The organism is Micromonospora sp. NPDC007230 (assembly GCF_042869115.1).
Classification (GTDB): domain Bacteria; phylum Actinomycetota; class Actinomycetes; order Mycobacteriales; family Micromonosporaceae; genus Micromonospora.
The window spans coordinates 1-110357 of the sequence record NZ_JBIAFE010000027.1 but is presented as its reverse complement, the minus strand read 5'-3'; the positions used below and the strand labels follow the sequence as shown (position 1 = coordinate 110357).

Below are 110357 nucleotides of genomic sequence, written 5' to 3'. Positions count from 1 at the left end.
CCGCACGCGCCTGCGTCTCATCGTCATACTTCTTCGGTGCTGGCATGATCCTCTCCCTGTTAGATCATGCCCTCCGGGAAACCCAGGCCGATTCATCCACCCCCACGCGCAGCACAGCACGGGCACACGCGGTCCGGGCCGCCTCACCCTCGACCAGCCGCAGCTTCCCGCTCACCGACTCAACGCCTCAACACCGATCCACAAAAACCGGCCCTCACCGCCGGCCCACGCCACCGGAACCCTCCCCGAGCCAACCCAAACGTGATGCGCCACGGGGTGAACACCGACACGCTTCCCGGCCTTGGAAAGCCGAAAACGTTCCACACAGGCCAATCTATGATCACTGATCATCGATAATCAAATCGGTTAGCCTCGATCGAACAAGCCGGTGTTGCATCCACCGCTGGCCGCACTCGGTCAGGTTGTGCAGTACTACGTGAAGGGCGTACGGAGCTTCATTGAACAGCAAGTCGGCGTGTCCATGCTGGCCATCGTGTTCGCTTTCGTGCTGGTGTGGCTTGCTGTCAACCTTCGACATTGGCCGGTGGCTACCCGCGTCGCCGGTGTGTTCATCGCGCTGGGCGCTGCTTTGAACGGCCTGGCCATCGCGCTCAACGGTCGGATGCCTTACGAACCCGCCGTGGCCGCCGCAGTGGGGGCCTGCGTCCGGGCCTGGCGACGCCCAAACGAATCTGCCGACGCCAACACACGGTTGCCGTTCCTCGGCGACACTATCCCGATCGCACCCCTGCACAAGGTCATCAGCCCTGGCGATGTCCTGATCAGCGGCGGCGCCTGCGCGATGGTCGTGCTGGCCATGTGTCGCCACCGGCGGGGACAATCTGTTCCGTCACAGACCGAGGGGGGTGAATCATGACTCTGGCTGTCAACTGGCGGCGCGTCATGCTGGCGATGTTCACGCTCGCATCGCTGGCACTGCTGCTCTACACGGTGGGCGCACCGCTGACGGAGGGAAGCTAGACGCTCGCCGGCTGGAGCACATCTGGGAGGTGCCCCAGCCGGCGCGCTTCTCTGCGTTCACCCGGAAGCCAGCTGAGGCAGCACGCGAACCACGTGCCGGACCGGGCGGGACGTGCGGTAGTCAGCCGGCCGACGCGTCGGCCCGCCGTACCACTTCGGCAGCGGTGCGGACCACGGCCCGGTCCAGCAGTCGGCCGTCGGCGTCGGTCGCCACACCGGAGCCACGACGTTCTGCCCGCTCCATCGCCTCCAGGACCGCCCGGGCGGACGCCAACTCGGCGGCGGTGGGGGCGAACACGTCGTTGATGACCGCGAGTTGTCCGGGGTGGATGGCGGTGCGGGCCCGGAAGCCCTGCCGGAGCAGGGCCCGGGTCGTCTGCTCCAGCCGGGCTGCATCGCGCAGCGTTGTCTCGACGGGCCCCACGGGAGGGGTGATCCCGGCTGCGGCCGAGGCGACGACGACCTGCGAGCGGATTGGGCCGAACTCCGCCCGGTCCGCCCCCGGCTGCAGCCCGAGCTCACCGGCCAGGTCCGCCTCGCCGATGCCGAGTCGGAGCACGCGTGGCGCGGCGGCCACCTGCGCCGCGGTGAGCACCCCTCGGGCGGTCTCGATCAGCGCCACCACCTGGAAGGTCGGCGCACCCGGGCCGAGCCGCCGCTCGGCCCGGGTGAGCGCCGCGTCGACCTCATGGAGCAGGTTCGGTTCGGCCTTGGGCACCCAGATACCCACCGCCGCCGCGGAGAGGACGGCGATGTCCGCCTCGATCTGGTCACTGTTGATCCTGACCCACAGGCCAGGCCCGTTCCGCGGGGCGGCGGCGAGGAACGCGCCGACCGTCTCACGGGCCTGCTCCTTGCGGGCCGCGATCACCGCGTCTTCGAGGTCGAGTACGAGCGCGTCAGCGCCCCGCCCGCTAGCCTTGTCCAGCAGGTCCGCCCGGTCGCCCGGCACGTACAGGTAACTGCGCGCCACCGTCTGCACTCCTCGCCTCCCTACCGCTGCGGCCGGGAGATGTACCGGCCGTGCGGCTCGCCGGCGACCTTGCCGTCGACGAGCACGTGCTCGCCGCGGACGAAGGTGTCGGTCACCTTGGCGGTCAGTCCGAAGCCCTCGAACGGCGTGTATTCCTGGGTCGACTCGGAGTCCTCGGCCCGAACCGTCCAGGTCACGTCCGGGTCCACCAGGCAGATGTCCGCGTCGTAGCCCTCGGCGATCGCGCCCTTGTGGTGCAGACCGAAGCGGTGGGCCGGGTTCCACGAGGTCAGCTCGGCCACCCGCTGGTACGACAGGCCGCGCCGGCTGCCCTCGGTGACCAGGCCGGGCAGCAGGTACTCGGCGCCGCCGAAGCCGGACTTCGCCACGAAGATGTCGTCGCGCGGCTCACCGAACTTCACCTCGTCCCGGCAGCAGGCGTGGTCGCTGACCACCCAGTCGATCTTGCCGTCCAGGACGTACTCCCAGAGTGCCTCGACGTCCTCGCGGGGGCGCAGCGGCGGGTTGACCTTGCCGCCGAGCCCGTGCGCGGTGCTGATGTCGGCCAGCAGGTGCCCGATTGTCACCTCCCGGCGGAAGTCGATGTGGGGGAACGCCTGTGCCATTCGCAGCGCCGCGTCGACGGCCTTGTACGAGGACAGGTGCAGCAGGTTGATCTTCGGCAGCCCGGTCTCGTGCGCCAGGTACGACGCGATCGACACGGCCAGCCCCTCCGAGTGCGGTGGCCGGGAGGCGTGATAGGCCTCCAGCCCTCGCAGCCTGCCCTCCTGCTCGACCTGCCTGGTGTAGGCGCTCATGATCTCGGCGGTCTCGCAGTGCAGCGACAGCGAGATGTCGTCGGCCAGCTCGGGGAACTGCTCACGGGCCGCCTGCACTCCGCGCATGACGAACTCGAAGTGGGCGTAGTCGTACCGCTCACCCTCCGGGATCATCAGGAATGAGTTCTGGTCGGCGGAGCGGCCGTGCAGCCCGTGGCTGCCGTAGAACATGAAGATCTTGAACGAGGTGACCCCGTGCTCCGCCACCAACTGCGGGATCTCGTTGATGTGCTCGCGCATCATCGGGGCCAGGTGGAAACCGTAGTCGATGTATGAGCGGCCCTCGGCGGCGGCGAGGACGTCCGGGAAGAAGTCGTCGTACCGGCCGCCGCGGTTGAGGTAGTACTGCCCGGTGCGCATGTAGTTCAGTGCGGTGGTCACGCCGCCCTGCACCGAGGCGCGGCTCTCCGACACGGTGTCCTCGCCCAGCGGGTTGTAGATGCCCCAGTGCTGGTGGGCGTCGACCACCCCGGGGAAGGCGAGCCGCCCCCCACCGTCGACCGCCCGGGCGGCCTCGCTCACCTCGATGTGTGGGGCGATTCGGCTGATCCGGCCGTCGGTGACAGCGACGTCCAGCAGCTCGGGTTCGGGCCGGTCGTGCCGGACGACGCGAATGTTGGTCAGCAGCAGGTCGAAGGTCGTCATGGGGGTGCTCCTCGTTGTCGGTTCAGCGGCTCGGCGCCACCGGCGCGGCGTCGGTGGCCCTCTCACACGTGATCAAGCTGGTCAGCTGCCGGACGTCGGGGGCCTGGTCCAGCCGGTGGACCTCCTCCTCGATCTGGGCGGCGATCTGCGCCGGCAGCCCGGCTGCGGTGTTGTGGTGGAACTTCACCGCCAGTTCGGCCTCGCTGAGCGGGCGTTGCGGCCCGCCGCGGTTGGCCAGGACCGCCTCGGTCCACTCCCGTCCGTCGCGGGTGACCACCCGCAGTAACGCTGGGAACTGGTTGGGGAAGATGGCGTCGCACCGTTCGTCGGGCACCACCTCGACCTTTGCCATCAGGGCCCGGCGGACCGGCTCACGGGCCAGGTCGTCGGTGAAGTCGGCCAGCCCGACGCCGAGCCCGCCGCCCCCGCACAGTCCGGCGGCGACCGCGTACGGGCCGCTGAACTGCGCCTCGTAGCCGGTCTGCGGGGCGCGCTTGCGTTCGATGGGTTGCCCGATGGTGCGGATCACCGGCGACGGCACGCCGAGTGTGATCGAGTCGATCTGGTCGATCGGCAGCCCCCGCTCCCGCAGCGCGATCGCCGCGTCGATCGCGGCGTGGGTGAAGTGGTTGGCCGGGTACGGCTTGAAGAAGATGCCGGGCACCGCCCAGTCGGTGTCGAGCCCTCGGACGACCTCGTCGGCGTCGAACTCGCCGCGCAGGAACGCCTGGAAGAAGCCGAACCGTCCCTCCAGCACCGTCGGTGGGCCGGTCACGCCGTGCCGGGCCAGCAGTGCCGCGCTGACCGCCGAATGCGCCGCCCAGCCACAGTGGATCCGTTTGACCGTGCCGCCGTTGCGGTTGGACTCGATCAGCCCGGCGGCCATCGAGGCGGCCACCCCGAGGGCGTCCAGGGTGCTGCCGGCGTCCAGCCTCAGCAGCCGGGCTGCGGCGACCGCTCCGCCGAGCGTCCCGCAGATCGAGGTGGCGTGCTGGCCGTGCTCGAAGAAGACCGAATTGCCGACGGTCCGGTCGTAGCCGGCCATGCCGAGGCGTACACACACCTCCAGGCCGACGGCGATGGCGGCGACCGTTTCTCGGCCGGACGCGCCGGCCAGTTCGGCGGCGGCGAGGGCGGCCGGCACCACCGACGCGCTGGGGTGCAGCACCGACGGCAGGTGCGTGTCGTCGTAGTCGAGGGAGTGCGCCAGCACGCCGTTGGCGAACGCCGCCAGCGCCGCGGGCACCCGCTCCGCCAGGCCGACCACCGAGGCCTGGCCCCGGCCGCCCTGCTCGGTGACGTACGCCAGGGCCGCCTGACTGGTCGGCAGCGGGTACGCCGCCACGCAGAGCCCGATGATGTCCAGCACCCGGGCGCGGACGCTGGCGACCACCTCGTCGGGGAGTGCGTCGGCGGGTGTGTCGGCGGCGAAGGCGGCCAGGCGCTGGCCCAGGGTGGGCTCAGTCACGGCTGATCACCGCCAGTGGACGCACCGGTGAGCCGGTGGCACCGTACAGCGGCAGCGGCGACATGATGAAGGTGAACTCGTACACCTCGTCGCGGGCGAGTTCCTCCAGCGCCAGCGTCTCGATCAGGTAGATGCCGTGTTCCACCAGGAGGATGCGGTGCGCCGGCAGCACGCTGTGTCCCTTGCCAGGCGGCAGGCACTCGAAGGCGATGGTGTCGGCTCCGGCGGCGTGTACCCGGCGTTCGGCCAGCCAGGTGGCACCGTCCGCGCCGATCCCGGGCACCCCGGACTCCTTCCCGATGTAGCGGGTGCGGTCCTCGTGGTCGAACAGCCGCCCCCAGCCGCTGCGGATGAGCACGACGTCGCCCGGTCCCACCGACGTGCCCTGCCGGCACACCGCGGCGTCGAGGTCGGCGTCCGTGATCTCGTAGCCGGCCGAGCAGCTCTCCTGCGCCAGCGCGCCCGGGATGTCGAGCAGGACGCCCCGGCGGACCATCGGCGCGACGGTGTGCACGCCCAACTCGTGGAACCGGCCGCCGACCTGCGCGGCGGTGGCGTCCACCCCGCCGTGCATCCGGCCGTTGTGGGACACGTGCGCGAGGGCATCGACGTGCGTGCCGACGTGGGTGCCCATCACCAGCAGGTCGTTGGCGGCGGAGCCGCCGTCGGGCCGGACCGTGTCGCCGTGCCGGCGCGGCAGGGTGATCCAGAACGGCGGGTGGTTCGGTGACTGCGGCATGCCGACGGTGAGCGGCCGGCCCAGGTCGTAGATCGTGACGCCGGCCTGCACGGCGTCGAGCAGGCTGTCGGCGGTTCTGGCAGTGGTGGCCACGGGGGTTCCTCGCGTTTCGGCTGTCATCTCGGCGTCGTCAGGCGACGATGTCGCGGGCTTTCAGGTCGGCGATCTCGGTCGGGTCGCAGCCGAGCTCGTCGACGAGCAGGGCGTCGGTGTCGGCACCGGGATCGCGGCCGGTGAACCGGATCCGGCCCGGGGTCTCCGACATCCGCCACATCACGTTGTGCATCCGCATCGGACCGAGGTCGGGGTCGTCGGCCACGGTGATCATCTCGGTGGCTTGGACGTGCGGATCCTCGACAATGTCCTTGGCGCTGTAGATCGGGGCGACGGCGGCGCCGACCTCGGCGAACGCCTGGGTCACCTCGTCGCGGGTGCGCTCACCGATCCAGGCGCCGACGTAGGCGTCGAGCTCGTCGGCGTGCGCCACCCGCCCGACGCCGGTACGGAACCAGGGCTCGTCGATCACCTCGGGGTGCCCGACCAACCGGAGGACCCGCTCGGCGATGGCCTGGGCGCTGGTGGACACGGCCACCCACGAACCGTCCTTGGTCCGATACGTGTTGCGGGGCGCGTTGTTGGTGGACCGGTTGCCCTGCCGCTGTTCCACCACCCCGAGCTGGTCGTAGACGGTGGGACCGGGACCGACGGCGGTCATGATCGGTTCCAGCAGGCTCATGTCGATGACCTGGCCCCGGCCGGAGCGTTCCCGGTGCCACAACGCCATCATCACCGCTGACGAGGTGGCGATCCCGCAGATGCTGTCAGCCAGCCCGAACGCGGGCAGCGTGGGCGGCCCGTCGGCGGTGCCGGTGAGGTGGGCGAAGCCGCTCATCGCCTCGGCCAGAGTGCCGAAGCCGGCGCGAGAGGCGTACGGCCCGGCCTGGCCGAAGCCGGTGATCCGGGCGATCACCAGACCGGGGTTGACCTGGTGCAGCCGTTCGGGGCCGATGCCCCACCGCTCCAGCGTGCCCGGGCGGAAGTTCTCCACCAGCACGTCGGCCCTGGCGGCTAGGCGCAGCAGCAGCGCCGCCCCCTCCGGCGCGGAGAGGCTCAGGCCAATCAGCCGCTTGTTGCGGGAGATCTCCTTCCACCACAGGGGATGGCCGTCCTTGGACTTGCCGTGCCCACGCATGCTGTCACCCATCCTCGGGTGCTCGATCTTGATCACCTCGGCGCCGAAGTCGCCGAGGATCTGACAGCACAGGGGCCCGGCGAGGATTGTCGAGACGTCCAGGACCCGCAGACCTGTCAGCGGTCCGTTGTTCACCCGTTCCACCTCCCCAGTCATCGCTCGGTTCAGCGGAAGACCATTCCGCCGAGCAGAAAATTTCGGTCGTACCTACTGGGTCAACGCCGTGCCGGTCGGCCTTCAACCGGCTCACCCGCGCGCTGCGCGGGCGCCCGGAAACCCAGCTCGGCGGAGATCTCCGCCGCCGCCGCGGCGACCAGGGCGCCGTGCCCGGCGCACACCTCGGGCGTGAACCGGTTCTGCGGTCCGCACAGCGAGATCGATCCGAACACCTGACCGGTGGAGTAGCGCACCGCCGCCGCCACGCTTCCCGCACCGCTCTGCCGCTCGCCCATGCTCACCGCGTACCCCTGGCGGCGGATCCGAGCCAGCTCGGCCCGCAGCCGCACCGGTGAGGTGATGGTGGACGGGGTGACCGCCTCCAGCGGCTGGTTGTCCAGATAGTCCTCGGCCTCCGCGTCGGACAGCGCGGCGAGGATGGCCTTGGACGACGACCCGGAGTGCAGCGGATGGCTGGTGCCCAGCGACACCGACATCCGCACCTCGTGCGGCGAGAGCACCTGGTCGATGTAGACCCGGTACCAGCCCTGCCGCACCGACAAGGTGGCCGTCTCACCACTGGTGCGCACCAGCCGGACCAGATACCGCCGGGCGATGTCCGGCACGTCCATGGCGCGCAGCGCGGCCAGCCCCACCGTCAGCGCGCCGGCGCCGAGCCGGTACCGCTTGGTCTCCTCGTCGAAGCTGAGGAACTCGTCGGCCACCAGCTCCTTGAGGATCCGGTGCGCGACCGCCTTCGGCAGCCCCAGCTCCCGGGCGATCGTCGACACGCCGAGGGTCTCCGGCGCCCGGGCGGCGATGATGTTGATGACATCAAGGGCACGTCCGAGGCCCGACCGGGTCCGGCTGGCGTCATTGTCAATGACGGGTGTCGTGGTCATCCTCAGTCCTTACTGTCGACGTAGGTGGGCGGGCAGCGCCGGGCGTCAGGTGGGTGCGACAGGTGTGCCGGCCGGCAGACCCTCGACCTGCCGGGGTCGTTCCACCGCGATGACCAGCGCCACCGAGGCGAGTACGACCACCCCGGCAACCACCTGCCGGCCGGTCAGCCTTTCATTCAGCATCATCATGCCGAGCAGCACCGCCACCACCGGATTGACGTACGCGTAGGTGGCGGCCAATTGCAGCGGCGCGTTTCGCAGCAACCAGGTGTAGACGCTGAAGCCCACGACGGTGCAGACCACCATCAGATAGGCCCAAGCCAGCCAGGAGCGGCCGGTCACCTCCGCCAGCCGCAACCGCCCCGCCTCGCCGCTGACCACGCTCGCCACCGCCACCGCCACCCCGCCGACGAGCATCTGCCACCCGGTGCCGACCAGATGGTCCGCCGGCGACCTCAGCCGCTGTGCCAGCGTCGAGCCCAGCGCCCACACCATCGTGGAGAGCACCACCAGCAGCATCCCGCCGAGGTGCCACTGCCCGGTCGGCGCCGCGAACAGCAGCGCCAGGCCGGCCACCCCGCCCAGTACGCCAACCGCCGCCAGCGACGACGGCCGCGGCCCGACGCCCAACCGGAGCACCAGCACCCACAGCGGCATGCCGGCCACCAGCAGCGAGGCCAGTCCAGTCGGGACGTACTGCTGACCCAGGGCCAGCAGCGCGCTTCCCGCCCCGACCATCAGCAGTCCACTGGCCACCACCCCGCCCCACTCGCCCCGCGCCGGCCGCAGCCCGACCCGTCCCCGCCGCGACGCCGCCACCGCGAACAGCAGCAGCGCCGCGGCCAGGAACCGCGCCGAGGTGCACACCATCGGAGGCAGGCTCTCCAGGGCCACCCGGTTGCCCAGGTAGGTCGAGCCCCAGAGCAGGTAGATCGCCGCGAGCCCGACGGCCAGCGCCACGGGGCCGGCAGGCCGCGGCGATGCCGCCACCGGCCTCGCCGTGGCGACACGGGACAGGTCAGCGGTGTCCATCGACCTGGATCGTCACCGGAGTGTTGCCCCGCAGGGCGTTCGAGTACGGGCACAGCTGGTCCGCCAGCGCCACCGCGCGCTCCAGGTCCGCCTGGGGGCACTCCGGCGCCGACACCTCCAGCACCACCGCGATGGCGTACCGGCCCGCATCGGTCTGCCCGAGGGAGACTGAGGCGGTGACCGTGGTCGGCCCCGGTTTCGCCCCCACCTGGCGGGCGGCGATGGCCAGCGCGCTGTCGAAGCAGGCCGCGTAACCGGCGGCGAAGAGTTCCTCGGGATCGGTGCCCGCCGCGTCCGGGCCCCGCTGGGCCGGCCGGGTGAGGTCGACCCGTAGCGACCCGGTCAACGACCGCGCCGCCCCGCCCCGCCCGCCCGACACCCGCACCGCCGCGGTGTAGATGACGTTCGCCGGGACCGCCGTCGCGGCCTCGGCCGGTGTCCCGATGCTCATGCCGGCCGCCCTTCCACGTCCGCCTGCACCTGCGCGGCCACTGCGTCGGCGAACGCCTCCGGCTGCTCGTCGGCGACGAAGTCCGTCCCGCCGGGGATGGTGACCAGCGGCGCGTGCGGCAGCGCGGCCCGCACCTGCGGCGTCATCCGGTCGAGCAGGTCGTCGGCTCCGTGCAGCAGCACGATGGGCAGCGCGTCCAACGCCGCGGTGTCCACGTGATGGTCGAAGACCGCCCGGTACGCCGTGGCGTAGTCCGGTCCGGTCAACAGGTACTCGGTGACCTGCCGGTTCGCCTCCTCCGGGGTCAGTCTCGGGTAGAGGCCGTACACCCGGTCCCAGATCACCCGCAGGTGCCCGCCGTCACGCGCCGGGAGGTAACCCGGGGCGTACGACCGCTTCTTCTCCGCCCGCTCCTGCTCGTCGTAGAGCGGGATACCCTGCAGGATCAGCCGGTGTACCCGCTGCGGGGCGCGCATCATCGCCTCGGCCCCGATGATCGCGCCGGTGTGCTGCCCGAGCAGGTGCAGCCGGGGCAGTCCGAGGGCGTCGGCGATCTGCCACACGGCGTCGGCGTATTCGGGAATGGACCAGGGGCGTGGCGGCGGGTCGGACATCCCGAACCCCGGCGTGTCCAGGGCGACGACCCGCAGGCCCCGCCGGGCCAGGGGCTCGACGACCGCGTCGTAGGTCGCCGAGGACAGCGGGGACTGGTGGAGGATCAGCAGTACCGGCCGGTCGGGGTCGCCGCCGTGGCGGTAGTGCACCTGTCCCCACGGCAGGTCGACGTATGCCCGGCGGGCCACCCCGCGCGCCCGGCTCACTTCGCCACCGCCATGGCCGCCATGATCTCGATGACGTGCTTGATGCCGGCGCGGTAGTCGTCCAGCCGGATGTGCTCGTTGGGGCCGTCCACCCCGGAATCGGCCCGGGACACGCCGATCCCGACGATCGGGCGGTCGGCGAGCACCCCCTGGTTGCCGATCCACTGGGTGTACGGCTCGACCACCGGCTCCGTCCCGTACACCCGGCGGGCCGCGTCGGCGACCAGCGCGACGAACGGATCGCGATGGTCGGTGATGTTGGGCTGGCTGGTGGCCATGACCTCGATGCGCAGGTCACCGAAGCCGGTCGCCGCCAAGTGGTCCCGGAGGCAGCCCAGCACCCGCTCCGGGTCCTGGCCCGGGACCAGCCGGATCTCCAGCTTCGCCGACGCGGTCGACGGGATGCCCAGCGTCACGTCGTCGCGCATGTCGCCGCCGGCAAAACCGGCGACGGTCAGCGTCGGCACGGTACGGATGGCCAGCGCCGCCTGCCGGTCGTCGAGGTCCCCGGTGAACCGCTCGACCTCGGCCCGCTTGCGGAGGAAGTCCCCGTCGAACGCCACATTCGCCAGCAGTTCCCGTTCCGCCTCGGTCGGCGGGCGGGCGTCGTCGGCGAAGCCGGGGATCGTCACCGTACCGTCAGGGCGCTGCAACTGGGCCAGGGCGGCGGCCAGCCGGGCCGTGGCGGCGGGCAGCAGCGCGGTGTTCTGGCTGGTCAGGTCCCGGGGCAGGGTCTGCGCGGTGAGCCGCAGGTAGAGCACGCCCTTCTCGCTGAGCTTGAGCAGCAGCCGGTCGTCGCCGTCGAGCCAGGAGTTCTCCCACAGCGCCGCGTCGCTGGCCAGCCGGCGGGCGTGCGCCCGCACGAAGGAGCCGAGGCCGGGGCTGTGCAGCCACTTCTTGCCCTCGAAGATGATCCTGCTGGTGACCGGCGGGGTGAGGCCGGCCAGCCGCCAGGCCGCCACCGCGTGGATCCGGGACATGACGACGCCCTTGTCGTCGGCCACGCCGCGGGCGTAGAGCCGCCCGTCGTGGATCTCCGCCGCGTACGGCGGGCTGATCCAGTCGGCGTCATCCCCGGCCGGCTCGACCTCCACGTCGTAGTGGGTGAAGTGCAGCAGGGCCGCCTCGCCGTCCCCGGGCACCTCGGCGAGCACGTACGGGTAGGACTGCTCCCAGGGGATTATCTCGGCGCTGCCGCCCCAGCGGCGTACCGAGCCGGCGATGAACTCGGCCGTGGCCGCCATCTGCTCCGGCTCCTGCCGGCGACTGCGGATGCGGCACAGCTGCTGTAACTCCTCGACGAACTCGTCGAAGTGCGCGTCGACCGCCGCCAGGGCGGCTGCGGTGTCAGGGTGTGGCATGCGGGTTCCTCACACAGGGGTGGCAGGGGCTCAGTGGATGGTGACGCCGCCGTCGACGAAGATCGTCTGGCCGGTGATCATGGCGGCGGCGTCGCTCAGCAGGTAGGCGACCGCGTTGGCGACGTCCTGCGGCTCGGCCATCCGACCCAACGGGATGGTGGCCATCTTGTCCGCCAGGTACGCCGGGTCGCCGCGTAGGTCGGAGGTCATGTCGGTGGGCACGATGGTCGGCCCGACCGCGTTGACCCGGATGTGGTCCGGTGCCCATTCGAGGGCCAGCACCCGCGCCATGTGCATGACGCCGGCCTTGCTCACGCAGTAGCCCAGCGTGTTCAGCACCGCGATGTGCCCGTTGGTGGAGCCGATGTTCACCACCGCGCCGCGCGCGTCCCGCAGGGCCGGGTACGCGGCCTGGCACATCCGGAACGTACCGGTCAGGTTGACGTCGACGACGGTGGTGAAGTCCTCCTCGGACATCGTCGCCGCCGGCCCGCGGCGGACCACGCCGGCGTTGTTGACCAGGAGGTCCAGGCGGCCGTGCCGGTCCAGGACCGCCGCGACCAGGCCGGCGCAGGACCGCGCCGACCGCACGTCCACCAGGTGCCGGGTGTGCGTCCCGCCGGACAGTTCGCTGTCCCAGTCGTCGAGGACGTCGGCGCGGGCCACCGTGGCCCCCCGCTCGGCGAGGGTGGCGGCGATGCGGGCGCCGATGCCGCGTGCCGCACCGGTGACCACGGCCACCCGGCCGTCGAACCGGTTCGGGTCACTGCTCATGGCCTGCTCCACGTTTTCCCGGGCCGGTCACCGGCCGGGCGGGCGGACGCCCGGCCCGACCGGTGCCGCGCGCCCGTGACGACGGTCCCGTCCACGGTCGTCACGCGCCGATCACCTTGGTCTCCTCGGCCCAGAAGGCCACCCGCTTCTGCACCAGCCGGATGACGAAGTGGGCCAGCAGACCCATCACCGACAGGACCACCAGTACGGCGAACATGCCCGCGATGTCGAAGTTGTAGTTCGTCTGGAGCAGTAGGTAGCCGAGGCCTTCCTTGGCGCCGATGAACTCACCGACGACCGCGCCGAGGATGGCGAAGACGATGCCGATGTCCAGGCCGGCGAAGATGAACGGCAGTGCGCTGGGCAGCCGTACCATCCGGAAGATCTGCGTCTTGCTCGCCCCGAACACCGTCAGCATCTGGATCTTGTCGGCGTCGGCCGCCCGTAGCCCCTCGATGACGTTGACCAGCATCGGGAAGAACGAGATCACCGCCGCCATGACCACCTTGCTGGTCAGGCCGAAGCCGAACCAGACCACGAACAGCGGGGCCAGGGCGACCTTCGGCACGGTCTGGAAGGCCACGATGTAGGGCATCAGGGTGGCCTCGACGACCTTGACCTGGGAGATGAAGGTGCCCAGCAGCACCGCGGCCCCCACGCCGATGACGAACCCGACCAGCGCTTCCTGGCTGGTCACCCGGAAGTGACCCCAGAACTGGTCGTCGCCGAGCTGCCGCCACAGGGAGTCGACCACCTGCGAGGGTCGGGGCAGGACGTACTCGTCGACACCGATCAGCTGGATGCCGTACTCCCACAGCAGCACGACCACGACGAAGACCGCCGGGACCAGCCAGAGTTGCGGCTTCTCCCGGAAGTCCAGGCGGCGCCGGGCGGCGCCGGTGGCCGCCGACGTCGGTGGCTCGGCCGGCTTGTCGACCAGGTTGGTTGTTGCCATGGCTGCCTCCTCGTCAGTCGATTACGCCGGCGGCGTTGAAGTGTCGGCGGATCCGGTCCACGTAGGTCCCGGCCCGGTCGGAGGACATGACGCTGAGGTCACGGGGCCGGTCCAGGTCGATCGGCATGATCTCGGCGATCCGGCCCGGTCGGGGGCTGAGAACGACCACCCGGTCGGAAAGGAAGACCGCCTCCGGGATGGAGTGCGTGACCAGCACGATCGTCTGCCCGCTCTCCTGCCAGATCCGCAGCAGTTCGACGTTCATGTACTCGCGGGTCATCGCGTCGAGCGCGCCGAACGGCTCGTCCATCAGCAGCACCGCCGGGTCGTGCACCAGCGCCCGGCAGATACCGGCCCGCTGCTGCATACCGCCGCTGAGCTCGTGCGGGTACTTACGCTCGAATCCTTTCAGGCCCACCATGTCCAACAGTTGCTGGGCGCGTTCCCGGTGCCGGCGGGGATCCAGCTTCTGGATCTCCGCCGGCACCATCACGTTGTCGAAGATGGTGCGCCAGGGCAGCAGGGTCGGTGCCTGGAACACCATCCCGACCTCGGGAAGGGGCTTCGTGACGTCCCGCCCGGCGATCCGCACGGTCCCCCCGGTCTTCGGGCTCAGCCCGGCGAGGATCTTCAGCAATGTGGTCTTGCCGCATCCGGACGGTCCCACGACCGAGATGAACTCGCCGCGGCGTGCGGTCAGGTTGATGTCGCTGAGCGCCTGGGTCGGGGCCGACTTGCGGGGCCGGTACTCCTTGTCCAGCCCGGCGATCTCGATCCAGGAACTCTCCGACACCGATGCCGGGGTCTGCGTCGCGCGGGCCGCCGCCTTGATGGCCATCGAAATCCCTTCCGCTACCGCTAGCTGACGGTGTAGTGGGCGGCCTTGTCGAGCACCGCCGCCTTGTCGAAGTTGTTGGCACCGGAGAGCAGGCTCGGGTCCCACAGCTTCTTCAGGTCGACCTCGCCGGTGATCTGGCCGGCCTCCTTGGTGTACGCCTGGGTCTTCGCCCACTCCTGGTCGCTGATCGCGCCCCAGTCGGCGAACTGCTCCGGCGTGCCGCTGGCCGGGGTGGCCGTCTTCAGCCAGGCCGTCAGACTCTTGGTGTCGGCAGCCAGCCGCTCGTCGACGGTCTTGCCGGCCAGGATCTGCGGGAACACCTTGTAACCGATCCGCATGGCGGCTTCCGGGTTCTTCGCCGAGAAGAGCATCGCCTTGTACCCCGCGCGCAGGAACCGCGTGTACACGTCCCGCTTGTCGGCGAAGTCGCGCGCCCCGACGCTGAAGGTCAGCGAGCGGATGCCGGTGAAGATGTCCGGGTTGGTCAGGTACTTCAGCTGGATGCCCGAGTTCTCGATCACCGCGTACGCCTGGGTGTAGAGCGCCAGCATGTCAACCTTGCCGTCGTTGAGCGCGGCGGCGGCCGGCGCCCCGACACCCACCGGCAGCAACTCGACGTCCTTGGCCGGGTCCAGCCCGGCCGCCCGGACGTAGGCGCGGGCGTACGGGGCGGAGCCGGAGGCCAGGCTGATCACACCGATCTTCTTGCCGCGCAGGTCGGCGCCGCCGGCGATGGTGCTGTCCGGCTTGACCGCCATCACCCAGGGCCAGTTCTGCACCAGGCCGCCGATCGCCTTGATCGGGACGTTCTTCTCCGCGGCGCCGAGCACCGAGCCGGAATCGGCGGCGGTGATGTCGGCGCTGCCCGAGGCGACCGCCTGCAGCGCGGCGACCGAACCGTCGGCGTTGATGGTGTCGACGGTCAGCTTCTCGTCGGCGAAGTAGCCGAGCTCCTTGGCGACCGCGTATACGGCCACCTCCTCCTTGGGGCCGATCACCGCGGAGGCGATCGCCATCGTCACCTTGGCCTCCTTGGTCCCGCCGCCGGCCGTGGACCCCTCATCGGAGCCACCGCCGCATGCGGACAGGACCAGCGCGGCGGCCAGTGCCGCCGGCAGCAAACCCCACGTGCGTTTCATCTCCAACACCTCGTCATCAGTCGGAAGGTCCGGCCGGCCGCCGATGGCGGCGACCGTCAATCAGGTGTTCAGCAGCGAGGCGGCGATCGCCAGGTCGTTGTAGACGTGCTGCTCGACGATCAGCCCGTCGTCGAGGACGAACACGTCCGCATAGCGGATGCCGTCGAACGGGCTGCCGTCGTGCCACTGCCCGTACAGCCGCCCGAGTGAGGTCACCGAGATCCGTCCCTCGGCGTCGCCCACCAGGTACCGGTCGCGGTGTTTGCGGACCCACCGGTAGGTCCCGGTCGACGCGGCCGCCATCTGCTTCAGGGAGGAGTACTCCCGGCCGGCGGGGAAGACCAGCCGCGCTCCCGGCGCGAGGAACCGGCCGGCCTCGTCGAGGTTGCGGTCCTCGCACAGCTGCAGGTAGTGGTCGACCAGTCGGACCCCGTCGTGGATACCCATCAGCCGGTCTTGCCGCTCAGCGCCGCCTCCCACTGGTCCCGCAGCGGGTGCTCGGCGGGACCGTGCTCGGTGAGGATCCGCATCAGTCGGGCCAGCAGCTCGTCCCGTTCGCGGTCGAGGACCTGCTGCTCCTCCTGCCCGGCCACGAAACCGTCGACGGCGCCCGCGCCGAGGATGTTCCCGCGGACCAGCAACGCCTCCACGACGCGCAACCGCTGCCGGGTCACGTGCAGCTCGGTGGAGAGCTGCAACAGCAGGTCGAGCAGCTTGCCGACCTTGGGGTCTCCGAAGTAGTCGAACTCGGTGCTCATCACGCCTCCGGCTTGGTCGCGGCCAGTACGGCCCAGGGGAAGTGCCACTCCGAACGGTCGCCCCAGCCCTGCGGCTGGACACCGCTTCGGCGCTCGTCGAACGGGGTCCAGGACACGTCGGTGAGACCGGCCTCGGTGCACACCGCGATCAGGTCGGAGCCGAACAGGGCCCGGAAGAAGGGCTCGTTGTTCCGCTCGGCGTGCTCATAGATGGTGGCGTCGCGCAGCGGGTCGCCGGTGAGCATGAACTCCAGGAACCGCAGCGAGCCGCCCGGCTTGAGCAGGCGGGCCGCCTCCTCGATCGTTTCGCGGATCGCGTCGGCCGGCATCTCGTGCAGCACCATTGTCCCGGTGACGACGTCGCAGCTGTCGGCCTCGAAGCCGGTCGCCCGGCCGTCGACCTGGCGGTAGTCGACGGCCAGCCCGGCCGCCTCCGCCTCGGCGTGGGCGAGCCGCAGCCCAGGGGCGGCCAGGTCGACGCCGATCACCTGCGCCGTCGGGTACCGGCCCACCAGCGGGCGGGTGCTCTTGCCGAACCCGCAGCCGATGTCGACCACCCGCGTCGCCGCCGGCAGCTCCGGCAGCGCGGTCTCGGTGAACAGCTTGTGGAACTTGTAGCCGTCGTTGTCGCGCAGCATGACGATGCGCGCCCCGAACTCGTACACATACGCCGACATGTCGTCGGAGAAGAAGCTCCCCGGCTGGATGTGGATGTCGTAATCGGTGTACCAGTCCGGAAGGTCCAGCTCCGGGTCCAGCTCGAGGGAGCCCGCGGGCTGCTCGGGCAGCGCCTTCATCTGGTCGGCCAGCTCATCGCGGCGGCTCAGCACCGCGTCGCCGGCGAGCTTCCACAACATCTTCTGCTGGACCCGCTCCAGGTGGCTGAACCACGGGTACAGCGGGAGGCCGCGCAGCACCTGCCCGGCGTCAGCGACTGTCGTCGCCGGCGAGCCGGTGGCGCCGTACTCCTGGCGCAGCGCGGGGTAGACGGTGTCCGCCCAGCGCTTGCGCAGACTGAGGACGAAATCCACGGCGGAACGCTCATCCAAGGTGAGGCGCTCCTCGACATCGAACATGCCTTGTCTCCTCTTCGGACTGTGGTGGGGGACGGTCGACCAGGGCGGGCCGGGCGACCGGGTGGACGGGTCAGTGAGCGTGCAGCACCCGCTGCGCGGAGGCGGTGTCGTAGCTGCCAAGGAATGCGCCCGCCAACCGCCCCTCGTAGACGGCCTCGAAGGCGGTCCGGGGGGCGTTGGCGTCGCCGACGAGGTGGACTCGCGGACCGTCGGGCAGTGCGTCGAGCTGTCGGTACAGCTCGTCGTCGGCGAGCGCCGAGCCGGCATCGACCACCGCGGTGACCTCGTCGAGGCGGAGGTCGTCGCCGGCGAGCGGGCCGGTGAGGGTGACCGCCGAAGCGCCAGCCCCGCGGACGGCCCGTAGTGGATGGGCCACGACGCCCAGGTCCGCGAAGCGTTTGAGCAGCGCCAGCCGCGAGTACGTCGTGATCCGGGCGCTCAACCCGGCGGTGGGGGAGACCAGGTGGACGCGGGCTCCCCGCCGGGCGAGGTTCTCCGCGATCGAGGCCGCCGCCCAGGTGCCCTCGTCGTCGAGAACCACCACGGCGCCGGAGGGCCGGAAGGCCGGATCGGCCAGGCGGTCGACCGCCTGCCAGAGGTCGATCACCGGTGGGCCGTCCGGCAGCGACCGGCGGGCGGGGCGGGACCCGGTCGCCAGGATGACGTCCTGGTAGTCGCCGGCCAGCACCTCCTCAACACTTATCCGGCGGCCGAGCCGCACCTGCACACCGGCGGCCCGCACGTCGCGCGCCAGGTCCTGGGTGAGTAGGCCGAACCGCTGCCGTCCGGGCACCCGCGCGGCCAGCTCCACCTGGCCGCCGAGCCGCTCGCGTGCCTCGACCAGGGTCACCTGGTGCCCGGCCCGCCGGGCGGCGATCGCGGCCTCCAGACCGGCGGGACCACCGCCGACCACGAGGACCCGGCGGATACCGGCCGGCCCGGGCAGCTCCGGCCAGGCCTGCGACCATTCCCGCTCGGCGCCGACCTCCGGGTTGACCACGCAGGAGATCGGCAGGCTCGCCTCCAACCTACCGATGCACCCCTGGTTGCAGGCCAGGCAGGCGCGTGTCTGGTGCTGGCGGCCCTCGGCCGCCTTGCGCACCAGGTGCGGGTCGGCGATGTGCGGGCGGGCCAGCCCGACCAGGTCGGCCTCGCCGGCGGCGATCAGCTCGGCCGCCTCGGGCAGGCTGTCGAGCCGACACACCGCCAGCACCGGCAGGTCGGGGAACTCTCGCTTGAACAACGCGGCGTGGTGCCGGAACGGGGCGTGGCCGAAGGTCATGTCGGCGATCTGCGTCGCCAGCGTGTAGCTGCCGTGATAGGCGGAGTGGCTGACGTGCACGTATGCCAGCGGGAAGTCGGCGCGCAGCTTGCCGACGATCTCCAGCACCGCCGCCGGGTCGAGCCCGCCGGGCAGGAACTCGTCGGCGCTGACCCGCAGTCCGACGGGCAACTCGGGAGCGGCGGCCAGCACGGCCGTCAGCACCTCCCGGGTCAACCGCATTCGGTTGTCGAGGCTGCCGCCGTACTCGTCCGCGCGCGTGTTGGTGTGCGGTGAGAGGAATTGCTGGAGCAGGTGGCCGTGTCCGGCATGCACCTCCAGCCCGTCGAAGCCGGCCTGCCGCATCCGCCGGGCCGCTGCGGCGAACGCGTGGACGATCACCGCGATGTCCCGACGTCCCATGGCATGCGGTACGTGGGCGCCGGCCGCCCAGGGCACCGGGGACGACGACCAGGCGGCGGTACGGGTGGCATCCCCGTTGGCCTGCCGCCCGGCATGCATGATCTGGGCGAAAATGTGCGCGCCGTGTGCGTGGACCGCCTCGGCCGTCGCTGCGTACGCCGGGATCGACGAGTCGTCGAAGCTGCCGAGGCTGATGCTGCGGCCCGCGCTGGTCGGGTGGACCCGGATCGCCTCGGTGATGATCAGGCCGACGCCGCCGCTGGCGCGCTCCTCGTGGTATGCGACGAGTCGCTGCGTGGGCACGTTGTCCCGGCCGAAGTTGGTGGTGTGTCCGGGGACGAAGACCCGGTTGCGGAGCTGGACGGAGCCGAGCTGAACTGAGGAGAGGAGGGTACGGAGCTTGTCATCAGGCATGCTCGGCCTTCCTGTTCGGGCCGTGCTCGGCTTGGCCGAGGAGTGTTCGGGTGAACCGTACGCCGTTCGATTGAGTGGAACGGTAGGACTGGCGTTCGTGGCCGTCAATGGGCTACCGACAAGTAACATCCGGGATCGAAACCCGGCTGACCTGCTGTTCTGCCCAGCCGAACGGTCGACAGAGACGTTGAGCTATCAGCCGGTCCGGTCGTACCCGCCGGCCGCGCACGCCTGCCCGACCATCCCGCCGCACGCTGTCGGGCCGACTCCGACGCCGGGTTGACCGCCGGACGGTGCGGGTAAGGCGGCGGTTCAACTGGCTCTCACGCCAATGCCCGACCAAGCGGCGTTGCGAGCTGGCCAAGGGGCGGTTCCCTGTGTGGGAGGCGACCGTTTGGATCTTGTGCGGCAGCAGCGCGCCAGGCGTGTAGCGTCCTGGTCGAATGACGCAGGGAGGCTGGAGGCGTAGAAATGGCGGCCTATGACGTCATCGTCGTGGGGCTCGGCGGGATGGGCAGCAGCGCCGCCTACCACCTGGCCGCGCGGGGGCAGCGTGTGCTTGGTCTGGAGCAGTTCGGGCCGGCGCACGACCGTGGATCCAGCCACGGCGGCTCGCGCATCACCCGGCAGTCGTACTTCGAGGATCCGGCCTACGTGCCGCTCCTGCTTCGAGCGTACGAGCTGTGGGACAAGCTGGAACGCGATGCCGGACGGGAGATCATCTCGCTCACCGGCGGTGTGTTTGTCGGCCGGCCGGAGAGCCACACCTTCGCCGGCAGTCTGCGCGCTTCCCGCGAGTGGGACCTGCCGCACGAGATCCTCGACGCAAGGGAGCTACGTCGCCGCTTCCCGACCTTCAGTCCCCGGGATGAGGAGGTGGCGCTCTTCGAGGCCAAGGCCGGCTTCGTTCGCCCCGAGGCGACCGTGGCCGCTCACCTCGAGCTGGCCGGACGGGACGGCGCCGACCTCCGCTACAACGAGCCGGTGCGGCGATGGCAGGCGCTGCCCGACGGCGGCGTGCGAGTGACGACCGAGGGCGGTTTCTACACAGCTGGCCGGCTCGTCGTCTGCCCCGGGGCATGGGCCCCGGCACTCCTCGCCGACCTCGGTGTGCCGTTCAGCGTCGAGCGGCAGGTCATGTACTGGTTCCAGCCGGAGACCGGGGTGGGCCCCTTCCAACCCGGGCGGCATCCCATCTACATCCACGAGGACGGCGACGGCACGCAGATCTACGGCTTCCCGGCCATCGACGGGCCCGACGGCGGTGCCAAGGTGGCGTTCTTCCGGCGCGGTCAGGTCTGCACCCCGGAGACCATCGACCGGCAGGTGCACCCGGAGGAGATCCAGGACATGCGGGAACACCTGGCCGGAGTCCTGCCCGCCCTTCCGGGGCGATTGCTGCGGGCGGCGACCTGCATGTACACCAACACGCTCGACCAGCACTTCGTGATCGCGACGCACCCGGAGCACCCGCAGGTCATGGTGGCCTGCGGGTTCTCCGGCCACGGCTTCAAGTTCGTCCCGGTCGTCGGCGAGATCCTCGCCGACCTGGCGACGAGCGGCTCGACGGTCCACCCCATCAGCCTGTTCGACCCGCGACGCGACTTCCAAGGTCACAGCTGAACCGGCCGAGGCATCGCGTCACCCATCTGTGAGCCACGCGGTAACGCATCGGTCGGAGTCGGACGCCGGGTGCTGGGCGCGTCTGTTCCCAACATCCGCAGGGTCCGTCAGATCGGTTCGACGGGCAGCCACAGCTCGCAGGTCGCGGTGCTGAAGTCGTCCGCGCGCTCGAGGATCGCGACGATCGAGGGCCCTGGCCGCAGACGCCACGGGTTGGAGGGGAACCACTCCGTCGCGGTCGCGGCCCAGGTCTTCTGCAGGGCCTGCGGATGGGGTCCGGCGGTGCGGAAGACCGCCCACCTGCCGGCCGGTACCTCGATGGTGTCGAGGTCGTCGGGGGCCGGCTTGTCCCGGGAGACAGCGACCCCGTGCAGGTAGGTCAGCTCGCTGCCCTCCGTGCCGTCGGGGTCGAGGTCGTCGCAGACCTGCAGCAGGCCTCCCGGCTCGGTGTCGCCGAGGGCCTTCAGCCGCAGGTGCGCCTCTGGCGGCAGTGCCGTGATGTGCTGCTGGATGTGCGGGTTGATGCCCTGATGGATCAGCGGAACCCGGGCTGCGTGTCCGGCTAGCCGGAATGCGGGGCGGTCGACGATGCGGGTGTCCATGGGGATGCTCCCTTCGACGGTCAGGCGGAACCTGAGCTGCGGTTGTGTGCGAAGGGGGCCTCCGTCGCGGCGAACGTCACCGGGGCCGGCGCCGTGAACCGCCCGGAAGGCACGTCCGAACGCCTCGGTCGAGCCGTATCCGTGCCGGACGGCGATGCTCAGCAGATCGTCCTCGCCTCGGACGACGTCGGCAGCGGCGACGGTCATGCGGCGCCGGCGCACGTACTCCGACAGCGGCATGCCGGCCAACGACGAGAACATCCGCCGCAGGTGGTATTCGGTCGTGCCGACCGCCCTGGCCAATCCGTTGACGTCGAACTCCTCGGTGAGGTGCTCTTCGACAAGGTCGACAAGCCGGTTGAGTGCCGAGATCACGAGGCCTCCCTTCGACGTCAAGCCTGGCCGAAGGACCCCGGTCCCGCCCGACCGTTGCGGTCCGATCCGATCATGTACCTGGACCGTCGTGGTGCCAACGCATTACCGGTCAGGACGCTCCGCTCAGCAGCGGCTTGCAGGTTCCGGTTAGGGAATGGCGCGCCGGCTGTCGACCTGCGCGGATCGCCGTGAGATCGCGGGGGTACGGCAGTTGTGCCCGAGCGCTCGTCGTAGGGCCCGCACCGACGTGGCGCGGGCCCTACGACGGTCTGCACAGCCGCTGGCAGGGGTGGGTGCGACGAACTGCCGACCTAGAGCGCTGGTGTCGCTACCGGCTGCACTCGAGCTGCCTGAGGTCGATGGCGTTGGCCATTGCCTGGTAGCCGGCGTCGCTGGGGTGCAGGTGGTCGCCGACGTCGTAGGCCGGCAGGAACCGCTTGGGGTTCGCGGGGTCGCGGGTGACCTGGTCGAAGTCGATGACCCCGTCGAACTCGCCGCTCGTCCGGATCCAGGTGTTCACCTCCTCGCGGATGACTTCCTTGGCGGGGCTGTAGTAGCCGGCGCCCTCGAACGGGGTCAGCGTGGCACCGAGGATGCAGGTGTGGTTGGTGTGGGCGCGGGCGATCAGGATCCGGTAGGCCGAGATCAGCTGGTCCGCCGACGTTGCGACGCCGCCGCCGATGTCGTTGATGCCCTCCATGAGGATGACGGTGCGCACGTCGGGCTGGGAAAGCACGTCTCGGTCGAATCTGGCCTGGACGTTCACCCCGGCGCCGTCGGTGAGGACCCGGTTGCCGGAGATGCCTTCGTTCATGATGCCGAACTGGTGCGCCGGGGGCTGTTCCGCGATGCGGCGGGCGAGGTAGTCCGGCCACCGGTGGTTGGCGTCGCGGGTGGACCCGTAGCCGTCGGTGATGGAATCGCCGAGCGTGGCCACGGTGTCGACCTGCTGCCGTGTGTCGACGACCAGCGCATCGACCCAGTACCAGCGGGTCGCCTGCTGGGTGAAGGCCGTCCCATCGGTGTCCGCGGCGTGATCACCAGGCCCGGAGATGTAGTTGGTCTGCATGGCCAGGTTGTGTCCGGTCAGGCTGCCGCTGGCACCCTTGACGTGGATGCTGACCGTGAGATTGGTGTCGCCGGGCACGTCACCTGGCAGTGGGTCGCTGAGGACCTCCGCACCGTTCGGAACAGTCACCGACTCGCCGCCGGCGAAGGTGACCTGCCGGTTGGTGCCCGGTACGACCCCGGCGCCCTCGCTCTGAATGCCGACGTAGACGGAGTCGAAGGTCACGATGCGGTCACCGAACACGTTCGACAACGAGATGCGCAGGTCGCTGCCACCGATGCTGGTGTGGATGATGTTGCGGACCGTCTGGTCGGCGAACGACCCGCCGACCCGGTCCGCGCTGGCGCCCCAGGTGACGACCTGGTCGGTGGTGACCGAGGTCGCCTGCGTGGAGGCGTCGGAGCTCGGCTCGGCGGCGACTGGTCCGACGAGGGCGGCGACGGTTGCCAGGCCGGTGGCGATGGCGAGCCCGGTGGTAACTAAGGGCATGCGTGGCTGGTTCATCAGGAATGACTCCCTCAGTGAGTTCTGCATGGCGGCACTTGGCCGGGCAGGAAGGGCCCCGAGGCGACCGGTCGAGCAGGGACCGTACGTTCGGCGGTCAGGCACCGGGATCGCCGGCCGTTAGTCTGATCGCCAACGCGCGAACCACGCTAAGTGGCCTGGTGGTGACGCACGGCCATCTGGTCCTGCAATTGAGATGAACGGCTCCAACTGGGCGATGAGCGGTTCTCGCGTGCCGACAAGCGGCCGCAGCCCGGACGATGGAAGGATCATGCGGTGACGCTCGAAGCGCAGCGGGAGCACATCCTCTCGGGCCGGATGTACAACGACCTCACCGATGAACTGGTGCAGGCTCGGCAGCGGGCCGTGCTGCTGACCACTGAGTACAACGACAGTTTCGGGCAGCCGCCGGAGCAGCGCGAGGCGATCCTGCGGCGACTGCTCCGCGCGGTTGGACGGGAGTGCCATCTCGAGCCGATGTTCCGCTGCGAGTTCGGCTTCAACATCAGCGTCGGCGACCACTTCTACGCCAACTTCGACTGCGTGATGCTGGACGGGGGTGGCATCACCATCGGCGATCATGTCCTTTTCGGCCCGCGCGTCGGCATCTACACCTCGAACCACGCCGTCGATGCTGCCGAACGGGCAGCCGGCGGGTGTTACGCCAAGCCGGTCACGATCGGCGATCACGTCTGGATCGGCGGCGGCGCCACCATCAACCAGGGCGTGACCATCGGTGACAACACGATCATCGGTTCGGGGAGCGTGGTCACCCGCTCGATCCCGTCCGGTGTCATCGCCGTCGGATCGCCGGCCCGAGTGCTGCGCGAGATCACCGACGCCGACAAGACGGGCTATCGACCTTGAGGCACGCCGAGCGGGGTGCGGTGCTGTCGTCTCGGCACGGGCGCACCACTTCGACGGGGTGGAAAACGCCATGTCGAGGGCGAAGCAGTAGCTCCGGCCGCTGAAGCGGACTTCGCTGGCCAGCAGGAGGCCACCAATGGTTTCCCGGGATCATCGAGGGGCCCGTGGCCGGGTTCGGCCAGGATCTTGTGACCGGCGTCACCGATCGTTAGCATGGCGAGGCGTTGGAACGTTTCAATAGAGGGGACGCAGATGTTCCTGAAGCACGCCTCCCGTCCACGCGTGGCCACTCGGACGCTGGTCCTCGCACTGACCGTCGCGCTCGCCGTCGTTGTCGAACTGCCCATCGCGTCGCAGAGCGACGCCGCGCCCGGCAACGCTTTTCCGTCGGCGCTCACGGTCGAGCAGCGTTCCGGGCCGGCGGACGTCGACGACGTCGATGCGCCGCTCCTCGGCTGGCACGTTCCGACGGCGCAACAGACCGCCTACCAGGTCCAGGTGGCGGAAACCTTCTCCGGCCTGAAGTCCGGCAAGGACCTCGTGTGGGACTCCCGGAAGGTGACGTCCCCGGAGAGCACGAACGTCGCGTACGCCGGGCCGGCCCTCGACCGCGGCGAGCGCTACCACTGGCGGGTCCGGACCTGGGACGGCGCGGGGAAGGTGTCCCCGTGGTCGCAGCCGGCCGGCTTCGGCACCTCCCTCGGTGGTGACTGGGGGCAGAGCAACCCGATCTGGCTCGGCGATCCCGCACCGCTGCAGTGGAGCGACTACACGATCGAGACGACGTTCTCGATCACCACGCAGAACGCGACCATCGTGTTCAACGCGCAGGACCCCAGCAACTACCTCATGTGGCAGCTCAGGGGGGACGGCGTCAACCAGCTCGCGCCGCACCAGCGGGTCAACGGCACCTTCCAGGAGCTGAAGACGGTCCCGCTGGGCGTCGCGCTCCAACGCAACACCGACTATCGGCTGCGGATCGAGGTTTCGGGCTCCACGGTCCGCACCTGGCTCGACGACCGACTCATCGACACCACGCAGAACGTGCGGTTCACGCGCGGCAGCATCGGGTTCCGCACCGGCGGCAGCGAGCGCAACAGCTGGGACAACCTGACGGTCACCGCGGCCGACGGGCGCAAGCTCTACGCCAACGACTTCGAGGCCGCCAGCTCCGACTTCGCCTGCGGCACGGTGGCCGGCGGGAGGCTGACCGTCGGCACCGGCCAGAACTGCGTCTACGGGCTCGGCAGCACGGACTGGGCCTTCCTCCGCGGCGAGTTCAACACCGCTGACAAGGAGGTCGCCTGGGCGACCGTCTTCGCGACCGGCTCCTCGCCCGAGCCAGGCCGTCAGTACGTCTACAAGCTGTGGCTCAACGGCGACTTCGTCGGCCTGGGCCCCACGCGGTCGATCGCCGGTGAGACACGGTACGACGGCTTCGACGTGACCGACCTGGTCCGGAAGGGCGGCGCCAACGCACTCGGCGCGCTCGCGTGGACCACCAGCGACCGGCGCTTCCAGGCGCAGCTGGTCGTGGCGTACGTCGACGGCACGCGGCAGACGTTCGGCACGGGGGAGGACTGGACCACGCTCAACGGCTCCGGCGTCTACCCGTCGGCCGGCTCGATCGGCACGGGCTACTACCCCGCACCCAAGGAAAACGTGCAGGTGGCGGCGTACCCGACCGGCTTCGACGAGCCCGGCTTCGACGACTCCGCGTGGCAGCCGGCGGCGGCGAAGGCGCCGTACACCAAGCTGGTCGCCACCCCGACGGACAAGGTCCGGCAGCGGCTGGAGCACCCGGTCGAGGTCGTCGAGAAGGAGCCGGGCCACTACTTCGTGGACTACGGCCGGACCTGGCTCGGCGGCGTGAGCCTCGACCTGGACGGCAACAGCGGCCAGGTCCTCGAGCTGCGCTTCGGCGAGGAACTCTCCGCGCCGCAGACCGTTCGCCACAACATGCGGACCGGCAACCAGTACCAGGACCGCTGGACCCTCGTCGACGGGCCGCAGCACGTCGAGACCTGGGGCATGCGGGTCTTCCGCTACCTCGAGGTGATCGGCGCGCCGGCCGGTCTGGGAGCCGAGGACTTCCCGGCCCTCGCGCAGGTCTACCCGTTCGACGTCGGCAGTGCCGTCTTCGACTCCTCCGACGACGCCCTCGACAAGGTCTGGCGCCTGTCGCGCAACACCGTCGAGGCGACCAACCACAACCTGTACGTCGACTCCTGGACGCGGGAGCGCGAGCCGTACGAGGCCGACAGCTACCTGCAGATGATGGCCAACTTCTTCACCTCCGCGGACCCGTCCCTCGGCAACTACTCCATCGACTACCTGCTCACCCGGCGCACCTGGCCCACGGAGTGGCCGATGTACACGATCCTGGCGATGCACGACAGCTATCAGCAGACCGGCGACGTGGCGCAACTGGAGCGCAGCTACGACCAGCTACGGGAGAAGCTGCCCGACCAGTGGATCGAGGAGAGCACGGGCCTGATCCGCAAGAACACCGGATCCGATGGCTGCGGCAGCCGGACCGACTGCGACATCGTCGACTGGCCGGCGTCGGAGCGGGACGGCTTCGTCTTCCGGCCCTACAACACCGTCATCAACGCCATCGGCTACCGCAGCTTCCTGGACATGGCGGAAATCGCGAAGGCGCTGGGCCGCGACGACGACGCGGCCTCCTTCACCGCCACGGGGGAGCGGATCCGCTCCGCGATGAACGAGCTGTTGTGGGACGACGCGAAGGGCGCCTACCGGGACGGCCGGAACGCCGACCGCACTCCGGTCGAGCACTGGGCGGTCCACGCCAGCGTGTTCGCCAGCGCGTTCGGCGTCCCCGACGCCGATCAGGCGGCCCGCGCCGCCGACTACATCGGCTCGCGCGGCATGCAGTGCAGCGTGTACTGCGCCGCGTTCCTCATCGAGTCGCTCTACAACGGCGACCGCTCCGACCTGGCCTACCAGCTGCTCACCAGCAGCGGCCGCCGCAGCTGGCTCAACATGATCGCCAATGGAGCGGGGGCCACGGCGGAGGCGTGGGACGCCTCCCTGAAGTCGAACATGACCTACTCCCACCCGTGGGCCGCGTCGCCGGCGTACAACATCCCGCAGGGCATGTTCGGCCTCCGGCCGACCACACCCGGCTACGCAACGTTCGACCTGCGTCCCCAACCGCAGACGGTCACCTGGGCGAGCGTCACACTGCCCACGCTGAAGGGCCGGATCGGCGCGGCCTTCCACACCCATGACGGCCGCACGGACGTCGGCGCATACGTGCCCGGCAACACCGTCGCGTCGGTCTTCGTCCCGGCCGGGGACGCGGCCACAGGCGTCGTCTACGTCGACGGCCGCGCGTGGCCCACGGTACGCGAGCGCGGGTACCTACGCGTCGACGGCGTCGCGAGCGGCTGCCATGTCTTCAGCACGGCTCCGGGCGGTGAGCCGAAGGACGACGAGCGCCTCACGTCCGTCTGCCACTGAACCCGCCGGTCGTCGGCGGGGGACGGGCAACCCAGTGTCGGGTCCGCTCCCGCCGCATCACGTGCGCTCCCTCGGTGCTGTGAGGAGTCACGGCACCGAGGGAGCGGGCCGAACTCCGATACTTACCGACATCGGCTGCAGCGCAAGTGCCGAACCGCCAGCTGGTGGGATCGCCGTAGCGACCCCACCAGGCGCGGCCGTTGCGGGTCGGGGCTACCTGCCCCGGGTTCTCATGAGCGTTTCCACTGCTGGTTCGCGCCGCCGTTGCAGTACCACACGATGACATTCGTGCCGTTGGCCGTGCCGCCGCCGTTCACATCGAGGCAGTAGCCGGTCTGCACGCTGGTGATCGTGCCGTTGCTGTTGATGTTCCACTGCTGGTTCGGCATTCCATTGCAGTCCCAGACCTGGACCTGCGCGCCAGCGGTGGTACTGGCGCCAGTGACGTCCAGGCACAGCTTCCCGTACACCACCAGGGTCTTCGACGGAGTCTGCAGCCACAACTGGTTGGCGCTGCTCTTGCAGTCGTAGATGAACAGCTTCGTGCCCCAGGTGGTCGAGGAGTTGGGCACGTCGAGGCAGCGGTTGGAGGCGACACCGCGGATGGGGGCGTTGAAGGTTCCGCCGCCGCCCCACGACCACTGCAGCCGGTTGACCCCGGAGGCGTTGTTGTTGATGAGGGTGTAATTGGGGCCGAGCCTGGTCATGCTGTAGCCGTCGTTGGCGCGCAAACCCGGCCAGTAGACCGAGCCCATGCCCAGCAAGCGAAGGTTGTCGCTGACAGCCTGGATGTAGGCGATGTAGGCGTTGCCGTTGTCCGGGCCGTTGTAGTTCAGCCCGCTCGTCATGGGCGCACCCCACTCGTCCAGAACCGTGCGGGAGGCGCACGAACCGATCCGGTTCCGGAAGTCGGTGGCCCAGGCCGCGTAGCTGGCCTCGGTCGGGTTCCAGAACCCGTAGAAGTGCAGCGAAAGGAAGGTTCCGGACAACCGGCTGTCGGCGCACACGCTGGTGACGTTGTCGTTGTACCCGGTGCCGCTGACGAAGATCCGGTTCTTCGGCACCGACGGGTAGGTGCTGATCCACGAGGCGGCGACGTTCGCCCAGCCGCTCTGGGTGTACCCGTGGGGCTCGTTCATCGGCTCGAAGTAGACCAGGCCGTTGCCGGCGTACTTGTTGACGACCGTGGTCCACATGTTCCAGAAGGCGGTGGTGTTGTCGATCAGCCCGTCCTTGTGGGCGGAACCCTCCCAGTAGCTGAGGATGACCTTGAAGCCCTTGGCGACGGCGGCATCGATGGCACCCGTGTACGGAGCCCAGCGAGGCCCGTTGACGGTGTACGGGTTGATCGGCAGCCGCACGGTGTTCGCGCCGAGGTTGGTCTCGAACGCTCCGATGATCGAGGTGGCCTTGGTGTACGTGGTGGCATAGTCGTCGGTTGCCGACACGCCCGAGAGGACGATCGGGTCCTCGGCGTAGTTGTCCCTGGGGTCGGCCCAGTTGACCCCCTTGAACTGACTCGTGTTCGCGAGCGCCGGGGTGCTCGCGCCCACCTCGACGACGACCATCGCGGCGAGCAGGGCGACGAGGGAAGCCACCGTGACGTCCTTTTGTGGCAAGCGGCGCGAGCCTCGCCAAAAAGCACGGATGCGCAACATGGACAGCCCCTTCCAGGCACGTGGGTGGCTGCGCGATAGGGCCGCAGGCGACGAGCAGCGCCGCCCGCGCAGAAACCCGGACAATGTTGCAGGCAACAAATCGACGGAAGTCTAAGTGTCTGCTAATTCCCCCGTCAACGCGCCCGGAAACGGCGCCGGTGGTCCGGTTGGTGAGGGGGTTCGACATACTGGTCCGTCATGGACCTGGACGAGTATCAGCGCGGCGCCCTCCGTACTGCCGCTTCACGTGACCGGAGGAACGAGCTGCTCCACCTGGTGCTCGGGCTGGTCGGCGAATCGGGTGAGATCGCCGAGAAGTTCAAGAAGTGGGTCCGAGACCTCGACAGCGACGAATCGCGGATCGACCGGGCCGACATCGCCAAGGAACTCGGTGACGTGCTCTGGTACGTGGCCGTGCTCGCCGACTACCTCGACCTGTCGCTGGATGACATCGCGGCGACCAACCTGGCCAAGCTGGCCAGCCGCCAGGGCCGTGGCGTGCTGGGTGGCAGCGGCGACAACCGCTGAGCCAGGGGTTTGCCTCTGTGGTTGTCGAGCCGCGTCCGGGGCGGGAACGGTTTCGGGGGCGGGTAGCGGGCCGTGTCGCGGAGCATCGCGTCGTCATACCGGCGGCGGGCCAGGCGGAACGCAGGCGCGGCGACCATCGCCTTCGGCCCCTGCGCGGAGCTCGGGCGAGGCCACGTCGGGCGTGCGCGCCAAGCTGACGGCGAGCGCCGGCCGCCATCCCGCTCTCGGTGAGCAGGCGGGTCATCCAGAATCCGGGCGGCAGCACGAACAGCAGGCCCCCGCGAATACACCCGCCAGCCGTCGCCCGGTCGCCATCCAGACCGCGTCGTGAGCGAACCACCTCCCGCACCCGGTGCCCGCGATGCGTTCCCCGACCTCGTGACCTCCCCCACGGGGTACATCCTGTTCTTCGTGCTCGAGGCTGCCAGTGCGACAGCGCGCAACGACCGCATAGCGGCCTTCGCCGCCGACCTGGCTAACCGCTGGCGGCTGCGGGGTGGTGTGGCCGGGCTGCCGGCGCACACCACCCCGCCTCGGGCTCGAAGGAAGGTGTGGTCAGGTCACTTGGTGTCGGTCGCGGTGAGGGTGAACGGGACCGCGGCGCCCAGCCACAGCTGGGTGAGGATGTAGCGGGTTCCGCTGGGGAGCGTGCCGGACTCGTCCGCGGCCGAGGAGGCCGCCGCGCCGAGCAGGGTGCATGACTCGTCGTAGAAGTACAGGTCGAAGTCGTACGGGGCAATGCTTTCGCTCTGCACGTGCGCCTCGTGGGCGCCGTCGCCGAAGCTGTCCGGCAGCTGCGTGACCCAGCCGTCCGCGCCCTGCGCCGGCGCCTCCGGCACGGCACAGGTCGTCTTGAACGCCGTGGCGGTGACGCCGGTGGCGTCGTCGGCCGTCCCGGTGGACGGGTTTCCGGTGGCGATGACGCCGGTGTCGGTCACCGGCGCGTCCGGCGGTGATGGGGGCAGGGGCTCGACTCCGGTGGCGGTGGGGGAGAAGACCTGCAGCTCGGCGGTCTGCACGTCCGTCTTGGTCTCGCCGAGCGCGGTGTCGGCCCAGAATCGCACGTACTGCGCCTGTACCGGCTTCGGCAGGGTGAACTGCTTGTAGTGCAGGTCGGGCGCGGTCGGCCGAGGCGCCTGGTAGGTGAAGGCGTCCGCCTTGGTCAGAGCGGTCTGCCAGTTCGTCCCGTCGGTCGAGGTCTGCAGGGTGAACCCGCGCAGTCCCTCGAATCGGGCGGTGGCGAAGGCGCTGACCTGGATCGACGAGATCTGGGCCGGGGCGGCCAGTTTGATCACGGCGTTCCCGGTTCCCGGGGTGGTCTTCCAGGTGCTGGCCTCGGTGTCGTCGATCAGGCGGGCGGCGCCGGTCGTGGTGGCGGAGACGATGGTGGCGCCGTTGGCCGCGGAGGCCAGGTTGGGCGTCAGGGCGAACCGCAACGCCGAGGTCCTGCCGGCGGTGACCTTGATGTTCGGGAAGGTCCGGGCGCCGAAGCCCTCGGCCGCGATCGTCACCGAGTAGGTGGCGGCCGTGACCGGCGCGGAGAAACCGCCGTCGGCGGACGAGGTGCGCAGGGGCGTGACCCTGGCTTCGAACACGCCGAGCATGATGCGGGCACCGGGGATGGGTTTGCCGGTGGCCGCGTTGACGACGGTGCCGGTCAGGGTGCCGTTGCGGGCCGGGTTCGGGTGCTCGTAGGAGGGGGTGGGGTCGGTGTCGTCGCCGCCGTCGCTGACGGCATGCAGGCCCAGGCCGCGCTTGGCGAAGGCGCCGTAGACGACGTCCACGAGGGCGGCGTAGTCGGAGCGGCTGTGGTAGCGGTTGTCCAGGGCGGTGCGGATGGCGTCGCGCATGTCGATGAACGACGGGTCGGCCGGGGACACCGGCATCGCGTCGGTGATCAGCCGTGCGGCGATCTCACCACCCGTGGCCTCCCCGTACCGGGCGACGAGTGCCTTGCGCATGTCCCACAGGATGGTGGTCCAGATCTCCCCGTCCGAGTGGACCTCGGGGCCGCCGAGGTCGTATCCGACGTCGCCGTATCCGGTGGGGTTCTGGTCGTAGCTCCAGTTGCGGATGCCGCGTTCGGTGTTGCCGGTGGCGTGCTGGCCGACCACGGCGGTGGTGGCGAACTGGTTGCCGTAGAGGTAGTTCAGGGCGTACCAGTCGCCCCAGCCCTCACCCATCGAGCCGGACTGGTGGGTGTTGAGGGCGTTGTCCTCGCCGCTGACGTACCGGTTGGACAGCCCGTGCGCGTATTCGTGCTCGATGACGGAGGCGTCGAAGTTGCCGTCGGAGTACGGCCCTTCGAAGGTGTCGTTGACCGGCTCCCACAGGAACATGCCGCTCCAGGCGGGGATGCCGTCGGGGAGGGTGAGCATGTAGGCGTTGTCCCGGCCGGTGTAGGTGGGTGCGCCGCCAGTGGCCGCCCCGGCGTGGACCAGACCCAGCACGGGGTCGCCACCCTGCCCGCCGTTGCCGCCGTTGTTGACCTGGAAATTGCCGGCGGACTCGGTGAAGCCCAGCGCCCGAAGCTCGTCGTGGATGCGGTTGTGGTGCCAGAACAGGTTGGTCGCCGCCGGATCGAGATCCTGGACGTAGGCCGGCGGCACGGACTGGCCCTTGCTGCGGGCCCAGTTCGCGGTGTACGCGTAGTTGAACTGCCCGGTGAGGCTCACCGGCCGCGGCCCCTGGTCGGCGGGGACCAGGAAGTTCGAGTAGTTGGCGTAGGTGTTGGCGTTGTTGCCGAGCGTCGTCGGGCCCGCCAGGCCCGCCAGCCCGGTCGGGTCGACGTAACCCGAGGGAGACTGGGCGGTCGGCCCGAATGATTTGACCACCGGGGCGCCGCCGGCCGGGGCTCCCGGGTAGTTCTCGTACACGGTGCCTTCGGCGTCGTGCGCTACCAGGGACGCCTGGTACACCGTTTCCCCGGTCGCCGCGTCGACGACGGTGTCCCACGCCTGGTCGAGGGCCTTGATGAACAGCACCCGGTAGGCGGGCCGGGCGCCGTCCCGGGTCGGGAACGCCGCCTTCTGCACGTAGGACTCCCCGGCGAACGGCCCCTTGGCGAACACCTGGAAGCCGGCGCGGTCACCGGCCGGCACAGCCGTGAAGGACACCGCGGGGGCGAGCTTGCCGGCCACGCCCTCCAGCACCTTGGCGGCGGAGAGCTTGTGCGCGGCCAGCAGCGCGCCGCTACGGGCGGAATTGCCGGCGTAGGAGAGAACCTTGCCGTCGCTGGTCACCGCCACGCCGAGGTGGCCACCGCGCACCGCCGGCAGGCCCGCGTACGTCTGTGCGAAGTTCACCACGTGCGTGCCGGTACCGACGAGTTCGTGGTCGCGTACGACAGCGAGCGACGCGACGTCCGCCGCCGTGAGGCCGAACGCGTCACGGTTGGCGTCGATGAACGACCGGGCCACCGAGGCGGGATCACCCGACCTGGGCCCGGTGAGCCAGCCGCCATCCTTGCGGATGGTCCGAGGCGTGCCGAACCGCCCGTCCCAGCTGATCCGCGTACCGGCGCCCGCGGCGGCGACCAACTCGCGCGCCGCAGCGGCCTGCCCGTCCGTGGGCCGCACGGACTGGCCGGCACGCCGGACATCAAGCCTGCCGACGCCTGGCGAGCCGACGTCAACGACGGCCGAGGCGACAGCAGGACTGAGTGTGAGAACCAGGGCGAGTGCCGCCCCGACCGCGAGCGGTCGACGAATACCCATCGAGACTCCTCTGCAGGTCTGATCATGCCTGCGCCCGTGCCGGTGCCGGCTGTCTGTCGTACAAGACATCGACGGGGACACCTGCGCCGCAACAACCGAGCTGCAGAGGGGATGTGTAGGCGACGGGGGGGTGATCGCGACCGAGGCATTTGCGGGTAGGTCGGCAAGGCCTACCCCGCCGTTCGGGGTGCTCGGATCGGCGTGCTGGCGGCGCTTGCCCGCGAGAGCCCGCACAACCCTGATACCGGCTTGATACCGTCAAGTCCAGTCAGCATCGAAATCGACCTCTGCCCCCAATGCCGCGTCTGCTGTGCGACATTGGGGCAGAGGTCGATGCCGAAACACTTGAGCTGGCGGCTGCGAGCAATGAAACGCCTGCCGGTCAGTATGACGCGGGTGGGATGCTCTGCTCGTACTGGAAGACGTTGTGGGGGTCGTACTTCGCTTTGATCTTGCGCAGCCGGTTGAACTTGGATCCCCAGTAGGCCGTTTCCCAGTCCGCCATTCCGATGTTCGGGACGTTGACGTAGGCGCCGTTCACGTAGGGCCGTAGTGCCTGACTGAACTCGGCGATCCAGGCCTGGGCGATCGGCGTGATGGCGTCGCCACTGTTTGGCACTCCGCGAGTGCCCCAGCCGGCGCCGGGCTCGGAATAGAAGAGCGCGTTGCGATGTGGGAACGCCGAGCCGCCGCGGGGTTCGCTCGTTTGAGCCCCGGTGCCGAAGGCCTGGGTGAAGAAGTTGCTGTCGTCCGTGGGGGCGTCTTCCATGAATGCGCGGATCACGCTGATCGCCTTGCTCGGGAACGGCTTGCTGGTGAACTGCGAGAAGAACTTCCAGTCGGCGGGCTCGTTCTCGGTCGGTATCTGGAATCCGGCATATATGTCGCCCCAGCGCCCGGTCTGCACGGTGACATTGGGGTTGCCAAGCGACAGGATCGGGGCCAGCAGCTGCTTTACCTGTGCCTCCGATCCGTCCGCGAGAACGCCGAACAGCAGGATCTGGGGTTTGTGGATCTCGAGCTGGGTGCCGAGGCGGTTGTCGGCGAACGGTGCCGTGCGCTGCCAGGTGTCGAAGACCCCGTGCAGGTCGTTGAGGCCTTCCCAGGTCGCTTGCAGGTAGGCCACACTCTTGAGTGGAGTCACCCTGTAGGTGAGTGAGGTGACGATCCCGAAGTTGCCGTTTCCCGCTCCGCGCAGCGCCCAGAGCAGGTCCGAGTGGTTCTTCAGGTCTACCTCGATCGCCCTGGCGCCGTCGGCCCCCCATGGGACGACAATCTCCGCCCGTATCAGGTTGTCGCAGGCCATGCCGAGGTAGCGGGTGAGGAAGCCGAAGCCGCCGCCGAGGGTGGCACCGGACAAGCCGACGCTTCCCTCCGTTCCAGTCGTCACCGCGAAGTCCTGGTTCCCGAGGGTGGTCACCGCCTCCAACTGGCTGAGCCCAGCACCGACTGTTGCGGTGCGAGTGGCAGGGTCGATCCGGGCCGATTTCAGCTCGCTGACGTCGATCACGATGCCGTTGTCTACGTTCGACCAGCCCTCGAGGCTGTGGCGACCGCTCCGCACCCGCAGCGCGACGTCGTTCTGCCGCGCCCACGTGAGGGCGTTGACCACGTCCTGGGTCTGCTGGGCGAAGACGATGACCAGCGGATAGTGAACGAAGAGTTCGTCCCAGCCGAGGCTCGCACTCGCGTACCCCGGGTCCTGTGGACGGACGATGCGGCCGGTCAGCTTCGCCGGCGGGGATTTCGCGCTGTAGGACGAGCCCGAGCCGTCGGCCGCAAAGCCCGGGGTGCCTCCGGCTGCAACGCCCGGGTAGCCGACCCCGCCGGCGCCAACGACCGCACCGGCGCCCACGGCCGCCGTCGTCTTGAGCAGTTCGCGACGAGAAAGGTCGTGCATGGTCCGTATCCTCTCGATCGGGTTACCCCAATATTCGACTAACGTGACTTTCATCGTCGGGGTGGTGGTTGGCAGGTCAGATGGTGATGACGACCTTCGCTCGCGCGTGTTCACCTTCGAGGTACCGGATGGCTTGGGGCACCTCGTGGAGCGGATAGGTCCGGTCGATGACCGGGGTGAGGCGGCCGGCCTCGGCGTGGGCCCGGAGCGTGTCGAGGTGTTGCCGGCTGGGTGCCGTGGTGAGTGTGACGATGCGGTGCCGAACGAAGGGTGCCAGCAGTCGTCCGCGCGTGATGAGCCAGACCGGTCCGATGAGACTGCCGCCGCGGTACACGCCGCCGCCGGAGAGCACCAGCGTCCCGGTTGGGGTCAGCGCCCGCCGAAGCGCGGTGAGTGAGCGGTTGCCGACCAGGTCGAACACGACCTCGTGGCGGCGCGTGTCGTGGGTGAAGTCGTCGCGGGTGTAGTCGACGACGTGGTCGGCGCCGAGAGAGCGGACCAGGTCGACGTTGCGGGTGCTGCACACCCCGGTCACGGTCGCGCCGAGCACCTTGGCCAGTTGGACGGCCAGGGTGCCGACGCCGCCGGAGGCGCCGTTGATGAGGACGCGGTGGCCGGGCTCGACCTGCGCGACGTCGCACAGTCCCATGAGCGCGGTGATACCCGCCAGCGGCAGGGCGGCCGCCTGCTGCGGCGTCAGGTTCGCCGGCTTCGGCGCGACGAGGTTCTCGGGCACGCACACGTACTCGGCGAACGCGCCGTTGGCTTCGCCGAGGTCGCCGAAGACGGTGTCGCCCGGGCGCACCTGTCGAACGTGGGTGCCAACGGCCTCGACCCGGCCGGCGAAGTCGCGGCCCCGGATGCGTGCTCGGGGCCTTGACCGGCCCATGGCCAACCGTGCCATCCGTGGATCGCCACGCATGGCATGCCAGTCGTACGCGTTGAGCGCGGCGGCCTCGACCCGTACGAGCACCTCGTCGGCGGCGGGCACCGGCGCGTCGACGTCCGCGAGCCTGAGGGTCTCCGGCGGGCCGTATCGGTCCTGGACGATCGCTTTCATTTCCCCTCCCTCAGGTGTACGGCGTACACCTCATAGCAGCAGGCTAGGTGTACGCCGTACACCTGTCAAGGCGGTTAAGGTTCAACCGTCGCCGGAAGACGAGGACCGAGATGGTTGAGCAGGCTGAAACGCTGCGCCGGACGCCGCTGAGCAGGGATCGGATCCTGCGCGCCGCCGTCGCGCTCGCGGACGGGGCCGGGATCGAGTCCCTCAGCATGCGCAACCTCGCCCAGGATCTGGGCGTCGTGCCGATGGCCCTCTACAAGCACGTGGCCAACAAAGACGAGCTGCTCGACGGCATGATCGACGTGGTCGTCGGCGAGATCGACCCGCTGATGCCCGGCGCCGACTGGAAGCACATGGTCCGCCGGCGCATCCTCTCGGCACGGCAGGTGCTGCAGCGCCACCCCTGGGCGCCGCTCGCGATCGAATCGCGGAACATGGCGACGCCGGCCATCCTCGCCTACCTCGACTCGATGGTCGGGACGTTCCGGGCCGGCGGGTTCTCCGCCGACCTCGCCCACCACGTGATGCACGCGATGGGCAGCCGGATTCTGGGCTTCAGCCAGGAGTTGTTCGACGCCTCCCGGCGCGCCGGCCGGTCCGGTACGGCCAACCCGGACCCGCCGGCGGCGCTACCACCGGAGGTCGCGGCCCGGTTCCCGCACCTCGCGGAGATCGCCACAGCGGCGTCCCACGACAACGCCTCGGTCGTGGGGCAGGGCTGCGACGACCAGTTCGAGTTCGAGTTCGCGCTGGACCTGCTGCTGGACGGCATTGAACGGCTGCAACGGCAAGGCTGGACGTCGTCGCGCCGACCCCGGTGAGACGGTCAGGCTGGGCGCGTAGCGATCCGGCGAAGTCGGTGAACCCATTCGCCGGCTTCGAAGAGTCCACAAAGGGCCGCGTTCCCAGGCCTTGACGCGGTGCGACTCCGCGGGCGGCCCCGCGCGGGGCTGTCACGCACAGTGAGCGCCTCTTGACACATCCTGGACCTTGTGTGAATGTGCGCAGATAGCCGGGGAGTCGCGCACTAACGGTCGTCAGCGCGAAGGCTGGCGTGCCGTCTTCGAGAGGAGACACATGCCTAGCAGACGAACGCTCCAATCAGGATGGCCCGCCGTCACAGTCCGGGTGGGCGCGCGACGGAGGGGAATGCCCGCACGGCTCGGCGCGCTCTTAGCCGCTGCGAGCGTCGCGGTTGCGACCACAATGCCCATCTCTGGCGCAACTGCGGCTCCGGCAGCCGCAGCGGCAGTCCCACTGCCGGCGATCTGGCCGCCGCCCCAGTCCGTCGAGGACAAGAAGAACCTGGTTCCGGTCACGCCCAACGCTGCGCTCGTGACGGGTGCGAAGACCGATCGGTCGGCGGTCGCCGTGGTCAACCGAGTGCTGGCCGAGGCGGGTGTCACGAAGGTGAGGACCGTGTCCGACAAGGATCCGGCACCGGACGCCGGGATCACCCTCTACATCGGCGGGCCGAGCGAGAACTCGGCCTCCGACGGGGCCCTCCACGAGATCGGCATTGCCGACGACGCCACCGGGCTGCCCCGCGACGGCTATGTCCTGGGCATCGGCAAGGGTAGCGACGGTAACGCGAGGGTGGTCCTGGACGGAGCCGACCCGACCGGTACGTTCTACGCCGCGCAGACCCTGCGCCAGCTCCTCGTGCCGCACTCCGGCCGGGACGTGTTTCCTGCCGTTGCCATCCGAGACTGGCCGGCCATGCCGCTGCGCGGGGTGATCGAGGGTTTCTACGGGCAGCCGTGGTCGCAGCAGGACCGGCTGAGCCAACTGGAGTTCTACGGCCGTACCAAGCAGAACATCTACGTCTACTCCCCGAAGGACGACCCCTACCTGCGGGAACAGTGGCGCCAGGCGTACCCGCCGGACAAGCTAGGCCCGATTCAGGAACTCGTGGCGACGGCGACGAGCAACCACGTCGAGTTCACCTATGCGCTCTCGCCGGGTCTGTCCGTTTGTTACAGCTCTGACAGCGACAAGCGAGCACTGGTGGACAAGTTCCAGTCGCTGTGGAACATCGGAGTGCGTTCGTTCGCGATTCCGTTGGACGACATCAGCTACACGACGTGGAACTGCGCCGAGGATGCGGCCAAGTTCGGCACGGGCGGCGGCGCGGCGGGCGCGGCACAGGCGTTCCTTCTCAACCGGGTGCAGCACGAGTTCATCGCCACCCACCCGGGCGTCGAGAGGCTGCAGATGGTGCCGACGGAGTACTACGACGTCAGCGACTCCCCCTACAAGACCGCCCTCCGTACCAAGCTCGACCCGGCGGTGATCGTCGAGTGGACCGGTGTAGGGGTGGTGGCTCCGGTCATCACCACCGCCCAGGCCAAGAGCGCGCGCGAGGTCTTCGACCACGACATCCTGGTGTGGGACAACTACCCGGTCAACGACTACGTGACCAACCGGCTGCTGCTCGGCCCGTACGTCGGGCGCGAGCCTGGCATCGGGCAGCATCTCGTCGGTGTGACGGCCAACCCGATGGTTCAGGCCGAGGCGTCGAAGATCGCGGAGTTCACTTCCGGTGCCTTCCTCTGGAATCCAGAGGCGTACGACGCGGCGCGGGCGTGGGAGGCGGCGCTGCAGGACGTCGGTGGTCCGGCATGGCCGGCGCTGAAGGTCTTCGCCGAGAACAACTACTCCTCCAACATCGATCCGGTCGAGTCGCCGACCCTCAAACCGATGATCGACGCGTTCTGGTCGGCCTATGAGCGCGGCGAAGGACTCAAGAGCGCGGCAGCCGGGCTCGAGGACTACTTCGGCCAGATGGCGGGCAGCCCGGCCGCGCTCCGTACCGGGCTGCGAAACCAGGCGTTCCTGGACGAGGTCAAGCCGTGGCTGGACAAGCTCGGCCGCTACGGTCAGGCGGGCCAGCACGCCGTGCGGATGCTGCTGGCACAGCGGGCAGGCGACGGCAGCGCGGCGTGGGCCGAGCGCCAGGCGTTCAACACGGCGCGGGCCCAGGCCGATGCGATCAGCCAGAGCGTTGCGCCGGGAGTGATGCCTTCGTTCCTCGAACGGGCCACGTCAGCAAGTGACCGCTGGCTCGGGACGACCGGCGGAAGGGCGAGGGGCACGACCTCGATGGGGCAGTGGCAGGCCAACTCGCCGGCCAACATGGTCGACGGGGACCTCACCACGTTCTACTGGAGCGACCGGGCCGCGGACTCCGGCGCCTACGTGGGAGTCGACCTCGGGTCGGTTCAGCAGATCAGCACGATCGACCTCTACATGAGCAAGCCCACCAGCCCGACGGACTACATCCGCCAGGGCACGCTGGAGTTCTCCACCGACGGATCCACCTGGACCACCATCGGCACCTACCGAGACCAGCCGGAGATTCACGCCAGCGTCCCCCCAGGGACCAAGGCCAGGTACGTTCGGATGCGCGCGACGGCGGCACAGAGCACCTGGGTGGTGGTCCGGGAGTTCGAGGTCGCCGTGGTTGGCGGCACCAAGCTGACGGCGACCGGCACCCCGCCGCCAGCCACCGGATCCAGCCTGGCGAAGGCCGTCGATGGTGACGTCGATACCCCGTACGTCGCGGACCGGGTACCGCAGCCCGGCGAGTTCCTCCAGGTCAGCATCTCGCCGGCCCGTCCCGTCGACCAGGTGGTGGTCCTCCAGTCCGGCACCCCGGCGACAGCTGCGGTCCAGGTGCGCTCCGCCGACGGCACCTGGACCACCATCGGCGTCCTGTCCGGCGGCTACACGCAGCTCGACGCGGCGGGCGTGAAGACCGACGCGATCCGGCTCGCCTGGCAGGACGCCTCCGCCGCACCGCGGATCAACGAGCTGATTCCGTGGTTTGCCGACACTCCGGTCGCTGATCTCTCCCTCGACCCGGCGATGGTTGACGTCGAGGCGGGCGGCCAGCCCGCGAGGACGACAACACACCTTGTGCCGGCCCGCGTTGCGGACCTCACCGGCACCCTGACCGTCACCGCACCGGCGGGAATCTCCGCGCAACCGGCCAGCCAGCCGACCACGATCTTCCGTGGCCAGGACACGGCCGTCCCCGTGGCCGTAACCGTTCCGGCTGGCACACCGACGGGGACGTACGACGTTCGGGTGACCTTCCGCCCAGCGAGCGGTGATCCGGTCAGCACGGTGCTGACGGTCCACGTCTATCCGAAGACCAGTGACACCAACGCCGCGCTGGCCACGAACGGTGGCACCGCCTCGGCGTCAACCACCGAACAGAACCTCCCACAGTTCACCCCCGATCACGGAGTCGACGGTGATCTCACGACCCGCTGGTCGTCCAACCACACCGACAACGAGTGGCTGCAGGTGGAACTCGCGCAGCCGCAGCGGGTCGGCAAGGTCGTGCTGCGCTGGGAGACTGCCTACGGCCGGGCGTACCGGATCGAGACCTCTGCCGACGGCACGACCTGGACGACCGCGGCGGCCGTGACCGCGGGCGACGGTGGGACAGATACCCTGCGCTTCGATGCGCCGGCGGCGAAGTTCGTCCGGATGCAGGGCGTTCAGCGCGGCACGGGATACGGCTATTCGCTCTATGAGATGGAGGTCTACCCGGTCGCGCCGTAGCGGAGGTTGCCCTGAGACGCAGCTGTTCTCCGGTGTGGCCTTCCTCGGCCCCACTATCCTGAGCGGGTGATCAGCAAGGTGCGGGTGGCGGTGGCGGCCGTCGTGGTCGGGGCAGCATTGGCCGGGTGCGCCGCCGAAGGCCGCCCAGCGGCCGAGTGGAAGCCCCCAGCCGCCACGACGTCGAACGCCACGGCATCGCCGAGTGGCACCGAGCCGGGCGTGGCCCCGCCGGTCGAGCTGCGGCTGGCTTTCGCGGGCGACGTCCACTTCACGGGCCGTACGCTGCGTCTGCTCGACGACCCGCAGACGGCATTCGGTCGCATCTCCGCGGTGCTACGCGACGCCGACCTCACCTTGGTCAACCTCGAGACGGCGGTGACGAACCGCGGTACGCCGCAGCCCAAACGCTATCAATTCCGCTCGCCGGAGACCGCGTACTCGGCGCTCCGCGCGGCCGGGATCGACGCGGCTTCGATCGCCAACAACCACACCCTCGACTACGGCCAGGTGGGGCTGCTCGACACCCTCGACGCGGCGGCGGACGCGGACTTCCCGGTGTTCGGCGCGGGGCGCGACGTCGACGCGGCGTACGCACCATGGCTGAGCACCGTGAAGGGCGTGCGGATCGCGGTGCTGGGGATGTCGCAGGTGCACGACCTGGCCGCGCAGTGGAAAGCGACGGAAACCCGGCCGGGAATCGCGATGGCGTTCGACGAGGCCCGGGCCACCGCCGCGCTGCAGGCAGCCCGCCAGCAGGCCGACCTGGTGATCGTCTTCATGCACTGGGGCGTCGAGGGCAACTCCTGCCCATCCGGGGAGATGAAGGCGTTCGCCCGCCAGTTGGCCGCCGCCGGAGCGGACATCGTGGTCGGAACCCACGCGCACACCCTGCTCGCCGACGGTTGGCTCGGTAAGACCTACGTGCACTACGGGCTCGGCAACTTCCTCTGGTACAGCGAGTCGCACAGCACCGACTCCGGGGTCCTGCGGCTGACCGTGCGGGCGCGGGCGGTGACACGCACCGAGTTCCTGCCAGCGACGGTGTCGGGCACCGGGCAGCCCGTGCTCGTGTCCGGCGCGGCCCGCGAGCGGATCGAGGACAAGATTGCTGCGGCACAGCGGTGCACCGGCCTCACGACGAAGCGGTCCTGACACCGTCACCGTGCCTGCTCCGGCGACTGCCTGCGGGACAGCCCCGGGCCGGCTGATGGCAGCTGCCCGGCTCGGCGCTCAGGAAGCCGAGCGCCCCCGGGGTGGTGGTCGACAGCAGATCTGCGAACGCGCGCAAGGGTGGGGTGACGGCCGAGGCGCGCGGATATTGTGGTGCGCGGCGACGACCGGTCGCCGCCGTTTGCTCGCCGAGAAGAGGTGTCTGTGATGGCCGATGCGCCGATCTTGGTGCTTGCGGCGACCGGCGGTCAGGGCAGCGCCGTCACCGAGGCGTTGTTGGGCCGCGGCGCCCGGGTGCGGGCATTGGTGCGCGACCCGAAGCGGGGTGCGGCTCGCCGGTTGGCCGACCGGGGTGTCGAGGTGGTCGCGGGTTCGCTGGACGATCGCGGCTCGCTGGCCACGGCGATGGCGGGCGCGGGGGCTACCTTCGCGCTCACGACTCCATTCGAGGCGGGCGTGGATGCCGAGGTGGCCCAGGGGCGGGCGATCTTGGCAGCCGCCGACGAAGCCCGGCTGCCGCATCTGGTGTTCAGTTCGGTGGCCGGCGCCGATCGGGGGAGCGGCGTCCCGCACTTCGACAGCAAGGCGCGCGTCGAAGCCGAGCTGGCGGCTGGTGACGTCCCCTACACGATCTTGGGGCCGACGTACTTCTTCGACAACGCCCTCGGCGGGGCGGATCGCATTCGCGGTGGGACGCTCGATCTGCCGCTGCCGGCGGATCGGCCGCTGCAGCAGCTTGCCCGCACCGACCTCGGCGTCTTCGCCGCGCAGGTACTTCTCAACCCCGCCCCCTATGTCGGGCGGCGCATCGAGCTGGCCAGCGATGCCCCTACCCCCGCCCAGATGGCGACCGCGCTGAGCGCGGCGCTGGGACGGGAAGTGCACCACGAGAGGGTGCCGCTGGCCGAGATCGGCAATCCGGACATGCACGCGATGTGGGCGTTCTTGAATGGGCCGGGCTACCAGGTCGACATCGCCACGCTGCATGCCGCCCACCCCGAGGTTGGTTGGACCAGCTTCGCCGATTGGGCCCACCACACGTTCGGATCCGTTCGGTGAACACTCCCAGAGGCCTTCGCTGGTCCGGCAAGCTGCCGGCGGCCCGCTACCGGGGCATCCTCCCAGCGTCGTATCCGTCCGGGGTGACCAGGCCGTTCTGGTAGGCGAAGACCACCAGTTGGGCCCGGTCCCGCGCGCCGACCTTGACCATCGCCCGCGAGACGTGGGTCTTGGCAGTGAGCGTGCTCACCACCAGGCGGGTAGCGATGTCGTCGTTGCTCAGGCCAGCCGCGACGAGTTGCACCACCTCCCGTTCCCGGGCGGTGAGCAGGGCCAACTCCGGTGGCGCCGGCCTCGGCCTGGCGGCCGGCTGATCCGCCCCGACCGAGCGTCTGATCACCGCTCGGGTGACGCTGGGCGACAGCAACGCGTCGCCGCGGGCAACCACGCGTACCGCCTGGACCAGATCGTCCGGGTCGGTGTCCTTGACCAGGAAGCCGCTGGCCCCGGAGCGGAGGGCGGCGAACACGTCGTCCTCCTCGGCGAAGGTGGTCAGCACCAGCACCCGTACGCCGGACAGCTGCGCGTCGCCGGTGATCCGGCGGGTCGCGGTGACCCCGTCCACATCGGGCATCCGGATGTCCATGAGCACCACGTCCGGGCGGAGCTCCCGGGCCAGCGCCACCGCCGTACCGCCGTTGCCGGCCTCGCCCACCACGTCGATATCGGGCACGCCCTCCAGCAGCGCCCGGAACCCCGCCCGGACCAGGGCCTGGTCGTCGACGAGCAGCACCCGGATCACCGCGCCCCACCTTCCAGCGTCTCCCGGGCCGTTGGCATCCGCTCCGGCGTAATCCGGGGCAGTATCGCCCGGACCTGGAAACCCCCGCCTGGCCGCGGTCCGGCCTCGAACCGGCCGCTCAGTGCCTCGGCGCGTTCCCGCATCCCGGTCAGCCCCCGCCCGCCGAACGGCGTCCCGCCGGCACCGGCGCCCACCCCGTCGTCGCGTACCTCTACCCACAATGAGTCCGGCACGGCCCGCAGCAGCACCTCGGCACGAGCGGCCGCCCCGGCGTGCCGCAGCACGTTGGTCAGCGATTCCTGCACGATCCGGTACGCCACCTCGTCCAGCGGTGCGGGCAGCTGCTCGCCGGACAGCTCGCTGGTCAGTTCGACCGGCAAACCCGCCGCCTGCACCGCGGCCAGCAACTCGGGCAGCCGGTGCAGTCCCGTGTCCCGCTCCGCTTGCCCGCGCCCGCGCAGGTCCGGCCCCGCCGAGCCCGGCCTGCCGTCGGAGCGCAGCTGACCGAGGGTGGCCCGCATCTCGGCCAGCGCTGCCTTGCCGGTGCCCCGGATGCTCACCAACGCCTCCCGAGCCCGCTCCGGCTCTGCGTCCAGCAGCCGCAGCGCGGCGGCGGACTGGACGGTAATGGTGGCGATCGCGTGCCCCACCGTGTCATGCAGGTCACGGGCGATCCGCAGCCGTTCCTCGGTGACCAGGCGCCGCGCCTCCAACTCGCGCTCCCGTTCTGCCTGCTCCAGCCGGTACCGCACCGCCGCGGTGTACGCGGCCCGGCTGCGCATCAACGCGGCGAGCAGCACCGCCACCGCCACCGTCGCGGCCTGCGGCAGGAACGCGGCGAGCAGTTCCAGCGGCGGCATCTCCCGGTGCACGATCAGCACGACGGCACCGACCGCCAGGAAGAACACCGGTACCGGCACCGCCCACCACAGGCGCCCGGCGCGGGCCGCGTCGTACAGCGGTACCGCGAGCACCAGAGCCGGCGGGAAGCCCGGATAGTTGAGGGCGTAGAACAGCAACAGCACCGTGGAGACCGCGTACAGCACGGCGGTCGGGTACCGCCGGCGCAGCAGCAGCGGTACCGCCATCGCCACCCCGAGCAGGTACGCGAACCAGTCCCGGTCGACCGAGCCGTCCTCGTTGCCGGTCGCTATCGCGATCTCGGCGGCAACCAGCACCGCGAGCGCGATTCCGGCGTCCACCATCCACCGCCGCAGCACCGCCCCGCCCCTCAACACGCGCTCACCGTATGCGCCCGCACGCTCGATCCGCCATGGGCCATCCCGCCGACGAGGATCGCAAACCCCTGTTCACGCTGCGGTGACGCCCGCCCACCCCGGACGGGCGTCATCGCAGCGTCGCCCTGAAGAAATCGACCACCATGTCGGTCACCTCCTGCGTCGACGGTCGCTGCCCGGGGGTGGCCAGGGTGTGCCCGGTGCCGGCGACCTCGACGAACTCCGCCGGCACACCGGCGGTGCGCAGCCGCTCGGCGAACCGGACGGACTGGCGCGGCGCGATGTCCTCGTCCTGCGCGCCGTGCAGGATCAAGAACGGCGGCGCACTGCCAGTGACGTAGTTGATCGGGCTGGCCGAGTGGCGGGTAGCCGTGGATGTACCGATCCCGGCCCAGAGCAGGAACCGGATGAACGGCGGCGCGTCGGCGAAGTCGTTGAGGTCGGTGGGGCCGAACATGTCCACCACGGCCTGAACCGCGCTGGACTGCTCGGCGTACGGGCCGGTCCCGTCCTGCCGGCCGGTCAGACCCAGCATCGACGAGAGCCACCCACCGCCACTGGCACCCCACGTACCGATGCGGGATGGGTCGATACCGAGGTCGGTGGCGTGGGCCCGGAGGAACCGGACCGCACACTTGGCATCATCGAGCGGGGCGGGCCACGGGGCGGCGGGGGTCAGCCGGTAGTCGATCGAGGCGACGAGGTAGCCGTTGGCGTTCAGCCGCTCCCGCAGCGGGGTGAACAACGCAGCCTGATGGTTGGACAGCGAGGCGCCCAGCCCGGAGAGTTTCCGGTCGCCGAGTACCAGGCCACCGCCGTGGATGTAGATCGCCACCGGGGCGCCCCGGCCGGGCGTCGCCGCACCGGCCGGTGGGGTGTAGATATCCATGGCCAGCGGGACCCCGTCGATCCGGCAGTACTCCACTGTGCTGCGCTTCCCGGCGGGCAAATGGCGGGGAGGCACGGTGTCGCCGGGGAACCCCGCTCCGGCCAACCCGTCGCTGGCCCCGCTGAATCCCACGAACGTGGCCAGGAGCACGACCAGCGTCACCGGCGTGACAGCGACCGCCCCCGCCACCCGGCGCAGCCGCGGCCGGCGCCGAGCCTGCGCATCGGCGCCGCCGGAGCGGGCCACCGCGCGCAGAACCCACCCGATGCCGAATCCCGCAACGCCGATGACCTGCAGCCCCGCGCAGAGGTAGTCGACGAACCCGATCACCGAGTCCGCCGGGATCCACGGCGAGGGACCAGGCAGGAGCGGCGTGCGGCGGGTCAGGAACCACACGACGAGTACGGCCAGCGCCGCGCCGGCAGCCAACACCACCCGACGAGACGCCGGGCGGGCCAGCACGCGGGCAACCGTAACCAACTGTGCTGTGCCCAGCGCGGCGAACAGCAGCGCGTACGGCCACGCGGTGCGCCACACTGCGGCCAGCGGAGCGAGGTAGATCAGGGCACCGGCCGTCACGGCCAGCAGCGACGTGACCAGCAGGGGGCCCCGGCGCAACGGCAGGTGCTCTGCCGCGGGGGCCAGGACCGCGTCTGCGGCGGGTGGGGACAGCGACGTTTCTGGCATGCCACCGATCGTCGCGACCCGGACGCCCGCCATCGTCCGCCCCCGGTAGGCAACCACCGCTCGCCGGTACTACTGCCGCCTACTCCGCCCGCATTAGCCGCGCGAGCGACTGTCTCAACCCGGCGGACGATCCCGGCGCCCGATTGCGGCAGCATCGCAGGCATGTCCATCGCATTCGCTTCCTCGTCCGGCATGTCCACCGGTGTCACCGGTACTCGCGCGCTGCGTACGGCAGCCCTCGGGGCGCTCGCCTTCGACGTGTTCTACGTGATCCATCGGCTGCTGCAAGGGCTCGGCCCGGACGGGGACACTCCCGCCGCCGTCGCCGCGTTCACCGTGGCGCACCGGTCGGCACTGGTGGCCAGCGAGGTCGCTGTCGGCGCGGCGTTGCTGGCGGCGATCGCGTTCGTCGCGGCCTTGGCCCCGGTCATACGTAGGGCTGGCCAGGACACGCTTGCCACCGCGATCGCGATCAGCGGCACGGTGTTCGTCACGCTCGGGTTCGTGTCCCAGGCCGCCGAGACCGCCCTCGTCGGCGCGGCCGACGCGGGCGACCTGTCAGCAGTGCTGGCTCTCAACCAGCTACAAGGACGCACCCCGATCGTGTGGAGCATCAGCGCGCTCACCGCCACGGTTTCCCTCAGCGCACTTCGCACCGGGCTGCTGCCGAAGTGGTTCGGCGTCGGCGGGCTCGTCGCGGCTGGCGTGTTCGCCCTGGGCGCGATCTTCAGCGTCCTCGGCCGGACCGTCGAAGGCAACTCTTCCCTTTTCGGTGTCGGCCTGTTCATCGTGTGGATGCTGCTGCTGGCGGTGTTCCTGTGGCGGGTCGCCGGCCGAGTAGCCCGGTCAGAATCCGAGCAGGAACAGTAGGTCGGAGTCGAGACCCGTCGCCCCTGTACCTGGCTGCGGCTGACTCGGCAGGGGCGCGCGGCGCTGCGGGTCGAGGTCGCCGCGACCATGGGTAGCCGATGCAGCGCGCCGGCAGCGAGCGTGGCGACCGTGCCCCTCAGGTTTGCTGCCAGCGGATCTCGCCGCCGACGACGGTCGTCATGACCTTGGTGCGGAGCACCGCGTCCGGCGACTCCTGATAGGGGTCGGTGTCCACCGCGATGAAGTCGGCGAGCTTGCCGGGCGCGAGGACGCCCTTGCGGTCCTCCTCGCCGGCGGCGTAGGCCGCGCCCAGGGTGTGGGCGGTGACAGCCTCGGCCATGCTCAGCCGCTGCTCAGGCTGCCAGCCACCGGCCGGGGTTCCGTCGGGGCGGGCACGGGTCACCGCGGCGTACAGCGCGGCGAACGGGTTGGGGTGCTCGACCGGGGCGTCGGAACCGAAGGCCAGCGCGACGCCGGCGTCCAGCATCCCGCGCCACGCGTAGGAGGCCAGCTCGTGGCCGGCCAGCAGGGCGTCGACCAGATCGATGTCGCTGGTGCAGTGCACCGGCTGCATTGACGCGACGATGCCCAGCCTGGCCATCCTGGCCAGGTCGGCGGGCCGCAGGTGCTGCGCGTGCTCGATGCGGTGCCGCAGCCCTGGCGTACCGCCGACCGCCTCGTAGGCGTCGATGACCAGGCGGTTGGCCTGGTCGCCGATGGCGTGCGTGGCCACCGCGATGCCAGCTCCCGCGGCCCTGGCGAACAGCCTGACCAGGTCCTCGTACGGGGTGACGGCGATGCCCACGTTGCCCTGCTCGCCGGCGAAGGACCTGCTCATGTGGCAGGTGTGCGAGCCGAGCGCGCCGTCACTGAAGATCTTCACGGGCCCGGTGCGGAACCAGTCGTCGCCCTGCCCGGTGCGGCGGCCCTCGGCAATGGCCGTCTCCAGGTGGACCAGCGGGATCGCCTTGTGGACGCGTAGCTTCAGCTCGCCGGCGTCGCGCAGCGCCAGGTAGGCGGCCCGGCAGTCCTCGCCGTCGATGTCGTGCACGCTGGTCAGGCCGAGCGCGAGCAGCTCGTCCTGCGCGGCGAGCAGCAGGTCGCGCAGGTCGGGGGAGACCATCAGGTCGCGCAGCGGGTACGAGGCCGCCTCGCGCAGGATGCCGGTCGGCTCTCCGCTCGCGTCCCTGACGATCTCGCCGCCCACCGGGTCGGGCGTGCTCGCGTCGATGCCGGCCAGCCGCAGGGCCGCCGAGTTGGCCCACACCGTGTGACCGTCCGCGTTGGGCAACGCGACCGGCAGTTCGGGACAGACCGAGTCCAGCGCGTACCGGTCCGGCTGCGCCGGCGGATCCCAGGTGTTGCTGTTCCAGCGTCCGCCGAACAGCCAGGCTCCCGGCCGCAGCCGCGCCGCGTGCGCGGCCACCATGGCGAGGGCGTCGTCCAGGGAGCTCACCTCGCGCAGGTCCACGGCGCCCAGGCTCTGCGCGTACTGCGCGGTGTGGATGTGGGCGTCGTAGAGCCCGGGCAGCACCGCGGCGCCCTCCAGGTCGATCAGCTCCACCCCGTGGCCCGCGGCCGCCCGCACCTCCGCCTCGCGGCCGACGGCCAGCAGGCGACCGCGGTCCACGGCCATGGCCTCGGCCAAGGGGTTGCCGCTGTCTCCCGTGTGGATGGCGGCGTTGCGATACACGCGGATGCTCATGTGACTCTCACGGTCTCGAGGGGCGGTGATCCATCACTCTGCCATCCTCTACCTACGCCCCACCGGGGCACCCACCGGGTATGTGGTTCGTCCGCGCCGCGATCGACGCCTGCACCCGGATCGCCGAAAGATGACGAGCATGCCGGAGGCACCCGTATCACCAATCGGACCTGCTGCGGCCCGAAAAGGCTGAACAGCCCCTCCCAAGATCCGTGATAGACAGCTGTGGTGGGTGCACTGCGTGATCTCGGATTGTCTGAAGTGGCCGAACGCGCCTACCTCGCCCTGGTGCAGGGAGGTCCTCGACACCGCGGGGAGTTCGCCGCACGGCTCGAGACCGACGTGGTTGCTGTCGATGCCGCGCTCGACGAGCTGGTCGGCCTCGGCCTCGTGGAGCTCAGCGGGGAGAGGTGCGTCCCGCTGCCGCCACGGTTCACCCTCGAGGTCCTCGCCGAACAGCATCTGCGTACCGCCGCAGCGGCCCGGGAGAGCTCCGAAGTGCTGGGGCGGCTGTGGGCGGAGCAGTCACCCCTGCCCGTCTACCTGGAGGTGCTCACCACCACGGACAGCACGTACGCGGCGCAGGAGAAGTTGCACCGTGAGGTGCGCGGCGAGGTCATGGCACTCTCGGTCGGACCCGTCGGCAGTGACCCACCCCAGTTGGCGCAGGCACCGGGGTCCTTCGAGGCGATGAGTCGGGGTGTCACGTATCGCGTGGTCTACAGCGCGGACATCCTTCGGCAGCCCACGGCGATGGCGCTCGTCCAACAGGCGATCCTGGTGGGAGAATCCGCCCGAGTCTTCCCGAACGTCCCCTGCAATCTCACCATTGCCGACAGCCGGAGGGCGGTCCTCACCGCACCCATGCCCGGTGCCGAACGTCTACACGGGCTGGTGATACTCGGCGGCGGTTTCCTCGACGCCCTGATCGGCGTCTTCGAGTCGTTCTGGGCACTTGGCGTGCCGATCTCGGCCATTCCCGCGGACGGCGCGCTCGATGCTGGCCCCAGCGAGTCGAACCGGCATCTCCTCACCTTGCTCGGTGCGGGCCTCACCGACGAGTCGATCGCGCGGGAGCTGGGCGTGAGCGAGCGTACCGTCACCAGGAGGATCGCCGCCCTGCAGAAGTCACTCGGCGCCCGCAGCCGGTTTCAGCTGGGTGTGCAGGCAGCGCGACGCGGCTGGCTCTGAACGGGAGCCGCGATCGCAAGCCGACGAAGCCGAACAGCATCGGCGGCGCAGGGCACGGCGGGCCGCCCGTAGCGGACGGCCCGCCTGCTCAGGAGCGCAGTCTCACTCGTTCGCGTCCGGTGCGACGAACACCGGCAACTGCTCCTCGAACTTCAGATCGATGGTGAGCGTAGGCAGGATGTGACCCTGCTTCTGCGCGGCACTGGCGAGGTCCGCACCCCAGGTTGAGGCCCTGAGCCGCTGGTTCGGCGTGCCATGGTGGCCGCCCGAGGTGAACGAGCAGTCCCCGACCTCGTAGAAGGCCCGCTCCGCCTCCAGGACCCGGCGGGTGTTCAGGGCCAGACCGCGCGCGTGGGTGACGAAGTAGGTGCCGAAGGCGTCGGCCATCAGCTCGGTGCGACGCGTGGCCTCCGGACCGGTGAGCGGGCTGTCGAAAAGGCCGGCTTCGTACTGGACGTGGTGGGCCATCTCGTGACCGAGCACCGCACGCGGGCCGGCGTCGCTGATGCCCAACACCTCAAGCGCAGTGAACATGCCCTCGCCGAAGACCATCTTGTCGGGCAGGTTGGCGAAGGGCGGCTCGGTCTCGTCCACGGCGCTGAACGCGAACGCGTTGAGGGTGAAGAGCGGGCTGTCTCCGCCGGCGAGGCCCGGAGCGGAGTCGATGATCCCGATGAGCTGCTCGGCGATGCTGAGGGCGTCCTCAGGGCTCAGGCCCCAGAAGAGCGTGACCATTCGGGCGACCCGCTCCGGATCCTGCAGCATGTCGTTCTGCATTGCGAGGAAGTCGACATCGTCGAGCGGCACGTCCCAGAACTTCTTCGCGGCGCGGAAGGCCACCGACATCGAGTTCTGGTACTGCGCGGGCAGGCCGTAGTCGGCCTGGTTCGCCGACGAGCCGTACAGCACCGCGTCGTAGGTCGGGTAGTCGAGGACCCCGAAGATGAGCAGGACGAACAGGGTGCCGAAATCGATGCCGCCGACGATTTCGTCCACCCAGGTGCTGAACGCGGTGTCGCTACACACGTAGTCGTCGGGGTCGATGGCTGCGGCGATGGCGTTCTGCAAGCCGGAGGGCTCGATGCCGGACCCGGCCCGCACGGCTGCGAGCCGGGCACGCCAGTCCGCAGGTAGCTGCGCGGCGATCTTGTCGATCTTCGCCTGGGCCACCGGGTCGCTTGTGGTGGCGGTGGCGAGGTCGTAGGTGTAGGTCTGCGACGCGGTCGTCGCGAGGGCTGGGTCCGCTGCGGCGGCCGGCAGTCCGGGCCCCACGATGAGGGCCATACTGGAGACTGCGGTGACCAGCCAAAGGGCGCTCTTTCTCATGTACGCTCCGTGGGTTGTCGTCCAACCACCGTCCGCATCGCGGACGGTTCCGGTCCAGCCAGCATCGGCTCCGGCTCGACGAAGCGACAGGGTTCGACAGTGGCGGGAAGTCGCCATGACCGAGATCAGACGGCACTGGCGGTAGAGCACGAAGTGTGGACGCGCCCAGCCCATCCACGCGGTCGAGGCAGGCGAAGCCTTGCCAGCCGATCCCCGACAGGGAATCAGCGGGCGGGAGAGCGACGCCGAACGCTCCGGACGGCGGCGACCAGGGCCAGCCCGCCCGCGATGAGAATGGGCAGACCGATCGACAGGATGGCGAGCAGCCCCAACGCCGCCAGCAGCACCCCCGACGTCGCCAGCGCCCAGCCCCGCAGGGGCGCTGCGTGGAACGCCCCGTAGCCGGCGAGGACCGCGGCCGCCGCCAGCGCGGTGACCACCCAGGCGAGGGGCTGGTCGCCCTGCTGTCGCATCACTCCCAGGTAGAGGCCGAGCATGAGCACCCCGATCACGGCCGCGGCGCTTGCCAGCAGATCGGCCCCGCATCGCCATCGGGAAGCCATGGTTCATGGTGGCAGATCCCTTGGCGGCAGCCAACGGCTTGCGGAGAACCCGGCGCCGTTCGCCGGAACCCGAGTGGGCCGGCCGGTGTCCTTGAAGTGGTTGAGGGTTCGGTCATCGGCAGGCGGGATCGTCCGGGGGTGTGCGATGGGCTCATGGAGCAGGGTGGTGCTGGGATCGGTGCTCCTGCTGGCGGGGTGTACCACCACGGGTCGCTCGGCCGCGCCGGCCGGCACGGTCTCGCCGCGCGCGGCCGCCGGTTGCACCTCGCCGATCGAGATGGGGCCTCTGCCCGACTGGGCGGACGAGGGGTTCAGCGGCGGCGGTTCGGGATCGCCGCATGTCTTCGGCGCGAAGGGCGAGATTCTCGGGGTGCTCTTCGGTCACCCGCTGTCGCAGCAACCGGCTGACGGGCACAACAACAAGATCCTCTGGGTCGCCCGGCCCGCCCCGACGCCGTCCGACCCGACATCGCCGGAAACCCTGGTGATCACGGCGACGCTGGACGGCACCGACACCCGGGTGACCCACGAGGTCACCGGCGGTCCCGGCCCGTCGATCATCGACGTGCCGCGGGCCGGCTGCTGGCACCTCGAACTCCGCTGGTCCGGGCGCACCGACACCATGGACCTCGTCTACGCCGAGAGTTAGGTCGCCGGCCCGCTGGTCGTCGTCCGGACCGTTGTCAAGCCGCACCGCGGCGGATCTGGGTACGGTGCCGGAGTGGAGATTGGATTCGCCGTGCCCGTGTCCGGGTCGTGGGCCACGCCGGAGCACCTGATCCACGTCGCCCGCCGGGCCGAACAGCTCGGTTACCACTCGCTCTGGACGTTCCAGCGCCTGCTGGTACCCGCCGATCTCGCCTGGAGCGAGACCTATCACAGCGTCCAGGATCCGCTGACCACGCTGGCGTTCCTCGCCGCGCACACCGGTCGGATCCGGCTCGGCGTGGCGGTGCTCAACATGCCGTTCCTGTCGCCGGTGGTGCTGGCCAAGCAGGCCGCGACCCTCGACATCCTCGCCGGGGGGCGACTCGACGTCGGACTCGGTCTCGGCTGGGCGGACGAGGAATATCAGGCCACCGGCGCGAGCCGGCATCAACGGGGCCGGCGGGCCGAGGAGTTCCTCACCGTGCTCCGTACCCTCTGGCGGGACGAGGTCGCGGCGCACGACGGCGCGTTCTACCAGGTCCCGCCGACGCGGATGCAGCCGAAGCCGGTGCAGCGACCGCACCCGCCGATCCTGCTCGGCGGGCACGCGCCCGCCGCGCTGGACCGGGCTGGGCGGCTCGCCGACGGCTGGGTCAGTGGCAGCCAGGCCGACCTGAAGGGCATCGGCGAGGCGGTCGCGACGGTGAAGGCCGCCGCGATCGGCGCGGGCCGGGACCCGGAGGCGCTGCGCTTCGTCTGCCGAGGTGCCGTTCGGGTACGCGCGGCCAGTCCGCCCGACCGTGAGCCGCTCACCGGCACGCTCGACCAGATCCGGTCGGACTTGGGTGCACTCGCTGCGGCCGGCATCACCGAACTGTTCGTCGACCTCAACTTCGACCCGGAGGTCGGCTCACCGCGGGCGGACCCGTACGCGTCGTTGCGCCGCGCCGACGAGGTGCTCGACGCCCTCGCCCCCGGTCGGTGACCCGGCCCGGAGGCGTCCCGGCTCGGTTCACGCCGCCGGGTCCGCTGTTCCCTCGGCGGCCGACCACGCCGACCACCGGGTCACCGTGATCGCGACCACCGGCCCGTCCGGCGGTCGGGCCACGTACTGCGGGTACTTGTCGCACAACGCCGCGCGGGCGGCGTCCTCCTCCGCCGGGTCCACCACCACCCGGCCGTGCCCGTCCAGGCGCACCCACCACAGCGTCGACCAGTCCTCGGCGTACTCGTCGACGAGCAGGCAGGCCCTCCCTGTCGCCTGGATGTTGTCCAAGCGCCGCAGCCGGCGGTGGCGCTTGGGTTTGCGGTCCACCGCGTGGTAGACCGCGTCGCCGAGCAGGACGAAGCACACCGGCACCAGGTGCGGGCGGCCGTCGGCACCGACGGTGGCCAGCCGGGCGACCCGGGCCGAGGCGACCCGCTGCCGCAGGTCGTGGGCGGGCACAGCCCGACCATAGCCGGGCTCGGCCCGGGGGAGGGGCCCATCAGCCATGACCCGGTCAGCTCCTGGTCACTGCGGCGGTCACCTCGACCTCCAGCACCGCGCCGTCCAGGAACAAGCGGCTCACCTCCACCGTGGTGCTGGCCGGCTTGGCGCCCGCGAAGTACCGGCTGCGGACCGCCCCGTAGCCGGCCAGGTCGCCGAGGTCGGTCAGGAACGTGCGGACATGCATGACGTCGGCGAACGTGGCGCCGTGCGCGGCGAGCAGGCCGCCGATCAGCTCGAAGATCCGTTCGCTCTGGGCGCGTACGTCGCCGGGCGCCACCACGGCGCCGGCGTCGTCCACGCCGACCTGACCGGAGAGCACGAGCAGTGCACCGCCCGGCAGGTCGAATCGGGCGACGTGGGCGAAGCGGTCGCCGTACGGCGCGGGCACGGTCGCGGGGTTGTCCAGGATCACGGTCACGGTTGCTCCTTGTCGGGGTTGGTGACGGCCACGGGGTGGACGTCGATGAGGGTGGCGAGGTCGGCGTCCGGCCGGGGCGCGGCCGCCAGCACCGATGCGGCGGCCCGCAGGACCGGCGCCGGCACGTCGCCGAGCGCGTCGAGGGCGAGCCGGGCGTCCTTGGCGGCCAGCGCGACGGCGAACGCGGCCTCGGTGGTGGTCGCCCGGGCGACCGCGCCGCCGAGCGGTCCGCCGGCGAGCGCTTCGCACGCCGTACGGCGGTCCACGCCGACGGCGTCGGCGACGGCCAGGGCGTCGGCCACCGACGCGACCGCGGTGACCAGGGCGGTGTTGAGCACCAGCTTCAGGGCCGCGCCGCGGCCGGGACCTCCGCACCGGCGGACCGTGCCGAGGGCCGCCAGCACCGGAGCGACGCGGTCGACGGCCGCCTCGGCGCCGCCGGCCAGGACCACGAGCCGGCCGGCCTCCGCGGCTGCGGCGCTGCCGGCGACCGGCGCGTCCACGAGACGTACGCCGGGCGGCAGTTGTCCGGCCAGCTCACGAAGGGCGTACGGGCCGATCGTGGACATCTCCACGAGGTGGGTCCCGGGACGTAGGGCGCGGGCCGCCGCGTCGGCGCCGAACAGCGACTCCCGCACGGCGGTCGCGTCCGTGAGCATGGTGATCACCACGTCGGCGTCCCGGACGGCCTCGGCCGGGTTGGCGGCGGCCCGCGCGCCGGCCTCGACCAGTGGCCGCGTCCGGCCGAGGGTGCGGTTCCAGACGGTGAGCCGGTGCCCGGTGGCGAGCAGTCGGCGACCGAGCGCGCTGCCCATCGTGCCCGCGCCCAGCAGTGCGATGGCTTCCATGATCCGGAACGTTAGGCGGCGGCCGGCCATGCCACCAGCGAATGTTGAACATGCCAGCCATGCTGAGAGAGCATGGCGAAATGCAGCCCCACGCGCTTGAGGTCTTCCGTACCGTCGTCGAGCACGGGTCCATCACGGCTGCGGCCCGGACTCTGCGTTACACCCAGTCGGCGGTGTCCCGGCAGATCGCCGCCCTGGAAGCCGAGACCGGAGCCACCCTGTTCGACCGGCTGCCGCGCGGAGTCGCCCTGACCGAGCAGGGCCGCTGCCTGCTCGGTCACGCCGAGGCGGTGCTCGACCGGCTTGCCGCCGCCCGCCGCGACCTCGCCGCGCTGCGCGACCTGACCGCCGGCCGGCTGCGGGTCGGGGCGTTCCCCACGGCCGTCGCCGCGCTCGTGCCGCGTGCCCTGGCGTCGTTTCGGTCCGCCCATCCGGGGGTCGCGCTCTCCCTGGTCGAGGGGCTGACGCCGGGCCTGTTGGCGGGCCTGCTCGCCGGCGACGCCGACGTGGCCGTGCTGAGCGCCCCCGCCGATCAGCCCCTCGACGACGAGCGGTTCGACCTGCACCATCTGGTCGACGAGGTGCTGCTGGTGGCGGTGCCCCGCACGCACCGGCTCGCCCACCGGCGCACCGTGCGGCTGCGCGAGCTCGCCGACGACGCGTTCATCGCCGGTTCGGCGGACGCCGAGAAGACGCTGCTCCGCGCCGCCCTGCCGGCCGACTTCCGGCCGCGGATCGACATCGTTGCCGCCGACTGGACCGGCAAGCTGGGCTGCGTCGCGGCCGGACTGGGCGTCGCGCTGATCCCTGCCCTGGCGGTCCGGGCCGCCCCGCCCGACCTGGCACTGCTCCGGCTGCATCCCGACGACGCCTCCGTCCGGCGGGTGTTCGCCGCCACCGTCGCCGGGCGTAGTCGTCCGCCGGCGGTGCGCCGGTTCCTCGACCACCTCGACACAGCGGCGGCCGGGCTGGGGTTGGCCGGCGGCCGGATGCCGGCGGGTCAACCCGATGATCACCAATCCGCAGAGGGATAAACTCGGGCAGAACGGTAACCTTCCGGCTTAGTTTCGCAAAATGCCCGTAACTTCTTCAAGTGTCATATACTCGACCCAGCGGAACCTGCCCCGGAAGCCCGGTGCAGGCACGCGGGCAGAGCCGATCGGCGGCACCGGCACGGGGCGGTGCCAGCCGGGCGGTTCCGCGGCGGCAGGTGTGCCGTCCGGCGCGGTACGACCACCGCCGCTGCGGGCCGGAACCCCTCCGGCCCGCAGCGGCGACAGACGGTGATTTTGGGTGATCACCGCGGCCGGCACGGGTCTCGCCCTCCTACGGGCCCGTGCCGGCCACCTCTGCAAGGGGTGGAGGCGGTGGCGACAGCGACACGGCACCGAGAATCTCCCTCACCTCGCCCTGCCGGCCCGGTATCTGAGAGGAGAGGGTGATGTGGAAGCCGCCAACCCCGGCGGAGCAGGAGCTGTGGAACGCCGTCGTGGCTGGCGTCCACGCGGCCAACCGGATGGATCGCGAGGCCTTCGCCGCGGCGGCCGACCGGCTGGCCCGGCTGCCCGGAACCTGGGTGCGCCGGACCCTCACGGGCACCGCCGACCTGCTGGCCGAGGAGTTCGCCCCGGATGCGGGTGACCTGTGGCCGCTGGTGGCGCTGCAGATCGACCGCGTCGGCACCTGGTTCCCGGAGGTGGACAGGCAACTGCTGGCCGTACTCCTGCCCGGTCGCCACCACCCGCTGGATCCAGCCGTGCCGGATGAGCCCCGGCACGTCATGCACCGGCTGCTGGTGGTCGCCTGCCTGTCGGACGCCGCGCAGGTCGGTGTGGGCGCCTTTGTCGACGTGGCGTTGCACGGTACGGACGGACGGGCGGCGCGGCCACTCTCCGGGCTGGTGCCGCAGCATCGGACCGGACGGTGAGGGCGCGGCGCGCGCCACGACCCGCGGTCGATCTCGCGCGTGCCCGCCGGTCCACCCGGCATCCCGCTCCGTCCCGCGCCGGCCGTTGACGGCGCCACCTCGATCATGCCTGCGAGCTTATCCGACAAACGCGCCAGAAACGGCGAAAACCGGACATAGTTCCGGCGGGTGTCGGCCCCCGCGGCCGCTCCCCTCAGCTGGAGATGGACTCCGGCGGTGGCGCCGGCCTGCCCATGGCCGCACCGAGTTCGGCGCGGCTGGAGATGCAGAGCTTCCGGTACACCCGGGCGAGGTTGGCCTCGACGGTCTTCGGGCTGATGAACAGCGAGTCGGCGATGGCCCGGTTGGTGCGGCCCTGGGCCGCGAGCCGGGCCACCCGTTCCTCCGTGGCGGTCAGCACGGTCGGCGCCGGCGTACGCCGGCCGATCCTGGCCAGCTCCAGCTGGGCCCGCTCGGCGAAGGCGACGGCGCCCAGGGCGGTGAACTCGGCAGCCGCCGCGTCGAGGGCCTCGCGGGCCTCCCGGCGGCGGCGGGCCCGGCGGTGTGCCCGGCCGGCGACCAGCAGGCAGCGGGCCCGGTCCAGCGGCAGCACGTCCACCGGCACGTTCGCCCGCGCTGCGACGAGCGCGGCCAGGGCCTCGGCCGGGTCGGCTCCGGTCGCGCTGTCCACCAGCACCCGGCTGCGGGCAAGGCCGAGGGTGGTCCACGGGCGGCCCAGCCGGGCGTGCCGCTCGGCGAGGCGGACCAGCGCGGCGCGTGCGGTCTCCAGGTCACCGGCACCGACGCACGCCTCGATCCAGTCCGGCTCGAAGCGCTGCGCGAGCGGCTCGGCGATCCCCGAGCCGTCCAACTCGGCGACGAGTGCCCCGTACGCGGCGGCGGCCTCGGCCATCCGGCCGGCGGAGAGTGCCACGAACCCGGCCAGCTGCAGGTGGATCCGTCGGCACCAGGCGTCGTCGAACTCGTCGGCCCGGCGCAGCCCGCCCTCGGCCACCGCGCCGGCCTCGGCGAGCCGGCCCCGGTAGGCGTCCAGCATGCCGGCCAGCCAGGTCTCGCCGACCAGCCCGGTGCCGAGCTGCTCGCCCAGCTCGCGGGCCGCGGCAATGTGCTCCCCGGCCGCGTCGAACCGGCCGGCCAGCAGCTCGGCCTCGCCCAGGTGGGTGAGCATCTCGTGCTGCCACGGTTCGTCGCCGCGCGCCACGGCCCGACCCAGCATGTGGTGCAGCCGGGCCCGGGCCTGCTCATGATCGTCTGTGGCCTTCCACCAGATCGCCGGAATCGACCCGGCGAGCCAGGACGGTTCACCAGCCTCCAGGACCAGCGCCCGGTCGAGCAGTTCGGTCCGGGCCGGACGCCCGGCGCGTACCTCGTGGAAGAACAGCAGCAACAGCGCGGCGGTGAGCAGCGGACGGTGCTCGTCCCGGTCGGACAGGTGCGCGATGGCGGCCTCGGCGTGCCGGCGGGCGGGCTCCGGGGCGTCCTGGAACAGGGTCAGGTGCGTGTGGATGCGCCCGGCCAGGTCGCGATGCCCCTCGGCGGCGGCCAACGCACGGCGGGCGAGGGACACCGCGCCGGTGAGGTCGTCGACGCACCAGGCGACCATGGCGCGCAGCAGCAGCGCCTCCGCGTGCGCCGCGCCGGCCAGCTGTCCGGCGGCGGCGTCCGCCGCCGCACCCGCCGCCGCGTAGTCGCCGCTGTCGATGCGGCACTGCACCGCGTCCAGGCGCCGCCGGTCCCGGTCCGCCGCGGCCGTCGGGGGCGTGAGGTCGGCGGCGCGGTCGTACCACTCGGCGGCGACGGCGGGAGCGCCCCGGGAGCGTTGGCGTGCGGCCGCGGCGGCCAGTTCGGCGGCGAGCGCCTCGTCCGGCACCACCGTGCACCGGGCGAGCTGCCGCGCCCGCTCGTCCGGGTCGGACACCGCCTCGGCCAGCACACCGTTGAGCCGGCGCCGGACGCCGGACGGGATGCTCTCGCGCACCGCGGCGGCGTACAGGGGGTGGGCGAAGCTGATCCGCCTCGGCGTCACGCTCAACAGGCCAGCCTCCTCCGCCGCGTCGAACGCGTCCACCGGCACGCCGGCCGCGTGCAGGTCCGGCAGGGTGGGCACGCTCAGCAGCGCGGCCAGGCGCACCGCGTCACGGCTGGGCCGGGGCAGTGCCCGCAGGGCGTCCGCGAGCAGTTGACGCATCGACGACGGCACCGGCAGGTCCTCGCCCGGCCGCGGTGGCCGGGGCAACCGCAGCACCGCCCGGGCCAGCTCGATGGCCAGCAACGGGTTGCCCCCGGCGTCCCGGGTGATCCGGGCGAGCATCGGACGGCTGAGCGTGCCCCCGAGCCGCGCCTGGACGATGCGGTGCAGCGCCGCCGGGCCCAGCGGCGGCACGGCGATCCGGGTGAGCCGGCGGTCGCCGGCCCGGTCGTCGAGCCCGAGCGGGAGGGCGGGCGACCCGGCCTCCTCGGTACGGCGGGTGAGCAGGGTGGCCGGCCAGCGGGCAAGGCGGCGCAGCGCGAACCGCAAGGCCCGCTCGCTCGGCGGATCGAGCCAGGGCGCGTCGTCGATGGCGAGCAGCACCGGCACCTCGCCACCCGTCGCGGCCTCGAACAACGAACGGGTGGCCGCCCCCACCGCCCGCTCGTCGATCGCCTCGTCGTGGTCGGCGGACAGCAGCACCACCTCGGCGGCGATCCGCTGTGGCGGGGGCAGGGCCGCCACCCGGCCGGCCAGCGGCCGCAGCACGTCGGCCAGGGCCGCGTACGGCAACACGGCCTCGGCCTCGGTCGGGGCGCTGGCCAGCAGGACCCAGCCGGACCGCTCGGCCCGGGCGACGACGGCCCGCCACAGCGCGGTCTTGCCGATGCCACTGGGGCCTTCCAGGAGCGCCGACGCCCCGCCCACCAGCGCTCGCCAGGTCTGCTCGAGGGTCGCGTCACGGCCGACGAGGGAGGCGTCCATGGCGGGATGATGGCACAGCCGTGCCATCCCGCCGAGCGATGTGGTCGCTCACTTCGGCGCGTGTCCGCACACCGCCACGTTCGGGATGACCTCCTCGTTGCGGTAGACGTCGGCGCTCCAGCGCGGTCCGCTCGCCGCGGCGACGGGTGGGATCGTCGGCGCCCTACTCGGTGTCAACAGGCTGAGGATCTTGTTGATCACCCTGACCACGGGTTCGAGGATCCGGTATCCGACACCGAAGACCGCCTTCACTCCGATGCCCACCCCCCGGCACTGCGCGTACGGCGCACCGAGGGCGGAGCCGAGCGTCGAGCCGTACGACGTGGTCAGCTCGAAGTAGACGCCGGCGGTGAACAGGAAGGCGCTGAGGCCGACGGTGAACCGGACGCCGTGGCGGATGACCAGGCCCATGACCCCGACCGGTATCCCGGTGAGCGAGTTGAGCAGGCTCTTGCGGCGCTGGAACTGCTCGGTGACCCGCGGCCCGACGCTGCCGTTGACGTAGCCGAAGCCGAGCTTGCCGGCCAGGGAGTATTCACCCGAGCCCTTCACCGTGCCCGCCTTGGCACCGAACGCGGTGGCGACCTCGAGGGTCTGGCTGACCGTGAACGAGAGCGGGATCCCGATCACCTGGCCGATGGGGAAGGAGATGTCGACCGGGATCGGGAACACCTTCTTGTGGTTCTGCCCGTCCCGGATGCCGCCCTCGAAGTCGACCTTGATCCCGAACCCACCGCTGATCTCCAGCTCCGCCCGCGTCACCTTCCCGGCGCCGATGGCGAGGTGGAAGGCGGCGTCCGGTCGCTTGAAGGTGAGCGTGACTGTGCCGACGAGCCGGACCCCTCCGTCGTCGTAGGCGAAATGGGCGCCCACGCCGTCGGAACAGCAGCTGGAGTACACCTGGTAGCCGTGGGTTCTCGTGCCGACCTGGCCGCCTCGCTGCGGGGGTGGTTGCACCGGCGGGTCGGACGACCCGAGCAGCGGCGGCCGCCGCATCGGGCGGCTCCGGCCGAAGGTGCTCGGCGGCGTCGGCTGGTCCTCGGCCCACGACGGCTCGCCGGCGGGGTAGGTGACCGGATCGTCGAGGGTGACCCCCTGTTTCTCGAAGGTGCCGTCCCGGATGATCTCGGTGATGTCCACCGGCCCGATGGTCACCAGCAGGTCACCGCCGTCCTCGGCGATGTCCAGCACCCGGCCGACGCCGCGGCCGGTGATGAACATGACCTTGCCGGGTTCGAGCTGCCGGGCGTTCCTCGCGGCCGCGTCGATGCGCCAGGTGAGCCCGTCGGCGGTGACCGAACGCACCGAGCGGCCGCCCCCGCCCACCAGGACGACGTCAGGTTGCAGCGTGACCCCGGAAGCGGGCGCCGGCGCGGCCCCGTAGCGCAGGTCCGCGTCGCCCATCGTCGCGTCGGTTCGCACCGCCGGCCGGAGACTGTCACAGCCGGTCAGCGCGATCAGGACCGCGACGGTGGCGGCGAGCAGGATCCGCCCTCGACGGGGTCGCATCGGCCACCTCACATCCGCCCGGCGACGACGCGGGCGAGGCCCTCCAGCGGCTTGCGGTTCTCCTCCGGGTCGTTGAGTCGTACCAGCCGGACCGCCACCCACACGTCGGCCTTCCTGATGAAGAACGCCTCCAGCGTGAGGTGGGCCTCGTCCGCCACCCCGGACAGCGGCCGCACCTCGTGGCCGAGGTCGCGCTCGATGTCGAGGTACTTCTTCGCGCCGTCACCGACGTACACCTCGACCTGTGCGGTCGGGCCGGTGACCGGTGCGGTGTAGGTGCAGCTCTCCCGGACCGCCACCGCGTCGTCCACCGGCGTGCCGGCCAGCTTCTCCGCGTCCGCCTTGGACACCAGGGTGCAGGCGTCGGGCAGCGCGGAGGCCGGGCTGCTCTCCTCGGCCGCCGGGCTGGTCTCCCCGGTTGCCGGCTCCGCCGCGGCCGTCGGGGCCGGCTTGCCGCCCGCGGCGGGCTTGTCGTCCGAGCCGCCACAAGCGGTGGACAGCACGAGCGCGACCACGGCCACACCGAGCGCCGCGAGGTGCCTGCCACGCATCTGGTTCCCCCTCACTTCGGCAGCGCGTCGAGCAGTTGACGCAGCTTCTGCTCATAGGTCGCGATGTCCATGCTGAAGCTGCTCATGATCATGGTGTAGCTGCCCTTGGGGCTGACCACGACGGCCTCTCCCGCGATGTCCTTGGCGGCGAGGTACGACCGGTCACCGAGGTCCACCACCTTGTCGTACTGCTTGCCGGCCTGCTCGTGCTGGTAGTCGTAGGTCGTCGCACCGGCGAACTCGGACGCCATGGTGATGGTGAGGCTGGCGACGCCGTTGCCGTCGCCGAACGCGCAGTTGCCCTGGTCCTTCATCGGTTTGCCGAGCAGTTCGGACACCCGGTCGGCGGTGAACGGGCACGTCGGCACCGAGCCACTGAGCTTGCCGAGGTCGTCCGAGCCCGCGTCCAACCCCGCGCCGGCGTCGGCGCCGTCCGACGCGGATGAACCGGTCGAGTTGTCGCAGGCGGTGGGCACGAGCAGGGCAAGCAGGAGCAACGGCAGCAGCCGCCGTCCTCGCGCGGCACGGGCTCGGGAACGTGGTGCGGCGGGACGCCACGCGGGGCGGAGCGACGCGAACAGGTGACGGGCCATGCGGACGACGCTATGGCGCGGCGGACGTCGGGTAATCGGGTGATTCCCTACGCCGTCACGAATCGGCGCTGCGCGTCGGGCGCCGGCGCCCAGGGCCGGCGCATGATCCCGGTGCGGCCGGCGGCCACCGCCGTCGCCCCAGGAGGCCGACGAGGCCACCCGACGACGAGTATCAGGTCAGCAGCTTCCTCATCGACACGGCGTGCAGACCCCGCTGGCGCAGCCCGTCGAGGATCGGCCCGATGGCGGCCAGCGTGTCCCGGTGGCCGAAGTGCAGGCTGACGATCGAACCCGGCCGGACCTGGCTCATCGTGGTCCGTACCACCAGCGGTGCACCCGGGTCGGTGTGGTCGAGCGAGTCGACGTCGTACGACACGCACGTCGGATAGCCCACCCGGCTGGCCTGGGCGCGGACCATGGCGTTGGCGTGCTGGGTCTGCGACGGGCGGAACCAGACGCCGATCGAGCCGGTGAGCTGCTTGATCCGCTGGGCGCACCGGTTGATCTCAGCGAACGCCTCGCCCGGGGTCAGCCGGCTGATGTCGGCATGGTTCTCGGTATGGTTGCCCAGCTCATGGCCGCCGTCGAGGACTCGCCGCGCCATCGCGGGCTGGTCGGCCAACCACGTACCGACCGCGAAGACGGTGACCCGGGCGTCGGCCCGCTCCAGTTCGGCCAGCAACTGGCGGGCGAGGGCGGGCTCCCCCTGGCCATGGAAGGTCAGCGCCACGTTGGGCCGGTCCCGTGGTCCGCTGCTTATCTCCCCGGGTAGGGCGGGAGGAGCGGAGGCCCCTGCGGCCGACGGGGGCGGGGAGGCGGGCGGCGACATGGTGCCGGTCCCCGACGTGGCCGACCGGGCGACCGACGGTCGGCGCGCCGGGTTACAGCCAGCCAGCCCGACAAGTCCGGCGGCCGCGGTGGCGGCGGCGCGCAGAGCGCCGCGGCGATCCGGTGACACTCCGCGATGCTAAGCCGCCACCGGAGTGCTGGAGAGGAAATCGAGGAGGCGGCCTGCGGTCTCCGCGGGCGCTTCCTCGGCGAGGAAATGCCCCGCCGGCATCGGGCCGCCGTGCACCTCGTCCGCCCACTGCCGCCAAACCTTCAGCGGCTCGTACCGGCCGGCGAGGAACCCGGTGCCGCTCCACAGCGCGAGGACCGGGCAGTTGATCCGCCGCCGGCCGCGGTCGGCCTCGTCGTGCGCGACGTCGAGGGTGATCGACGCCCGGTACTCCTCGCAGACGGCGTGGACGGTGTCGGGATGCCGGAACGCGTCGACGTAGGCGGCGCGGATGTCGGCCGGGAAGGCCTCCGGCCGGTCGGACCACGCGTCGAGCATGTGGTTGACGATGACGTCGGGGGCCTGGGCGATCAGCCGTTCGGGGACCGGTTCCGGGGCGGACAGAAAGGACCAGATCCAGAAGCCGCGGGTGAACTCCCGGTCCACGTTGCGGTACGTGTCCGCGGTCGGGATGACGTCGAGCACCGCGAGCCGGGTGACCGTCCGCGGATGGTCCAACGCCATCCGGTACGCGCACCGCGCGCCCCGGTCATGGCCGACCACGCTGAACCGGTCGTACCCCAACTGCGCCATGACCTCGACCTGGTCGCGGGCGATCTCCCGCATGCTGTACGGCGCGTGATCCGGGCCGGTCGGCGGTTTGCCGCTCGCGCCGTACCCGCGCAGATCGGTGGCGACCACGGTGAACCGCTCGGCGAGCGCCGGCGCCACGTGCCGCCACATCAGGTGGGTCTCGGGAATGCCGTGCAGGAGCAGGACAGGCTCCCCCTGGCCGCCGCGACGTCCGTGGATCGTCGTACCGCTGGTGGCGAGGTCGAATGCCTCAAAACCGTCGTACATCGGGACCTCCGCGCCGGGCGGCAGGAGCGGTGCGCCGCCCGACGGCGGTGCCGGGCGCCGTTGCCCGGCACCGCCGCGAACGAGCTGCTGTCAGCCCTTGGCCTGCCGCTTGGCTTCCTGCGGATTGGCGCCCTTGTTGACCTTGTTGAGCGCCTGCCGCAGCTGGCCCTCGGTCATCTTGGAGTTGCCCTCGATGCCGGCGTTGTGGGCCTGCTGGCGCAGGTCGTGAAGCTTCTCGCGATCGGCCATGTCAGCCTCCCGTGTGCTCAAGAGCCTGAAGCGACTCCGGTTGGAGAGATCTGCGTTCCCGCAGCCCCTGGGCTCAAACGGTCGGCCGCGCGGGATCAGACGCCCGAGGGGTACGTCTCGGGCTCGGCGAGAGCGGTGGGCCGCAGGCGCAGCGGCCGGACCGCCTGGGACTCGTCGATCCAGCAGAACGCGTCGTACCGGTTGCCGAGCACGGTGGGGACGTAGTTGCCGAAGCTCTCCCGTTCCGGGTGGTAGACGACGCCGATCGCCCGGTGGTCGAGTTCGTCGGTGAGCAGGTCCAGCGGCTCGTCGCCGGGGAACACGAACAGGGCCTGCCCGGGCGCGGCGCCGTGCAGGACCTCCTCCAGCGAGTGCCGGCGGCCCGGCGGCACCGGCATCACCTCCATCGGCGCACCCCAGCCATCGCCCGCGACCACGGTGCCGTGGTGGGTGCCGAAACCGACCAGCACGACCTGGTCGGCCCCGTACCGTTCGCGGGCGAGCTGGCCGATGTTGACCTCGCCCGCGTCGGTCATGTCGGTCGCGCGGGCGTCCCCCACGTGGGTGTTGTGCGCCCAGACGACCCCCTTCGCCGCCGGCCCGTAGTGCCGCAGGAGGCGGTCGAGGGTGTCGTCCATGTGCCGGTCGCGGACGTTCCACGACTCGCGGCCACCGCGCGCCATGGTCCGGTAGTAGCGCTCCGCCCCAGCCACGACCTCCGCGTTCTGCCAGGCCCCAAAGCGGCCCGCGCCGTCGGCGGCGGCCCGCTCGCGCAGCCCGACGAGCAGGTCGACGACCTCGTTCTCGCAGTTCGTCGGCACCAGGCGGGTGGCCAGCGCGTACTGCTGCGCGTCCTCCTCGTACGGCTGGAAGCAGCCGTACGCCGCCAGCGCCGCCGGCACCTGCTCCGGGTCGTGCTCGCGCAGGTAGACGAGGATCTCGCGCAGCGACTCCCACAACGAGTACACGTCCAGGCCGTGGAATCCGGCGCGGTCGGGCTCGTCCACCCGCTCGTTGCGGGTGCGCAGCCAGCGGGTGAAGTCGACGATCTCCTCGTTGGCCCACATCCACGTCGGCCAGCGCTCGAAGGTGGCCAGCGCGTCCCGGGGGTCGGCGGGTGCGTCGGGCCCGCAGCGGACACTGCGGTCCACCCGGTCGCAGTCGGGCCAGTCGCCCTCGACGGCGACGAACGAGAAGCCCTTCTCCTCGATCAGCCGGCGGGTGATCCACGCACGCCAGGTGTAGAAGTCGTGCGTGCCGTGGCTCGCCTCGCCCAGCATCACCACGCGGGCGTCGCCCACCCGGTCCAGCAGTGCGTCCAGGTCTCCGGGGTCGGCCAGCGGCGCCGCCAGGCCGACGACCTCGTCGTCGTAGCGTCCCATGGGCGGGCGGTACCCGTTGCGGTAGCAGCCATGCGAGGCTCCCCGCCCCGAATCACGGCGCGTCGGACGGCTGCGGCGCAGGTGGACCCAACAGGACGGAAGGAGCAGGCGGTGACCTTCCCGCCGAAGTGACTAGTGTCGCCATTGACCTCCGCCGGCCCGCGACCCCGCGACGACCACGACAGGGAGCGACCCGCATGGCTGACTTCGTCGGTGCGGTAGACCAGGGCACCACCAGCACCCGCTTCATGATCTTCGGCCACGGTGGCAACGAGGTGGGCCGCCACCAGCTCGAACACCAGCAGATCCTGCCCCGGGCCGGCTGGGTCGAGCACAACCCGCTGGAGATCTGGGAGCGGACCCAGACGGTGATCCGGACCGCGATGAACGCCCACGGCCTGACCGCCGCCGACCTGGCCGCGCTCGGCATCACCAACCAGCGCGAGACCACCGTGGTGTGGAACCGCCGTACCGGCCGGCCCTACTACAACGCCATCGTCTGGCAGGACACCCGCACCGACCGCATCGCCGCGGCGCTGGAACGCGAGGGGAAGGGCGACGTCATCCGGCGCAAGGCGGGGCTGCCGCCGGCGACGTACTTCTCCGGCGGGAAGATCCAGTGGATCCTCGAGAACGTGGACGGGGTCCGTGCGGCCGCCGAGCGGGGCGAGGCCGTCTTCGGCAACACCGACGCCTGGCTGCTGTGGAACCTCACCGGCGGGGTCGAGGGCGGCGTGCACGTCACCGATGCCACCAACGCCAGCCGCACGATGCTGATGAACCTGGAGACGCTGGACTGGGATGACGAGCTGCTGTCCTTCTTCGACATTCCCCGCGCCATGCTGCCGGAGATCCGGCCGTCGTCGGACCCGCGCTCGTACGGCAGCACCGGGCCGCACGGACCGTTCACCGGCCCGGTCCCGCTCACCGGCGACCTCGGCGACCAGCAGGCCGCCACCGTCGGGCAGGTCTGCTTCGCCCCGGGCGAGGCGAAGAACACCTACGGCACCGGCAACTTCATGCTGCTCAACACCGGCCGGGAGATCGTGCGGTCGAAGGCCGGGCTGCTCACCACCGTGTGCTACCAGTTCGGCGACGAGGCACCGGTTTACGCGCTGGAAGGCTCCATCGCGGTCACCGGCTCCGCCGTGCAGTGGCTGCGCGACCAACTCAAGATCATCAGCAGTGCGGCGCAGAGTGAGATCCTGGCCAGCCAGGTGGCGGACAGCGGCGGCGTGTACTTCGTGCCCGCCTTCTCCGGGCTGTTCGCACCGTACTGGCGCTCCGACGCCCGCGGCGCCATCGTTGGCCTGTCCCGCTACAACACCGACGCCCACATCGCCCGGGCCACCCTCGAGTCCATCTGCTACCAGAGCCGGGACGTCGCCGAGGCCATGGCACAGGACTCCGGGGTGCACCTGGAATGCCTCAAGGTCGACGGCGGGGTCACCGTCAACGACCTGTGCATGCAGTTGCAGGCCGACATCCTCGGCGTGCCGGTCAGCCGGCCGGTGGTCGCCGAGACCACCGCGCTCGGCGCCGCGTACGCCGCCGGCCTCGCCGTCGGATTCTGGAAGAACACCGACGAGCTGCGGGCGAACTGGAACGAGAGCAGGCGCTGGCAGCCGGCCTGGTCGCCGGAGCAGCGGGAGAACGGCTACGCCCGATGGAAGAAGGCCGTCCAGCGCACCCTCGACTGGGTCGAGGTGGACTGACCGCCGTGCTTTCACCCTCCACGGGAGGGGCCGCCGTCAGGGTCCGCCAGGTGCCGGCTGCGCGGCGAGAAGCCGCTTGATCTCCGCGGCGGCCGGGTGGGCCGGCGCGACGGCCAGGAAACGCCGCAGCGTCGTCGCCGCCTCGGCGGCCTGAGCGGTCCGCTGCGCCAGCCCCAGCACCAGCAGGCCGTCGGGGGAGTCCGGCTCGCGGGCCAGGACCTCCCGAGCGGTGCGTTGGGCGCCAGTGCTGTCACCGGCCCGCAGCAGCGCGAACGCGAGCCGCAGCCGGACGCCGTCGTCGGGCCGCTCGCGCAGCGCCTCCTGGTACATCCGCGCCGCGGCGTCGTACCGGTTCTGCGTCTCCAGGTCGTGGGCGAGTTGGAGGGCGACCGCGACCGGGTCGGCGGGTGCCGGCCGCGCGGGCGGGTCGAGCCGGTCGGCGGCGACCGCGACGGACGCCACCAGCGCCACCACCCCCACCGACGCCACCCGCCAGGCCCGTCGCGCGCCCCGGGCGTCCGGCCTCGACGGCGCGGCCGGACGGGCCCGGCCGGTGCGGGGGCGCAGCGTCCGCACCGCCGCGTAGCCGGCGGCGAGCAGGGCCAGCGCGGGTACGCCCCACAGCAGCAGTCGGACGCCGCGGGCCGGCGGGTCGGTCAGCACGTCCGCGCCGTACCGCTGGACGAACCAGCGCCGGATCTCGTCCCGGTCCCGCCCCTGGGCGAGTTGGTCCGCCACCACCTGTCGCATCGCCACGGCGATCGGTGACCGGGAGTCCGCCACCGACTCGCCCTGACAGGCCGGGCAGCGCAGCCCGGCAGCGACCGCGCGGACCGGATCCTGCCGGCCGTGTTCGCCCGCGGAGCGGACCAGCGCCAGAGCGGCCGCGGCGGCCAGCGCGCCGAGCATGAGGGCCACCAGGGCGTGTCGGCGCCAGGCCCGCCCGGGGGTGCGCCGCCGCCTCATCCGATTTGCGGCGTGGGAACCCGGCCATTTAGGGCCGAAAGGAAACATCGCTGCCTCCAATCGGCTGATTGTCTTAGGTGGACGGTAAAAAGTAAGGCGTGGGTGATGTGGTGAAGCGGGCGTACAAGTATCGCCTTTATCCGTCCCCTGACCAGGCTGAGCAGTTGAACCGGACGTTCGGGTGCGTGCGTCTGGTCTACAACCGGGCGTTGGAGGCCCGTACTCGGGCGTGGGCGGTGGATTGCCGGCGCACCACGTACGTGCAATCCTCGGCCTGGTTGACGGAGTGGAAGCGCACCGAGGAGTTGGCGTTCCTGAACGAGGTGTCGTCGGTGCCGTTGCAGCAGACGCTGCGGCATCTGCAGGCCGGGTTCGTGGCGTTCTGGGACAAGCGGGCCCGGTACCCGAGGTTCAAGTCCAAGCGCAAGTCGCGGGCGTCGGCGGAGTACACCCGCTCCGCGTTCCGGTGGCGTGACGGCCGGCTCACTCTGGCCAAGATGAACGCGCCGCTGAACATCGTGTGGTCGCGGCCCCTGCCCGAGGGGGTGGAACCGTCGACGGTCACCGTGTCTCGGGACGCTGCCGGTCGCTGGTTCGTGTCCATCCTGGTTGAGGACCCGACGGTGAAGCCACTGCCGCACCTCGCGGCCGAGGTCGGTGTGGACGCGGGCATCACCAGCCTGCTCACCCTGTCCCACCCGATGCCGGGGGTGAGCGACGAGCAGGGCAAGGTGGCCAACCCGCGTTACGGGCAGGCCGACCGGCGCAAGCTGGCCAAGGCCCAGCGGAACCTGGCCCGCAAACAGGACGGCTCCGCGAACCGGGCCAAGGCCCGGCTCACGGTGGCCCGTATCCATGCTCGTATCGCCGATCGGCGGCGGGACCATCTGCACAAGCTGACCACTCGACTCGTCCGTGAGACCCAAACGGTCGTGATCGAAGACCTCAGCGTGCGCAACATGCTCCGCAACCGCCGCCTGGCCCGCGTCATCTCCGACGCGAGTTGGAGTCAGTTCCGGAGCATGCTGGAGTACAAGGCCGCCTGGTACGGGCGTGAGGTGATCCCCGTCGACCGGTGGTACCCGTCGAGCAAGACCTGCTCGGCGTGCGGGCAGATCAACACCACCCTCGCCCTCAACGTGCGCACCTGGACATGCCCGGGTTGCGGAGCCGAGCACGACCGGGACACCAACGCTGCGAAGAACATCCTCGCCGCCGGGCTGGCGGAGAGGTAAAACGCCTGCGGAGCTGATGTAAGACCTCAAGGGAAACCTCCCGGCAAGGCAGTCGGCGATGAAACAGGAAACCTCACGGGCGACCGCGAGAATCCCGGCCCTTCAGGGCCGGGAAGATGTCAACCGGCCAGCAGCGGTGCGATCCGCTGCTCCAGCCACTGCCGGGTCACCACGCCCTGCCGTCGGTCGACGAGCCGGCCGTCCCGGTCGACCACGAAGGTCTCCGGTACGCCCCGCACACCCCACTCGACAGCCCGGGTGCCGTCCGGGTCCGGCACCACGGTCAGCCCTTTCGCGCCGGTCTCGTCGAGCAGCGCCCGGACCGCCTCGGCGCCGTCGCGGATGTTCAGCCCGACCAGCCGCACGCCGCGTGGCGACCACTCACGCTCGACGTCGACCAGCAGCGGCAGCTCGTCCCGGCACGGCCCGCACCAGGAGGCGAAGACGTTGACCAGCACCACCTGGCCCCGGACGTCGGAGAGCGCGAAGCGGCCACCGTCCAGGGTGGGGCCGGACAGCGCCGGGGCGGGTGTGCCCGCCACCGCCAACCCCTCGCCCGGGTTCGGGGCGGCCGGGGCGCGCAGGCCGAGGACGACCAGAGTGCCGACGACAGCGGTGAGCACGAGGACCACCGCCGGCCCGCCGCGCAGCCATCCGGGGCGGCGCAGCGCCGGGCGCCTCACCGTGCCGCTCCGGAACCGGCGGCCACCGGGGCGGGCACCGCCCGGCCGGCGCGGGCGGCCGGCCGCCGTGCGGAGCGGGCGGCGGCGAGCAGCCCGCCGGTGGCGGTCAGCGCCCCGCCGGCCCAGATCAGGCCGACGAGCGGGTTCACCGCGAGCCGCACGGTGGCGCTGCCGCTGTCCTCGCTGACCGCGATCAGCGTGACGTACGTGTCGCGCAGCAGGCCGGTGCCGATCGCCGGCACGGTCACCGCGGTGTCCCGGGCCGGGTGGTAGCGCAGGGCCGGGGTGATCGTCGGGCCGGCGCGGCCCGACGCCGTGAGCGCCAGCCGGGCCCGCACCGCCATGCTCCCGCTGCCGCCGGTCCGGTCCACGCCGACCAGGCGGACCGCGACTTCACCCACCCGCAGGGTCTCGCCGACCCGCAGTGTCCGTTCGGCGTCCCGCCCGTACGCCGACGACCCGGCGACGCCCAGTGCGACCAGGGCGAGCCCGGCGTGCGCGACCAGCCCGGCGAGCCGGCCGGGGCGGGGGCCGGACCGGCGCAGCCGGTGGATCAACTCCCCGGCCAGTCCGGTGAGGACGAACGCCGCCGCGCCGAACGCGGTGAGCGCGGCCGGGCCGGGTCGGCTGAGCAGTCCGACCAGGGCCACCGTGCCGAGGCCGGCGCCGGCGGGCACCGCGAGCCGCCGCAGCGCCGCTGACCGGTCACGTAGGGCGGGCGGCACGCCCAGCACCAGCAGCACCACCACCGCCAGCGGCACCGCGGTGCGCTGGTAGTAGGCGGGTCCCACGGACACGCGCGTCCCGTCCAACGGGGCGGAGAGCAGCGGCAGGATCGTGCCGATCAGCACCACCGCGGCGATGGTCACCAGGAGCACCCCGTTGACCAGCACGAGGGTGGGGCGGGAGAGCGCCCGCGGCGGTCCGGTGCGGGCCGGTTCAGGGGCCCGCCGGCCGGTCAGGACGGTCGACACCACCACCGCCAGCAGCACGAAGCCGAGCAGCATCGGACCCAGCGGTGAGTCGGTGAAGGCGTGCACGCTGGCCACCGCGCCGGACCGGGTGAGGAAGGTGCCCAGCAGCACCAGCAGGAAGCTCGCGCAGGCGAGCGCGCTGTGCCAGGCGGTCCGGCCGCGTACCAGCGTGGTGTGCAGGAACGCGGTCGCGGTCAGCCAGGGCAGCAGGGAGGCGTTCTCCACCGGGTCCCATGCCCAGTAACCGCCCCAGCCCAGCACCGCGTACGACCACCAGGCGCCGAGGCCGATGCCGCCGGTGAGCGCGGCCCAGGCCACCAGCGCCCACGGGCGGGCCATCCGCACCCAGGCGCGTCCGTCCCGCCCGGCCAGCGGCGCCGCGAGCGCGAACGCGAAGGGTACGACCAGACCGAGATAACCGGCGTAGAGCAGCGGCGGGTGTACGCCCATGGCCGGGTGCTGCTGGAGCAGTGGGTTCGGTCCGGGGCCGTCGATCGGCACCGGGCTCACCGGGCGGAACGGGTTCGCGGCGAAGCTGGACAGCGCGAAGAAGAACAGCATGACCACGCTGACGACCACCATCGCGTACGCGTGCAGCCGGGGCGGGTACGCGCGCCGGGCCAGCAGCGCCGCGTACCCGCCGAGGACCAGCAGCCACAGCAGCAGCGAGCCGTCCAGCGCGGACCACAGGCTGGTCAGCGTGTAGTAGAGCGGGACGTGCCGGCCGCCGTTCTCGGCCACGAAGCGCACGCTGAAGTCGTGCCGGAGCAGCGCCGTCTCCAGCACGGCGCAGGCCACGGCGGCGGCGGCCAGGGTGGCGGTGCTGCCGAGCCGGGCGGCGCGTACGGGCGCGTCGAACAGGGCCACCCGCAGCCAGAGCAGGGCGGTCAGGGTCGCGCAGGCCAGCCCGACGGCGAGGCTGGCGGTGCCGAGGTCACCGAGCATCGACCGGAGCCACGGGTGGGGACGACGGCCGGTACTCGTTGCCGTGCCGGACCACCACGTGGTCCGAGCGGAACACACCGTCGGACGACAGCGTGCCCTCGACGACCGCCCCGGTTCCCTCCCGGAACGTCTCGGGCGGCGCGCCGCGTTGCTCGACGGCGATCTCGCGACCTGCCGCCGCGAGCCGGAACGTCACCAGGTTGCCGTCGTGGCGCAGCGATCCGGGCACCACGTCACCGCCGAGGCGGACCCGGTGCCGGGCGAGGTCCGGGTCGTCGAGCAGCTCTGCCGGGGTCCGGTAGTAGGTGACGGTGTCGCGGAGCGCGCTGGTGACCAGCAGCCCGCCGGCGGCGAGCAGCACCGCGAGGAGGGCGACCCGGCCCGTCCGGCGACGCATCATCCGACTCTCACCGGGGTTCGTTCGGCGGTGGGGGCGGGCTCGGGCGCCAGGTGGCGCTCCAGTCGGACCACGCGGTGCAGCAGGACGCAGCACGCGGCGAGGGTTGCGGCGGCCACGGCGAGCAGCAGCGCGGTGGCCATCCGGGCGTCGATCGGCGGCCGGTGCGGGGCCAGCATCGTCGCCTGCTGGTGCAGCGAGCGCCACCAGACGACCGAGAAGTGCACCACGGGCACGAGGAGGAACCCGGCCACCCCGGCGACGGCGGCGGGCTTCGCCACCCGGTGGTCGCCGCCGTCGCGTCCCCCGGTCCGCTCGGCCAGGGCCCGCCGTAGGGCGAGGTAGCCGGCGTAGGCGAGCAGCAGCAGAGCCGTGCTGACCAGGCGGGGATCCCAGGCCCACCAGGTGCCCCAGACCAGGTGCCCCCAGACGGATCCGGTGGCGATGGCGGCGGCGGTGAGCACCACGCCGAGCTCGGCCGCCGCCCGGGCGAACCGGTCCCAGCGCAGGTCACCGCCGATCAGGTACGCCCCGCTGGCCACGAGCACGACCGCGAACGCGGCGTACGCCACCCAGGCGGCGGGGACGTGCACGTACATCAGCCGTTGCGCGTCGCCCTGCAGTTCGTCGGGGGGCGCGAGCCACGCGCCAGCCGCCGTGGCCGCCGCGGCGAGCCCGCCGGCGACCCAGGCCATCGTCCGGCGCGCGGCGGCCGCTCTGGCCGTGTCCGCGACGAGGTCCACCGTGGAGGCTTGCATGATCTCCCTGTCCGCGTCCCGGGGGCGCTTGACCGAAGGTGGGGATGGAGCCCACCATAAGGTCGCTTACAGCCCTATATCCCCCTGTTCGGAATAAAAAGGCGTGAAGGCGGTCAACCGGGACTAAGGTCCTTGCCGATGAGGACGACAGCGGAGACCGCCCCGCGCCCGGCCCGGCGGCAGCGCCGACCCGGGCCGGTGCTGCTGCTGGCCGGCCTGCTGCTGCTCGCCGGCTGCTCCGGCGGGTCACCGTCGGCGTTGAATCCGCAGGGGACCGGAGCGGCCCGGGTCAACGGCCTCTGGTGGCTGCTGTTCTGGATCTCCGTGGCGGTGTTCGCCGAAGTCATGGCGCTGCTCGCGTGGGCGCTGGTGTTCCGGCGGGGCACCGCCCGGGTGCGCCACGGTCAGCCGCTGCGCTTCGTGACGATCGCCGGCGCCGGACTGCCGTTCATCATCCTCGTGGCCGTGTACGGCGTCGGCCTCCGGGACCTCGCCGCGCTCGGCGCCGGACCGGGCCGGGACGCGCTGACCGTGGAGGTCATCGGCCACCAGTGGTGGTGGGAGGTGCGCTACGCGGGCCGATCCGGCGCCACCGCCAACGAGATCCACATCCCGGTGGGGGAGCGGGTCAAGGTACGCCTGCGCACCGACGACGTGCTGCACAGCTTCTGGGTGCCGCAGCTGATGCCGAAGACCGACCTGATCTCCGGCGAGACCCGCGAGACCTGGCTGGAGGCGCGGCAGGCGGGCAGCTACCGCGGCCAGTGCGCCGAGTACTGCGGTACCCAGCACGCCCACATGGCGTTCCTCGTGGTGGCGCAACCCCGCGCCGACTTCGACGCCTTCCTGGACCGGCTCGACGCCCCGGCTCGGGCGCCACAGACGGCTGCCGAACGGCGCGGCCAGCAGACCTTCGTGCAGGGCACCTGCGCCGCCTGCCACTCGATCCGGGGCACCGGCGCGCAGGGGCGGGTCGGGCCCGACCTGTCGAACGTGGGATCGCGGTGGAGCATCGGCGCCGGCGCCGTACCCAACGACGCCGGCCACCTCGGCGGCTGGATTGCCAACTCGCAGACCGTCAAGCCCGGCAACGCCATGCCCCCGCAACCGGTCGACGCCGCCCGACTGCCCGACCTCATCGCCTACCTTCGGTCGCTGGAGTAGGGGCCACCATGTCCACAACCACCAGCACACCACCCGGCATCGGCCGCGACGACCTGGCCCGGCTGGCCGAGCACTGGGACGAACCCCGCTCGCTGCGCGCCTGGTTCACCACCGTGGACCACAAGAAGATCGGCCGGCGCTACCTGGTCACCGCCGCGTTCTTCTTCGTCCTCGCCGGGCTCAGCGCCCTGCTGATGCGCACCCAGCTCGCCCGGCCCGAGTCCGGCGTGCTGTCGCCGCAGGAGTACAACCAGCTTTTCACCATGCACGGCACGGCGATGATCTTCCTGTTCGCCACGCCGATGCTGTTCGGCTTCGGCAACTTCCTCGTCCCGCTGATGATCGGTTCCCGGGACATGGCGTTCCCCAGGTTGAACGCCTTCGGCTACTGGGTGTTCCTCTTCGCCGGGCTGTTCATGTGGGCGAGCCTGCCGTTCGGGGCGGCGCCGAACAACGGCTGGTTCGCCTACGCGCCGCTCAACCAGGATCAGCACAACCCCGGCCTGCACATGGACGTCTACGCGCTGGGCCTGCTCTTCCTCGGCATCTCCACCACCGCGGGCGCGATCAACTTCATCGTCACCGCGCTCAAGCTGCGCGCGCCGGGGATGTCGCTCAACCGGGTGCCGTTGTTCGTCTGGGCGATCGTGGCCACCGCCTTCATGGTGGTCTTCGCCCTGCCCGCGCTGAACACGGACAACGCGCTGCTCTTCCTCGACCGCCGGTTCGACACCCACTTCTTTGACCCGGGCGGCGGCGGGAACGTGCTGCTCTGGCAGCACCTGTTCTGGATCTTCGGGCACCCCGACGTGTACATCATCGTGATGCCCGGGCTGGGCATCGTCTCCGCCGTGCTCCCCGCGTTCACCCGCCGCGGCGTCGTCGGCTACCCGCTGATCGTGCTGGCGATCGTCGCGATCTCCATCGTCTCGTTCGGGGTCTGGGTACACCACATGTTCGCCACCGGGCTGCCCCAGCTGTCGTACAGCTTCTTCAGCGCGGCCAGCACCATCATCACCATCCCGTCCGGGATCCAGATCTTCGCCTGGCTGGCCACCATGATGCTCGGCCGGCTGGTGCTGCGCGCCCCGCTGCTGTTCGTCATCGGGTTCATCGTGACCTTCGTGCTCGGCGGCTTCACCGGCGCGATGTTCGCGGTGACCGCCTTCGACCAACAGGTCACCGACTCGTACTTCGTGGTGGCCCACTTCCACTACGTGCTGCTCGGCGGGGCGCTCTTCCCGATACTCGCCGGCATCTACTTCTGGCTCCCCAAGATCACCGGTCGGATGTACCACGAGGGGCTCGGGCGGTGGGCGTTCTGGCTGGTCTTCACCGGCATGCACGTCACGTTCTTCCCCATGCACCTCTACGGCCTGTTCGGCATGCCCCGGCGCGTCTACACCTACCGCAGCGACCTGGGCTGGGACGTGGGGAACCTGATCAGCAGTATCGGGTCGTACGTGCTGGCACTCGGGCTGCTGCTGGTGCTCATCGGCGTGGTGCACGCGATCCGGCGGGGCCGGCCGGCCGGGCCGGACCCGTGGGAGGGCGACAGCCTGGAATGGTCGGCCGCCTCACCACCCGAGGCGTACAACTTCCCGGTCATTCCCCGCGTGCACAGCCTGCACCCCACCTGGGACGAGCGGACCGTGGAGTCGACCACCACGGGCGCGACCAAGGACCGCATCCTCAGCGAGGGCAAGCGCACCCTGTTCACCAGCGAGCTGGACGCGCGCCCCGAGCGCGCGGCGCAGATGCCGGAGCCCTCGTTCAAGCCGCTCGTGCTCGCCGGCGTGCTGCTGGTCTTCTTCACCGCCCTGCTGCTGGGCGCGTACCCGGTCGCGGTGGCCGCCGTGCTGGCGGTGGCGGCGACGATCGCGGCGTGGCTCTGGCCGCCTCGGCGGCCCGACGAGGAAATCGGGATCGCGTCATGACGGACCGGGGCGGGGTGGTGGCCGCGGCCACCGGTGTCGAGGCGCTGACCACGGAGGAGCCGGTCGGCCGGCCGACCGGCTGGTGGGGCATGGTGATGTTCGTGGCCACCGAGGCCACCCTCTTCGCCTGCCTGCTCGGCAGCTACTTCTACCTCCGCTTCCAGCACGGCCCCGTCTGGCCGCCGGAGGGCATCGACAAGCCGAAGCTGCTCATCCCGCTGGTGATGACCGGGGTGCTGGTGCCCAGCAGCCTGCCGGTGGTCTGGGCGGAACACGGCATCCGGCGGGGCCAGCGCTGGCGTCTGCGCGCCGGTCTCGCCGCGACCCTGGTGATGGGGCTGTCCTTCATGGCCCTGCTGGTCATCGAGTACCAGGACGACCTCCAGCACTTCACCATGACCACCAACGTCTACGGGTCGCTGTTCTACGTGATCACCGGGTTCCACGGGCTGCACGTGAGTGTCGGGTTGGCGATGATCGGGTGGCTGCTCGTCGCCTCCCTGCGCGGCGGCAGCTTCGGGTCCCACCGCCACGAACGGGTCCGCAACGCCGCGATCTACTGGCATTTCGTCGACACGGTGTGGGTCGCCATCCTGTTCACCATCTACCTCTCCCCGCGCCTGTGATGACCGCGCGACCCGGCCCACACGCCCGCCTGACCGGCGGGCTGCTGCTCTGGTACGGCGTGCTCGGCGGCGCGGTCGCCTGGGCGGTGCATCTGATCGCCGCCTGGAGCCTGGATGAGCTCGCCTGCGCCGCCAAGTCCGAGCGCATCGCCGGCGTACCGCTCTGGCAGGCCCTCAGCGTCGCCGTGTTCGTCCCGGGCGTGGCCACCCTGGGATCGTTGCTGGTCGCCACCCTGGTGCTGAGGCGTACCGGGCAGGCGCGGGCGGCCGGCGGCCACGACCGGGCCCTCGACCGGTCCCGGATGCTCGCCGTGGTGGGTGTCTGGGCGAACCTGCTGTTCCTGACGATCATCGCGCTCGGCGGCGTCGCCGTGCTGGTGTTCCCGCCATGTCAGGGCTGAGCGGCTACCGGGCCCACGGGCCCGGCCCGGGCGACGTGGCCGACGGCCTGCTGGCCATGCTGGTCGTCGCGGGGCTCTGCCTGCTCGCCGCCGGCTACGGCCGGGGCGTACAGGAGTTGTGGGCGCGCCGTGGCCCCGGCCGGGTCGTGCCGGGCTGGCGGGTGGCCGCGTTCGGCGGTGGGCTGCTGGTGGTGCTGGCGGCCGACCAGGGGCCGGTGCACCGGCTGGCGGAGTCCTCCTTCGCCGGCCACATGGCCCAGCACATGCTGCTCCTGCTGGTGGCCGGCCCGCTGCTCGCGGCGGGCGCGGCCGGGCTGCCGCTGACCGTGGCCGCACCCCGGCCGCTGCGCCGGCTGCTGGCCCGCTGGCGGGCCGCGGCCCCGGTGCGCCGGCTGCGCCGCCCGGCCGGGTACGCCCTGCTGGCCGCCGCGGCGCAGACCCTCGTCCTGTGGTTCTGGCACCTGCCGGGCCCGTACGTCGCCGCCGTGGACCGCCCGGTCCTGCACGCCGCCGAGCACGTGAGCCTGGTGGCGGCGGCCTGGCTGCTGTGGGCGCCGGTGCTCGGCCCGGCGCGCCACCGGGCGCCCGCTCCGGTGTCGCTGCTGCTGCTGGTCGGCACCATGCTGCCCGCGTCCGCCCTCGGCGCGGCCCTCACCTTCGCCCCCGAGCCGGTCTACCCCGTGCGCGTCCTCGGCCCCGACCCGGTCGCCGACCAGCAGCTCGCCGGGCTGCTGATGTGGGCGCCCATGGACGTGGCGGTGCTGGTGGCGACGTTGGCGGTCTTCCTCGCCTGGCTACTGCGGCTGGACCGGGACCGGCCCGACGACCTGGTTGCCGACCGGCCGGGCCGGCACCCGAAGCCGGTGGCGACCGGTACCGCAACGGAAGGGATGGTGCGATGAGCCGTCGTCTCTGGATGCTGGGCGCCGTGCTGGCGGCGCTGCCGGTCGTCACCGTGACCGGCTGCGCCTCGGCGCCGCCCCCACCGCCGCCCGAGTCCCGGGTCGGCCGGCCCGACCGGGGTGCGCAGCTCATCGCCCAGTACGGCTGCGGCTCGTGCCACACCATTCCCGGCATCGACCAGGCCGGTGGGCTGGTCGGCCCGCCGCTGACCCGCTTCGGCGCCCGGTCGTACATCGCCGGTGAGCTGCCCAACAACGCCGACAACCTGCAACGGTGGATCACCGACCCGCAGGCCGTCGAACCGGGCACCGCCATGCCGAAGCTGGGCGTCAGCGCGATCGACGCACAGGACATCGCCGCGTACCTCTACACCCTGGACTGACCGATGCGGCGACCACGAGCGGTGACGCTGCCCACCCCGCACCCCCGCCGGGCCCTCGCGGTCGGGTCCGTCCTGGCGCTGGCCGCGGGACCGGTGGCACTCGCGCCCGCACCCACCCCGACCCCGACCGCCACCACCCCCGCCGCCGACCGGGGCACCCAGCTCTACCTGGAGCAGTGCGCGAGCTGCCACGGCCCGCAGGGACAGGGATCGCAGCGGGGCCCGTCCCTGATCGGCGTCGGACCGGCCTCGGTGGACTTCCAGCTCTCCACCGGGCGGATGCCGCTCTCGCAGGAGGTGCCGCAGGCCACCCGCCGCGCACCGGTCTTCTCCGCCGACGACATCTCCGCGCTGGTCGGCCACGTGGCCAGCTTCGGCGGCGGGGGCCCGCAGATTCCCCGGGTCGCGCCCGGCGACGTGGTCTCGGGCCGCGCACTCTTCGCCGCCAACTGCGCGCCCTGCCACGGCGCGGGCGGCTCCGGTGCGGTCCTCACCAACGGCTGGATCGCTCCGCCGCTGTACGAGTCCACGGCCACCCAGGTCGCCGAGGCGGTCCGGGTCGGGCCCGGGCTGATGCCGGCCTTCCCCAGCCAGGTGCTCACCGACCGGCAGGTGAACGACCTGACCAGCTACGTGCAGCGGCTGCGCTCCGAGCGACTGGACCGGGGCGGCAATCCGATCGGCCGGCTGGGGCCGCTGGCCGAGGGGCTGGTCGGCTGGGTGGTGGTGCTCGCCCTGCTGGTGGGCGCCGTGCGATGGCTGGGCCGGAGGGCGGGGGAGTGAGCGGCCGGACTCCGTCGAAGAGCGAGCGGGCCGCGAGCCGCCGGATCGCCGCCGCGTTCCTGGTGAGCGCCGCCGGGGCGGTCGGCTTCGCGGTCACGTACGGGTTGAACGGCGGTACCCAGTGGGAAGGGGTGTGCCTGGCGGTCGCCTTCGCCGGCCTGGCGGTGGGGCTCGCGGTCTGGTCCCGCCGGTTGGTGCCGGTCGGCGGCTACGTCGAGGAGCACGAGGGCTTTGTTTCGCCCCCCGCCGAGCAGGCAATGACCGCGGCGGTGTTCCGCGCGCCGGAGAGCCCGACGCGCCGGTGGGGGCTGCTCGCGGCGCTCGGCTTCGCGCTGACCGCCCTCGGCGTCGCCGCGCTGTTCCCGCTGCGCTCCCTGCTCCCGTGGGACCGGCAACGCCCGACGCGGTCGCTGAAGGACACCCCGTGGGGGCCGGGTGTCCGGCTGGTGGACGACCAGGGACGACCGTTACGGCCGGACGACGTGCCCGCCGACACGATGGTCGCGGTCTTTCCGGAGGGCAGCATCGACGTCGGGGACGCGCCCGCGTTCGCGGTCCGCCTCAACCCGGAGCGCTTCATCCGCCAGCCCGCCGGCGGGCACCTGGGCGGCCTGGTCGTCTGGTCGCTGCTCTGCACCCACGCCGGCTGCCCGGTGCGGCTCTACCTCAAGGGCGCCGGCCGGGTGCTCTGCCCGTGCCACCAGTCCTCGTTCGACCTGCTGGCCGGCGCCCGGCCGATCGCCGGCCCCGCGGCACGCCCCCTGCCGGGGCTGCCGATCGAGGTCGGCCCGGACGGCTTCCTGCGGGCCACCGGCGACTTCACCGCGCCGCCCGGCGCCGGATTCTGGAGCCGACCATGATCATGGGTCCGCTGGCCCGCGCGCTGGACGACCGGCTCCGGCTCTCCCCGATCACCCGCCGCGCGCTGGCGAAGATCTTCCCCGACCACTGGTCGTTCATGCTCGGGGAGATCGCGCTCTACTCGTTCATCGCGCTGATCCTCACCGGCGTCTATCTCACGTTCTTCTTCGACGCCAGCTCTGCCGACCGGGTCTACCAGGGCTCCTACGCCCCGCTGGACGGCGCCACCACCTCCGCCGCGTACGCCTCGACGGTGCGGCTGAGCTGGGACGTCCGGGCCGGACTGCTGATCCGGCAGACCCACCACTGGGCGGCGCTGGCCTTCGTCGCGGCGATCGTGCTGCACCTGTCCCGGATCTTCTTCACCGGGGCGTTCCGGAAGCCGCGCGAACTCAACTGGCTGATCGGCGTGACCATGCTGGCCCTCGCCCTGGCCAACGGCTTCACCGGCTACTCCATGCCCGACGACCTCCTGTCCGGGCTGGGTCTGCGGATCATCACCTCGGTGGTGGAGTCCATCCCCCTGGTGGGGACCTGGCTGGCCGCGCTGGCCCTCGGCGGCGAGTTCCCCTCCGACGAGATGATCCCGCGGATGTTCATCACCCACGTGCTGCTCGTACCGGCGATCCTCGTCGCCCTCGTCTCGCTGCATCTGGGCATCCTGGTGCGGCAGAAGCACAGCCAGTTCCCGGGCCCGGGGCGGACCGAGCACAACGTGGTCGGCTCCCGGTTCTGGCCGGGTTACACCCTGCGCACGCTCGCCCTCTTCGCCTGGGTGCTGGCGGTGTTGTTCGCCCTCGGTGGGCTGGTCCAGATCAACCCGGTCTGGCTGTACGGTCCGTTCGCGCCGGCCGAGTCCAGCTCGCCGGCGCAGCCGGACTGGTATGTCGCCTGGGGCGACGGCGCGTTGCGCCTGTTCCCGCCGTGGGAGTTCCGCATCGGCGGATACCTGGTGCCGGCCCCGTTCTTCCCCGGCGTCGTGCTCGGCGGGCTGAGCTTCGTCGCCCTCTACCTGTGGCCGTTCATCGAACGATGGTGCACCCGCGACCGCCGCCCGCATCAGCTGCTCGACCGGCCCCGGAACCACCCGGTCCGGGTCGGCATCGGCGTGGGCGCACTGACCTTCTACGTGGTCCTCGTGGTGGCCGCGGGCGACGACATCCTCGCCCGGCTGCTCCGGGTGCCGGTCTACGACCTGTTGGCGCTGTTCCGCGTCCTGGTGCTGGTCCTGCCGATCGTGACCGGCGTGCTCGCGTTCCTCATCGCGCGGGCGCTGCGCCGGGGCGAGGCCGCCTCCCTCGGGGAACTCACCCGGGCCGACCTGCGCCGGGGGGCCCGCCCCGCGCCACGGCGCCCGACCGGCGAGGACGAACCCGAGGTCCCCGTCCGCCACCGCCCGGGGGAGCGGATCGAGCTGTGGCCGCACGGTGAGGTGTGGCGGTGGCGCTACCGGAACGAGGCCGGACAGCTGACCCTCACCAACAACCGGGCCGTCACGTCGCAGGAGGAGGCGGTCGAGACCGCCCGGCTGGCCTACCCGGGCGTGGACCGGGTCGTGGTGCCGGGGCCGCCCCCGCCGCCGGCCCGGGCGCTCCGGGTGGCCCTGCGCCGCTGGGGACGCGCGACCGCCGCCGGGTCGTTGCTCGTCGCGGCGCTGCTCGGGCGCAGGCGGGAACGCCGTCGGCGGCGGGACGGTGACGACGAACCTCCACCGGCCGAGCAGGCAGACGCCACCCCGGGCGGCGCCGACCCGACGTGAACCGCGGACCGGTGGCTGCTGGATCTGCCGCCGCGGTCAGTCGCGCCCGCATGCCGCGTCGCGCAGCGCGGTGAGCAGGGCGCGCAGCGCCGGCTGCTCCAGCGACGTCTCCCGGACCGCCGCGTGGATCCGCCGGACCGGCCGCGGGTTCCGGATCTCCCGTACGGCCACCTCGGGGTGGCGGCTGTCGAGGGCGGTCCGCGGGATCACGCTGACGCCGAGCCCGGCGGCGACGAAACCTTGCGCGGTGGGGTAGTCGTCGCACTCCACCGCGGTCCGCGGATGGAAACCCGCCGCCGCGCAGGCGGCCAGCACCACCTCCCGGCACGGCCCGGCCGGCTCGCTGCTGACCCAGGGCTCCGCGGCGAGATCGGCCAGGTCGACCGCCTCCTTCGCGGCGAGGCGGTGATCGCGGGGCAGGACCGCCAGGTACGGATCGTCGAGCAGGTGGACGAGGTGGACGCCGTCGCGGACCGGCGTGCCCGCGCGGACGAGGATGGCCAGGTCCGCGCGGCCCTGCGCCACCTCCGGCAGCGGATCAGGATCGATCAGCTTCAACTCGACGCGTACGTCCGGATGCTGGTGGCGGAACCGCGCCAGCGCGGGCGGGATCAGGGCGGCGCCGGCGGTGGCGAAGTAGCGCACCGTCAGTAGCCCGGTGCGGCCGGCCCGGAGCTCCGCCAGCGAGGTCTCCGCGTCGGCGATGCTCCGGCTGATGATGCCGGCGTGCTCGGTGAGCAGCCGGCCGGCCGCGGTGGGACGTACCCCCCGGCCGATCCGCTCCAGCAGCCGGACCCCGGTCTGCCGCTCCAGCGCGGCGATCTGCTGGCTGACCGCCGACGGGGTGTAACCGAGATGGGTCGCGGCCGCGGTGACCGAGCCGCTGGTCACGACCGCGCGGAGGACCTGGAGGCGACGCACGTCAAGCATGTAGCAGAGCTTAACGGTCAGGTAGAAAAGTTCACTTGTCCTGCTGATCCAGTCGGGGCACGGTGGAGCCGGCACGACGCGACGACACGCCTCGACGGGAGAGCCATGATCAGCGGTGGCGCACGGAACCTGCTCCGGATGGGCGTACTGGCCCTGTTGTGGGGCTCCACCTTCCTGTGGATCACCGTGGCCCTGGACGGGTTCACACCCGCCCAGGTGACCTTCGTCCGGTGCGCCCTGGGCGCCGCGGCACTCCTGCTGGCGTGCCGGCTGGCCGGCCATCGCCTGCCCACCGACCCGTCGATCTGGCGGCACCTGGCCGTGGCGGCCCTCCTCTGCAACGCCCTGCCGTTCGCGCTGTTCAGCCTCGGTCAGCGGACCGTCGACTCGGGGACCGCGGGGGTGCTGAACGCCACCACACCGCTCTGGTCGCTGCTGCTGGGCCTCTCGATCGGCGCGGAGCGCGACCTGCGCCCGATCCGCCTCGGCGGCCTCCTGCTCGGCTTCGCCGGAGTCGTGACCATCTTCGCCCCGTGGCGCCACGGGGGCCTGATCAGCTGGAACGCCCTGGCCATCCTCGGCGCGGCCGTCAGCTACGCCGCCGCCTTCGCCTACCTGGGGCGGACCCTGGTCGGCCGAGGCGTACCGACGATCGTGCTGTCCAGCGCCCAACTGCTCGCCGCGACCGGCTGGAGCGCGCTGTTCCTGCCCGTCGGTGGCCTCGACGCGCCGCAGGTGACCATGGCGTCGGTCGGCGCCCTCGTCGTGCTCGCCCTCGGCTGCACGGCGGTCACCTTCCACCTCACCTACAAGATCATCACCCACGAGGGCGCCACCAACGCCGCCAGCGTCGGCTATCTGCTGCCGGTCGTCTCGGTGACGTTGGGCGCACTCCTGCTCGACGAGCCGGTCACCATCCGGATGACCGTGGGCATGGTCGTCGTCCTGCTCGGCGTCGGCCTGACCCGGTGGCCGCCACGGGCGCCGGAGACACCGCCCGCCGCCGAGGTCGGTCATTCGCCGGCCCGCCGGCCGGTCGCGGACCCGGCGGACGCCGGGCCTGCCGCGGCGGCGGGCACCCGAGCCGGTTGAGCGGATCCTCCGCGCACCCACCGGTTCGCCACCGCCTGCGGCCCGCCCACTCACGCCGGTCGGATGAGGCACATTCCGCCCGGCGCGGGACCGTCCATGGCGGCCAACGCGTCGGGCACCTCGGCTAGGCCGATGGTGCGGGTGACCAGCTCGGCGGGGCGCAGCACGCCCGCGGTGACCAGCCGGAGCAGCTCCGGGTAGGCGTGCGCGGCCATGCCGTGGCTGCCGCGCAGCTCCAGCTCGTACGCGATCACGAGGTCCATCGGCAGGGCCGGGCGGCCCTGGGCGGCGGGGAGGAGCCCCACCTGCACGTGCCGTCCGCGCCGCCGCAGGCTCTCGATCGAGGCGGCGCAGGTGGCGTGGCTGCCCAGGGCGTCGAGCGACAGGTGCGCCCCGCCGTCGGTCGCGTCGCGAACGGCCGCGGCCACCGCGCCGGGGTCGGCGAGGGCACGCCCGTCCAGACAGACGGTGGCACCGCAGCGTCGGGCGAGTTCCAGCGCGCCGGGGGCGATGTCGACGGCCACCACCTGCGCACCGCACGCCGCCGCGATCATCACCGCGGACAGTCCCACGCCGCCGCAACCGTGCACCGCCACCCACTCGCCCGCGGCGACCCGCCCCTGGCCGACCACCGCCCGGAACGCCGTGGCGAACCGGCAGCCGAGCGCCGCCGCGGCCGGGTAGCCCAGCTCGTCGGGGAGCCGGATCAGGTTGACGTCGGCGTTTTGCACCGCCACGTACTCGGCGAACGAGCCCCAGTGGGTGAAGCCGGGCTGCGTCTGCCGCTCGCACACCTGCTGGTCGCCGGCGAGGCAGGCGGGGCACTGCCCGCACGCGCAGACGAAGGGCACGGTGACCCGGTCGCCGGGTCGCCAGCCGGGTACGCCGGCGCCGACCGCCGTGACGACCCCGGCGTACTCGTGGCCCGGGACGTGGGGCAGGCGGATGTCGGGGTCATGCCCCTGCCACCCGTGCCAGTCGCTGCGGCACAGCCCGGTCGCCTCGACCCGGATCACCGCGCCACCGGGCGGCGGCACCGGATCCGGGACGTCGCGGACCTCGGGTCGGACACCGAACTCGTCGAAGATCACGGCACGCATGCGCCGCATCCTCACACGCCGTGGACGGGCGGCCAACCGTGGACCGGGGGTCAGCGCCAGGCGACGCCGCGGGAGATGATGGCAGGGTGACGGCCGACGACCACCCGGGTGACATCATCGAGATCGGCGGCCCGGTCCGCGACGACCGCCCCCGGCGCCCCTGGCGGAAGTGGCTGCCGCTGGTGCTCGTCGCCGGCGTCGGGCTGGCCGTCTATGCGCGCACCGGCGCCGACAGCCGGCCGGACCGGCCACCGGCGGCCCCGTCGCCGTCCGCGACCAGAGCCGCCGCATCGCCGAGCTCGGCCACCCCCAGGCCGGCTGCCCCAGCGGTCACCGAGCTCGGCCACCCCCTGCTCGGGATCGACGCCGGCTGGCAGCTGTACGGCCGGGGTCCGGAATCGGTGGTCCGCGTCGAGTTCGCCCGCGGCCGGGTGACCACCACCCCCGTGCCGGCGCTGCGCAGCACCGGCCCGGTCAACTTCCTGATCGGCCCCGACCGGGTGGTCGTCCGGCCGTTGGACGCGGTGCCGGGCTACGTGGTGCCGGACGGGGGACCCGCGGCCGAAGCGACCGACGAGTTCAGCCGCAGTGGCGCGGCGCTGCCCGGTCCGGATCCGACCTCGGTGTGGGTGAGCGAGGAGGAGGCCGGGCGGATGCTCCTGGTCCGCTTCGACGGCCGGCGCACCGGGCAGACGCTCGTGCTCCCTCGGAACATGCAGGGCTTCGCCGAGCCGGACGGTGCCGGGTACCCGCTCGTCGGCGCGACCGGCGGGGTCTACTCGCTGCGCCCCGACGGTGTCCGCCGGATCACCACCGGCGAGGTGCTCGCCGTCGGCCCGAGACACTGGCTGGCCCGGGAGTGCGACGAGCGCCTGCGCTGCGCCGCGGTCCTGATCGAGCAGCGCACCGGGGCCCGACGTGCGGTGCCGCTGCGGCTGCCGGAGAACGAGGTCAGCCGTGGGCTGATCTCGCCGGACGGGACAAGGACCGCCATCTGGGTGAGTTCGCCGGGCGCATTGCCCCGGGTCCATCTGCTCGACCTGCGTTCCGGCGGGACCGTCCCGGTGGAGCTGGCGGTGGATGCCGGGTTCTTCCCGCAGGCAATGGTCTGGTCGCCGGACAGCCGGTGGCTGTTCGTCGCCGACACGGTCGGCCAGCTGCATGCCGTCGAGGTGGCGAGCGCCCGGCTGCGGGAACTCGGCGTCGTGCTGCCGCAGCTCGACCAGCTTGCGATGCGGGCCGGATAGCCACCTCCGGCCCGCCGCCCGACGCCTACTGCTGGCAGGCGATCTGGATCAGGTTGCCGCAGGTGTCGTCGAACACGGCGGTGGTCACCGGACCCATGGCCGTCGGCTCCTGGGTGAAGACGACGCCCTTCTCCCGCAGCCGGTCATACTCCTTGTGCACGTCCTCCACGGCGAACGAGGTGTACGGGATGCCGTCGGCGACCAGCGCCGCCTTGAACGGCTTTGCCGCCGGGTGGGCGTCCGGCTCGAGCACCAGCTCGGTGCCGTCCGGCTGGTCGGGCGAGACGACGGTGAGCCAGCTGACCGCGCCCATCGGGATCTCGGTCTTCTTCACGAAGCCCAGCACCTCGGTGTAGAACCGCAGCGCCTTCCGCTGGTCGTCGACGAGCACGCTGGTCAGGTTGATCCTCACGAGGACTCCTTCGTCCGGCGGTTGAGCCACCGCTCGACGATCTGTTCGAGCGGGGCGGGATTGATGGAATGGAACTTGTAACGCCCGTCGCGGCGTGACACCACCAGCCCGGCTGCCTCCAGCAGCTCGAGGTGCTGCGAGATCGCCTGCCGGGAGGAGGTGATCTGGTGCCGCATGGTCAGCCGGGAGCAGATCTCGAACAGGGTCTGGTCGTCGCGTTCGGTCAGCTCGTCGAGGATCTTGCGGCGGGTCGGGTCGGCGATCGCTCTGAACACGTCACCGTCTTTCACCGTGCCGAGTATATGCAAGCAGCCACTTGCCTATCAAGTCCGGCACGCCCACCGGGCGCCCGAGTCAGGAGGGATGGTCCCGGGACGGCTGCGGCCGCCGATCGATCGGCCTCTGGGGCGCTACCGGTTCGTGCGGGAAGTCCCGCCCGCCGCTCCACAGGGCCGGCACGGCGTCGAGGTTGCGGGCCAATGCGTAGCCGATGCTCTCGTAGTTGACCCGCCAACCGCGAAAGTGTGGCCAGGACTCCTCCGCCGAGCGTTCCGTGACGAAGCCGGCCTTCTGTATGTGCGCCACGGCCTCGGCGTACTCCTCGAACGTCAGCCGGAGCGGACCGTCGGGGTCGGGGTCGGGGTCGAACGGGATGCGGACCACCCGGGCGATCTCGCGCAGCGCGGTGAACCCCGACCGCAGCATCAGCCGCGCGGAGGGGACGACCGCCGCGGACGGGGCGAGGGAGATGTGCATGGCGGCGGCGTCCATCACCGCGATCAGGGCGACCACCCAGCCGCGGTACGGGCGCGGCGAACGGAACGACAGCAGCACCGGGTAGTTGCTGTGCGTCTCGCCGATGTCGGCGGCCAGCCGCTCCCAGTCCTCGTACAGGCCGCGCAGCTCGTCGACGGTGCCGACGAGGGCCTGCCGGGCCAGCAGCTCGGGTCCCCAGGCGGGCTGCGAGGCGCGGGCCTGGAGCAGGGTGACCTCCTGCTCCCGGCGGTTGAACGCGCCGTACAACGTCGGCAGGTAGGCGATCTGGAGCGCGATGACCACCGGTCCGCTCGCCGCGGCGATGAAGTCCAGCGGGTTGAGCGTGGACCGTTTGCCGGACGCGAAGCCGAGGGTGAACAGACTGGATCCGGCCTCCCGGAACGAGTCCGCCCACGAGATCCCGGACACCGCGTGCATGAGCAGCCCGTACGAGACCAGCAGCCCGGCCAGCCAGGACCACAGCATCGCGATCAGCACCGCCGGCGCGAGCCAGGCGAGGAACCGGTCGCGCACCTCGTAGCTGTGGAAGGGGGCCGACGCACGGCGCAGCACCCATCGCATCGACCGCCACAGCACCCGCACCAACGCGGACCCCAACCCGCGGGGCACCACCAGACTGCCCAGGATGCTGCTCGCGACGAGGACCAGGACGGCCAGTCCGGCGACCCCCGCGAACCACCGCATCAGGTCCATCCGCGCTCCCGTCCGCGCGCAGGCGCGGCGGCACACCGCCGCCAGACGGCCACCGAGCACACGTCACACCACCGTTCCCGCCACCGAGCCCGCCCCATGTGGGGTTCAACGCCAGCGCGCACGACCCGGCTACCGCGGCGCACCGCAGGAATCCGGCCCGGCACCCGTCACGCCGGCACGAGATGGAGCTGCTGGGCGAGGAAGAGCAGGCTGACGGCGGCCACCAACGCGGCGACCGCCCATCCCGCGACCCGCAGGCTCAGGTGGATCGGGGTGGCGCCGATCAGCCTGGGGTTTCCGGCGGCCAGGACGAGCAGGACCAACCCCAACGGGGTGGCGATGCCGCCGATCAGGCTCGCCAGGAACAGCAGCCGGATCGGACCTATCCCGGTGCTGGCCAGGGCGACACCGGCCACGGTCTGGGCGACGACCACCGCGTAGAACCGGGGCGCCTGGCGGGGAGTGCGGCTCAGTCCCCGCGGCCAGCCGAAGGCGCTGGCGGTGACGTACCCGCCGCTGGCCATGATCACCGGTACCGCGATGATCGCCGAGGCGAGCAACCCCAACGAGAACAGGACGCCGGCCAGCGGCCCCGCCAGGGGACGCAGCGCCTGGGCGGCCTGCTCGGCGGTCTCGACCTGCTGGTGGTGCGCGCCGAGCGTGGCGCCGCTGGCGACCAGGATGCACCAGAAGATCACCGCGGCCAGGCCGCCGCCGACCTGCGCGTCGAACTCGCGGAATTTGAGCTGCTCGCGGGCCCGCGGCTCCTCGACCTGTTCCACCGTCTGCCACACGTACATGTAGCTCGTCAGGGTGGTGCCGAGGATCGCCAGCGCACCCGCGAGATGGGCCTCGGTGAAGGGGATGGACGGGACAAGACTGCCCCGGGCCACCGCGAGCCAGTCCGGGTGAGCCAGCACCGCCGCCGCGCCGTACGCGAGCAGGCCCAGCATCACCACCTTGAGGACCCGCTCGACCTCGTCGTACTTGCCGAACAGCAGCAGGGCGAGGACCCCCGCGGCGAAGGCCGGCGCCAGCCAGCGGGACTCCACCCCGACCAGCAGGCCGATCGCCGCCGCCCCGGCGGCGACGTCGGCGGCGATCGTCACGACGTTGACGCCCAGGATCGAGACCAACAACAGGCTGCTCAGCACCCGGCCGTAGCCGTCGCGGACCGCCCGTTGCAGATCCCGCCCCGACAGCACGCCCACCCGGGTGGCGAGCACCTGCACCACCACCAGCGCCGGCATCATCAGCAGGGTCAGCCAGGCCAGCCCGAACATGGTGGTCGCCCCGACCACGACCAACGCCGCCACCGTGGTCGGATCCGTGTCCGCGGCCCCCGACACCAGGCCCGGGCCCAGCGACCGCAACCTGGACCCGGCGGCGGTCGTCGCCGCCCGGCGCGCCCGGCCACCCCGGCCTCGGACACCCCGGCGATCGCCCATCCGTCAAATCTGGCAGCGCGGCGGCGCGCCCGGGCCGAAGTTCGCGAAAGCCCAGGGCTGGTCCGGTGGGCGTGGGACGGTGCGCAACGGGTAAATGGGTACCCGCGAGCAGGCGGCGGGGCGGCGGATGCCGGTGGAACACGCGGTACGCGACCTGGTCACCCGGCTGCGGACGCGGTGACCCCGCGGCTCAACGGGCCGCGGAGATCAGAGCCAGACCGGTCTCCGGATCCACCCGTTTCGCCAGCTCCGGCGCCACCTCTGAGATGATGACCTCGAGCGTCGGCCAGACCCGGCCGCGCAGCAGGTGCCCACCGACCGTACTGCCGTCGGCCCGTCCCAGCACCGCGTGTACGTGCAGGGCGGGCTCGCCGTCCTTGGCGGCGACGTCGCCGAGCAGCGAGAGCACCTCGACCTGCTCCGCGACCGGGATGCGGCGGTAGTCACCGGCGTTCCGGTCGAACCAGCCGACCTCGGCGTCGGCGAACCCGCCCACCGCGGACACCCGGGCGGCGACCAGCCCGTGCTCCCGCAGCGCCGCGCCGATGGTGGTGACCGCCTCCTCCTCCTTGTCGCAGACCACCACCAGCACCCGACCGGTCTGGTGGCGTACCTCCCGCAGTCTCATTCGCGATCTCCCTGTGCGGACCAGCTCCTGGTCTCCGGCCATCCCGAGGCGCGTGCGCCGCAGCTTGGCCGGCGGAGCTTTCCCTCGAAGCGTAGGCAGCGGGCAGCTCCGGGGTGCGGTAATCGCCGGCGACTCCGGGCTGCCCGGATGTCGCGGGTGGCATGAACGGAGTGGTCACCGCCGTCCCGCACCCGTGAGCGCGTGGCCCCCGACGTGTGGTGACGGCAAGGTGGCCCGGCCGGCGGGTCACCGGCCGGGCCACCGCGGCCCGGTCGTCAGTAGCAGACCTTCTGGCCCTTGTTGATGAACTCGTAGTAGCCCTGGCCGCAGCCGAGGTGCCACAGGTGGCGCGGCTGGGCGCTCTGGCCGCCGTACAGCCCGCCGGCGGCGGTGAGCTTCGCGTTGTACTGCAGCCCGAAGTGCAGGTGCGGGGCGAACCCGCCGGTGCCGCCGACGAGCCCGATCACGGTGGCGTCGGTGATCCGCTGGCCCTTGCTGACCCGGATCGCGCTGAGATGGCAGACGTAGCTCCACCAACCGCCGCCGTGGTCGACCACGATGTACTGCTCGCAGGTCTCCCAACCGGCGGGCGCCCATCCGGCGTAGAGGACCGTGCCCGGCCCGCCCGGGGCCAGCACCTCGTCGCCCTGCGCCATGCCGAGGTCGAGAGCGTAGTACTGGTTCATCCGGTTCGTGGTGTTGCAGTTGACGTGGTAGCCCTCGCCGTAGTAGCTGCCGTTCTGCCACGCGTAGCCGAGACCGCCGTTGGCCTTGTAGGTCAACGGCGTCTGCAGGAACTTGTTGGTGGGCCAGTCCACGCACCCGCTGACCGCCGCCTCCGCCGAGGTCGGGATGGCCACCCCGGCCACCGCCAGCAGCACCGCCACCACCATTGCCCGCAACCGCCGAGCCGGTGTCAGCTGTCGCATCGCGCCTCCTTCCATAGATGAACAGACGTCGATGCTCGCGTAGAGTGCGGGCGACGAGAAGGGAGCGAGCTGTGGTGTCTACTGCCGACACCGCCGCACCACAGCCGGAGCGGATCGTCGCCGCGATCGTCGACGACCACCCCGTGACCCGGTACGGCATCGGGCACCTGCTGACCTCGGCCGGGATCACCGTCGCGGCCAGCGTCGGGCGTGCCCCGGACCTGCACGCGACCGGCCCCGTCGCCGCGTACGACGTGGTGGTAACCGACCTCTACCTGGACGCCACCGGCCCGGCGCTGGCCGAGATCGGCGCGTGGGCCGCGGACACCTCCGTCCTGGTCATCTCCGCGTCGGCCCGGCCCGGCGACGTGGCCGCCACCGTACGCTGCGGAGCCAGCGGCTACCTCACCAAGCACGCCTCCGAGCAGTTGCTGCTGCACGCCGTCCGCACCGTCGCGGCCGGCGGCTTCGCGTTGTCGGCCGAGCTGGCGGACATCCTGCACACGGAGCTGCGCTCCGGCCCGACGCCGGGCGACGGGTCGCCCCAGGCCCGGCTGTCCCCGCGTGAGGAGCAGACCCTCGCCCACCTGGCGCGCGGTCTGACGCACGCGCAGATCGCCGCCCGGATGGGCGTCCGGAAGGCGACGGTGGACACCTACGTCGAGCGCATCAGGTCGAAGCTGCAGCTGGGGAACAAGGCGGAACTCACCCGCGCTGCCCTGCAACGCATGTCACCGTCGTGACCACCGGCACCCCGGCGCGTCCCGCCGCGAGCGACAGCGAACGCCTGCTGCTGCTGACGTTCGTCCTGTTCCGGCTCGGCGCGCTCGCCCAGGTGGCGATCGGGCTGGTCAGCGCCTACCCGACGTACGCGGATCCGGCCGTGCACACCGGGCTGGCCGCAAGCATGCTGGTGAGCAGCCTCGGGCTGATCGTCGCCGGCCTCCGCCGCCGGGCGGCCCCACCCGGCTGGGCGGTGGCCGGCGACGCGGCGTGGACGGCGCTCGGCCTGTGCCTCAACGCGATGCTGGTCGCGCCGGACTTCATGTACCCGTACAGCGTCTCTGATCAGCTTGGCGATCCTGAGTCGGATGGGGTTTCCGGGATCTTTCCCACCGTGGTGGAGATGCGTGGGCGTGGAAGTGGAATCCCGCGCCCAGTGCTGCTCCGCGTGGCCGGTGGCCGGTGGTGGGTGTGCTGATCGTGTTCACGTCCTGGTGTCGGTGGGCTGCGCGGGGCAGCTTCCGGTCCGTTGGTGCGTGTCCCTCCGGACGCTTGCCCGCCCGGCCGTGAGGTCTGGCGGGGGAGGGTGCCCTGCGTCGCCTGGGCGCGGGGCGTGGTGGCTTGTGCCGGGTGGGGCCGGTCTTCGACCGGTCGCCCCGGCAGGTCTTCGTGATGACCGCGGAGGCTTCAAGTTTGTCGACCACGGCGCGGATGAGCATATGCCCGTTGGTCTTGTCGGTGATGGTCTTGGCTTGGTGGGTGAGGCCGCGGGCGGCGATGCGCCGCCAGGCGCCGTGGTCGCGGTCGCCTTGCCAGCGGCAGGACTGGTTGGGGCAGATGGCCCACTTCCAGCCCGCCACTGTGGGGCGGTCGGGGGCTTTGCGGTGCCGTAGTGGGGTCAAGCAGTGGGGGCAGTGCTTGGAGGTGTTGCGTGCAGGCGTGGTGACCACGGCGATACCGGTCTCGGCGGCGAGGTGCCGCATCCGGTCGACGATCTGCCCACGGATCTGCTGGGACAGGCGCGTGTTCATGGTGACGCCCATGCCCTTGGCTTCCAACGATCGCAGGTCTTCGACGTAGATGACGGTCGCCCGGGCGGCGATGGCCTGGTCGACGGCCCATCTGGCGGCGGTCCACGAGAGCGCGGCGTTCAGATTCGTCCGGCGGTCGCAGACGTGGCGGATCTCGTCGCGTAGGACGCCTAGTTTGCCGACGAGTTGATGCCGGGAGTCGACGCCGATAAGCCGCTGGTAGTGGTCGGCCTTGGCGTGCAGCCGCTCACTGTGGCGGCGCAGTCGGTGCTGCTTGGCCAGGACCCCGGCGGCCCGGAACTGGCCACCAGCCCCCAACGCCGTGATCCGCCCATCGTCGTAAAGTCGCACGGCCCCCGCGCTGAGGAGGGTGTTCAGACCCCAGTCCACGCCGAGCGCCGCCGTGTGACCGGCGCGCCGGGCTTTCGGCACGGCATGTGTGTACGCGACGTCGGCGCGGACCTGCCGGCCGGTTACCCGCAAGGTGGGTAGGTGCAGCACCGCCGAGGCGGGAACCGTGGGCGGCAGGATGATCGGACAGGCCACCCACGTCCAATCCCCGTACGCTCCCGGATCCGGCCGTGAGGGAAGCTGCAAACGCAGCAACACCCTCCCAGTGTCGGTCCCGCTGCGTTCGATGGTGGCCTGTTGCCGGTCACACGCGGCCAGCAGCAGCATCCGCGCGACTCGCGGGGCGCCTTCGAGTTCGAACACGTCCACCGGCAGACGGCCCTTAGCGTTGAGGAACGTGACGGCCTGCCGGGTGCGGCCCTTGATGACGCCCGACGGCAGATGCTGCCCGTCAGGGACCGACGCCCGAACGAGATCCCACTCGGCGGGAGTGCGCCCACGTGGATCGGCCGGCCACGTCGCCAGCACCCCACGGGTCAGATCAGCACGCCACGACGCCGAGCGCAGCGCACGCCCCGCCTGCTCCTGCGCCATCCGCACGATCCGGTCATTGACCTTCACACCCACAGGGGCGGTCACAGCCCAACCCAAGCGCCGCAGCGCCATCCACGCGTTCGACGGAAGTTTCCGGCCCCCCGCGTCCGCCCCGGAGGCCAACACCTCCACATCCGCAGAGTTCCAATGCTCGGCGATCAGAACCCCCACCATGCCCGCCACCAGATCGGCACACCAACCGACACGTTGCGCAAGCACAGCCTGAGACAGCACCTCGCCGGTCTTCTCATCCACACCCGCGCGCACCAGCCCGCGGGCACACCCGATGCGGGAAGCCTCGCCCTCGGCCAGCAGCAGCCTCCGGCTCACCGACCCATCGCCTCGACAACGATCTCGAAGAACCCGCGCTCACACCCGACCCACGACACCGGAATCCCCCCGACCCACCCAAAAACCAAGCACCGCCGGGCAAACACCGAAACGCGTCGCCGCCCTGTGGGAACCGAATAAGTTCCACACCGCCAAACTATGACCACTGGCGATTTCTAATCAAGTCGGTCAGCCTGGTCGGCTGCGTGGGGATCGGCCTGGCGTACCGCTCGCCGCTGGCCGTGCTGGTCGTCGCCGCGCTGCCACTGGCGGCCTACGCCGCGTCCGCCGCCCGGTACCTGCGGGAGCCGGTCTGGAACATCGTGCCGAACTCGGCGACCTATCTCGCCAACGCGCTGCTGGCCTGGGCGCTGGCCCAGTTGCTGAAGTGCACCGCCCGTCGGATCGACGACCTCACCGCCCGCACTGCCCGACATGAGCGTGACCTCGCGACGGCTCAGGAACGGGCTCGGCACGCCCGGCTGCTGCACGACCGGAGCCTGCAGACGCTGGAGATGCTGTCCCGCGGCCCCTGGATCACCGACCCGCGGCTGCGCGATCACGTGGCGGCGGAGGCGTCGTGGCTGCGTGGGCTGGTCCGTGGCGATCCGCCCACCGCGCCGGACGGGATCGCCGAGCGTGTCCAGGAACTCGTCCGCCGGCACATCCGGGCCGGCCTCGCCGTCACCATCCCGGACCGCCAGCTCCGCCAGCTCGCCGACCTCGACGACCGGGTGCCCCCGCTGGCGCTGGAGGCGCTGCTCGGGGCCGTCGACGAGGCGCTGACCAACGTCGCCAAGCATGCCGGCGTCACCAGCGCGGTGCTCACCGTCGACCTCGACGGCGACGCGATCCGGGCCAGCGTCGTCGACCACGGTCGTGGGTTCGATCCCGCATCGTGCGCCCCGAACTTCGGGATGGCCCAGTCGATCCACGGTCGCCTGGCAGCGGTGCGGGGCGCCAGCGTCGTGCACACCCGGCCCGGGCTGGGCACCCAGGTGGACCTGACGGTGCCGCTCGCCGCCGTCCGGGAGACCCGGGGCGTCACAGGTTGAGCGGCCCCGGGTCGGCGGCCAGCGCCCGGAATCGCCCCCGCGGGTCGGGCACCAGTCGCCGGGCCGACAGGTCGATCAGCCCACCCACCCCGGTCAGGGTCGCCACCGGGGTGCCGTCGGGGCGGGTGTAGTCCTGGTCGAGGTGGAACGTCTTGCCCCCGCCCCAACGGAACCCGCAGGACACGTCGACCTCGTCCCCGCCGCGCAGCTCCCGCAGGTAGCGCACGGTGACCTCCAGGGCGACCGGTCCCACTCCGCTGGCGATGAGCCGGTCCTGCGAGATGCCGGCGGCGCGCAGGCACTCCCACCGGGCGTGCTCGGCGTACTGCAGGTAGACGGCCTGGTTCAGGTGGCCCTGGGTGTCGAGTTCGTAGCCGCGGACGGTGATGCGTACCCGGAACGGATCTCCCATGGCCGCGAGCGTAACCGGGTGCGGTGACACCGGCTGTTACGCATCGAACCTCGTCACCGATATCGGGATGAAGCCCCATCTGAGGAGGTCTCATGTCGATCACCCGACTGTTCACCGCCGCCGCCGTGGCCGCGGCGCTCGTGGCCGTCACCGCCACACCCGTACAGGCGGCCACCAACGACCCGTTGTCCGACAAGCAGTGGGGGCTGCGGCAGATCCGCGCCGAGCAGGCCTGGGCGACCAGCACCGGAGCCGGGGTGGTGATCGCGGTGGTGGACACCGGCGTCGACCTCAGCCACCCGGACCTGAGCGCCAAGCTCGTACCCGGTGCCACCTTCGTCGGCTGCGGCCCCACCTCCTGCGGCAACGGCGACTGGCGGGGCCCCAACGGCGCGGCCGACGCCGGCGACGAGCACGGCACCCACGTGGCGGGTATCGCGGCCGCGGCCACCGGCAACGGTATCGGGGTCGCGGGGGTGGCCCCGGATGCGAAGGTCATGCCGATCAAGGTGTTGGAGGCGGGCAGTGGCAGCTTCGCCGACATTGCCGCGGGCATTCGCTACGCGGCCGACCACGGCGCCAAGGTGATCAACCTCAGCCTCGGGGCGCTGCCGGGTTCGCAGGCCCTCACCCTTACCGGGCTCGAGTCCGACGCCACCGCGGCGATCGCCTACGCGCAGACCAAGGGCGTCGCGGTCATCGCCGCCGCCGGCAACGAGACCGCACCGCTGTGCGACACACCGGCCTGGGAGGCCGGCGCCCTCTGCGTGACCGCCACCGACCGTAATGAGGTCAAGGCCTGGTACTCCAACCTGGGCGTGAAGGCCGACCTGAAGGCGGTGGCCGCTCCGGGCGGCGCCGGCCTCGTCAACTGCGACGACGACGTGTGGTCCAGTGTGCCCGTGGGTGCCGGCGCCGGCGGCTGCGGGCAGGGCGACTACGACGCGTACGCCGGGACGTCGATGGCGACGCCCGCCGTGTCGGGGGTCGCGGCCCTGCTCTTCGCCCAGGGGCGCAGCCTCGCCAACGTGTACTCGGTACTGATGTCCACCGCCCGCACCCCGGTGCTCGGCCTGCGCGGCGTCTACTCGCCGCTGTACGGCTGGGGAATCGTCGACGCCCAGGCTGCCGTGGCCGCGCCGCGCGCCTGACGCCGGCCGCCGACGAGCCGGGCGCGGGTGCCGGGCTCGTCGGCTGTCGACGTCTTCGCAGGCTCGGGGGCGATGCGGGTGGCGTGCCGGCCAACGTCCACCCGGCACCGCTCCGTGGTGGCCGGCGCGGCGGTGTACTACGGTTCCGACCCGACCCGGTCACGCCCCGATCGTCCGGCGGGCCGACCGGCTGACTGGCGCACGGCCTTGCGCCACCGGCGGGCCGCCAGGGCCAGGACGACCAGTACGACGGCGGCTGTGAGGCCGAGGACGACCGGCAGCGAGAGCGCCGACAGGATCCCGTTGCGGCCCTGCCGCTCGCTCTTGCCGGCGACCAGCGGATGGTCGTCCTTCTTCTCGCCGGGGGTGACCAGGCGGCCGACGGACGCGTCGGGGGAGAGGGCGAAGCCCCAGTCGAGCAGAGCCGCCGCCTCGCCCAGACTCCCCAGCGGTGCGGTCTCCGCGCCGAGCAGGGTCACCGCGAGCCGCCGGCCGTTGCGTTCGGCCACACCCACGTACGTCTGCCGGGCCAGGTCGGTGAAGCCCGTCTTTCCGCCGAGCGTCCCCGGGTAGTGGTCCAGCAGGGTGTTGTCGTGGGTGATGGCGAAGCCCTCGGTTCCCGCCTCGGCCGGAATCTGCGCCACCCGGGTGGCGATGTACCGGCGGAAGTCCTCGCGGGCGTAGGTGGCCCGCGCGATCAGCGCCAGGTCGTACGCGCTGGTGTACTGACCGGGGCCGTCCAGGCCGGAGGGTGTCGCCGCGTGGGTCTGGTTCGCCTGCAGCCGGTGCGCCTCGTCGTTCATCGCCTGTACGCCGCCCGGCCGGCCGGCGGAGCCGCCGCCCACGCGGGCCAGCACGTTGGCCGCGTCATTCCCCGACTTGAGGAGCAGCCCCAGCCACAGGCTCTCGACCGAGTAACGGCCGCCCGGGACCACCCCCATCAGGGAGCTGGCCGGATCGAGATCCTGCAGATCCGCCCGGGTCACCTCCACGATCTGGGTCGGGTCCAGGCGGGGCATCAGGGCGGCGGCCAGCAGCATCTTCTGCACGCTGGCCGGCGTGCGGTGCTCGTGCGGGCCGCAGCCACCCAGCACGGCGCCGGTGTTCAGGTCGGCCACGAGCCACGAGGTGGCGGTCACCGCCGGTGCCATCGGAGCACCCGCGGGAATGGCCAGACCCGTCGTGGCCAGCGAATCTCCACCGACCGCCTGATCGCCGGGACCGACCGGTGGCGGAGCCGGTGCGGCGGGTGGCGGCATCGGCGGCTTCACCGCCGGGCAGGGCACGTACGGTGCGGCTTCGGCCCGCGTCGGTGACCCGACCACCACGGCGGGCGCGGTCAGGAAAGCGCTGAGCGCGACGGCGGCAATGCGAAAGATGGTCACGTCAATGCACCGTAATCGCCGATCTGGCGGGCCCGGTCGGGTTGCCGAAACTGGTCCCGGGGGCGGCGAGAATCCGGGCCATGGGATGGTCGTCCACGTTCGGGTCGTCTTGTGCACGTCCGTGAAGCTTTCTCCTGAAGGTCCGGTTTCGTGGCAGTCTAAAGCACAGTGGTGCCGGGGTGGGTGCGCCGAGCCGCCCGGTGAGTGTGTTCCCGACGAACCGGCGCACGGTGACCGAGTCGGCCCCGATCCGGATCACCGGGAATCGGGTGCGGCTTCCGGACCGAGGTCGCGCAAGCGGAAACGCCGGGCGCAGTGGGTCGGGACGGGATGGGTGAGCAGCACCTCGCTCTTTCTGTCGGAATGCGTCGCCAACCGAAACTGTCGGCCCATTTCTGCCGCTAGGTAAAACCACGGGAGATGTTTCCGTGAGCCTGACCCGAGCAGTCTGCCGAAATCGCGCATATGCCTTCGCATCCCAGTGAGAATGTGGGCGGAGGGAAAGCCATGAACGGGGGGACAATATGGAGCTGAGGCGGCGATTGAGGCTGCTGTCGGTGACCATCGCGGCCACACCGCTGGTCCTCGTCGGGTGCACCGCCGACCGCCTGCCCGGTAAGCAGGCGCACGCGGCGCCACCGCAACTGACGGTGACGCCCGGCGACCAGTCGCGGGACGTGCCGGTCAGCGCCGAGGTGGGGACCGCCGTCAAGGGTGGGAAGATCACCGCGGTGCGGTTGACCGACGACAAGGGCGCGCAGGTGCCGGCCGAGCCGCGGGAGGACGGGTCGAGTTGGGTGCCGACGCGTCCGTTGCAGAATTCGCGGACGTACACGGCGGAGGTGACCGCAACCGGTGACAAGGGGCGGACGACCACGCAGAAGACGACGTTCACGACGATGGCCAAATCGACCAGAACGGCAGTCACCAGTGTCCTGAATTTCACTGCGGACCAGACGTACGGGACGGCCATGCCGGTAGTCGTCACGTTCGACCCGGAAATTCCGAAAGAGGCCAGGGCGGACGTGCAGCGGCGATTGTTCGTGAAGACGGATCCGCCGCAGCCGGGCACCTGGTCGTGGCTGGCCGACGGCAAACAGGTCGAATACCGGGCACCCGACTTCTGGAAGCCGGGCACCAAGATCAGCGTGCGGAGCGCGCTGGAGGGCCTGCCGATCGGCAAGGACGCCATCGGGGACGCGGACCGTTCGGCGAGTTCGAAGATCGGCCGGCAGGTCTCGCTCGACATCGACAACGCCAGCAAGCAGATGTCGGTCTACGAGGACGGCAAACTGCTCCGAAAGGTCCCGGTCAGTCTCGGCAAGCCGAGCACGCCCACCTCGAGCGGCAACATGGTGATCATGGAGAAGTTCGAGTACACGACCTTCAACACCATGGGTGACCCGAACGGCGGCTACATCGTCGACGTCGAGGACGCGCAGCGGCTCACCAACGGCGGCGAGTTCATCCACGCCGCACCATGGTCCGAGGGGGACCAGGGCAACATCAACGTCTCGCACGGCTGCACCAACGTCTCCAACGCCAATGCCGACTGGCTGATGCGGATCACGCAGGTCGGTGATCTGGTGACGGTGAAGGGCACCGAGGTGACGTTGGATCAGGGCAACGGCTGGACCGCCTGGAACGTCGGCTGGGACGAGTTCGCCAAGGGCAGCGCGCTGCCCGTACCGGCCGGCTTGAAGCCGACGGTCAGTGCCACGCCGCATCCGGGCGTGGTGGCCGGCGGGTCGGCGCCCGCCCCCGCCCGCTCCAACAGCGGCGGCTGATCCGGGCGTACGCCCTTCGCGCGACGACACCGCGGCCCGCGGCCGGAGCATCCGGCCGCGGGCCGCGGTGCTTGTCGTGGGACCGCCGAACCGGGCAATCCTCCGTATTTCTGTAGTAAGTGTGTTTAGCTGCCACAGAAGGGATGCCCTGCGTCGGGGGAGGGGTTGGCATGCACGGACGTGAGCTGCGCGGTCTGCTACATCCGTTCCTCCTGCTCCTGATCCTCGAACGGCCCGGTCACGGGTACGACCTGATCGACCGGCTCCGTGCCATGGGGATGCCCGATGTGGAACCCGGCCACGTCTACCGGGTGCTGCGCGGCCTGGAACGCGACCGGTCGGTGATCTCCGTGTGGGAGACCACCGGGGCCGGACCGGCGCGCCGATGCTACGAACTCACCGCCAAGGGCCGCCACGATCTCCGGTCCTGGACGGTCCGACTGGCGCAGCTCGACCAGGTCATCGGTGCCTGCCTGCGACGCACGGCGGGTGCCTTCGAGGGGACGCGGGCCGGCCACCCTGAGCGGTACGCCGCCGCCCGCCACTGAACGGAGGAGCATGGAGTCGCCCGTGATGCCCGCAGTTGACCGCGCGTTCGCCCGCCGGGTGGAGCCGGGGCAGGCGCTCGCCGATGACGCGGAGCGGATCGCGCGGGCCTGCTACGAGATGGCCGTACGCTTCCACCGCGGCGGAAAGCTGATCGTCTTCGGCAACGGCGGGCCGGCGACCGACGCCCAGCATGTCGTGGTGGAGTTCGTCCACCCGGTCATCGTGGGCAAGCGGGCACTGCCGGCGATCTCGCTGACCAACGACGCCGCCACCCTCACCGGGATCGCCCGCGCCGAGGGCTTCGACGAGGTGTTCGCGGCCCAGCTGCGCCTGCTCGCCGCCCCGCAGGACATCGCGCTCGGCCTGTCCGTCGACGGTCGCTGCGCCAACGTGCGGCGCGGCCTGGTGACGGCCCGCGACCTCGGCCTGCTCACCGTCGGGCTGTTCGGCGGCGACGGCGGCGACCTCGCCCGGGACGCCGTCGCCGACCACGTCGTGGTCGCCCGCTCCGACGATCCGTGCATCGTGAAGGAGGTGCACGTGACGACCTACCACATCCTGTGGGAGCTGGTGCACGTGTTCTTCGAGCAGCCCGGACTGCTGGCACCGGAGCTGGTCCGGTGACCGCACACCCACCGCCGGCGCAAGCCGTGCTGGCGTGCCACGGCGACGTGTGCATCACCTGTTCCGACGTGGCCGTCGCCGTCCGGGTACGGGAGCTGCTGGCCGACGGCCTGGCCGTGGTCGACACGGACGCCGGACCGGAGGAGGTCAGTGTGGCCCTGGTCGAGGCGGAACCGGGCGACGTGGTGCTCGTACATGCCAAGGAGGCCATCGCCGTGGTGGAGAAGCGCCCATGAGCGAGCGTCAGCGAGCGAATCATCAGCACAGTGCCGTGGTGCCTCATGACGGCACGGAGCGCAGCGGAGTGCCGGCATGAGCGCGGGGGTCGAGGGTGCGATCGGATCGCTATACCCGTTCCTCGACACCCGGCCGACCGACGTGGAGGCGGTGCTCGCCGCGGTGGCGAGGTCCACCGCGGAGAAGGCGGCGGAGATCGTCGCCCTCCGCGAATCCCTCGTCGCCGAGCACGGGCAGCGGCTGGTCGACTGCGCCCGCCGGTGCGCCGACGCCTTCCGCGCCGGCGGCACGCTGTTCGCGTTGGGCAACGGCGGCAGCAGCACCGACGCGCAGGACCTCGCGCAGTTGTTCCTGCACCCGCCGACGGCCGCCCGCCCGTTGCCGGCCATCTCGCTGACCCACGACGTCGCGCTGATCACGGCACTCTCCAACGACGTCGGGTTCGAGGTGGTCTTCGCCCGCCAGGTGGCGGCGTTCGGCCGCGCCGGGGACATCGTGGTGGGGCTGTCCACGAGCGGAGGGTCGACCAACGTCCTGCGGGCGTTCGAGGAGGCGGCCCGGCGCGGCCTGCTCACCATCGGCATCGCCGGATACGACGGCGGCCGGATGGCGGAATCCGAATTCGTCGACCACCTGTTCGTGGTGCCGTCGCCCTCGGTGCACCGGGTCCAGGAGGCGCAGACGACGGTCTACCACGTGCTCTGGGAACTCACCCAGCAGGCGCTGGCCGACGACCGCTGACCCGGAACCATGGAACTGACCAGTGCGCGGCGGGTGCACGTCCGCGTCGAGGGCATCGTGCAGGGCGTCGGCTTCCGGCCGTTCGTGCACGCGCTGGCCACCGAGTACGAGCTGGCCGGGTTCGTCGGCAACGACACCGCCGGCGTCTTCGTCGAGGTCGAAGGCGACGGGGACCGGCTGGCCGACTTCGTGGCCGACCTCAGCCGCCGTGCGCCGACCCTCGCCCAGGTCGAACGGCTCACCACCGAGGTGGTCCCGCCGACCGGCCAGCCCGGCTTCACCATCGTCACCAGTGTCACCGGCACCGGCCGGGAAGCCCTGATCTCCCCCGACACCGCCACCTGCCCGGACTGCCTCGCCGAGCTGTCCGATCCGGCGGACCGGCGCCACCGCTACCCGTTCACGAACTGCACCAACTGCGGCCCGCGGTTCACCATCGTCGAGGACGTCCCGTACGACCGCCGCACCACCACGATGGCCGAGTTCCCGCTCTGCGCCGACTGCGCCGCCGAGTACGCGGACCCCGGCAACCGCCGCTTCCACGCCGAGCCGGTGTGCTGCCCCGCTTGCGGTCCGGCCCTCCGGCTCGTCGACGCCGACGGCGCCCCGGTCTCCGGCGACCCCCTGGACACCGCCGTCCGGTGGCTGGGGGACGGCCGGATCGTCGCCGTCAAGGGCCTCGGCGGCTACCACCTGGCCGCCCGGGCCGACGACGAGCGGGTCGTCTCGACGCTGCGCGCCCGCAAGCACCGCGAGGAGAAGCCGTTCGCGGTGATGGCCGCCGACCTGCGGGCGGCGCGCGCTCTGGTCGACGTGGCGCCGGCGGCCGTGCCGGTGCTCACCGGCGCCCGCCGTCCCGTGGTGCTGCTGCCCCGCCGCGCCGACGCCCCGGTCGCCGCGTCGGTGGCGCCGGGCAACCGCGACCTGGGCGTGCTGCTGCCGTACACGCCGTTGCACCAGCTGCTGCTCGGCCGGCTCGGCCTGCCGATCGTGCTGACCAGCGGCAACGTCTCCGACGAGCCGATCGCGCACCGCGACGACGACGCCCGCCGACGGCTGGCCCCGATCGCCGACGCCTTCCTCACCCACGACCGGCGGATCCACGTCCGCACCGACGACTCGGTGGTACGCGTGTTCCGGGGCCGCGAGCTGCCGGTGCGGCGGTCCCGTGGCTACGTGCCCGCGCCGATCACCCTGCCCTGGCGGTTCGACCGGCCGGTGCTGGCCTGCGGCGCGGAGCTCAAGAACACCTTCTGCGTGGCGAAGGGGCGGCGCGCGTTCGTGTCGCACCACATCGGCGACCTGGCGAACTACGAGACGTTGCGGGCGTTCACCGACGGGATCGCGCACTTCACCCGGCTCTTCGACGTCCGGCCGGAGGTCGTCGCCCACGACCTGCATCCCGAATACCTGTCCACCAAGTACGCGCTGCAGCGCGAGGACGTCGAGCTGCTCGGCGTCCAGCACCACCACGCCCACATCGCGTCCTGCCTGGCCGACAACGGCGAACCCGGACCGGTGATCGGCGTCGCCTTCGACGGTCTCGGCTACGGCCCGGACGGCACCCTCTGGGGCGGGGAGTTGCTCGTCGCGGACCTGACCGGCTTCGACCGGGTCGGCCACCTGGCCACGGTCCCCATGCCCGGCGGCACTGCGGCGGTGCACGAGCCATGGCGGATGGCCGCGGCTCATCTCCACGAGATCTACGGCGACGCGGTGCCCGACCTGGCCGTGCGGCGCCGGCACGAGCGGCGCTGGCCCACCGTGGTGGCGTTGGGGCGCACCGGGACGAACTCGCCGCGCACCTCCAGCGCCGGCCGGCTGTTCGACGCCGTCGCGGCGATCCTCGGCCTACACGACCGGGTCACCTACGAGGGGCAGGCGGCGATCGCCCTGGAGCAGCGGGCCGATCCCGACGAGCGAGGCGGCTACCCGGTCGGGGTGACCGGCCCGGTGCCGCTCCTCGACGCCGGCCGCGACCTGGTCCGGTACGTGGTCGACGACCTGCTCGCCGGGGTGGACCCCGGTCGGATCGCCGCCCGTTTCCACCACGGCCTGGCCGACGCCGTGGTCGGGGCGGCCGGAGTCGTCCGGGAGCGCACCGGCCTGGCCACGGTGGCGCTCTCCGGTGGGGTCTTCCAGAACGTGCTGCTGCTCGACCGCGTGGTGAGCGGGCTGGAGCGCGACGGCTTCCGGGTGCTCGTGCACTCCCGGGTGCCGCCCAACGACGGTGGGATCTCGCTCGGCCAGGCCGCGGTGGCCGCGGCCCGGGCCGTGCCGGCCACCTGACCGCGCGCCGCAGCCAACTGTGCCCACGGCCCCGGCCCTGAGCCCCTCGGGCCGCGGCCACCTGTGCCCGCGGGTCGTGCCGCCGGCCGACCCGGTGACCGCTGTCAGCAGATCCGCGGGAGCGGATCCCCGACGAGCATGTCGACCACCCGGGTGCCGCCGAACGCCGTGTGGAGCAGCACCATCCCGGGCGGGTCGGCGGTGACCCGGCCGATGACCGCCGAGCCGACGCCGAGCGGGTGGCCGCGCAGCGCCGCCACGGCGGCCTCCGCCTGCGCGCCGTCCACCACGGCCACCAGGCGCCCCTCGCAGGCCACGTAGAGCGGGTCGATGCCGAGCAGTTCGCAGGCGCCGGTCACGGCGGGACGTACCGGCACCGCGGCCTCGTCGACGACGACGGCGACCCGGGCCGCCTGCGCCACCTCGTTGAGGATGGTCGCCACGCCGCCCCGGGTGGCGTCGCGCAGCAGCCGCACCCCGGGCGCCGCGTCGAGCAGCGCGGCCACCAGACCGGGTAGCGCCGCGGTGTCCGAGGTCAGGTCGGCGGCGATGTCCAGCTCGCCGCGGGCGAGCATGATGGTCACGCCGTGGTCGCCGATCGGCCCGGAGACGACGACCGCGTCACCGGGGCGGACCTGCGCGGTGCCGAGCGTCACGGGCCGCTCCAGCACACCCACGCCGGCGGTGTTGACGTAACAGCCGTCGGCCTTGCCCCGCTGCACCACCTTCGTGTCGCCGGTGACCACCTGGACCCCGGCGCGCTCCGCCGCGGCAGCCATGGAGGCGACGATCCGCCGCAGGTCGGCGACGGGAAAGCCCTCCTCCAGGATGAACCCGGCCGACAGGTACAGCGGCCGGGCGCCGCTGACCGCGAGGTCGTTCACCGTGCCGTTGACGGCGAGGTCGCCGATGTCGCCGCCGGGGAAGAACAGCGGCGACACCACGTACGAGTCGGTGGTGAAGGCCAGCCGGCCGGTGCCCACGGAGAGCACGGCGGCGTCGTCGAGCGCCTCCAGCGTCGGGTTGCGGAACGCCTCCACGAACAGCCCTTCGACCAGGCTGTGCGTCGCCTTCCCACCCGCGCCGTGCGCGAGCGTGAGTCGGCTCTCCCGGATCCGTGGCGCGCGTTGGCGGGCCCGCTCGATGCGCTGGAGCACCTGCTGCTCCGGCGACAGCTGCCCCGACCGGCGACCGGTCGTCGCCTCAGCCTCGGCCGCGCGTTCGGCCCGGCCGGCGGTGCGTTCGGTCGTCATACCGCGCTCGCCTCCGTCAGCCGCTGCCGCGCGAAGCGGCCGAAGTTGTAGTAGGCCGCGCACGCGCCCTCGGAGGAGACCATGCACGTGCCGATGGGTGTCTCCGGCGTGCACGCGGTGCCGAACACCTTGCACTCCCACGGCTTGAGCACTCCCTTGAGCACCTCGCCGCACTGGCAGGCCTTCGGGTCCGCGACGCGTACCCCGGGCACCTCGAAGATCCGCTCGGCGTCGTACGCCGCGTACTCGTCCCGCATCCGCAGGGCGGAGTGCGAGATGAAGCCGAGGCCGCGCCACTCGAAGTACGGGCGCAGCTGCATGACCCGGCCGATCGCCTCCAGCGCCCGCAGGTTGCCGTCCCAGGGCACCACCCGGGTGTACTGGTTCTCGACCTCGCAGCGGCCCTCCGCGAGCTGCTTGAGCAGCAGGTAGACCGACTGCAGGAGATCCAGTGGTTCGAACCCGGCGCACACCAGCGGCTTGCCGTAGTCGCGGGCGATGAACTCGTACGGCCGGCAGCCGATGACGGTGGAGACGTGCCCGGGCCCGAGGAAGCCGTCGAGGCGCAGGTCCGGTGAGTCGAGGATCGCCTTGATCGCCGGAAGGATGGTGACGTGGTTGCAGAAGACCGAGAAGTTGTCGACACCCTCGGCGGCCGCCCGCAGCACGGTCATCGCCGTGGACGGGGAGGTGGTCTCGAACCCGATCGCCATGAAGACCACCTTGCGGTCCGGGTTGGTCCGGGCGATCTTCAGGGCGTCCAGCGGCGAGTACACCATCCGGATGTCCGCGCCCGCCGCCTTGGCGTCCAGGAACGAGCCGTTCCCACCGGGGACCCGCATCATGTCGCCGAACGCGGTCATGATGACGCCCGGCTCGTGGGCGATGGCGATGGCGTCGTCCACCCGGCCCATCGGGATGACGCAGACCGGGCAGCCCGGTCCGTGCACGAGCGAGACGTTCTCCGGCAGGTAGTCCTCGATCCCGTGCTTGTAGATGGTGTGCGTGTGCCCGCCGCACACCTCCATGAACTTGTACTGCCGTCCCGGCTCGCACAATGCGGCGATCTGGGTGGCCAACGCCTGGGCCTTGTCCGCGTCGCGGTACTCGTCGACGAAACGCATCTGGTGATCCCCTAGCTGATGTCGGATTCGGCGAGCGCCTGCAACTCGTCGGTGTACGCCTGCCCGAGGCCGGTCAGCAGCGCCAGCGTGGCGGCCGCCTCGGCCTCGTCGATCTTGGACATGGCGAACCCGACGTGGACGAGCACCCAGTCGCCCACGCCGACCTGGTCCGCCTCGAGCAGGCCGATGTTGACCGCCCGCCGGACGCCCACGACGTCGACGACGGCGAGATCGTCGTGACCGGCCTTGATCTCGACGATCTCGCCCGGGATACCTAGACACATCGGCTCGTTCGGCCCTTCCTGCTCACATCTTCTCGATCTTGATGTAGCGCCGCAGCGCGGGCAGTTCCTTCCAGAACAGCCCCACGACGGCGGCGCCGGCCAGCAGCGCCAGCAGCTTCCGCATGACTCACCTCCTTCGGACCCGGCCCGGATCCGCTCAGCCTGGCGGCAGGTTCGGCATGATCGGCAGGATCGGGCCGTGCTTCTTGGGCCGGATGCCGGTTGAGCGGCGCCCGTCCACCGTCCCGTCGTCGTGATGGCCCGCCTGCTTGCGCCGCCGCGAGTTGCCCTCCTCGACACCCTTGGTGTGCGCCGGCGCGTCGAGTTCGACGTCGGGATCGCCCACTCGGATCTCGCCCATTACCGCCTCCTCCATCATTCGTCGCCGCAGTGCCGACCGTGCCGTCGGTCGAGCTCCTCGAAGAACCCGGGGATCGCCCGCCACACCGCGCTTCCCCCGGACATGCCCGTCCAGTGCCGCCGGATGAGCGCGACCAGCCGGTAGCAGTCGTCGACCGGCACCACCCACTGCTGGCCCCCGCCAGACTGCGTGCCCGTCCAGAGCAGGAACGCCTCGACCCGGGGCGCCAGCCCGGCCAGTGCGGGCGATCGTGCCTCGACCGCCCGCCAGGCGTCGGCATCGATCTCCGACTCGGTCGTGCCCAGCGGGCTCGGATAGTGCCCGAGCACCCGGCCGTCGCGCTGCTTCACGAAGAACACCAGACCGACCGGCACCCCGAGCTCGTCGGCGGACAGGCCGGTCAACCGCCGGCCGTGCGCGGGGACGAGCTGGTACCGGCCCCCGCCGGCCGACTCCCGCTCGAAGAGCAGGGAGCACGGCGGGCAGGCGCACAACAGTTCCCCGTCCTGCTCGTCCCACACGTGCCGGTGCTCGGGGGCGACCGGTCCGGCGCACATCCCGCAGCGCTCGACCGCCGCGCGCTGCCCCGCGCGGCGGATCGCCCGCTGCAGCGCGCCCGCCGTCATGTCGGGCCACCCAACGCCAGCGGCGCCGCAGCCGGCCCCGCCTCGCTCAGCGCTGCCGCATCGGTCCGGTCCGGCCGTTGCCACAGGTTGGCGACCGGGATCAACGCCGGAGCCGGCGCGGGCGCCACCACGTCGACGGCGGACAGCTCCGGCGCGAACGTCAGGACCTGCTGCCGGACCAGGTCCCGCAGGGCGGCGCCACCACACGAACTCGCGGACAGGCTGATCCGGGCCACCTCGTCCTGGACGCCGACCAGCGTGATCTCGGCGCCCTGCGCGCGTAGCTGCGGTCGGAGGTCGTCGACCGCTCGGGCCACCCGCCGGTCCAGCGGATCCGGATGGATGCGGTGCAACAGCAGCAGGTGCCGCAGCAGTTCGTCCCCGGTGAGCCGGTCGAGCGTGCGGGGGCTGTCGGCGGCGAGGTCGGTGACCCGGGCCAGCGCCTCGCCGTACACCTCGGTCAGCAGCTCGACGGCCTCCAGCGCCAGTTCGGCGGTGCGGCCGGGAGTCTGTTCGAGCTGGCCGAGCACGATGTCCAGGCGGGCCAGCCGCGGGGGGGGGGGCCGGGGGGGGGGGGGCCGGGGGGGGCGGGGGGGGGGCGGCGGGGCCGCCCCCCCCCCCGCCCCGGGGGGGGGGGTGGGGGGGGGGCGCCCCCCCCGCCCCCCGCAACCCC

General features: G+C 71.6%; 101 protein-coding genes. 37 read left to right on the top strand and 64 right to left on the bottom strand.

Features of this window, described 5'->3' with window-relative positions:
* The first annotated feature begins 388 nt into the window (after positions 1–388).
* Positions 389–877, top strand: a complete 489-nt coding sequence (locus ACFYML_RS30180; RefSeq protein WP_387423844.1) for a DUF5317 family protein — start codon at positions 389–391, stop codon at positions 875–877.
* A gap of 225 nt (positions 878–1102) precedes the next feature.
* On the opposite strand, the gene ACFYML_RS30175 is transcribed toward ACFYML_RS30180, so the two are convergent.
* The 18 genes from ACFYML_RS30175 to ACFYML_RS30090 all read right to left on the bottom strand — a co-directional run bounded on the left by ACFYML_RS30175 (position 1103) and on the right by ACFYML_RS30090 (position 19198).
* Positions 1103–1954 (bottom strand): HpcH/HpaI aldolase/citrate lyase family protein, encoded by an 852-nt coding sequence (locus ACFYML_RS30175; RefSeq protein WP_387423843.1) that lies wholly within the window; start codon positions 1952–1954, stop codon positions 1103–1105.
* A gap of 20 nt (positions 1955–1974) precedes the next feature.
* Complete coding sequence (locus tag ACFYML_RS30170) at positions 1975–3438, bottom strand: dihydroorotase family protein (protein WP_387423842.1); 1464 nt, start codon at positions 3436–3438, stop codon at positions 1975–1977.
* Positions 3439–3460: 22 nt separating this feature from the next.
* Positions 3461–4906, bottom strand: coding sequence for an MmgE/PrpD family protein (locus ACFYML_RS30165; protein ID WP_387423841.1), 1446 nt, complete (start codon positions 4904–4906; stop codon positions 3461–3463).
* Positions 4899–5738: a cyclase family protein gene (locus tag ACFYML_RS30160; protein WP_357439237.1), complete on the bottom strand. Its 840-nt coding sequence runs from the start codon at positions 5736–5738 to the stop codon at positions 4899–4901. The genes ACFYML_RS30165 and ACFYML_RS30160 overlap by 8 nt, the downstream gene beginning before the upstream one ends.
* Before the next feature lie 37 nt (positions 5739–5775).
* Entirely contained in the window at positions 5776–6972 is a 1197-nt protein-coding gene (locus tag ACFYML_RS30155; protein ID WP_387423840.1) for a CaiB/BaiF CoA transferase family protein, read from the bottom strand.
* Between the two features lie 80 nt (positions 6973–7052).
* Positions 7053–7895: an IclR family transcriptional regulator gene (locus tag ACFYML_RS30150; RefSeq protein ID WP_357439231.1), complete on the bottom strand. Its 843-nt coding sequence runs from the start codon at positions 7893–7895 to the stop codon at positions 7053–7055.
* A 45-nt stretch (positions 7896–7940) separates the two neighbouring features.
* Complete coding sequence (locus tag ACFYML_RS30145) at positions 7941–8927, bottom strand: EamA family transporter (RefSeq protein ID WP_357439229.1); 987 nt, start codon at positions 8925–8927, stop codon at positions 7941–7943.
* Positions 8914–9378 (bottom strand): Ohr family peroxiredoxin, encoded by a 465-nt coding sequence (locus ACFYML_RS30140; RefSeq protein WP_357439226.1) that lies wholly within the window; start codon positions 9376–9378, stop codon positions 8914–8916. The genes ACFYML_RS30145 and ACFYML_RS30140 overlap by 14 nt, the downstream gene beginning before the upstream one ends.
* The gene (locus ACFYML_RS30135) at positions 9375–10199 is read right to left on the bottom strand and encodes an alpha/beta fold hydrolase (protein ID WP_387423839.1); all 825 of its coding nucleotides are present in this window, start codon (positions 10197–10199) and stop codon (positions 9375–9377) included. Before ACFYML_RS30135 ends, ACFYML_RS30140 begins: the two co-directional genes overlap by 4 nt.
* A complete protein-coding gene (locus tag ACFYML_RS30130) occupies positions 10196–11560 on the bottom strand; it encodes a M20/M25/M40 family metallo-hydrolase (protein WP_357439220.1) in 1365 nt (454 codons plus the stop codon). Before ACFYML_RS30130 ends, ACFYML_RS30135 begins: the two co-directional genes overlap by 4 nt.
* A 30-nt stretch (positions 11561–11590) precedes the next feature.
* A complete protein-coding gene (locus ACFYML_RS30125) occupies positions 11591–12334 on the bottom strand; it encodes an SDR family oxidoreductase (protein ID WP_357439218.1) in 744 nt (247 codons plus the stop codon).
* 100 nt (positions 12335–12434) lie between these two features.
* On the bottom strand, positions 12435–13289 hold the full coding sequence (locus tag ACFYML_RS30120; protein ID WP_357439215.1) for an ABC transporter permease: 855 nt from the start codon (positions 13287–13289) through the stop codon (positions 12435–12437).
* Between the two features lie 13 nt (positions 13290–13302).
* Positions 13303–14127: an ABC transporter ATP-binding protein gene (locus tag ACFYML_RS30115; RefSeq protein WP_387423838.1), complete on the bottom strand. Its 825-nt coding sequence runs from the start codon at positions 14125–14127 to the stop codon at positions 13303–13305.
* A 20-nt stretch (positions 14128–14147) separates the two neighbouring features.
* Entirely contained in the window at positions 14148–15266 is a 1119-nt protein-coding gene (locus ACFYML_RS30110) for an ABC transporter substrate-binding protein (protein WP_387423837.1), read from the bottom strand.
* Between the two features lie 60 nt (positions 15267–15326).
* The gene (locus ACFYML_RS30105) at positions 15327–15713 is read right to left on the bottom strand and encodes a nuclear transport factor 2 family protein (protein WP_357439206.1); all 387 of its coding nucleotides are present in this window, start codon (positions 15711–15713) and stop codon (positions 15327–15329) included.
* Positions 15713–16024 (bottom strand): hypothetical protein, encoded by a 312-nt coding sequence (locus tag ACFYML_RS30100; RefSeq protein WP_073837166.1) that lies wholly within the window; start codon positions 16022–16024, stop codon positions 15713–15715. Before ACFYML_RS30100 ends, ACFYML_RS30105 begins: the two co-directional genes overlap by 1 nt.
* Entirely contained in the window at positions 16024–17100 is a 1077-nt protein-coding gene (locus tag ACFYML_RS30095; RefSeq protein WP_357439201.1) for a methyltransferase domain-containing protein, read from the bottom strand. Before ACFYML_RS30095 ends, ACFYML_RS30100 begins: the two co-directional genes overlap by 1 nt.
* A 70-nt stretch (positions 17101–17170) precedes the next feature.
* Complete coding sequence (locus ACFYML_RS30090) at positions 17171–19198, bottom strand: FAD-dependent oxidoreductase (protein ID WP_357439198.1); 2028 nt, start codon at positions 19196–19198, stop codon at positions 17171–17173.
* Between the two features lie 471 nt (positions 19199–19669).
* Here ACFYML_RS30090 and solA point away from each other — a divergent pair, with 471 nt between their 5' ends.
* The gene (gene solA / locus ACFYML_RS30085; protein WP_387423836.1) at positions 19670–20821 is read left to right on the top strand and encodes an N-methyl-L-tryptophan oxidase; all 1152 of its coding nucleotides are present in this window, start codon (positions 19670–19672) and stop codon (positions 20819–20821) included.
* A 107-nt stretch (positions 20822–20928) separates the two neighbouring features.
* Here the strand turns inward: solA and ACFYML_RS30080 are convergent, their stop codons facing one another.
* Positions 20929–21798, bottom strand: a complete 870-nt coding sequence (locus ACFYML_RS30080) for an AraC family transcriptional regulator (RefSeq protein WP_357439193.1) — start codon at positions 21796–21798, stop codon at positions 20929–20931.
* A 328-nt stretch (positions 21799–22126) separates the two neighbouring features.
* A complete protein-coding gene (locus ACFYML_RS30075) occupies positions 22127–23371 on the bottom strand; it encodes an SGNH/GDSL hydrolase family protein (RefSeq protein ID WP_387423835.1) in 1245 nt (414 codons plus the stop codon).
* Between the two features lie 276 nt (positions 23372–23647).
* Here ACFYML_RS30075 and ACFYML_RS30070 point away from each other — a divergent pair, with 276 nt between their 5' ends.
* Together ACFYML_RS30070 and ACFYML_RS30065 are read left to right on the top strand one after the other, a co-directional pair.
* Complete coding sequence (locus ACFYML_RS30070) at positions 23648–24238, top strand: sugar O-acetyltransferase (RefSeq protein ID WP_387423834.1); 591 nt, start codon at positions 23648–23650, stop codon at positions 24236–24238.
* Between the two features lie 282 nt (positions 24239–24520).
* A complete protein-coding gene (locus ACFYML_RS30065; protein WP_387423833.1) occupies positions 24521–27724 on the top strand; it encodes a family 78 glycoside hydrolase catalytic domain in 3204 nt (1067 codons plus the stop codon).
* A 230-nt stretch (positions 27725–27954) separates the two neighbouring features.
* Here ACFYML_RS30065 and ACFYML_RS30060 read toward each other — a convergent pair whose 3' ends face one another.
* The gene (locus ACFYML_RS30060) at positions 27955–29382 is read right to left on the bottom strand and encodes a ricin-type beta-trefoil lectin domain protein (RefSeq protein WP_387423832.1); all 1428 of its coding nucleotides are present in this window, start codon (positions 29380–29382) and stop codon (positions 27955–27957) included.
* Between the two features lie 198 nt (positions 29383–29580).
* Here ACFYML_RS30060 and ACFYML_RS30055 point away from each other — a divergent pair, with 198 nt between their 5' ends.
* The gene (locus ACFYML_RS30055) at positions 29581–29910 is read left to right on the top strand and encodes a nucleoside triphosphate pyrophosphohydrolase family protein (RefSeq protein WP_387423831.1); all 330 of its coding nucleotides are present in this window, start codon (positions 29581–29583) and stop codon (positions 29908–29910) included.
* Between the two features lie 560 nt (positions 29911–30470).
* Here ACFYML_RS30055 and ACFYML_RS30050 read toward each other — a convergent pair.
* The 3 genes from ACFYML_RS30050 to ACFYML_RS30040 all read right to left on the bottom strand — a co-directional run bounded on the left by ACFYML_RS30050 (position 30471) and on the right by ACFYML_RS30040 (position 36586).
* Positions 30471–33626 (bottom strand): M36 family metallopeptidase, encoded by a 3156-nt coding sequence (locus tag ACFYML_RS30050; protein WP_387423830.1) that lies wholly within the window; start codon positions 33624–33626, stop codon positions 30471–30473.
* A gap of 382 nt (positions 33627–34008) precedes the next feature.
* The gene (locus tag ACFYML_RS30045) at positions 34009–35526 is read right to left on the bottom strand and encodes an FAD-binding oxidoreductase (RefSeq protein ID WP_387423829.1); all 1518 of its coding nucleotides are present in this window, start codon (positions 35524–35526) and stop codon (positions 34009–34011) included.
* A gap of 76 nt (positions 35527–35602) precedes the next feature.
* Complete coding sequence (locus tag ACFYML_RS30040; RefSeq protein ID WP_387423828.1) at positions 35603–36586, bottom strand: NAD(P)-dependent alcohol dehydrogenase; 984 nt, start codon at positions 36584–36586, stop codon at positions 35603–35605.
* A gap of 110 nt (positions 36587–36696) precedes the next feature.
* Here ACFYML_RS30040 and ACFYML_RS30035 point away from each other — a divergent pair, with 110 nt between their 5' ends.
* The 4 genes from ACFYML_RS30035 (at position 36697) to ACFYML_RS30020 (ending at position 43393) form a co-directional block, all read left to right on the top strand.
* The gene (locus ACFYML_RS30035; protein WP_387423827.1) at positions 36697–37413 is read left to right on the top strand and encodes a TetR/AcrR family transcriptional regulator; all 717 of its coding nucleotides are present in this window, start codon (positions 36697–36699) and stop codon (positions 37411–37413) included.
* Positions 37414–37669: 256 nt separating this feature from the next.
* The gene (locus ACFYML_RS30030) at positions 37670–41164 is read left to right on the top strand and encodes a beta-N-acetylglucosaminidase domain-containing protein (protein ID WP_387423825.1); all 3495 of its coding nucleotides are present in this window, start codon (positions 37670–37672) and stop codon (positions 41162–41164) included.
* A 66-nt stretch (positions 41165–41230) separates the two neighbouring features.
* On the top strand, positions 41231–42316 hold the full coding sequence (locus ACFYML_RS30025; RefSeq protein ID WP_387423824.1) for a CapA family protein: 1086 nt from the start codon (positions 41231–41233) through the stop codon (positions 42314–42316).
* A 225-nt stretch (positions 42317–42541) separates the two neighbouring features.
* Entirely contained in the window at positions 42542–43393 is an 852-nt protein-coding gene (locus tag ACFYML_RS30020; RefSeq protein ID WP_387423823.1) for an NmrA/HSCARG family protein, read from the top strand.
* Between the two features lie 46 nt (positions 43394–43439).
* On the opposite strand, the gene ACFYML_RS30015 is transcribed toward ACFYML_RS30020, so the two are convergent.
* The 3 genes from ACFYML_RS30015 to ACFYML_RS30005 all read right to left on the bottom strand — a co-directional run bounded on the left by ACFYML_RS30015 (position 43440) and on the right by ACFYML_RS30005 (position 46949).
* The gene (locus tag ACFYML_RS30015; protein WP_387423822.1) at positions 43440–44135 is read right to left on the bottom strand and encodes a response regulator; all 696 of its coding nucleotides are present in this window, start codon (positions 44133–44135) and stop codon (positions 43440–43442) included.
* Entirely contained in the window at positions 44132–45373 is a 1242-nt protein-coding gene (locus ACFYML_RS30010) for a sensor histidine kinase (protein ID WP_387423821.1), read from the bottom strand. Before ACFYML_RS30010 ends, ACFYML_RS30015 begins: the two co-directional genes overlap by 4 nt.
* A 109-nt stretch (positions 45374–45482) precedes the next feature.
* The gene (locus ACFYML_RS30005; protein WP_387423820.1) at positions 45483–46949 is read right to left on the bottom strand and encodes an alpha/beta hydrolase fold domain-containing protein; all 1467 of its coding nucleotides are present in this window, start codon (positions 46947–46949) and stop codon (positions 45483–45485) included.
* A 162-nt stretch (positions 46950–47111) separates the two neighbouring features.
* On the opposite strand from ACFYML_RS30005, the gene ACFYML_RS30000 reads away from it, so the two are divergent.
* Positions 47112–47819: a hypothetical protein gene (locus tag ACFYML_RS30000; RefSeq protein ID WP_387423819.1), complete on the top strand. Its 708-nt coding sequence runs from the start codon at positions 47112–47114 to the stop codon at positions 47817–47819.
* 136 nt (positions 47820–47955) lie between these two features.
* On the opposite strand, the gene ACFYML_RS29995 is transcribed toward ACFYML_RS30000, so the two are convergent.
* Positions 47956–49524, bottom strand: coding sequence for an amidohydrolase (locus ACFYML_RS29995; protein WP_387423818.1), 1569 nt, complete (start codon positions 49522–49524; stop codon positions 47956–47958).
* Positions 49525–49752: 228 nt separating this feature from the next.
* Between ACFYML_RS29995 and ACFYML_RS29990 the strand changes: the two genes are divergently transcribed.
* Positions 49753–50715: a LuxR C-terminal-related transcriptional regulator gene (locus tag ACFYML_RS29990; protein WP_387423817.1), complete on the top strand. Its 963-nt coding sequence runs from the start codon at positions 49753–49755 to the stop codon at positions 50713–50715.
* 102 nt (positions 50716–50817) lie between these two features.
* On the opposite strand, the gene ACFYML_RS29985 is transcribed toward ACFYML_RS29990, so the two are convergent.
* Together ACFYML_RS29985 and ACFYML_RS29980 are read right to left on the bottom strand one after the other, a co-directional pair.
* A complete protein-coding gene (locus ACFYML_RS29985; RefSeq protein ID WP_387423816.1) occupies positions 50818–52191 on the bottom strand; it encodes a hypothetical protein in 1374 nt (457 codons plus the stop codon).
* Positions 52192–52265: 74 nt separating this feature from the next.
* On the bottom strand, positions 52266–52553 hold the full coding sequence (locus ACFYML_RS29980; RefSeq protein WP_387423815.1) for a hypothetical protein: 288 nt from the start codon (positions 52551–52553) through the stop codon (positions 52266–52268).
* Between ACFYML_RS29980 and ACFYML_RS29975 the strand changes: the two genes are divergently transcribed.
* Complete coding sequence (locus ACFYML_RS29975; RefSeq protein ID WP_387423814.1) at positions 52537–53253, top strand: hypothetical protein; 717 nt, start codon at positions 52537–52539, stop codon at positions 53251–53253. The genes ACFYML_RS29980 and ACFYML_RS29975 overlap by 17 nt on opposite strands.
* A gap of 72 nt (positions 53254–53325) precedes the next feature.
* The gene (locus ACFYML_RS29970) at positions 53326–54237 is read left to right on the top strand and encodes a TIGR03619 family F420-dependent LLM class oxidoreductase (RefSeq protein WP_387423813.1); all 912 of its coding nucleotides are present in this window, start codon (positions 53326–53328) and stop codon (positions 54235–54237) included.
* Positions 54238–54264: 27 nt separating this feature from the next.
* On the opposite strand, the gene ACFYML_RS29965 is transcribed toward ACFYML_RS29970, so the two are convergent.
* The 3 genes from ACFYML_RS29965 to ACFYML_RS29955 are packed head-to-tail and all read right to left on the bottom strand — an operon-like array spanning position 54265 to position 56010.
* A complete protein-coding gene (locus tag ACFYML_RS29965; protein WP_387423812.1) occupies positions 54265–54699 on the bottom strand; it encodes a TIGR03668 family PPOX class F420-dependent oxidoreductase in 435 nt (144 codons plus the stop codon).
* 55 nt (positions 54700–54754) lie between these two features.
* A complete protein-coding gene (locus ACFYML_RS29960) occupies positions 54755–55162 on the bottom strand; it encodes a RidA family protein (RefSeq protein WP_387423811.1) in 408 nt (135 codons plus the stop codon).
* Entirely contained in the window at positions 55159–56010 is an 852-nt protein-coding gene (locus tag ACFYML_RS29955; protein WP_387423810.1) for an NAD(P)-dependent oxidoreductase, read from the bottom strand. The genes ACFYML_RS29960 and ACFYML_RS29955 overlap by 4 nt, the downstream gene beginning before the upstream one ends.
* A gap of 80 nt (positions 56011–56090) precedes the next feature.
* Here ACFYML_RS29955 and ACFYML_RS29950 point away from each other — a divergent pair, with 80 nt between their 5' ends.
* Positions 56091–57044, top strand: coding sequence for a LysR family transcriptional regulator (locus tag ACFYML_RS29950; RefSeq protein ID WP_387423809.1), 954 nt, complete (start codon positions 56091–56093; stop codon positions 57042–57044).
* Positions 57045–57451: 407 nt separating this feature from the next.
* Positions 57452–57937, top strand: a complete 486-nt coding sequence (locus tag ACFYML_RS29945) for a hypothetical protein (protein WP_387423808.1) — start codon at positions 57452–57454, stop codon at positions 57935–57937.
* 193 nt (positions 57938–58130) lie between these two features.
* Here ACFYML_RS29945 and ACFYML_RS29940 read toward each other — a convergent pair whose 3' ends face one another.
* The 8 genes from ACFYML_RS29940 to ACFYML_RS29905 all read right to left on the bottom strand — a co-directional run bounded on the left by ACFYML_RS29940 (position 58131) and on the right by ACFYML_RS29905 (position 67032).
* Complete coding sequence (locus tag ACFYML_RS29940; protein ID WP_387423807.1) at positions 58131–60890, bottom strand: AAA family ATPase; 2760 nt, start codon at positions 60888–60890, stop codon at positions 58131–58133.
* 48 nt (positions 60891–60938) lie between these two features.
* Positions 60939–62399 carry a hypothetical protein gene (locus tag ACFYML_RS29935; protein WP_387423806.1) on the bottom strand — a complete coding sequence of 487 codons (1461 nt, stop codon included), beginning with the start codon at positions 62397–62399 and terminating at the stop codon, positions 60939–60941.
* An 8-nt stretch (positions 62400–62407) separates the two neighbouring features.
* Positions 62408–62950, bottom strand: coding sequence for a hypothetical protein (locus ACFYML_RS29930; protein WP_387423805.1), 543 nt, complete (start codon positions 62948–62950; stop codon positions 62408–62410).
* Between the two features lie 11 nt (positions 62951–62961).
* A complete protein-coding gene (locus ACFYML_RS29925) occupies positions 62962–63543 on the bottom strand; it encodes a hypothetical protein (protein WP_387423804.1) in 582 nt (193 codons plus the stop codon).
* Between the two features lie 172 nt (positions 63544–63715).
* On the bottom strand, positions 63716–64372 hold the full coding sequence (locus ACFYML_RS29920; RefSeq protein WP_387423846.1) for a polysaccharide deacetylase family protein: 657 nt from the start codon (positions 64370–64372) through the stop codon (positions 63716–63718).
* Positions 64373–64510: 138 nt separating this feature from the next.
* On the bottom strand, positions 64511–65401 hold the full coding sequence (locus ACFYML_RS29915; protein WP_387423803.1) for an alpha/beta fold hydrolase: 891 nt from the start codon (positions 65399–65401) through the stop codon (positions 64511–64513).
* A gap of 90 nt (positions 65402–65491) precedes the next feature.
* Complete coding sequence (locus ACFYML_RS29910; protein ID WP_357439108.1) at positions 65492–65650, bottom strand: hypothetical protein; 159 nt, start codon at positions 65648–65650, stop codon at positions 65492–65494.
* A 95-nt stretch (positions 65651–65745) separates the two neighbouring features.
* Entirely contained in the window at positions 65746–67032 is a 1287-nt protein-coding gene (locus ACFYML_RS29905) for an erythromycin esterase family protein (protein WP_387423802.1), read from the bottom strand.
* Between the two features lie 197 nt (positions 67033–67229).
* Between ACFYML_RS29905 and glpK the strand changes: the two genes are divergently transcribed.
* A complete protein-coding gene (gene glpK / locus ACFYML_RS29900; RefSeq protein WP_387423801.1) occupies positions 67230–68747 on the top strand; it encodes a glycerol kinase GlpK in 1518 nt (505 codons plus the stop codon).
* Between the two features lie 36 nt (positions 68748–68783).
* On the opposite strand, the gene ACFYML_RS29895 is transcribed toward glpK, so the two are convergent.
* Positions 68784–69713 carry a cytochrome c-type biogenesis protein CcmH gene (locus ACFYML_RS29895; RefSeq protein ID WP_387423800.1) on the bottom strand — a complete coding sequence of 310 codons (930 nt, stop codon included), beginning with the start codon at positions 69711–69713 and terminating at the stop codon, positions 68784–68786.
* Positions 69714–69811: 98 nt separating this feature from the next.
* Between ACFYML_RS29895 and ACFYML_RS29890 the strand changes: the two genes are divergently transcribed.
* Positions 69812–70948 carry an RNA-guided endonuclease InsQ/TnpB family protein gene (locus ACFYML_RS29890; RefSeq protein WP_387423799.1) on the top strand — a complete coding sequence of 379 codons (1137 nt, stop codon included), beginning with the start codon at positions 69812–69814 and terminating at the stop codon, positions 70946–70948.
* A 119-nt stretch (positions 70949–71067) separates the two neighbouring features.
* On the opposite strand, the gene ACFYML_RS29885 is transcribed toward ACFYML_RS29890, so the two are convergent.
* The 4 genes from ACFYML_RS29885 to ccsA are packed head-to-tail and all read right to left on the bottom strand — an operon-like array spanning position 71068 to position 74705.
* Complete coding sequence (locus tag ACFYML_RS29885; protein ID WP_387423798.1) at positions 71068–71631, bottom strand: TlpA family protein disulfide reductase; 564 nt, start codon at positions 71629–71631, stop codon at positions 71068–71070.
* Complete coding sequence (locus ACFYML_RS29880; RefSeq protein WP_387423797.1) at positions 71628–73550, bottom strand: heme lyase CcmF/NrfE family subunit; 1923 nt, start codon at positions 73548–73550, stop codon at positions 71628–71630. The genes ACFYML_RS29885 and ACFYML_RS29880 overlap by 4 nt, the downstream gene beginning before the upstream one ends.
* Positions 73540–73947 (bottom strand): cytochrome c maturation protein CcmE, encoded by a 408-nt coding sequence (locus tag ACFYML_RS29875; RefSeq protein WP_387423796.1) that lies wholly within the window; start codon positions 73945–73947, stop codon positions 73540–73542. The genes ACFYML_RS29880 and ACFYML_RS29875 overlap by 11 nt, the downstream gene beginning before the upstream one ends.
* Entirely contained in the window at positions 73947–74705 is a 759-nt protein-coding gene (ccsA, locus tag ACFYML_RS29870; RefSeq protein WP_387423795.1) for a cytochrome c biogenesis protein CcsA, read from the bottom strand. Before ccsA ends, ACFYML_RS29875 begins: the two co-directional genes overlap by 1 nt.
* Positions 74706–74843: 138 nt before the next feature.
* On the opposite strand from ccsA, the gene coxB reads away from it, so the two are divergent.
* Genes coxB through ACFYML_RS29825 form a run of 9 tightly spaced genes read left to right on the top strand, consistent with a single transcriptional unit; the run spans position 74844 to position 83521 of the window.
* Positions 74844–75869, top strand: a complete 1026-nt coding sequence (gene coxB / locus ACFYML_RS29865; RefSeq protein ID WP_387423794.1) for a cytochrome c oxidase subunit II — start codon at positions 74844–74846, stop codon at positions 75867–75869.
* Positions 75870–75877: 8 nt separating this feature from the next.
* On the top strand, positions 75878–77806 hold the full coding sequence (gene ctaD, locus ACFYML_RS29860; RefSeq protein WP_387423793.1) for a cytochrome c oxidase subunit I: 1929 nt from the start codon (positions 75878–75880) through the stop codon (positions 77804–77806).
* On the top strand, positions 77803–78432 hold the full coding sequence (locus ACFYML_RS29855) for a heme-copper oxidase subunit III (protein WP_387423792.1): 630 nt from the start codon (positions 77803–77805) through the stop codon (positions 78430–78432). The genes ctaD and ACFYML_RS29855 overlap by 4 nt, the downstream gene beginning before the upstream one ends.
* The gene (locus ACFYML_RS29850) at positions 78432–78833 is read left to right on the top strand and encodes a hypothetical protein (RefSeq protein ID WP_387423791.1); all 402 of its coding nucleotides are present in this window, start codon (positions 78432–78434) and stop codon (positions 78831–78833) included. Before ACFYML_RS29855 ends, ACFYML_RS29850 begins: the two co-directional genes overlap by 1 nt.
* Entirely contained in the window at positions 78821–79735 is a 915-nt protein-coding gene (locus ACFYML_RS29845) for a cytochrome c oxidase assembly protein (RefSeq protein ID WP_387423790.1), read from the top strand. The genes ACFYML_RS29850 and ACFYML_RS29845 overlap by 13 nt, the downstream gene beginning before the upstream one ends.
* Positions 79732–80118, top strand: a complete 387-nt coding sequence (locus ACFYML_RS29840; RefSeq protein WP_387423789.1) for a c-type cytochrome — start codon at positions 79732–79734, stop codon at positions 80116–80118. The genes ACFYML_RS29845 and ACFYML_RS29840 overlap by 4 nt, the downstream gene beginning before the upstream one ends.
* Before the next feature lie 3 nt (positions 80119–80121).
* Positions 80122–80901 carry a c-type cytochrome gene (locus ACFYML_RS29835; protein ID WP_387423788.1) on the top strand — a complete coding sequence of 260 codons (780 nt, stop codon included), beginning with the start codon at positions 80122–80124 and terminating at the stop codon, positions 80899–80901.
* A complete protein-coding gene (locus ACFYML_RS29830) occupies positions 80898–81761 on the top strand; it encodes a Rieske 2Fe-2S domain-containing protein (protein ID WP_387423787.1) in 864 nt (287 codons plus the stop codon). Before ACFYML_RS29835 ends, ACFYML_RS29830 begins: the two co-directional genes overlap by 4 nt.
* Positions 81758–83521 (top strand): cytochrome bc complex cytochrome b subunit, encoded by a 1764-nt coding sequence (locus ACFYML_RS29825; RefSeq protein ID WP_387423786.1) that lies wholly within the window; start codon positions 81758–81760, stop codon positions 83519–83521. The genes ACFYML_RS29830 and ACFYML_RS29825 overlap by 4 nt, the downstream gene beginning before the upstream one ends.
* A 36-nt stretch (positions 83522–83557) precedes the next feature.
* On the opposite strand, the gene ACFYML_RS29820 is transcribed toward ACFYML_RS29825, so the two are convergent.
* The gene (locus tag ACFYML_RS29820; protein ID WP_387423785.1) at positions 83558–84451 is read right to left on the bottom strand and encodes a LysR family transcriptional regulator; all 894 of its coding nucleotides are present in this window, start codon (positions 84449–84451) and stop codon (positions 83558–83560) included.
* Positions 84452–84556: 105 nt separating this feature from the next.
* Between ACFYML_RS29820 and ACFYML_RS29815 the strand changes: the two genes are divergently transcribed.
* On the top strand, positions 84557–85543 hold the full coding sequence (locus ACFYML_RS29815) for a DMT family transporter (RefSeq protein WP_387423784.1): 987 nt from the start codon (positions 84557–84559) through the stop codon (positions 85541–85543).
* A gap of 50 nt (positions 85544–85593) precedes the next feature.
* On the opposite strand, the gene ACFYML_RS29810 is transcribed toward ACFYML_RS29815, so the two are convergent.
* Positions 85594–86643: a zinc-dependent alcohol dehydrogenase family protein gene (locus ACFYML_RS29810; protein ID WP_387423783.1), complete on the bottom strand. Its 1050-nt coding sequence runs from the start codon at positions 86641–86643 to the stop codon at positions 85594–85596.
* An 86-nt stretch (positions 86644–86729) separates the two neighbouring features.
* Between ACFYML_RS29810 and ACFYML_RS29805 the strand changes: the two genes are divergently transcribed.
* Entirely contained in the window at positions 86730–87890 is a 1161-nt protein-coding gene (locus ACFYML_RS29805; RefSeq protein WP_387423782.1) for a hypothetical protein, read from the top strand.
* A gap of 25 nt (positions 87891–87915) precedes the next feature.
* On the opposite strand, the gene ACFYML_RS29800 is transcribed toward ACFYML_RS29805, so the two are convergent.
* The 6 genes from ACFYML_RS29800 to ACFYML_RS29775 form a co-directional block, all read right to left on the bottom strand.
* Positions 87916–88302: a VOC family protein gene (locus ACFYML_RS29800; protein ID WP_387423781.1), complete on the bottom strand. Its 387-nt coding sequence runs from the start codon at positions 88300–88302 to the stop codon at positions 87916–87918.
* Positions 88299–88592 (bottom strand): helix-turn-helix transcriptional regulator, encoded by a 294-nt coding sequence (locus ACFYML_RS29795; protein ID WP_073835181.1) that lies wholly within the window; start codon positions 88590–88592, stop codon positions 88299–88301. The genes ACFYML_RS29800 and ACFYML_RS29795 overlap by 4 nt, the downstream gene beginning before the upstream one ends.
* A 64-nt stretch (positions 88593–88656) precedes the next feature.
* Entirely contained in the window at positions 88657–89772 is a 1116-nt protein-coding gene (locus ACFYML_RS29790) for a hypothetical protein (RefSeq protein WP_387423780.1), read from the bottom strand.
* Between the two features lie 167 nt (positions 89773–89939).
* Positions 89940–91220 (bottom strand): NRAMP family divalent metal transporter, encoded by a 1281-nt coding sequence (locus tag ACFYML_RS29785; RefSeq protein ID WP_387423779.1) that lies wholly within the window; start codon positions 91218–91220, stop codon positions 89940–89942.
* A 190-nt stretch (positions 91221–91410) separates the two neighbouring features.
* Positions 91411–91848 (bottom strand): PPC domain-containing DNA-binding protein, encoded by a 438-nt coding sequence (locus tag ACFYML_RS29780; protein ID WP_387279515.1) that lies wholly within the window; start codon positions 91846–91848, stop codon positions 91411–91413.
* A gap of 275 nt (positions 91849–92123) precedes the next feature.
* Positions 92124–92777, bottom strand: coding sequence for a M23 family metallopeptidase (locus tag ACFYML_RS29775; protein WP_387423778.1), 654 nt, complete (start codon positions 92775–92777; stop codon positions 92124–92126).
* Positions 92778–92848: 71 nt separating this feature from the next.
* Between ACFYML_RS29775 and ACFYML_RS29770 the strand changes: the two genes are divergently transcribed.
* Positions 92849–93520, top strand: coding sequence for a LuxR C-terminal-related transcriptional regulator (locus ACFYML_RS29770; protein ID WP_387423777.1), 672 nt, complete (start codon positions 92849–92851; stop codon positions 93518–93520).
* Positions 93521–93820: 300 nt separating this feature from the next.
* Here ACFYML_RS29770 and ACFYML_RS29765 read toward each other — a convergent pair whose 3' ends face one another.
* Positions 93821–95806, bottom strand: coding sequence for a zinc ribbon domain-containing protein (locus ACFYML_RS29765; protein WP_387423776.1), 1986 nt, complete (start codon positions 95804–95806; stop codon positions 93821–93823).
* Positions 95807–96012: 206 nt separating this feature from the next.
* Here ACFYML_RS29765 and ACFYML_RS29760 point away from each other — a divergent pair, with 206 nt between their 5' ends.
* Positions 96013–96861, top strand: coding sequence for a sensor histidine kinase (locus ACFYML_RS29760; protein WP_387423775.1), 849 nt, complete (start codon positions 96013–96015; stop codon positions 96859–96861).
* Here the strand turns inward: ACFYML_RS29760 and ACFYML_RS29755 are convergent.
* Positions 96851–97273 (bottom strand): acyl-CoA thioesterase, encoded by a 423-nt coding sequence (locus tag ACFYML_RS29755; RefSeq protein WP_387423774.1) that lies wholly within the window; start codon positions 97271–97273, stop codon positions 96851–96853. The two genes, ACFYML_RS29760 and ACFYML_RS29755, sit on opposite strands and share 11 nt — an antisense overlap.
* Before the next feature lie 92 nt (positions 97274–97365).
* Here ACFYML_RS29755 and ACFYML_RS29750 point away from each other — a divergent pair, with 92 nt between their 5' ends.
* Positions 97366–98424, top strand: a complete 1059-nt coding sequence (locus ACFYML_RS29750) for a S8 family serine peptidase (protein WP_387423773.1) — start codon at positions 97366–97368, stop codon at positions 98422–98424.
* 137 nt (positions 98425–98561) lie between these two features.
* Here ACFYML_RS29750 and ACFYML_RS29745 read toward each other — a convergent pair whose 3' ends face one another.
* Complete coding sequence (locus ACFYML_RS29745; RefSeq protein ID WP_387423772.1) at positions 98562–99809, bottom strand: D-alanyl-D-alanine carboxypeptidase family protein; 1248 nt, start codon at positions 99807–99809, stop codon at positions 98562–98564.
* Between the two features lie 524 nt (positions 99810–100333).
* Here ACFYML_RS29745 and ACFYML_RS29740 point away from each other — a divergent pair.
* The 6 genes from ACFYML_RS29740 (at position 100334) to hypF (ending at position 106036) form a co-directional block, all read left to right on the top strand.
* Complete coding sequence (locus ACFYML_RS29740; protein WP_387423771.1) at positions 100334–101596, top strand: Ig-like domain-containing protein; 1263 nt, start codon at positions 100334–100336, stop codon at positions 101594–101596.
* 170 nt (positions 101597–101766) lie between these two features.
* Positions 101767–102144, top strand: coding sequence for a helix-turn-helix transcriptional regulator (locus ACFYML_RS29735; RefSeq protein WP_387423770.1), 378 nt, complete (start codon positions 101767–101769; stop codon positions 102142–102144).
* 10 nt (positions 102145–102154) lie between these two features.
* Positions 102155–102769 (top strand): SIS domain-containing protein, encoded by a 615-nt coding sequence (locus ACFYML_RS29730; protein WP_387423769.1) that lies wholly within the window; start codon positions 102155–102157, stop codon positions 102767–102769.
* Complete coding sequence (locus ACFYML_RS29725; protein ID WP_387423768.1) at positions 102766–103005, top strand: HypC/HybG/HupF family hydrogenase formation chaperone; 240 nt, start codon at positions 102766–102768, stop codon at positions 103003–103005. Before ACFYML_RS29730 ends, ACFYML_RS29725 begins: the two co-directional genes overlap by 4 nt.
* Positions 103006–103081: 76 nt before the next feature.
* Complete coding sequence (locus ACFYML_RS29720; protein ID WP_387423766.1) at positions 103082–103747, top strand: SIS domain-containing protein; 666 nt, start codon at positions 103082–103084, stop codon at positions 103745–103747.
* Between the two features lie 9 nt (positions 103748–103756).
* Positions 103757–106036, top strand: a complete 2280-nt coding sequence (hypF, locus tag ACFYML_RS29715) for a carbamoyltransferase HypF (protein ID WP_387423765.1) — start codon at positions 103757–103759, stop codon at positions 106034–106036.
* Positions 106037–106140: 104 nt separating this feature from the next.
* Here the strand turns inward: hypF and hypE are convergent, their stop codons facing one another.
* From hypE to ACFYML_RS29680, 7 genes are read right to left on the bottom strand one after another with little or no spacing between them, the layout of a single operon-like run.
* Positions 106141–107289, bottom strand: coding sequence for a hydrogenase expression/formation protein HypE (gene hypE / locus ACFYML_RS29710; RefSeq protein ID WP_387423764.1), 1149 nt, complete (start codon positions 107287–107289; stop codon positions 106141–106143).
* A complete protein-coding gene (gene hypD, locus ACFYML_RS29705) occupies positions 107286–108413 on the bottom strand; it encodes a hydrogenase formation protein HypD (protein ID WP_073835172.1) in 1128 nt (375 codons plus the stop codon). Before hypD ends, hypE begins: the two co-directional genes overlap by 4 nt.
* Positions 108414–108424: 11 nt before the next feature.
* Positions 108425–108697: a HypC/HybG/HupF family hydrogenase formation chaperone gene (locus ACFYML_RS29700; RefSeq protein ID WP_073835171.1), complete on the bottom strand. Its 273-nt coding sequence runs from the start codon at positions 108695–108697 to the stop codon at positions 108425–108427.
* A 22-nt stretch (positions 108698–108719) separates the two neighbouring features.
* Complete coding sequence (locus ACFYML_RS29695; protein WP_387423763.1) at positions 108720–108821, bottom strand: DUF6893 family small protein; 102 nt, start codon at positions 108819–108821, stop codon at positions 108720–108722.
* 33 nt (positions 108822–108854) lie between these two features.
* Positions 108855–109058: a hypothetical protein gene (locus ACFYML_RS29690; protein WP_387423762.1), complete on the bottom strand. Its 204-nt coding sequence runs from the start codon at positions 109056–109058 to the stop codon at positions 108855–108857.
* A 14-nt stretch (positions 109059–109072) separates the two neighbouring features.
* Positions 109073–109684 carry a DUF5947 family protein gene (locus ACFYML_RS29685; protein WP_387423761.1) on the bottom strand — a complete coding sequence of 204 codons (612 nt, stop codon included), beginning with the start codon at positions 109682–109684 and terminating at the stop codon, positions 109073–109075.
* Positions 109681–110214 (bottom strand): hypothetical protein, encoded by a 534-nt coding sequence (locus ACFYML_RS29680; RefSeq protein ID WP_387423760.1) that lies wholly within the window; start codon positions 110212–110214, stop codon positions 109681–109683. The genes ACFYML_RS29685 and ACFYML_RS29680 overlap by 4 nt, the downstream gene beginning before the upstream one ends.
* Positions 110215–110357 lie beyond the last annotated feature (143 nt).

Coding starts and splice junctions, on each gene's coding strand:
- ACFYML_RS30140 (WP_357439226.1), bottom strand. CDS start 9,378: ATGAGCATCGGGACACCGGCCGAGGCCGCGACGGCGGTCCCGGCGAAC.
- ACFYML_RS30145 (WP_357439229.1), bottom strand. CDS start 8,927: ATGGACACCGCTGACCTGTCCCGTGTCGCCACGGCGAGGCCGGTGGCG.
- ACFYML_RS29700 (WP_073835171.1), bottom strand. CDS start 108,697: ATGTGTCTAGGTATCCCGGGCGAGATCGTCGAGATCAAGGCCGGTCAC.
- ACFYML_RS29755 (WP_387423774.1), bottom strand. CDS start 97,273: ATGGGAGATCCGTTCCGGGTACGCATCACCGTCCGCGGCTACGAACTC.
- ACFYML_RS29910 (WP_357439108.1), bottom strand. CDS start 65,650: ATGGCCGATCGCGAGAAGCTTCACGACCTGCGCCAGCAGGCCCACAAC.
- ACFYML_RS29685 (WP_387423761.1), bottom strand. CDS start 109,684: ATGACGGCGGGCGCGCTGCAGCGGGCGATCCGCCGCGCGGGGCAGCGC.
- ACFYML_RS29790 (WP_387423780.1), bottom strand. CDS start 89,772: ATGGACCTGATGCGGTGGTTCGCGGGGGTCGCCGGACTGGCCGTCCTG.
- ACFYML_RS30095 (WP_357439201.1), bottom strand. CDS start 17,100: ATGTTCGATGTCGAGGAGCGCCTCACCTTGGATGAGCGTTCCGCCGTG.
- ACFYML_RS30005 (WP_387423820.1), bottom strand. CDS start 46,949: ATGCCAGAAACGTCGCTGTCCCCACCCGCCGCAGACGCGGTCCTGGCC.
- ACFYML_RS30060 (WP_387423832.1), bottom strand. CDS start 29,382: ATGTTGCGCATCCGTGCTTTTTGGCGAGGCTCGCGCCGCTTGCCACAA.
- ACFYML_RS29895 (WP_387423800.1), bottom strand. CDS start 69,713: ATGAGGCGGCGGCGCACCCCCGGGCGGGCCTGGCGCCGACACGCCCTG.
- ACFYML_RS30035 (WP_387423827.1), top strand. CDS start 36,697: ATGGTTGAGCAGGCTGAAACGCTGCGCCGGACGCCGCTGAGCAGGGAT.
- ACFYML_RS29955 (WP_387423810.1), bottom strand. CDS start 56,010: ATGGAAGCCATCGCACTGCTGGGCGCGGGCACGATGGGCAGCGCGCTC.
- ACFYML_RS30000 (WP_387423819.1), top strand. CDS start 47,112: ATGTCCATCGCATTCGCTTCCTCGTCCGGCATGTCCACCGGTGTCACC.
- ACFYML_RS29875 (WP_387423796.1), bottom strand. CDS start 73,947: ATGCGTCGCCGGACGGGCCGGGTCGCCCTCCTCGCGGTGCTGCTCGCC.
- ACFYML_RS29995 (WP_387423818.1), bottom strand. CDS start 49,524: ATGAGCATCCGCGTGTATCGCAACGCCGCCATCCACACGGGAGACAGC.
- ACFYML_RS29820 (WP_387423785.1), bottom strand. CDS start 84,451: ATGCTTGACGTGCGTCGCCTCCAGGTCCTCCGCGCGGTCGTGACCAGC.
- ACFYML_RS29750 (WP_387423773.1), top strand. CDS start 97,366: ATGTCGATCACCCGACTGTTCACCGCCGCCGCCGTGGCCGCGGCGCTC.
- ACFYML_RS30170 (WP_387423842.1), bottom strand. CDS start 3,438: ATGACGACCTTCGACCTGCTGCTGACCAACATTCGCGTCGTCCGGCAC.
- ACFYML_RS29880 (WP_387423797.1), bottom strand. CDS start 73,550: ATGCTCGGTGACCTCGGCACCGCCAGCCTCGCCGTCGGGCTGGCCTGC.
- ACFYML_RS29930 (WP_387423805.1), bottom strand. CDS start 62,950: ATGCGTGGCAGGCACCTCGCGGCGCTCGGTGTGGCCGTGGTCGCGCTC.
- ACFYML_RS30040 (WP_387423828.1), bottom strand. CDS start 36,586: ATGAAAGCGATCGTCCAGGACCGATACGGCCCGCCGGAGACCCTCAGG.
- ACFYML_RS29735 (WP_387423770.1), top strand. CDS start 101,767: ATGCACGGACGTGAGCTGCGCGGTCTGCTACATCCGTTCCTCCTGCTC.
- ACFYML_RS29815 (WP_387423784.1), top strand. CDS start 84,557: ATGATCAGCGGTGGCGCACGGAACCTGCTCCGGATGGGCGTACTGGCC.
- ACFYML_RS29780 (WP_387279515.1), bottom strand. CDS start 91,848: ATGAGACTGCGGGAGGTACGCCACCAGACCGGTCGGGTGCTGGTGGTG.
- ACFYML_RS30150 (WP_357439231.1), bottom strand. CDS start 7,895: ATGACCACGACACCCGTCATTGACAATGACGCCAGCCGGACCCGGTCG.
- ACFYML_RS29975 (WP_387423814.1), top strand. CDS start 52,537: ATGAGCACCCCGATCACGGCCGCGGCGCTTGCCAGCAGATCGGCCCCG.
- ACFYML_RS29840 (WP_387423789.1), top strand. CDS start 79,732: ATGAGCCGTCGTCTCTGGATGCTGGGCGCCGTGCTGGCGGCGCTGCCG.
- ACFYML_RS30120 (WP_357439215.1), bottom strand. CDS start 13,289: ATGGCAACAACCAACCTGGTCGACAAGCCGGCCGAGCCACCGACGTCG.
- ACFYML_RS29850 (WP_387423791.1), top strand. CDS start 78,432: ATGACCGCGCGACCCGGCCCACACGCCCGCCTGACCGGCGGGCTGCTG.
- ACFYML_RS30030 (WP_387423825.1), top strand. CDS start 37,670: ATGCCTAGCAGACGAACGCTCCAATCAGGATGGCCCGCCGTCACAGTC.
- ACFYML_RS29810 (WP_387423783.1), bottom strand. CDS start 86,643: ATGCGTGCCGTGATCTTCGACGAGTTCGGTGTCCGACCCGAGGTCCGC.
- ACFYML_RS29925 (WP_387423804.1), bottom strand. CDS start 63,543: ATGGCCCGTCACCTGTTCGCGTCGCTCCGCCCCGCGTGGCGTCCCGCC.
- ACFYML_RS30075 (WP_387423835.1), bottom strand. CDS start 23,371: ATGAACCAGCCACGCATGCCCTTAGTTACCACCGGGCTCGCCATCGCC.
- ACFYML_RS29845 (WP_387423790.1), top strand. CDS start 78,821: ATGTCAGGGCTGAGCGGCTACCGGGCCCACGGGCCCGGCCCGGGCGAC.
- ACFYML_RS29940 (WP_387423807.1), bottom strand. CDS start 60,890: ATGGACGCCTCCCTCGTCGGCCGTGACGCGACCCTCGAGCAGACCTGG.
- ACFYML_RS29825 (WP_387423786.1), top strand. CDS start 81,758: ATGATCATGGGTCCGCTGGCCCGCGCGCTGGACGACCGGCTCCGGCTC.
- ACFYML_RS29690 (WP_387423762.1), bottom strand. CDS start 109,058: ATGGGCGAGATCCGAGTGGGCGATCCCGACGTCGAACTCGACGCGCCG.
- ACFYML_RS30055 (WP_387423831.1), top strand. CDS start 29,581: ATGGACCTGGACGAGTATCAGCGCGGCGCCCTCCGTACTGCCGCTTCA.
- ACFYML_RS29920 (WP_387423846.1), bottom strand. CDS start 64,372: ATGTCGCCGCCCGCCTCCCCGCCCCCGTCGGCCGCAGGGGCCTCCGCT.
- ACFYML_RS30045 (WP_387423829.1), bottom strand. CDS start 35,526: ATGCACGACCTTTCTCGTCGCGAACTGCTCAAGACGACGGCGGCCGTG.
- hypD (WP_073835172.1), bottom strand. CDS start 108,413: ATGCGTTTCGTCGACGAGTACCGCGACGCGGACAAGGCCCAGGCGTTG.
- ACFYML_RS30090 (WP_357439198.1), bottom strand. CDS start 19,198: ATGCCTGATGACAAGCTCCGTACCCTCCTCTCCTCAGTTCAGCTCGGC.
- ACFYML_RS29785 (WP_387423779.1), bottom strand. CDS start 91,220: ATGGGCGATCGCCGGGGTGTCCGAGGCCGGGGTGGCCGGGCGCGCCGG.
- ctaD (WP_387423793.1), top strand. CDS start 75,878: ATGTCCACAACCACCAGCACACCACCCGGCATCGGCCGCGACGACCTG.
- ACFYML_RS30050 (WP_387423830.1), bottom strand. CDS start 33,626: ATGGGTATTCGTCGACCGCTCGCGGTCGGGGCGGCACTCGCCCTGGTT.
- ACFYML_RS29740 (WP_387423771.1), top strand. CDS start 100,334: ATGGAGCTGAGGCGGCGATTGAGGCTGCTGTCGGTGACCATCGCGGCC.
- ACFYML_RS29695 (WP_387423763.1), bottom strand. CDS start 108,821: ATGCGGAAGCTGCTGGCGCTGCTGGCCGGCGCCGCCGTCGTGGGGCTG.
- ACFYML_RS30020 (WP_387423823.1), top strand. CDS start 42,542: ATGGCCGATGCGCCGATCTTGGTGCTTGCGGCGACCGGCGGTCAGGGC.
- coxB (WP_387423794.1), top strand. CDS start 74,844: ATGAGGACGACAGCGGAGACCGCCCCGCGCCCGGCCCGGCGGCAGCGC.
- ACFYML_RS30105 (WP_357439206.1), bottom strand. CDS start 15,713: ATGGGTATCCACGACGGGGTCCGACTGGTCGACCACTACCTGCAGCTG.
- ACFYML_RS30130 (WP_357439220.1), bottom strand. CDS start 11,560: ATGCCACACCCTGACACCGCAGCCGCCCTGGCGGCGGTCGACGCGCAC.
- ACFYML_RS30115 (WP_387423838.1), bottom strand. CDS start 14,127: ATGGCCATCAAGGCGGCGGCCCGCGCGACGCAGACCCCGGCATCGGTG.
- ACFYML_RS30125 (WP_357439218.1), bottom strand. CDS start 12,334: ATGAGCAGTGACCCGAACCGGTTCGACGGCCGGGTGGCCGTGGTCACC.
- ACFYML_RS30110 (WP_387423837.1), bottom strand. CDS start 15,266: ATGAAACGCACGTGGGGTTTGCTGCCGGCGGCACTGGCCGCCGCGCTG.
- ACFYML_RS29950 (WP_387423809.1), top strand. CDS start 56,091: ATGCAGCCCCACGCGCTTGAGGTCTTCCGTACCGTCGTCGAGCACGGG.
- ccsA (WP_387423795.1), bottom strand. CDS start 74,705: ATGCAAGCCTCCACGGTGGACCTCGTCGCGGACACGGCCAGAGCGGCC.
- ACFYML_RS29905 (WP_387423802.1), bottom strand. CDS start 67,032: ATGGGACGCTACGACGACGAGGTCGTCGGCCTGGCGGCGCCGCTGGCC.
- hypE (WP_387423764.1), bottom strand. CDS start 107,289: ATGACGACCGAACGCACCGCCGGCCGGGCCGAACGCGCGGCCGAGGCT.
- ACFYML_RS29775 (WP_387423778.1), bottom strand. CDS start 92,777: ATGCGACAGCTGACACCGGCTCGGCGGTTGCGGGCAATGGTGGTGGCG.
- ACFYML_RS29935 (WP_387423806.1), bottom strand. CDS start 62,399: ATGCGACCCCGTCGAGGGCGGATCCTGCTCGCCGCCACCGTCGCGGTC.
- ACFYML_RS29915 (WP_387423803.1), bottom strand. CDS start 65,401: ATGTACGACGGTTTTGAGGCATTCGACCTCGCCACCAGCGGTACGACG.
- ACFYML_RS30100 (WP_073837166.1), bottom strand. CDS start 16,024: ATGAGCACCGAGTTCGACTACTTCGGAGACCCCAAGGTCGGCAAGCTG.
- ACFYML_RS29835 (WP_387423788.1), top strand. CDS start 80,122: ATGCGGCGACCACGAGCGGTGACGCTGCCCACCCCGCACCCCCGCCGG.
- glpK (WP_387423801.1), top strand. CDS start 67,230: ATGGCTGACTTCGTCGGTGCGGTAGACCAGGGCACCACCAGCACCCGC.
- ACFYML_RS29855 (WP_387423792.1), top strand. CDS start 77,803: ATGACGGACCGGGGCGGGGTGGTGGCCGCGGCCACCGGTGTCGAGGCG.
- hypF (WP_387423765.1), top strand. CDS start 103,757: ATGGAACTGACCAGTGCGCGGCGGGTGCACGTCCGCGTCGAGGGCATC.
- ACFYML_RS29945 (WP_387423808.1), top strand. CDS start 57,452: ATGTGGAAGCCGCCAACCCCGGCGGAGCAGGAGCTGTGGAACGCCGTC.
- ACFYML_RS29730 (WP_387423769.1), top strand. CDS start 102,155: ATGGAGTCGCCCGTGATGCCCGCAGTTGACCGCGCGTTCGCCCGCCGG.
- ACFYML_RS29720 (WP_387423766.1), top strand. CDS start 103,082: ATGAGCGCGGGGGTCGAGGGTGCGATCGGATCGCTATACCCGTTCCTC.
- solA (WP_387423836.1), top strand. CDS start 19,670: ATGGCGGCCTATGACGTCATCGTCGTGGGGCTCGGCGGGATGGGCAGC.